Origin of the sequence: Paenibacillus marchantiophytorum (assembly GCF_014640555.1) — a bacterium.
Taxonomy (GTDB): Bacteria; Bacillota; Bacilli; order Paenibacillales; family NBRC-103111; genus Paenibacillus_E; species Paenibacillus_E marchantiophytorum.
Window position 1 is genome coordinate 1 of the sequence record NZ_BMHE01000031.1, and the last position, 90,810, is coordinate 90,810.

The following is a 90,810-nucleotide window of genomic DNA, read 5'->3' on the forward strand; positions in this document are numbered from 1 at the left end:
TAATTCTCTCATGCGAGAAAACCAATTATCCGGTCTTAGCTATCGTTTCCGATAGTTATCCCGATCTGTTAGGCAGGTTACCTACGTGTTACTCACCCGTCCGCCGCTAACTTGTCCCCGAAGGAAAAAATCCGCTCGACTTGCATGTATTAGGCACGCCGCCAGCGTTCGTCCTGAGCCAGGATCAAACTCTCCATAGTAGCGGACGATTGCTCGTCCGTATATCTGAAAGCTGAAATGCTCATTGACTTGCTAGCGAGATTTTACAATCTCTTTTTGAACGATTGCTCGTTCGTGCTTACTCACTCGTTGTTCAGTTTTCAAAGATCAATTTCTTTCGTTCACTGCCGTGTTACCGGAGCAGCGAGAAGTAATATACCACAGCTCGTTCATCAATTGCAAGCATTTATTTTTCTCAACAATTTCTGTCGTTATCTGTCGTTATCTGTCGGTGTTTGCTGCTTCAAAAGCAACGAGGAATAATGTACCATGCTCAGAAAACAATTACAACCCCTTCCGAAATGTTCTACTATTGCCACTGTTTTGAATGTTCCTCCAATTATAGTGCGCCTATTCGAAGCGGTGTGATGAATATCACAGAATCATGACGGGATGCGAGATATAATTACGTATGTTTGTTTAAATGAATATACGAACGGAAAAGCACACAACCGTAGCAATTTTGTTTGAAATTACAGGGAGGTTTGCTTATGTGCTACGAAATCAAGAATAACGAGCAACAAATAGACGTCATTTTAAACGGATTTATCGGCGTAAAAGAAGCAACCTCCATCAGGCAAATATTGTTTCCACTCTTTCAACAAGAATTTCACAGTCTCACTTTCCATCTGGGGGCAGTTACGGAAATGGACAGCTCTGGACTCGGTCTATTACTGGCCGTGCAGAAGATCGCAACAGATCACAACGCCAGCGTTTCGTTTAGAGATGTCAATGAACAACTAAAAGAACGTTTATACATGGCGGGTATACGGCTGTAATTAAGTAGGAATGCAAAGGAGCTAAGCGGCTAGTAACTGCTTAGCTCCTTTTTTGGGGCGTCCACCGCAGCTTTCTTGGGCAGGCTTTGGAATCCAAGGCTAACTTCTAGGTGTGATTTACATCACAGTTGGCTCCTGTCAGGCAAGATATAATTAGGTATATGGCTTGGATAAAGCGGCACTGCAGCAGAGAGGGGTTCTTCCATGAATCGACATCATCCACATACAGAAGCCCTAAGAGATAGGCAAACAGCAGACATGTTCGTATTGTCTTATGCCAGAATATTTCACGATTCACAGGAAGCCATTATGGTTACGGATCCGCACTCGAGAATCATGAGCGTAAATCCCGCTTTCGAATTAATCACGGGCTATAACGAATCGGAAGTCATCGGACAAAAGCCCAGCATGCTGAAATCCAGCTTTCAGGATCCCGGATTCTACATTAACATGTGGGCATCTATTCATCAGGACGGAAAGTGGCAAGGGGAGATTTGGAATCGCAGAAAAAACGGAGAAATATATCCAGAGTGGCTCTCCATTAATTCCGTTAAGGACGAAAATGGGGTTCTGATTAATTACGTAGGCATGTTCTCTGACATTACGCTGCGTAAGAATACAATATCTAAGCTCAGGCTGCATGCACAAGTGTTCAGCAATGCTAGCGAGGGCATCATGATAACCGATAAACAGCTCAAAATTCTTTCCGTGAATCAAGCCTTCACAACGATGACTGGATACACGGAACAGGAAGCTGCCGGGCATACGCCGCGATTGCTTCATTCCGGTCTGCAGAATCAATATTTTTATATCCGAATGTGGGAAAGAATTCATACAACCGGCTTCTGGGAAGGCGAAATTTGGAACAAGAGGAAAAATGGCGAGTTGTACCCCGAGTGGCTGTCCGTAACGACCATGCGGGATGAAAAGGGGAATATTACGAATTACATTGGCATGTTCACCGATATTACAGAGCGTAAGCAGACGGAGGAGCGCTTGAAATATTTGGCCCATTTCGATAAATTAACGGGGCTGCCTAATCGTGCCTTGCTTAGTGAATTGGTGAACGAAGCTACCATCAGGAGCATTGAAACAAACCGCAAGCTGGCTGTTTGTTTTATTGACCTCGATCGTTTCAAAATGGTTAACGACTCTTTGGGACATAGTGTCGGAGACAAGCTGCTCCAGCAAGTTGCCAAGCGATTGATTTCCGCCGTGAGAAAGGACGATATCGTGTCCCGGCTGGGCGGCGACGAGTTTATTATCGTTCTGCAGGATTTGCAGGAACCTGCAGAAGCGGTCACCATTGCCAACCAGCTTATCGCCAGCATCAAAAAGCCCTTCTCGGTGGAGGACAATGAGCTCTATATTAACGCAAGCATTGGCATCTGCATGTATCCTAAGCATGGCGAGGATTTCGAAACGCTGCTTATGCACGCCGATTTGGCCATGTACCAAGCCAAACTTCAAAATGGCGGGTTCCAATTTTTCAACAAAAGCATCATAAGCACTTTCCTGCGAAAGCTTGACCTGGAGAACGAACTGCGATGGGCGATTGCCAAGAATCAGTTCACTCTCTTTTATCAGCCGCAAGTCAGCGTAGAAACCGGTCGGATAGAAGGAATGGAAGCGCTGATCCGCTGGAATCATCCTATACTCGGACCTGTCTCGCCAGGAGAATTCATTCCGATTGCAGAGGAAACAGGGATTATCATGGATATCGGCAAGTGGGTATTGAAAGAGGTTTGCTTGCAGCTCAACCGCTGGCTCTCAGCCTCGCTTGTCGTTCCTGCGATTGCCGTTAATTTATCGGCTAGACAGTTTCTGGCGCCAGACTTGGCCTCGTCCATTCATGAGATTGTACATCAGACTAACTGCAACCCTAAGCATATCGTGCTCGAAATAACGGAGAGCAGCAGCATGCACGACATCGAATCGGTGTTACCCATCCTGCATGAGCTCAAATCATTCGGCTTCCAAATCGCGATAGACGATTTCGGCAAGGGCTACTCGGCTCTCGGGTATATCAAACAGTTCCCTATTGATATTCTGAAGATCGACAAGAGCTTCGTCCAAGAACTGACAAGTGATTCCAAGAGCGCAGTCATCACCAAAGCGATCATCGACATGTCTCATGGCATGGATCTTAGAGTCATTGCAGAGGGCGTTGAGACCTTGGAGCAACTGGAATGCCTGCGAAGAATGAACTGCGACATGGTACAAGGTTATTTCATTGATCGTCCTATGCCGACTGAGCAGCTCGAAAAACATTACTTAAACGAAGTGTGATCAACTAGCTCTATTTAAGACCGGAATGCATGAAGCTCTCTACAAATTGACGTTGAAAGACGAAAAATGCCAATAACAGCGGTAAAACAACCAACAGCGTTGCAGCAGTTACGGTCCCCCATTGCGCTCCCGTCTCTGAGGTTTGGGCGAAAATAGCTAGTCCCACGGTGAGCGAGCGATTTTCTACCGAGTTGGTCACGATGAGCGGCCACATGAAATTACTCCAATGCGTACTGACCGAGATCAATCCAAAAGCAATGTAGGTTGGCTTGGCGGATGGGAAATATACGTGCCATAAGGTACGCCACCACGGGCAGCCATCCACTTTGGAAGCATCGTCCAAATCTAATGGAATTTGCTTAAACGTTTGCCGCAGCAAGAAAACACCGAAGGCCGATGCCCAAAAAGGCAGCATAACCGCTAATTTGGTATCGACTAATCCCAACTGCTTGATAACCGTATAGTTTGGAAAGATAAGAACTTCTGCCGGGATCATAATTTGCACGAGGAATAAGATAAATACAACACCTTGTCCAATAAAACGCAAACGCGCAAAGGCATAGGCAGCCAATGTTGCTGTAACGATCTGTACAGCCAGAACACCCCCTACAATAATCAGCGTGTTGCTGTAGTATCTAAGAAAGGGAACGGTTGACCAGGCAGACACGTAGTTGCTAAATGTCGGATTCACGATCGCGAACGGGTTCGCTCTGGTAATGACTTCGCTGGACGGTGTAAATGAAGTAAACACTGTCCACACCAGCGGGATAAGGAATACAATGCCTAATACAACAACAATGGATCGATGCAATGTTCGAGCCAACATAAGTCAGATTACCCCCTAGTAATGAACACGCTTGTCCAAATAAGCATAGTTGAATATAGAAACCGCAAGTAAAATAACAAGCAGCACAACGGTCAGTACGGATGCCCTGCCCATATCCCAGAAACTAAAGGCTGTCTCATATATGTGATATAACAGCAGATTACTGGCATTATCCGGTCCGCCTTTCGTCATAATATACAGGTGATCGACCAGCTTGAAGGAATTCGTAATGGCTATAATCAGGACGAATAAAGTAGTTGGCATCAATAACGGAAACGTAATTTTGCGAAAAACGTGCCAAGGCCGTGCGCCCTCCACTTCAGCAGCCTCGTACACTTCCCTAGGCAAATTCTGCAAGCCAGCCAAATAAAAAATCATGAAAAACCCGGCTTCCTTCCAAATGACCATGATAATCATCGAAAAAGTAACCCAATGCGGATCCCCCAACCAGTTATGAGTCGGCACGCCTATATAACCCAGAAATTTATCCAGCAAGCCATAATCAGGCGTATAAATGAACAACCAGATGTTCGCTATCGCAATCATCGGGATTATTGTCGGATAGAAAAAGGCTGCTCGTAGAATGCTGGTTCCTATCAGCTTGTTATTCACCCAAACCGCTAAATAAATGGCCAATAATAGACTTGTTGGCACGGTTCCGATAGAAAGAAGAATATTGTTTTTCATTACTTTCATAAACACTTCATCTTGCAAAACGTGGGCATACTGCTCGAATCCAACAAACTTCTGGACGGATAGTGTAGAGCTGAAGAAACTCAAATACACCGATTTAATCGTCGGATAGAATGTAAAAAGCGCCAGCAATATGAGGGAAGGAAGAAGCAAAGCATAGGCAAAAGCATTTTCTTTCCAGTTGATTTTCCTTCTTGTTAGCAGCGCTTGCTGTTTCAAATAAATCCCCCCGCACCTTGGATATCTGTATATTCTTGGATGTGGCTATCACGGCACATTCTCCCTGATAGCCACACCCTTCTACTAAAAATTAAACGACTTATTTACGGAACGTTTTCAAAATGTCATCTGCCTGCTGTTGGGATTTATCAAGGGCCTCTTTGGGCGACATATTGCCGAGCAAAGCAGCTTGAATGTTATCGTTAAACAATTTGGTCACTTGTCCGTTCTGGAACGTGGATAATTCACTGTCTGCATATTGAAGCTGATCTCTGGCAACAGCGGCTTGCGGGAAGTCCTTCACGTAATTCTTGAGCAGGTCTGTCTCGTAAGCTGCTTTGGTTGTGCCTACATAACCCGTATCAATCGACCACTGCGCCACACGCTGCGGCTGCGTCAAGAATTCGATGAACTTCACAGCCGCTTTCTTGCGGTCTTCTGGAATGCTTTTGAACACATACAAGTTGCCCCCGCCTGTCGGAGAGCCGTATTTCTTGTTAGCCGGCAGGAACGATACCCCAAAATCAAATTTGGCGTCCGTTTTCACTTTCGTCAGGTTCCCCGTCGTGTGATACATCATAGCCGTCTTCCCGCTGATGAAATCCGATGGCACCGTTGCCCACTCCAGCGTGCCTTCTGGCATGACTTTATCTTTGCGGCCCAAATCCGTGTAGTATTGCAGCGCTTCTTGCACCTCAGGCTTGTTGAAATATACATTTTTCCCATCATTAGAGACGATGTTCGTGCCTGTTTGCAGAGAAAGTGCCTGCAGCATCCAGTATTGGTAGCCCGTACTTGGAATTTCGATCCCCCACTGCGATGTTTTGCCAGCGCTGTCTTTCACAGTCAGCTTGCTCGCCGCTTCACGCATTTCGGTCCAGTTCGCCGGGGCCTTATCCGGGTTAAGCCCTGCTTTTTTGAACAAATCTTTGTTGTAATAAAGGACGATCGTGCTGCGCTGGAAAGGAACACTCCATACCGTTTCCCCTGACTTCGTATTCCCCATGAAAGCATCATAAAAACCGTTAAAATACCCTTTGTTGAAACGCGGTGTTAAATCCTCTATGGCATTCATCGAGAGCAAGCTGTACAAGTCCGTTGAAAGCAGCACCGCTAAGTCCGGAGAAGTCCCGCCCTGCACGGAGGTGACGACTTTGGTCATCGTATCTTGATAACTTCCTCCATAGACCGGCTTCACGGTAATCGTCGGATTTTCTTTGTGAAAATCAGATGCCAGTTGATCAATTAACTTCGTAATAGGGCCACCAACAGCCACTGGAAAATAGAACTGCAGCTCCACAGGTTTCGCGTCCTGTTTAACAGTCGTGTCTGGTGTAGAAGCCGCCTCGCTGGCAGGAGCAGCTTTCGGTGTGCTTTCACCTTGTCCACAAGCCGTTGTGACCAGCGCTATTGCCGCTAATGTAAGAAATACTTTTTTCATTGTTCATTCCTCCCGAGATTAGGTTTTATTTGATTTCGCTGAGTGAAGCCAGTACATAATCAGGCTTGATCCCCTGGAGCATGATATCTTTGCGAGAATCCGCTCCAGTCAAAACGAGTGCTGTATACATGCCATTGGCATTGCCGAAACAGATATCGGTAGATACTCGGTCACCTACCATCAGGCACGCTTCTGGCGCGAAAGCCAGCTTCTCCAATGCCTTTTTGGCGTAGTATTCCGAGGGTTTGCCAATCACTTTATAAACCGACTGCGAACTTGCCGTTTCCAGCGCTTTGACCAAAGACCAGGTATCGGGAATCGCCCCATCCTCCAGCGGGCAAAATGGATCCGGGTTAGCAGCAATCAATTGCGCTCCATTGCGAAGAGCACTCATCCCGAGTGTTAATTTCTCATACGTAAACTGCCTGTCCAATCCGACGAGAACATGTGTCGCGCTAAGCGGGTCATTCGTCGTTTCTACACCGTGTTGCTCCATCTCATTCCTCATGGCTTGCTCGCCAATCATCAGCACCTTAGCCTCAGGCAAATACTCCTGAAAGTACATTCTCGATACACATAAGGCCGTTAAAATATCTTCTTGGGAGCAGGCAATTCCTAGCTGCGAAAGACGTTCATGCACGCCCTCTCGCGTATGTGTTGTCGTATTCGTCACGAAGAGAATCGATTTCCCGCTTTCGCGAAGCTTGTCAATCGTGGACAACACGCCTGGCAAAAGTTGATTTCCAGCGTATACGGTACCGTCCAAATCGAACAAATAGCCGTCAAAAGCAAAGATTCCTTTGGGCACTTTCTGTTGCTCTCGGTTAACTTCTTCTCCACCTGAGGGTTCGAAGCCATTCTTAGGATGTGCAACGCGCTCTGACACAGTTTCTACCCCTTTTCACAGAAAAATAAAAACCCTTGTTCGAAAATGCGAAAATAAGCCTCGGTGAAACATAACAAAAATGATATGCTCCAGCTTATTTTCGCACTTTGCAGAACAAGGGTTTTCTCCAATTCTCAACCCATCATTACCGGTAAGGTGCTGAATATTTAATTATTAAGTTGATTATAATCCCGCTTTATCACCGGTATATTAAATCCATGTAGAGAATTTGTAAATCGACTTACCACATGGCAGGATCCCCGGTTGAGATGTAATCAGCTCCGCTCGCCAACGCTTCCGTCATCTCATGCTCGTAGCGAATTAATCCACCAACGATTAACGGCTGTTTAATGGTTCCCTTAAGCTCGCGAATCACTCTCGGCATTAAACCGGGCATAAGCTCAACCTCGTCAGGCTGACTGCTGTTGATCATGCGAATGGCTGTCTGAATAGCAGCTGAATCAATCGCAAATATACGTTGAATTGTCTTCAAGCCAGCTTGTCTCGCTGCCGTAACCGCCGCTGATTTGGTTGTCAGAATGCCGTCTATCTGAAATTTCTCGGCTAAATAACTGATCGCATAAGAATCTTTCCCTAGACCCGCAACCATCTCCATATGGACGTAAACCTTTTTACCCGAATCATGGGCTTGTCTAATGATCGACTCCAAATTCCCAATATGACCGGTCATTAAATTGATTCTCTCCACTTTACTCTGCAGCATCTTCGGAATTTGTTCCTCTTTCGTGACTGAAGCGATTATCGGGAACGGGTTCATCTGTGCACCTCCAAAAGAAACATACCTTCATCCCAAAGCGTAACATGCTTATGTTTGCTGAGTATAAACCGCAGATTATTCATTCAAGAAATTAGCTTTGACTAGTAAACGTTTCAACATGACGACCGATTGCGCGCGTGTTGCCTTGCTGCCAGATGCTAGTGTGTCTGTTGTCATTCCATTCATCAACCCTGCTTGAATCGCTGCGGCCATCTCCGATTGAGCCCAGATAATCTGATCAGCATCTTGGAACGATGCCAAGGTTTCATCCCGCTTAGCGGAGCTTACACGGGTGTCGATTCCCACAAAATTCATGGCACGGACGACCATCGCTGCTTGCTCCTCACGTGTGATTTGTTGATTCGGGCGGAACGTTCCGTCCTCATAACCGCTAAGAAGACCCGCGCCTGCAGCTGAACCTGCGACATCTGCAAACCAGTCGCTGGCTGCAACATCTTTGAAGCGAGTTTTCGATGCTTCCACGCTTAACCCCAAGGAGCGAACCAGCAATGCTGCGAATTCCGCGCGTGTGATCGAACGATCCGCTTCGAAACGGCTGTCACTTACCCCGTCTACGACTAGCTTATTTGCCAATAGCTCAATCTCAGCTTTGGCCCAATGATTCGTTAGATCGCTGAAGCTTTTATGATTTTCCACAATCGTGAATACGCCATTCTTGTTATGAAGCAGTGTAGCTGTTGTCTTACCATCCTTGGTCACAAATAGCGTAGGCACAAAACGAAGTTGATTCGTTCCAGGAATTACTTGTACGCCAGTTGCTTTCTTCGGATCAATCGCCTTATCCAAGAGGATCGTACGAGAAGCATACGTTGCTCCGAGTGTCACAAGAGCCGTTTGTCCTGCTTGATTAGCCGCTTTCACTTCAAAATGAACAGCAGCGGCAGCCGGCTTGCTTCCTGCAGCGATGATGGCCTTATCTATGGCAGATGCCTCTTGACCATTCAGTTTCTTAAGTGTAAATCGAATTCGCAGATCATCTATGCTTACACCCAGCTGCTTAGCCAATTCATCAAGCTTCAACGCAGATAAAGGCAGCGCGTAGGAGACATTCTCACTTGAGGCAAGCAGCGTTTGACCAGTAAGTTTACTTGCTTCGATCAGACCAGCTGCCTCCAGCTCCAGTGAGTCACCGCTAAACTTCACTTCTACCTTAGAGTGGGCACCCAAAGATTGCTTAAGCTCGGGCGCTGTTACTTTACCTTCTTTGGCTTCAATGACTGCTGCGGCTGGAATTGCAGGTATTGTTGGGCTGCCTCCTGCAACGGAAGAATCCGGGGTTGAGCCACCTTCACCTTCACCATCCTGACCTGTTATTTGGATCGAGATAGGCGCTGTATAGATATCATATTTATTCCCATCATCCATCGCTGTTGTGTATCTTAACAGAACGTGAGCCGTCCCTGATTTCTTAGCCGTCACTTTAGCTCCGTCCAGAGCAACAAGCTCTTGACCGTCCAAAAGTACGAGTTCGGGCATAATGGTCGATTTCGTCCCTTTATAGGACTGAACGACAGCCGCAAGCGTAGCGCTCTCCTCTTTAGCAAGCACATACTTCTCTTTCTCAGCTTTGATGGATGCTGCCCAATCGGAAGCATAGTAGGCATAGTCCGTCGTAATCCCGAAAGCTCCCAGCCCCATGTATTGAATAAAAGCACTCTTATCGTTCAGCGTCCATGGTGAAATGATTAGACCGCGATGCTTGGCAGCCTCCATGAATTTCTGGCCCAAGCCGCTATAGCTCGTGTTAAATGAAGCGTTAAGTCCCTGAAGCAGCTTCAATGTTTCCCTAAGCGACTTCGGAACATTCGTCTCATTGGCATATCCGCTAGTCAGCAATCCCAGAGGCATCTCCGGCATAAGCTGCGCCATACGTTTTAACTGATCTATGCTGAAAGACATCGTGTCCACCAAAGCTTCGCCATCTATATCCTTAAGCAATTTGACATAGGCATCGACAGCTTGAGGTGTGCCGGTCTTAATTTCAGCCATGACCATAGCCCCCTTCTCCCTGGCAAGTTCGATCTGTTCATCCAGAGTTGGAATCTTCACATCCGGGTATCCAGTAGGATAAGGCTTGTTCGCATTTAATTTCTTTAATTGCTCTAGCGTGTAGTCTTCAACAAATCCAGTTCCATTCGTCGTGCGCTCCAGTGATCCATCATGGAGAATGACAATGTGCCCATCCTTCGTCAAATACATGTCATTCTCGATAAACTCCGCACCCGCTTCTAAACCCAGCCTATTGCTTTCAATTGTATTCTCAGGAGAATTCGCCGGCATCCCTCGATGAGCGATGATATATGGCTTGCGAATCAATGTCGTATTCTTGTTGTAAACTTTCAATGCTTCCCATTGTAAAGCAGGCGAATCTGTCACGATCCCATTCACCCCTGTCGCAATCAATTGATGCATCGCAATCTGTTTCTCGGATCTGCTGGCCGTTTCCTTCGACCATACCATAATACTTCGCTGCTGCAGATAAGCAACGTTCTCTCGGGTCGATATCGCTTGCGGCAAGATGGCAATTCTCGCTAAGCTGGCCGCTGTTTTTCTTCGAACATCCAACAGTTTATCGGCCTTCAAGCTGCTGTCGCCGCTGAAATCCAGTATGCCTCGGATGATCGGATATGCGGTTCTCGCTCGTTTGATCAACTCTCCGTTGTCTGAAACAATAGCCGCATCTTCCCAACTGTTCGTTTTCAAGTAGTCTACCAATTGATCAATCGTGGATTCGTCCTTTACGTAAAAGGCAGGGATGATTCGGCTGCCAATTTGGCTAAGAAGCGCATCCAGACTGCTTATTTCGAGCTTTCCTGCAGAGTCTGTTACCTTCAGACCTGGAGCCACATGAATAATGAGATTTGAAGGCAGCGCAGGCGCATCCAACTTCGCCAAATCTGCCGCGCTTTGAAGCTCACTTACGACGGATGCGGCCATCGCAATGCGGGTTTCCGGTTCTGTCACTTCAACGAAGCGACCATTCGGTACAGGAGGAAGTGCCTCTTGCTGCAATGTCACGCGAATGTTATCCACCTTCATTTTGCTGCCATTCGCTTGCAGACCGACCGCTCCAGCCGCATAGGCTGTTGCTTGATCCGTATCCACCATGACGCGATCGTTGATCCATTCCTGAACGCGGTTTCCGTACGCTTTAACCGTATAATGGTACATTTTGGCCGAATCAATAGCTTCCGTATTAGAACCTCTGTCGATCACGTTCCACCCGTTGGCAGGCGTTCTCTCGGCGAATTCGATGCCGCTTGCTGCCGTCGCATCTTTTCTAACCGCCATTTGGTAGTAAGGATAATCGTTGTTTTGAATACGGTACATGATGGAATGCCATCTTGCCGTATCATTTGCCTGCAAGTGGGTCACATCCGCTTCAATTTTGTAATTGCCAAACTTGCTTAGAAACGAAGGTAGAATGACCCGGGATGGATTATCCGGCGCAGCGAGTGCATTGATCTCAAAAGCTCCGGATTTCACTACCGCATTGGCAGCTGTCGTTCCCTCTTTCCGCGTCCAGCCGGCAGGAAGGGTACCGTCCGCCAGATGATCAAAATTCTCCTCGTACAGGACATAGTCGGTATCTGCTGAATTTTTGGCGACAACCAGCATACTGATAGATGCGCTATCCTTGGCTCCTGTCAACGTATAAACACCTTTCTGCTGCGCCTTGGGTACGTTGTTCTCAATAAGAACTGATGGACTGGCCGATGTCCAAGTCAGCTCATTCCCTTTCACTACACCTGTCGTGAGATTATTAAAGTCTGCTTGAAACTGTACAGCACTAAGATCCAATGGAGTTCCAACCGTCGCAAGTACATACCCTTTGTTGTCACCCTTTAAGGAAACAACCTTGACCCCCGTCAAAGATGGCGTCACTGTGAGTTCCTGCGAAGTCTCAGCATTGCCATATACAGCCTTGATGGTTGCTTTCCCTGGCTTAAGAGGATAGAGCTGGTTGTTGTTAATTTTGATGACACTTTCATCTGCTGAATACAGCTTCACTCGATCCGCAGGCGGCGTCTCCGTAAGGCCATCCGAATAGTAGACACTGCTCGTCACGCTTGTCGCGCCGCTTAACGCTTCCAACGTAGTAGCTGAGGTAATCGTAAGCCGCTCTGCCGTGATCCGGGTAACTTTCAGATTATCGAAGGATACCTTGCTTTGATCCCCCTGAAAGCCAACTCTCCCTTTCTCCGGGAGCACCGCAGCTGCGAGATTCTTGTCGCCATACAGCGTGAAGCTTGTATCGCTTTTGGCTTTAAAATACTGCTTCACATTGTTGTCATAAACCCTTACTTTCATCGTGTAATCCTTATTCACCAGCAGCCCTGCGCCTGTGGCGCTTATCGGTGTGGGAGAATACCAATTCCCGTCCGAATTGCGATAAGCGGTCTCAATGGTGCCATTCTGCTTAATGGCCATCTGCGGGTATGGCGGCTTCCCGCTAGCGGGTGCGCGGAACATAATGGATGCCCATCTTCCCGTATTCAAAAAGCTGCTAAACCGCACATCTGCTTCAATCGTATAGTTATCCCATTGAACAGGAGCAATGATGCGGCTTTGTTTGGACGTTGCATTCCCATCGAACGTCATACTCCCGTTGCCATACGTATCTTTCACAACGCTAAAAGGCGGGCTTCCCGCATTCACATCAGATATCCAATTCGGGGGTATCGTCCCTGTGGCATAGCCGTCGAAGTTCTCCTCTAATAGCACCGGATTCATGCTTCCTGAGACTGGACTTGTATCCACCAGTTTAAGCGTGCCATAACCGGAGGTATCGTTCCAGAAGGAGGAGGACCCAAAAGCGCTCCAGTAGCTGGATCTTTGCTCTGTTGTTGCAGCACCATAACGGTCTGTTGCCCCGATCTCCATGCCCAACTGTTTCTGTAGAATTGGATCAAATTTCAGCATTTCCCAAGGTACAGCGATCTCCGTAGACCAGCCTGAAGCGGTCTGATTCATCGCTCGCAGTATTTTCTTCTCATCCTTGCCCGCATGATTATTCAGCGCAGCACCGAAATGAAACTCGGGTATGGCCGTTCCAGGCTGATAAACCAGGCCGATCTGCATATCCTCATTGCTGTATGGAGCTGAGCGGTGCAAACTCGGATCAAGAAAGACGTTGATATTGTCCTGCTCGAACCAACTGCCCGATTGACCGCTCAACAAGCTGTCATCATCTGCCTTGATACCAATATACAAATACTGATTATCCCAGAGCAGGCCAAATTTCGACGCCTTAAAAGAACCTTGTCCAACTTTAACATTTAGCGTTTGATTCAGGTTCCACATGGATTCATCTAGTTTGCCGTCGATGATAGGAGCCGTTAACGTTTTGTTAACCTCCATCGTCTTCCTGCCCGACTCCTCCGCATGAACGCTAGGTACCCAGGCACTTGGCTGGAAAAGCCCGCTGACCAAAGTTGTAATCGTCACAATCCCTAAAAGCTTTGTTGACATTTTTTTCATGTCGCACATCATCCTTTTCAAAGTTTTGATAGGTGAACAACACAAAAAAACCCTCATTCAACAAAAGGAAAGCACGCGCTCCCTAAGGGCGCACTTTACTTTAGCCGAATAAAAGGGTTTTCTCCTAGACTCATACCCTGAGTATTCATTTGTATCTATTAGTTTCACTTTAACAAGGCTTTGTTATCCTTGCATCAACGTTGCATGAATGTATTGTAAATGCAACAAGTTAGGTATCTAGTTGAATTCCAAAATGTACGAGCAGCGCCTCTTTATACGCCTCATCGGTTTGCGGAGTGAAGGTTTGCACCCCTGCGGAAGTGAAAATGCGAAACTCCCGACCTGCAACCGTATTCCGTCCCTCTGAGGTACGGATCGCCAGCATCGGGTTCTTGGTGAATATGGAGTCGGGGGCTTGCTCGCACCAGAACGAAGCAAAAACAAAATCCTTCGCCAGCTGCGGCTCCTCTGTGAACGAGTAAATGCGCTGCCAATCTCCCTTCTTCTGCTCGCACAGCACCCAGCCATAAGCAGGATCGCGCTCCATCCGATAGCACTCATCACCTTGTTGCTGTTCTAATCCTTCAATTAATGCGATTGGCCTGCGGGGAACGATGCCCCCTACGCCAACGTCGCACAAGTATGTCGCCCCTTCGGCTTCGACCTGTAGAACATGATGACGCCGTTTCGGCGGTGTATTCGACTCGTCGCGCCAAAACCGGGCCACGAAGTCAGTGACCGGGTAGCCAAGCTCCCTAAGCAGCCAACCGAATAAGGCATTCAACTCAAAACAATACCCGCCACGTCGGCGTACGACAATCTTTTGATAAACATCTTGCGGGTCCAGTGATAGTGCAATGTGATTGATAATGTCCAAATTCTCATAAGGCACCGTGTGCAAATGGCACTCCTGCAGCTCGGCCAACGTCTTGGCGCTGCCATCGAGCGAACCCGTAAAGCCTATTCGCTCCAGATAGGTCTGAATTTGACTACTTTTGCTATGCATGCCTAACCACCCGTCCTTCGTAAGTTAAACTGGCTGGAATCTATAGATGATTTCGATAGGCATGTTTAATTTCCTGCTGGCTGCCATCTTCAAGAACAATATAACTATTCACAATAGCCGCTGCAAAAGTTGCGCGATACTAGTATTCCATCGTTATGATTGGAGTGCCTACAGTTAAGCGCCACAAGCCCGATGTTGATTCTTGATGAAGAGCAATTTGCAGATTCACCTTGTTGTTTCCACTTTGAATGGAAGTTTGGAACTCCTCCGACGCTAAAGACATGCTCACCGTATTCTGATCCTCATAGCGCTCCACGATATTGCCTTTGAATGCCCGAACCATACGGTTCACCAACTCATCGGAATCCATGAGTCCAGCCGAATCTTGTTCAACTGCATACCCCTGTACCATGACATTCCACTGGCCTTGGATGCCCAGTTTCTTTAATTGCTCGTCCGCTTGATCCTGCCACTTGATGAGTTCGGACTGTTCGCTTTGCGGCGAAGCATCTAATCGCAATACGGTATAGCAGCCTGCTTGTCCTGACGGACTTGCGACCGTTATGGTGGCTTCAGCCCCGGAGACAACCTCCTTGGCAGCGGTATAAATGGGATGGTCGTTCGATTCACCCAATACAGCTGTCTGAGGAAGGCCCAGCTTCTGAGATAGCTCCTTCCCGACTTCCAGCATCTTCTGGTCTAATCCCCCGCATGCTCCGTAATAGCCTGTATATTTGAAAGTAATTTGATTTTCGCTCGTCATATAGGGTCTGACTGTATTCAATAGCTGCAGTGTTTCTTGCTCACCATGCGCATCGGCCTGACGAACCCAGCCAAAGATAAGACCTGCAATGGAAAGGCATAGGAATGAAATCAACCATATTTTCTGCATATAAAAAGGCACCTCTTCACTAGAATCTTCGACTCTAGTAAAAGGATGCCCAAATCTAGTAAATGTTAAACAGAGGATTTATGTTCCAACTCTTTTTCCCGGCGTAAAATTTCATCCATCGAAGTATTCAGCGCCGCCTGCGGCCCTGGAAAGTGCTTTTTATAATACGTAAAATCCATGATAATGAGAAGAATCAACATACCGGCTACGGCATATCCAGCCATTTGATTGGGAGGAATCACCATGACAACACAGATGAAGATGATCCACACCAAGGCTACAACAGAGATGAATGTGCTGTATTTCCCGAGATTCCACGGCCCTAGATGCTTGTCTTGAAACCTGCCTTCTGCCTTGGCCCGCAGCTTGAGATAAATCGGAATGCCATAAGCCACGTATAAACCGACAACACTAACTGCCGTCAGGAAAGCAATGGTCGTATAAGTCGCATCCGGGTTAACTAGTTTAATGATATAGTCGATGAAAGCAAGCAGGAAGGAGAGAATAATCGCCAGCCAAATCGCCTTGGCAGGTGTGCGGTATTTCTTGGAGATTTGCGCCCATTGATGGCTGAGCGGCATGCCTTTGTCCCGGGAGAAGGCGTACATCATGCGGGAAAAAGAAGTGATGGAAGCCAAGCCGCAGAACCACATCGCCGCTGTGACGAGCCATAGAATGACCGAGCCGAATGTCCCGCCGAGCGCTTGGCTGATAACATAGATGAAGGCGTTGCTAGAACTAGCCGCAGCACCGGCATCCTTGATGGACAAGGTGACAAATGCCAGCATGATGAAGCCAATGACGAACGAGTAGGCAACGGATGTGAAAATACCCCAAGGCGCGCGCACACGCGGGTTAATCGTCTCTTCAATGGTATGCGCGGAGGCGTCATATCCCGTAAAGGTCCACTGCGCTTGCAAGAGCCCGATTAGAAAAGCAAACATGTAGGGTTTATCGGAGAATGTTTCGCCTACTTTGAACAAATAAGCAACAGGATTCAGATTGCCTTTGGTGAAAAAGGCCAATGACAGAACGAGCACTGCCACCACAGCGATGTGGTACCAGGCGGAGAAGTCATTCAGCCTCGAAACGATCCGAATCCCAATATGATTCAGTATGCCGTGCGTCAGCAGAATGATCGTGAAACAAATCAATACCGTTGTATTGCTGGAATCATAACCGAACACGCTCGCAATGAGCGGATCGGCGAAGAGAGCTACGGAGTAATCAATACCGGCCACGATGCCGATTTGTCCGATGAGGTTAATCCATGCGGTGTACCAGCCCCAGCGTTTGTTTTTGAGGATAGACGCCCAATGGTAGAGCGCGCCTGCTGTCGGAATAGCGGATGCCAGCTCAGCCATGACGGCTGCAACAAACATGACAAACAGGGCCACGATTGGCCAGCCGAAACCCATCATTCCTGCGCCGCCATAGGTTAATCCGTGTCCATACAGCGATACAGCGCCTGTCAGAATGGAAATGATCGAGAATGAAATCGCAAAGTTGGAAAATCCCCCCATGCTGCGGAGCAGCTCTTGGGCATAGCCGAACTTGTTTAAATCACTTTTGTCTTTTTCATGATGATTGGAAGGTGTACTCATGTGGGATCCTCCTCATCAGATAACTACGATTCTACAAACAAGGTTCAAGGCTTATTTCCCCAGGAAACTTTCGTGCTTGCTCTCGTCGAATTCGCGTATGCTTTTATTTGCGATTCGGACAATCCATAGAGCAAACAAACACGTGATCACTACGATGACAATACCAATTGTCAGTCCCATTCCGCCTCCACCTCCTTTTCGGACAATCCTTATAGAAAAGCTTCTGAAAGAAGCGCATTCTCGCTTGGCTGTATCAGCTGGATGTATCCACTGAAAGTTCCGCTAGATGTCTAGATGGATGCCGCTGGTTTGCTGTTCCAGCATTTTCTTGACGATCGTGCCGATGTGCGCGCCGCCTTCAAGCGGAGGCGTTCCTCCACGATGAATGTTGGAAATGACCGTGCGGTCGCTCTCTACCGTGCCTTTGCGCGGTTTGTAGCACATATAAGCGCTAAGTGATTGTGACGAAACGAGTCCGGGTCTTTCCCCGATCAACAATACGAGTACGTCTGGCTGCACAATTTCGCCAATATGATCCATGACAGCTACCCTGCCTCCGCGCACGAAAAAAGGAGTTCCTGTGGATAACCCGTAAGAAGCAAGTGAATCGAGCAGCGCCGGATAGACATCACGCAAATTGGCATCCACCGCATTGGCGCTTAAACCATCCGATACCACGATCTGCACCTGCGGCTTGAGCTTGCATCTAGCCTGGATCGCTGCGATGCCTTCATCCGTAACGATCCGCCCCATATCGGGGCGTTTCAAATAGTTTTCTGTATTCTCGTAGCGCGTTTCCACCGTAAATAAACCGAATTGCTCCAAAAGTGTCGCACTTGCCTCCCCATAGATGGAATCCACGGCTGCGGCATGATCACGGCGAAATTTAAGCACCTCTTTGGTGAGCGCTCTTGTTCCGGCACGCCATACCCCTATTCTTGCAGGAGTGCTTGCAAGCAGCTCGTTCATCCCTTCCGCCCATTTGGGATTGGGGATTGGTGAGACACTTGTATCCAAGCTCAAGTTTGGTTCTGCCGAAGGGACTACGGTATCCGCAGCTTGGGACAAGGCCAACTTCTTCGCAAGCTCAGCCATCACTCTATCCACAAGCTGGTCCAGCGGGACTGCATGGTTCATGAAGGTTCCTCCCTCGTGCAGGCGCTACATAAAAAGGGTCGGATCACCCGCCAAGGGCGTTAATCGACCCTTTTCCATAATGCCCATTTTGACCAGCCATTGCTCAAAAGCCGGGGCTGGACGCAGCCTCATCAATTCCCTTAGCGTCGCGATATCGTGATAACTCGTCGATTGGTAGTTGAGCATGCAGTCGTCTGCCATTGCTACCCCAATCAGATAGTTAACGCCGGCAGCAGATAGCAGCACCGCCAAATTATCCATATCATTCTGATCCGCCTTCATATGGTTCGTATAGCAAACATCCACACCCATCGGCAGCTGCTGCAGCTTGCCCATGAAGTGGTCCTCCAAACCAGCTCGAATAACCTGCTTGCTGTCATACAAATACTCAGGACCAATAAAACCAACGACCGTATTGACGATAAACGGATTATATCTGCGAGCCAGCCCATAACAGCGGGACTCCAATGTCACCTGATCGATACCGTAATGCGCTTCGGCGGACAGTTCAGAGCCTTGGCCCGTTTCAAAATACCATAGATTCGGCCCTGTCCCCGTGCCATCCGTGGCAATCAGCGCATCTGCTTCATCCAGCAGAGCAATATCGATGCCGAAGGCTTTGTTCCCCTCTTCCGTGCCAGCCAAACTTTGAAACACCATATCCGCTGGAGCGCCTTGGCGAATAGCCCGCATCTGAGTTTTGATATGAGCCAGGACGCAATTCTGTGTCGGAATCTGCCACTTTTCCATTACTTCCTTGGTGGCCAGCAAAATATTTTTCACGCTATCCGCCGAATCGATAACTGGGTTAATGCCAATGACCGCATCACCGATGCCATAGCTTAATGCTTCGTACAAAGCGGCCTTGATCCCCTGAATATTGTCCGTAGGATGATTGGGTTGAGCCCGGCCAGACAGCACACCCTTTTGACCAATCGTGATGTTGCAATGCGAGGTGACCTCCATTTTGGCGGCAGCTTGCACAAGATCCAGATTGCTCATTAATTTGGCTGCAGCGGCAACCATTTCACTGGTTAAACCGCGGGAAAGCCTGCGAATCTCATCATTCCCGGTTTCTTGCCGCAGCAGATACTCCCGCAGCTCCGCCACCGTCCAATTGCGAACCTCTGTATAAATCTTCTCGTTCAGCCCTTCCTCGATCACCCGCGACACTTCATCGATCTCCGGCGGCAGCAGCGGATGATTGCGAATGTCAGCCAGCGTCAAATCAGCCAGAACGAGCTTGGCGGCAACCCGCTCCTTCGCATCCTGTGCAGCAATGCCGGCCAGTTGATCGCCTGATTTCTCCTCATTGGCCTTCGCCATGACTTCGGTTAAATGTCGAAATTGAAAGGTCGTACCGAGCAGCGTAGTCTTCAGGTTCACGGGCTTATCCCCTCCGCTCTGTTATGGAAGGCCAGCGTCTTCACCACGACCGGAATCATGATCCCGGAGATCGGCTCGCCCAAATCGATATAATCCCCGTGCGCCACACGGATTTGATCAATACAGATCACTTTCGGGCGCTGTCCGCACCGTCTGCTCAAGGACTGACCAAGCGCCTTCGCGATATCCGTTTCGCAAATAATGACCAAAACGGTGCTGTTTGGAAAATAGTTAACAAAATTTACATGCAGCTGCTCCGCCAAGAACTGAAGCGAAGGATAGGTAAGGTTGTTCAGACCTGACAAAGCCAGCCCGAACGGCGGCGATTGCGCTTGGTCGAAGAGGCTTGCGCCGCTTCTCATGACGGCATCCATGCTAGCTGCCAGCAGCCCCGTCTGCTCAAGCATCTGCGGCGTGAGTTCAAGCTTAAGCACGGGCAGATTGCGTATCGGCAGCAGCGATGCATCCAGATGCACCGTCGCGCCGCTGATCTCCGTGCTCTGCATGCCAGCGCCGATGACCGTCGCTCTGACCGTCTGATCCGCTTGTACAAGGCGGATTGGATACTGCGCTGAGCACATCTTCCAGGTGTGCGCAAGCAAGGGGCCGATATCTTGATGTATCGCGGTTTCAGCTAAACAAAGCGGAGCCTTTCCTTCCATTAGCAGACCGATGCCTCCAGATACCATCCATTCTTCAATGGGAGGGATCGCTGCAAGAGGATCGCCGTTGAGCAAGGAGCGAAGCGGCGCATCCTGCGCAGGCGTCGTACGCCCACTCAAATAATCCATCAGACTGCGGCACATGCCCAGGCAGATCTCTTGAAGGTGCGTAAAGCTAACCGTATCGCCAGCCTCCATATCGTATCCGCTCGCCTTCAACCACGGACGGATAGATTGCGATACATCCAGTACAGTGCCTGTTGCGTCTATCTGGATAAGCCTGCCGCCGACATGAAAAGTTACGGTGCCAACGAGCTTGCCCCTTAGGAAAATAGCTGCATTCGCGGTGCCGCCGCCGATATCAATACTCGCTACTGCACCGCGAATCTGCAGGGAGCGGCGCTCCGCCCCAGCCCCTTTGCCAGCAAGCAGCCCTTCCAGATCGGCCCCTGCCGTTGCGACCACGAAGTCGCCCGAGCGCTCGGCGAGGAGATGCAGAATTTGCCTCGCATTTGTTTTATTGGCCGTTTCACCGGTGATGATGACAGCACCGGACTTCAAATCGGCAGGGCGAATACCCGCCTGTTCGTACTCCAAAGCCACGATTTCCCAGATGCGCTCGGCATTGATCTCGTCCCTGCTCTTCAGCGGCGTCGTATAAATCGGGCTTGCGTGCAGCAACTCCCGCTCCGCGATCTCGAATCTCGGCAGGCTGAGCGCGCCGGATGAGCGCGCTAATTTCAAACGACTTACAACCATCTTCGTTGTGCTTGTTCCGATATCAAGCCCGACGCTTGTGATCCATTCATTCTGCATATGCTTGTTCACCTATCCCGTTGATGCATGATCTCCATAAGTCGCTCCTTGAGCTTTGCAATACCTTCCATCGATGCAGCCGATGTCAGGAAGATTTCCCCTTCTGGCAGCGACTGTCTCAGCAGCAGGATCGCGCGATCGATGTCAGCCTTAGGGTGATCGATTTTGGTCACCGCACCCACTGTGCGAACAGGAAATCCCTGCTCAAACCCAGGAGGGAAAAAGTTCCTGTCCCTCGCAGCATCTTGTACGAAGAGTACCGCTGCTGTCTCGTGAGAGGTCGCCATGAGGGAGCGGTAATACAGCGGATTCTCGCTGTATTCGCCTGGTGTGTCGATGATCCAGTCCCGATAGACCAGGCTTTGGGTTTTGATGGCCGGATCGGATTCCCCGAACAAGGCCTTCATTAAGGTTGATTTGCCTGCGCCCACTGCGCCGATAATCATTACTTTTCTCATAGCTTCAAGACCTTGTAATCGGCGCAGTCGCGAATTTCAGCTTTCCCTGCAAAAAATCGTTCACAGCCTCCAGCGCCATCTCCACCGCAGCCACTTCCCCCGTAAGCACGAGCGAACCCGTGAATCGATCCAAATAACCGATGCCCACATTGGCTGCTTTGGTTGCAATATCTGCGGCAATAATGGCTGTTTCTGTAGGGGTAAGCGTTAGAATACCGATCGCATTCCGCTCTTCGATGCCAAGTTTCGTATACAAAACGGGGTCTGGATTGGCAATCACATGAGCCAGCGTGAGTTGTTTGCCAGGCACGTATTCTTGAATTACTCGCTGTTTCTCTTCTTCCATGCGTTCCCCTCGGTTTCTTGTGCGACCTGTGAGACCTCATAGCTATCTACAATGCCTACGATCATCGCATCGATCGGCACCTTTCTATCCGTGAACAAGGTTCGCGCCGGACTGCCTCTGGATACGATCACGTTCTCGCCGACACCGGCTCCAATGCGGTCTGCGGCAATGATCGGCGTGCCCGCTTCACTGTCTTGGAAATCCATGGGCTGGATCACTAATAACTTGAGATTATCCATGCCCACTTCTTTTTGCGTAGCCCATACACTGCCGATTACCTTCCCTAAAAACATAGGACCTCACCCTTCAGCCGTATAATCGATCGTAATCCCTTTCTCTTGGAGCATGTCTTTGGCAAGAGCAGAAATAATCGTTTTTCGGCCAACTTGCAAGGTGCGAAAAGGTTTCTTCTTGATTTCCCGCGCCACCCAATCCGCAGAGACAAGCCTTCCTTTGTAGACGATAGCCCCGTCTGCCACTTGAATACCCACTTCTGTACGTGCAGGAGTGGAACGAATTTTACTCACTGCCATCTCCGCCAACTTCTTCAACGGACCAAATTCTACGCCGTACATTTGCAGTTCCATTTTGTAATAATCAAAAAGGTTCACATAAGGCTTAGGCAGCGTTAGCGTCTTAAGCGTTCGGCGTTCAGCCCGTTTGAGACCCGAAATATCATCGCCGATCAAAACGAATTTATGTTGGACCAAGGTGGAGAAAATAATCTCCGAAATAATCGTCCCTTTCATGCCCAGAGCAGCGCGTGCCGCATTATCCAGATCAATTTCTGGAATCACAATGCCCTCATAATCTTGCGGCACCTCCAGAGGCGACGGGGCGAACTCGTCGGAGGCTATGATTTTGCCGCGACCGCTGCATTCTACCTGATGTTTCCCGAGCCAAGACGATGCTTCGCCATCCAGAAATAAAATATCATGATGAATGTCATGATTCGTTAACCATATAAAATGATCCGTAAAAGCCTCATGAGCCGTACTGTCATGGAAAATGTATAGCACCTTAGGCTGCTTAATCTCCTGTCTGTTTGCTGCATTCAGAAGCTCACGGACAATAGACTCGACCATCATCTTAATCTCCACCAAGAGTTACCTCCTTTCGGTACTCATGATTTGCCCGTTTCTGCCAATGACCTGAACTTGGTCGCCTGAGCTCAAATGGGCCGCATTCGCTTCATCGATGTCGATATGAAAATCCAGCGAATACTGCGCGCTTACCCGTACGACTGTCTCCGCAAAAATAAGCGGCCGCTCCCCAGCCGTTTGCACGATGAGCCGATCGCCTTGATTGACCTCGAAGAGGCGGGCGTCATCCGGGGACATATGCACATGATTTTTGGCTATGATCAGCCCCTGCTGCAAAACAACCACGCCACTTGCCCCCACAAGTGCAATGCCAGGCGTCCCCTGGATATCGCCGGATAGTCGGACCGGTGGATGAATGCCCAGCGCATAGCCATCTGTGCGTGAAATTTCCACTTGGGACGCCCCGCGTGAGGGACCTAGAATCCGTACCTGTTGGATGATGCTCTTGGGACCAAGCAAAGCGACGGTTTCGCGAGCAGCGAACTGCCCCTGCTGGGTAAGCTCGCGAAGTGGCGTTAGTGTGTAACCAGCGCCGAATAACGCCTGAACATGCTCGGGTGACAGGTGAACATGCCGATTGGACACGCCAACAGGAATACCCGGTAGAATTCGTGGATTTGACGACTGGGCAGACCTCAGTGCGATGCCTCGATCTTTTAGAAAATCAGCGGCCGCCGGCGTCAGCCTATCCCCCTCTTTCAGCAAATATGGATTGGGAATACCTTTCACCAGCAGCGTACGCAGATGCGTTTCCGTAATAAGCGCCATAGACGTATTTATCCTTCAAGCTTAGGTAGAATGAACTCAATGTCGGAGTGCGGACGCGGGATGACGTGGACAGATACCAGCTCTCCCACCTTCTCCGCAGCTGCAGCACCGGCATCCGTGGCCGCTTTGACAGCACCAACATCCCCACGCACCATGACAGTAACCAAGCCGCCGCCAACATGAACTTTCCCGACCAATCTCACATTGGCGGCCTTCACCATCGCGTCCGCTGCTTCAATAGAACCTACCAAGCCCTTCGTTTCCACCATACCTAGAGCTGCCATTTCTCCTGCCATTTGCATGTCCTCCTCGGGTTATGTATTTACCTGCATGTCGGAAAGTACATTCTTGATGATTTGCTCAACTTCTTCACGCGTAATGCCCAGCGGATTCAAGGTGTCCAAGCTTTCCATAACCTTTGCTGTCACTTCGTCTGCCGGGGACTTCAACGGCATTTCTCTGATGCCAAAAGCTACACGCTTCCTATTCAGCAAATGCTGCGGACCAATGTTGTCTGACGTAATATTGCCTCCAAAAGAACCGCAACCGAGCGTCATCGAAGGCCAGATGCCTGTCGTTGCCCCGATGCCTCCGAACGTTGTTCCTGTATTCACCACAATGCGCGAAGCTGGCTTTTCCAACCCGAACGCCTCAATGACCGCCATGTCCTCGCCATGAATGCCGAGTGTATGTCCAAGTCCGCCAAGCTCCAGAAGCTCCCTGCAGCGGAGGCAACCTTCTCGCCAATCGCTAACCGTGTACAGAGCAAGTACGGGGCTGAGTTTCTCCATGGAAAAAGGATGCGCCTGCCCAACCTCCGACTCTTCCGCAATCAATACCTTTGCATCCGCTGGAATGGTTATGCCTGCCATGCCCGCAATCACTTGCGGAGAGCGGCCCACGACATTCGGATTCATCCCTTTGCCCATGGTGAGAATCGAGCTGATCTTCGCTTTTTCATCCGCGTTCAGAAAGTAAGCCCCCTGCCGCCTCAATTCGGCGACCAGCTCATCTTTGACCGCTTGATCGACGACAAGCGCTTGCTCAGAAGCGCAGATCGTTCCGTAGTCGAACGTCTTGCTTTGCACAATCTGCCTCACTGCTTGGCTGATATTCGCGCTTTCGTGAATGTACACCGGCACATTCCCAGGTCCGACACCATAGGCTGGCTTGCCTGAGCTGTAAGCCGCTTTCACCATAGCCGTCCCGCCTGTCGCCAGAATGAGATCCGTCAACTTATGCCGCATCAATTCGCCGCTCGCCTCAACGGACGGACGGGTTAAGCAGTGAATCAGCCCAGGCGGGGCTCCCGCTTTCTCCGCCGCAGCGCGCATAATGGCCGCTGATTCCTGTGAACAGCGCAGCGCTGCGGGATGCGGGCTGATTACGATGGCATTCCTTGCTTTGAGTGAAATCAGGCATTTGAAAATGACTGTTGAGGTCGGATTTGTCGAAGGAATGATTGCAGCTACAATCCCAACGGGCTGAGCGATTTCCCACACCTTGTTCACATCATCCTTGCTGATGATTCCCACCGTCTGCATATCCTTGATTGCTGCATAAACATCTTGGGCAACGAATAGGTTTTTGGCCTTCTTATCGGCGGCTTTGCCAAAGCCTGTCTCTTCCACGGCCATTGCGCCAAGCCGCTCTGCCTCTGACTCCGCAGCCTCGGCCATAGCGGCTACGATGGCGTCAATCTGCTCCTGCGTCATTGCCTCCAGCAGAATCTGCGCCGCCTTCGCCTCTTGGAGGAAATCGCGAACCTCCTGGATCGCTTGCAAATCACTATCGAGCCTCATGTCACGGGATCTCCCCCTTCAATATCCAATTCCTTGAAAAGCCTCAGCAGTTCGGCTTTGCTAACCAATTGGATATCCCGCCCGGCAATCGGGAACCGCGGGGTTTGCTGTGCTAGTTCTCTGAGCTGAACGACGCTCATTCTGCTCCAGCTAGGCGCAGGCTTGTCGGGCGCAGGAGTTTGAGATGAGGATACCCTAGCGGGTATATCCCGAATCATCTCGTATACGGAAGGATCAGGCCGCGGAATCACGTGTGTGGCTAGCAGCTTCCCCACTCTCCGCGCCTCATCGGCTCCTGCGTCCACCGCCGCTTTGACCGCTGCCACATCGCCCCAAATATAGATGGTTACGATGCCTGCATCCACTTGCTCATACGCGGTTACTCGGACATCCGCCGTTTTGGCTGCAGCATCTGCCGCTGCAATTAAGGCAGGTAAACCATGGGTCTCGATCATACCTAGCGACATCAACTTCTCATTCATAGGGAACACCCGCTTCTCTTCAGCCTATTTTCTTAGGATCTCGGGCAATGCTTGTGACGGCGTCCGCGAACGCCGCTGCTGCTGCGGCACAGGCGGATTGACTGCCTGTCAGTAATCCGCCCGCGAAGTTCGTCTCCGTCGGAGGACCATAGAACTTGCACATTCGCACATCGGCCGCTTTCAGGGCTGCATCCAGTCCATACACAGCTTCAAGTGGCGGAGCAATGAGGTAGGCAAGCGGCTCGCCTTCTCCGATTTCCGCCAGTGCGGAGAGATAAGAGCCTGTTCGGGACACCACATGCGCATAGTAGGCATGGGTGCCTTCTTCGTTAAGAGCGTAGAAGCAAGCTCCCGTCTCCATCACCTGCCTAGCGGCGTCCAGCCCGCTTCTCACTTCAGATGGCGTCGCGCCGCCCAGGATGCCAATAAATTCACCGGACAAAGGCCCAGAAGCATGCCCGGATCCGGCATAAAACGAACGGGCATACACCACTTCGACCGCTGCCTGCTTGGTCGCTTCATCGATTGCTGTGTAGCCCACATCATCGATGCTAGAGGTCAACAAGCCGAGGCTGCGTATGCCCGGCTTCAGATCCAGCTGATGCGCTAGGCCTGCATCAACGTTAGAAATAATCCTCATGGCGAGCGGGATCGCTCGAATCGGATGTTGGTTCACTCCTTTCACCTCTTCACCGTGAATGAATTCAAAAAGGTGCCTAGGCGCACAGAACAGTTCGTCGTTCTTGGACCTGAGGCACCTTTGCCATCTGTATGCTTTTGTTTATGGATATGTGGGTTGGACAAGGAATATGCTGAGGTTGAAATATTTAGGGGTAATTAAACCTGCCCCAAGGTCAGTGAACCTTGAGGGCAAGCCCCCCTTTTTACGAACTCAATACCCTTTATTTGATCAAAATGGTTCATTTTGAAAATCCAATGAATTCCAGATGCGTTATTTCAAGTAAACGATCACCATTCCGCCTATAAATTGCTCGATAACGCCGATTCAGTTCATTAGGTTTTCAAAGTAGCCATTTTCTCGTCTATAAGCATCATCCAGTTCATTAGAATGACAGATTGATGGTGAGGCTCCCGCTGTATATGAAGCTAATGCTACTCTATATCCTCTTCATACTCACCAGCAAATTCAAAAAAACTTTCGGCAAGTACATCATGGAATCCCTAACCTTTCCTACTATGATGATAGCTCCCGTTCTGTCATATCTACAATTCCATGGGCTGAAGAAATAATAAAACGTCTATCCCAATTTATAGATTAGGATAGACGTTAAATAAATAGGTAATAGCGTCCCTGTTGCTTCTAGAAGATCATCAATCGAATACTCTTCATCCCGGACTTCAACCGTTTGTTTTTCAAAGTCAATAATAACGTGGTTGTTATTTATCTTTTGAAGTATTTTTTGGGGGATCATGCTTATTCCTCCAGTGTAAATAACGAATACTTTACTTCCTTAAGTCGCAGAACCCGCTCCCTCACAGACTCATTCGGTTCGATTTCAGCCAATTTATTCAACGCTATAACAAGTTCATTGCCCCAAGAAGAAGCCTCCCAAGCCTCCAATGCTTTGAGCGCCATATTTCGGTTACTCGTCACCGGACTGTTCAGCCCTACCGCAAGTAGTCTTTTGCCCATCCCTTCGTATTCATCTAACCTTTGAAGAATGCCTAGAAGGCAACGATGAGGAACATATTCTTGGCCTAATCCCATTTCATCTTTGGGACCTGTAGCGATTTCTTGCAGCGGCAAATGATCTTCAGCCAATTGAACTAGTTTCTCTATACGCTGCAGATCGTCTGTTTTCATGAGATCGTAATAAAATGACTCTTGTAGTGGGTTCGTAAGTAACTGGGTGTAGAGTGCATCCCAACTATCAATGCCTAACTTTTTAGCGCAAACAACACCATAATAACGGTCTACTCGATCAGTTGAATTAACGGCATCAATAACAAGGCTCTCCCATTTTGATAATGTAATAATTCTTTGAGAAGCCGCTAAAATTTCCATTCGCAACTCCTCCGTCCATCCCAAGGACATCCGTTTCTCCCACATTTCGTCTGTGTGACTCAATAGGTCGCGTATCTCCAAAATCACCGATAATGGTTTTAAGGCATTGCACATAGTATATGATAATCTCAAATAGTTAGAAATGACTTGTGGTGCATGCTCATAATCATCGATATCCTCAGCAGGACCTCCGTTTAACAACGCCTGTATGATATCTGTAGCTCCTTCATATAATTCGCTATCTACTTGCTCCGACGAAAGTGCAGCGTGCAATTCCCCATTTCGCGCGCAAATACACGCTAGATATTCATTCATTACACTGTTCTGACAACCTTTACGCAGCAGCCACTGTTTAATCTCAGGAGTACTCGGCTCGAGCCTTTCGACGATATGTATTTTCCCCCAACCGTTAACATCCTTAACTAATTCAAAGAGAACGTTATTCTCATCCTCCATCCCATTCTGAATGGCAACTGTAGCATATAATGTGAATTCTTCATGTTTGCCTAGCGTAAGAAGCAGCTCTTTTACGTGTTCATTTTGAAATAGCCCGAGTAAGGCAATCCCGAATTTAACCACGTTGCGATGGGCTCCGTTTTCAGCCAACCATTTTCCCTCTGAGAATACATGTTCAGGATTAACCCCCGGGTGCTTGCGCAGTTCTTCTAACACTGCATCTATTTTACCGCCAATATCCGCTTTAATGAGCTTTCTGTAGATTGCTTTTCGCAAGGAACGTCTTGGCTTTCTGGACTGCTTTGCTAGTTGATGAACCAACTCCCGTAACTCATCCGTCAGGTTGCCACGCGCAGCATGATGACCCATCGCGCCATCCATACCACCAGCCACCCAGCGCATTTTACTTCCAGCCCAATACTCTTCATCATCTGGCAAAGATGTGTTGATTAATCTCCCCTCATCCTTAATTTGTTTTTGAATATAGGCATATATAGAGGTTTCGCCCTCCCAAGGTGCGCGCATTGCTTTATTGAAGAAAATTACCATCCATGATCACCTATTCCTTTTATTGATGTTGGTCTACTAGATCCATTTTCGCTGATTTGGTGGATAGTGAACATGGTGGAAGTATAACGAATTAGGGAATTTAAGGTAACTAGACTTCTCTCTTCTGTTCAGGATGATAAATGATTCTAACATAGTCTGAATCCCTGCTATCCATGTCACCAAGATAAATCCGTTCATGCTCAGGAATTAATTCATATAATTCTTTCAGCTTGGTTCTGGCATATTCATCCGGATATTCGAGATATTCAAAATACATCTTTCTACATGATTCTAAGGTCGTTTCATGACCATTTAATTTGTGATACATATCCATCAGTTCCTTAAACTTCTCCATGGGCTTTGCCGAATATGTTGATTCAGAAAAAGTAACTTCGCCAAAATTTTCAAAGTGTATAACTGTAGGAACTTCAATATTTGTAAATAAGGTGCCATCTTCAAATAATTTTTCAATTTCTTCTAACCTGTAGTTCAACTCAAACTCGGAAGTATAACAAACCACACTCCCATCCATATATATAACTAGATTAGCTAAATAACATCTCTGATTATGTCTTAAAAAGATTGTGAACCCGTCCCCCTCAGTTGTTTCGTAAAATAACTCTCTCTTTACATAGAATTCCTTGGCTTGGGGTGAATAGCTTACACGCCTCTGTTGCAGTAACTCCTTTTCTTCTCTAGAGATCGTGTATAGGTTATTTAGCTTGGGATTAAGCAGTTTAATTATATTTTTTATATACTTAAAGTAACTTTTTTTGTCATATTTCCAATTTGCAGACTTCACTTTGAACGCACCTAGCCCATGAATTGAAATAATTTCTCCATCGGGTACTTGGGGGATCAACCAATTGCGTTTTATTTTTTCTTCTAACCCGTCTAAATCAACCAGCTCCCAACAATTAACCATTCCATCTTCGTAGACATCAACATTCACATAGAAGTATTGCGAATTTTTGATGATACCCGGAACTCTAGTTCCTTCGACTGTTTTTTTGCGACTGATCTTCTGCATAATTGCCACCGCCTCTGTTCTAATAAAATCTTTAAGCACTTTAACTGTTTTAACGAACTAACAATTCATATCTACACCATTTCACGATCTGCGCTCACAAATAGCCTACATGTGCCCTTTCATAAATCCATAAAATTCGCCAATGTTTGTATGACTAGGCAATCCAGTAACCTGACCGTCCCCTGTTTCAATCACAATCCACTCACCACTAACTGTCTTAGCAATATCCATTGAAAAAAAATGACTCTTAATGCCTTTAGCCAAATTGATAAAAGGCTCCAAGTTAGGCCTCTCTAGCTGATAGGATGCTTCATCCCAATATTCAGCAATCGTCAATAATTCATGGTTCAGGAAAAATAACCTATACTCGTTAGATAGTGGCATTCCGCTTACAGGATGCTTGATTAAGTGTTCTAGTTCTACATATTCACGGAAAACAACCCCTCCATTAAGTTCCGTTCCCTGTCGCTCAATCAAATTATTGACCACGTATCTCACATGATTACGATCAGAAGCATCTGGTATAAAACAAGCATCTTCCCATTCATGTTTTCTTGACTTTACATAATCCTTGATCAGAATTGGTCGGTTACCAAATATACGTAATTCCTCATGAATGTTATCCAATTTATTATTTAGGAAGTGAATATCTTTCCAGATACTTAAGGGTGTTGCAGCTTGTATTACTTCATATGAGTTAGGAAAATAGTGACAATGTACGTATTCCTCAGGAGTATTGATTAAGATAAGATTCCTAACCTCCAAGGCTCTATACAACTGCTCGTAATTATCTGGCTTCATCATCCAGCCTCGATAAATAACAGTTTCCTGATTGTCTAGACTTGGAATCCGCTTAATTGCTTTCGAACAATTCCCTTCAAGTAAATCCTCTAATGAAAAAAGCTCCACTTTTATACCCAGCTCAATCGCTTTTCTATATTCAATCTCATAATCAGAATCGACCCATTTCTGGTTCAATGGATCGGAACAAAACAAGAATCTCATTTCCCTACACCTCACATTTATAATCACTTCACAATCCTACCACATTCTGGAAACAAAGCTGTAAAGAGAGTTTAATTATACCCAAACGATATAAAAAATGACCAACCCCTAAACTGGAGTTGGCCCCTATGAACTACGCCCTATTTCTTCGACTTACGTTTCGCCCGTTCGATATTCTCAGCCACCCTAAAAGCAACAATCCTGCCTATTAATTCATAAGGCAGCGGCTTGCCAAGCGGAAATTGTACAGATCCCTTAGCCCCTTTGTAAGCGGCTAATTCCTCTTTAAAAGCCTCGATTCCGCTCGCCGCGGGATAAAATCCGATGTGATTTTTATAAGCCGCAAAATGCACTAGATTGCCATGCAGATCAAAAGTAGGCATCTGATAGCTGATTTTCTCCCTTGCTTCCGGAACCAATTCTTTGATAAATTGTCTCAACTCTGCAAGGACCTCCTGAACATCAGCAGGAAATGTCGAGATATAGGCATCTGTTGATTCGTATGACGTCTTATTTCCTTCCATATTTTCTCCTTTCGCAGGTTGATTTAGTAACTTTAATATACCATTTCAAGAACCTACAACCTAGGATCAATTTCCTTCTCCTTAGCCACTTCAAACAACAAGTTCGCAACAACTTCCTGATAGGACTCATTCTCCGGCACGATATCACTGAACTTAACTTGCAGCATTTTCTTTCCCAACCGATGTTCATTCAGGGAAGTGCGCAGCTTTTGTTTAATTGTCTTTTGCTTCATTAGCTTTTGGTACTTATGGGGAAACTTGTAGTCGTAGCCATAAATAATGGAAAGGTAATCAGCATTCCGAACTTTCATGTGCGGGGCAGCCCCAGATTCTGATGCCTCAGGCTTGATAACGACGCCCTCCATGTAGTTGTCTACAGTCAGCTTCGAGAAGTATTGTTCTGCCTTCAGGAGGCTATCCGGATTAGCCAAATCCAGCAAAAGGAATTCATCGTCAGATAGAAAACTGTACATCTCTGAAGTTTTCCATTCAGGCAGCAGCTCTTCGCCACTCTGATAAATCACTTTTAACAAGGCAAAAGGTTTGTAATCAAGCTCCCCGTCCTCTGCGTAGATGTCCAGCTGCCGTTTATACGTTTGATAGGCTTTCACGTGCTCCTCTAGTGGGACATAAGTCTCGCTAATTTCATGCAAATACTTATAATTTTGATACAAGTGAGAGCCGTACTTGTCATTTAAAACGGTCTTGGACATGTTGAATTGCTCTCTTTCAAAGTCACTGTTCCTATATTCATGAGTCAACTTGCCAAATGCTTCTTCAAAGCCATTCTCCTGCAAAAATGCAAGTTCACTCTCCAAAGCTTTCTCGATTGGTTTAAACTGCCTTTGAATGAGCCCATCGCCAAGTGCTTTCCACGGAAGAAGTTCTCCATCCAAAATAAGCATCTGAACTTGATTAAGCTCCATATATCCACTGAATTTAAGCAGCAGCTTCTGGTAAATGCCCGTCATATCTATTTGCTTTATTTGATAACCGTTACGACTTACCGCAAAACACTGCTCAATATCCTCATGCAAATAAATGTTGCAGCGGGAACCCATATATTTAGGTTGTAAAACAACTTGCTTAACAGACTGCTCGGCAAAATAAGCTAAACCACGTTTCAAAGACTCAAGCTCATGCACCGTTTCGTCCTTGTCCGCAGGGGACATGGTCCCTGAAATGAAATTCACTTTATGTCGGGAAGCATAGTGCAATCTGCGAATTTCCTCATCGTCCAGCTCTTGAACTGACACTTTCCGTTCTTCCATGAACATTGTCTTGAGTTCTTCCGTTACAATGACTTGTGGCGATTTGTAAGCTTTCATAAAGGGCTTGAATGAGATGCTGACCGATGTTAACGCGTTGCCATGAACGCATCCAGTGTCGAGATGAATTTTGTTCTTAATGCGAACTGCGTTCTTAGCAGCGATATGCCCGAATAGGTGATAAGGGTGGTTCCTCACCGCTTCTTCCTTCAGGAAGCTAAGTTGGTTCTCATACGACGTTTCTCGGTCGATACGGAAGCTTCGCTGTTGTCGAAGCGAGTTAGTATCCATTTTGCCTATATATTTATTTCTACATGGAGCATGTGTGATGTAATAAGATGGACCATGAAGGCCAATAAACCTATAGAATGGTTGTGATTTGGTAATCAAATGGTCGAATTTCCCTCGCAGCTCTTCATCTTCTAGAAGCACCTGTGTAGAATCAAAATACGAATTCAGCATCTCTTGATTAACGCCGCTGATTTCCCCACGCAGGAATTTATATACGAAGTTCTCATGATTCCCGATAACCAAGATAAACGAATCTTGATTGGCATAAAGAAATTCAATGATTTCTTTGGTATTTTCGCCTTTATCTATCCAGTCTCCAGCCAGAATGATCTTCGTATTTTTCACCTTATCCGTTGCGACGAGCTGGTTATTGGCTATTTGGAATCCATAATCTAGCAATAGGCCTTTAAGCTCACCTATACATTCATGAACGTCGCCAACCGTTATATACTTGGCGTCTTGAGGTAGTATTGCAGCTAAATAGGCTGCCTGATCCTCGACAATGACTTGATAATCAGAGTTAGGAATGCAATCCTTTGGCGAATAAAAATCTTTGCTTCTCACTTTATGCATTTTGGCATAGCCTTCCCTTGATAGAGAACCTAGAACCTCTTTTCGCAAACGATTAATATGATGGGTAATGAGCTTTTTGGAACGCTCGGATGCGTAATAATCTTCCCGTTTGCGATAGTCGAATAGGATGACTTCCAGGTTATAGTTGTTCTGATAAGCAATTTCACGTACTTTCTCTCGAAAGTCATCTGCCAAGCCGGTCGTGTCCACAACAACGAATTCCGCATTAATGGGAAAGGAGGTGACCATTCTTAATCTCTCAAATAACAGATGAAAAGCCTGTTCACTGGCCTCCAGCATTACTTGATCATATTTGTCGTACTCATAACCGAGTACATCCTGCCGAATGCTGTCTGAGGATAGGTACTGTACGTTCGTTTTATAGTTTTTCGCTGGATCTTCGAATTGAAGCTTAGGAATAAGAACTTCCTTGGCGAAGGTCGTTTTCCCACACTCTGTCGATCCAATCATCAAAAAAATCGTATGGATTTTAGTCCTAATCTCCACGTCCTAACCCTCCTTTTTTCTAAGAATAACGCCTTGTGTAGTCTGAATCTGATTAACCCCATCCCCGATGGCTACGAACTCCACGTCCATGTCATCTCCGATAGCCACCTGGTTGAACCACTGCTTGAACTCATCCTGACTCATTTCCCACTTATGATCATCGTGCCTAAATCCCGTTAGTTCATAGAAAGGGTTGAAGTCAGCATTCGGGGTTGTAATAATAAATTGTTCAAAAGCTACCTGCTTACAAATGTGCTCAATAAGCTCTTTGGCCTCATCTTGGCTCATATGCTCAATAACCTCGGTTAATATTACATCAACCAGTTCTCCGTTATACTGCTCAAGAAAATGATCAATTGAGCGAAATGCAATAATATTATCTATTTCTCTTTGTTTCGCTTTGCGGTTGATGACTTCCAACAATTCCTCGTTAATATCAATGGCATAATAACAGTCTTCGATTTTCGAAGCATAAGGAATGGCATAGTACCCTTCTCCACAACCAACATCCAGAATTGCTTTATTAAAAGGCAATGCTCTGGCAATAAAGTTTCTCCGTTGAAGTCCCGTTCCGCCAAAATCAAATTTGATGTCGTAGCGGCTTGTTTTTTCTAGCTCATTTTTATACTTCTTGAAACGATCTTTGGATGGCAGGAAGTTTCTCACGAATAAGCTGCGAATATAGAACGGTGCATCTATAACGTTGATGCTTTTGATATATTTGTCGAGAATGCTATCCGAAATATCAATAAACTCATTCCCGAACATGGATAGAAATAAACACAGCACGCTGACCACATGAAGCAGTTGATAAAGACTTGTGCGTGTCGAAATCTTAAGGGAATAGCTTTTGTGAGCTTGATGCGTCAGTTCAAATGTAAAATCCTTCAGATGCTTCTCAAAAAACGCAACATAGCGCACCAGCTCAATATGAATCATGTTAATGAAAAATGAATGCTCATAACCTTCGATGTCTTGCTCGTTATGTACTTTCAATGGCGTAGAAAAGTACTCATTGATCGCATTTAAAGGAAAAAGCGGAGTGCTGTAGCGGGAGACATTGAGATATTCAAAGTTATCTTTCTCATGCTGCTTATAAGAAATTTCGTTATCTGCATCTTTGAAATAAACGTTAAACGTAGCCTCGTTGGTATACCAGCCATACGACATTCCTTTGCGGACTGACTTGAGCATAAGGCCTGACTGTGGATTTTTCTTGATCATAAAAGAAAACTTAGGATTAGTGGATGTCACCTGAACAATTGCCATTTCTTATATCTCCCTCCAAATTCTTGGCATCCTATGCACAAAAAAAGGCCATGGACTCAAGCGTCCATGACCGATTATTCCATACAACGTCCAGAACTAGCTTGTAAAAGCTACCCCTGATACCGTTAACAGAAACCCAGTGAACCGATGAGAATTCTTCCATTATTTTTTTGTTGGTTGAATTGGTTACTCTGTTCCTGATGTAAGCTAACTAATAAATTGGATTTCATCTTCATCGACTCCTTTTCCCTAGGATTTAATACTGCTCATACTAAAGCCTTTTACCAGTTGTTGTCAACTAGAATTTACAACTTCGTTCCTGCCTCACCCTGATCCAAATCCAGCGAATCAACCCGCTCCTTCAGCGCCCCATAGCCTCGAACCGCTTGAGCAATATAGGTAAGTACGGTATCGCTCCACCCATAGATGTAGTGCGTTAGCTCATCATGGACAGGCGTCATCGCATGACGATAAGGGGCAATGTCGATAATGAACGCCTTGGCGTCGCGATTAATTTGGGACCGATAGATCATCAACTGCTCATAGAACGCACTTCCACTGTTCTGCTGCTCATCCGTGATGATGATGATTTGGTCAACCTTTGTCTGCTGCTCAATCAGCTTCCGAATCGGAGCTCCCGTATCCGTTCCGCCATAAGCACGAATCCGCTCTGCTTGACCGAGAATGCTGTCCCGGCGGGAAGGCTTTGCATCCGTTACCTCCGTATCGAACAACCAGAACAAGGAGTTCCCTTGTGTCTTCTTGTACAAAGCTAAGGCAAAAACCGAACCAATTTCCAAATACTTGCCCTGCATGGAACCCGATATGTCCAGGAAAATAGCCGTCATCTCGCCGATTTCTGGCAAGTTATCGAACGTCAGGTCGACGGATTCCCTTAGGGTATCCCTAAGCACTGGATGCTCTACTTGCTGAAAAGCGGTTGCGAAGCGAAAAGGCAAGATTTTGGCCTTCCTTAAAGCTTTCTGATCCGTTAGTCTGCTGTTTATATAATCGAGATGCTGTTTATCCTCCAATACACCGGATCGCACTAGCGTATTCAAATGACGCAGTATGGCGAACGTTGGCATTTGGTACAGAAGGGCACACCAAACCGCTTTCGAAGGCTTAATAGCCCCAGTAACCGTTTCGTAGGAAAGCTTCCCCTTCTCAATCCATGCCAACTGTTCTTCTTCCGTTTCAGCTTTCTTCAAGTACTCTAATGCTTCGACCTGCGGCAACAAGGCTAGATTGGCTTCTTGTCCGCGCAAATAGCGGAAAAGTGCTTGCTGCCTAAGATCCATCGGCTTAGGATGGGCCGTAGCAATGGCATCACCTAAGCTATAACTGCGTCCACGACCGTTATATTTCATTGCCCAATACTCCGAAACACCTGCAAGAAATTGGTTCACTTGTCTCTTAATTGCACGGCCGCCTTCGCCACGCCCCAGCCCCTTTAGAATTGTTAAGAAATCGGATAAATCAGAAGGAATACGCACAACCTGCATAAAAACTTTGGCAAACAAATCCGGACGATATGCAGATAGAACAGCGAGCCCGAACAAAGGCTGGAGTCTCATAAACCCTTCATTCCTCGCGAACACGAGCGCTTTGGCCATGAACTGTGGATTGGAGGCTGCCATTTCATGATGAAGTTCAGATGCATCGCGCAACAGCACTTTTTGATCGGCATAGAAGGTATTTTGCATGGTATTGGTTAGGAGCGTTTGCAGATATTGTTCTTCAACCGAACGCGTATACGCCGGGTAATTATCCATGTTAAATATATTTGATTTCAAGGATTTAAAAAGCTTTTTAGCGAAGCTCATACATGACGACCTCCTTCTTGTTTGTAAAGACACTAGTGAGGAAAAAGCGGGATAAGTTGGCTGCAGGAGTCGAACCTGCCATAAAGCCCGGGTGAAACCATGGTCGCTTGAGTGCGGAGTAACCCATCCCAGCGCCTCACTAGTTGGTTAATGACAGGAAGGATCTATTGTAGATCATCGAGGAAATGGTTTCGGAAAGGTACATGCCGATTAGAAGTCGAAGTAACCCTTCCATGCGCCTCGATAATTTGGCTAGATAACGCGTGAACGTCCCTGCCTTCTGAACCTATCTTCGCTCATTGGGATCACGATGAACATGGTGAAAGTATGGCGAGGTGGAGAATATTGGAATCCAATGTTAACATAATCATCCTAATCTGGCCTCCCAGTTAGAATCTATCTTCAACAATGGAGCGGTACATGGACCTTCACTCCCACACTACCAGGGGCGTAGGAACCAATACGGCCGGTCAATAAGGCAAAAGAAAAGGGAGATACGTCGGCGGACGCATCTCCCTTGCTCCTAAAACTAGGCTTTTCAAGCCTCAAGCTTGTCAGCCTCCACTTCTCTTAACTCACTTGCTAATGCATCTATATCTCCTTTGGTCAAAGGGGTAATGAGCGCAAGTTCCTTCTCCATTGCCTTGTTAATCTGCTCGATCGCTTCTTGTTTGCGGCCAAGTTTTTGGAGCGTTAGCGCATAGTAATAATAGGATTCTGCATGCTTAGGTGTTTTGCTCATCAGTTTCGTGTACATCTCATCTGCCTCGTCCAGCCGGTCGAGCAAATAATAGTTCTGTGCCAAATTGTCCATAATGGTCAGATCGCTGTCATTATAGGCATAGGCTTCGAGATTATACGCAAGGGCCGTATCCAGCTCGCCACGCAGTATTTGGAAATAACCAAAATTCCCATAAACAAGTGTGTTCTTAACCTCCTGGGATATTGCCTGCAGGCTGTCATAAGCCTCATCACGTTTGTTCTGCAGCCAGTAGACCGTTGCCAAATTAATCTTGGCTTGCATGATCATATCTCTGGTTGCTGTTTGATGAAGAACCTCATTGAAGATATTCTCAGCCTTGCCAAGTTCCCCAACTTTCATTAACAGAAAGCCATAACCGATCTGATGTTTTGGCAGAATGGCGTCTGTACGATAGGCTTTTTCCATCAAAATCAAGGCTTGATCGCGATCCCCTCTCATGTAAGCCAGGTTTCCCCTATGTGCATAGATCGCTGAACGGCTCTTGTAAGTAAAGTATCCGAGTATCAATACAATGATGGCGACCCCTGCTATCCAGCTTAAAGTAAATCCGATAATAATAACCAAAATTACAGTGATTACGTTAAGAATCTTTTTTATTTTCGGTGTCATGGATGCTGTTCCTCCTCTATAAACTCAAAGCGTCATGGCCTGTCCATAGTGTGACAGATACGCTTCCTTTTCCTTATAATCCGGCATCAAGCTGCCTACACGTCGCCAAAATGATCGATCATGATTCATATGCAGCAGATGGCAGAGCTCGTGGATGATGACATAATCAATAACCTGCACAGGGGCCATCGCCAAGCGATAATTAAAGGTTATTTTCATATCTGAGCTGCAGCTTCCCCACTTGGTGATGGACTCGTCGATTTCGACGGTTTTGGGTTTCACCTTCAGTTGGTTTTGGTAGATTTTGATCCGTTCCCCGATCGTCTTCTTACAGCTTGCGAAATAGAATTTCTTCAAATTAACCCTCAGTTCTTCTTCGGAGAGCCCGTCCGTCTCGATCAGTTCATGAAGATGAACATATTTGCCCAGATGCAGGAACTTCCCGTTGTCTTGATACTCTCTTGTCTTAGGGATATCCCTGGCTTTCGCGATGGCATTCAGCTTTTCCAAAATAACAGCCGCATGCTGTTTCACAGCGCTCATGATGATTTCCTGGCTTGTATCGTTAGGCGCTTTGACGGTTATGAAGCCCGCTGAATCGATATGAATGGACAGCTTTTTTCGGCTTCCGTATTGAACATTGAACTCTATGGTATGGTTTTCAACTGTGATTTTCATAGTCCTATTGTAACATAACATCCCGATAATGGCCTGATGGCTCTTCCGTTTGCCTCCCGCGTCCAATGATAAAAATTACACTTTCATAAAATCGTAGAATTACTCAAAAAAGTGTTGATGCCTTCATTGTTTCCACTACTTACATTCACTAAAATGAGGGGTATTCCAACAAAAAAGGATGATTAAACTATGAGTAGTTCTTTCCAAAAAGCACGGTCACGCATCGGAGTTATCAACGTCGGACACGAGCCATACTGGGAACAGTTTCCCGGCTTAAAGGAAGAATTAATTGGCTATGGCAATGAGTTTCTGGATCATTTGCGCAAGGAAGACGTAGAGGTCATCAGTGCAGGCTTTGTCGATACTGTCGATAAATCCTTTGCCGCAGCCGCTTACCTCAAAGCACAAGATGTGGATTTTCTCTTTTGTTTTCTGAGCACTTACGTGACTTCGTCTTCTGCAGCAACAGCTATCCTCAATCTCTCGGTGCCAACTGTGCTTGTTGCGCTGCAACCACTGAAACGACTTGATTATTTGAAAACAACGACCTACATGCAGCTCGCCAACGATAACATCTGCTCGCTGCCAGAGATCAGCGGGGTGTTGATTCGCGCAGGCAAACCTGCTGCAGGAATGATGGTAGGCACTTTGTACGATGATGCTCGCATGTTAACGGAATTAAAAGGGTGGTGCCAAGTGGCCAATGCGAGACGTGCCTTTAAATATGCGCGGATCGGCTATTTGGGCCATACCTATGAGGGTATGTACGACATGAATTCGGACCCTACAGCCTTTACGGCCTCTTTCGGATCCCATGTACAAATGCTGGAGATGTGCGATTTGGCCAAGTTGGTCAACGGCGTGACAGCCCGAGAAACCGCAGACAAGCTTGAAGAAATTAAAAGCATATTCACGATTGCTGACCCGTTCATCGATCCGATTACAAGGCCCATTAAGCAAGAGGATCTCGATTGGTCGGCGAAGGTCGCTGTCGGTCTGGATAAGCTGATTGCCGAATTCGGGTTGACGGGACTCGCCTACTATTACCGTGGCATGGACAACAATGAATATGAACGAATTGGCGCTAATATGGTGCTAGGAAACTCCTTGCTAACGGGCAAAGGGATTCCGCTTGCCGGAGAAGCTGATTTGAAAACGTGCGCAGCTATGCTGATCATGGATCGCCTTGACGCCGGAGGCTCCTTCGCCGAGCTGCATCCTTGCGATTTCGTGGACGATATCGTACTGGTGGGCCATGATGGTCCGCATAACATCAGAATCAGTGACGGCAAGCCGATCATTCGAGGACTTGATCTGTTTCACGGCAAGCGCGGTTCCGGGATCGGCGTAGAGTTCAGCATTCAGGCAGGTCCTGTGACACTGCTGAGCATTTCGCAAACGGCTGACGGCAAATTCAAAATGATTGCCACGGAAGGCGAATCCATCAAAGGGCCGATCCCGCAGACCGGAAACACGAATACACGCTGCAGCTTCAATTGCAGTGTTGGCGAGTTTGTTGAGAAATGGTGCTCCGCGGGCCCTACTCATCATTTCGCATTAGGTGTTGGGCATGTGAACAATAAAATTCGCAAGGTTGCTCAAGTGCTTGGCATTGAATTACAGATCGTTTAACTTGTCATTGTCCAGGAGGAATTCGCCATGGGGAAACCCGCAAACGATATTCAGAAGCTAGATGCGAATCTGCAAGCAGATGCCGCGCGCCTCGATGAATGGGAGTGGCACTCGCCGCTTGCCGCCCCATTCCGGGTCACTGGTCTGCCTTGGCTTGCGCAGGACGGCGTGTATCGCAGACTGCCTCTGCACCCAAGCCACCCTATCCGATCCGAAGTCGATCGGCTTGCGAATTATCCGACCGGCGTGCAGGTCCGCTTTCGGACCCATTCTGTGAAGCTCGCTGTGCGGGTCGTTCTTGCTGATAGAGCAACTATGTACCAAATGCCAGCCACAGGCCAATGCGGCGTAGATTGCTACATCGGTTCTGCCGGTGAGCAGCAATATGTGAACACCTCCCGCTTTGAACTTGGGCACGCTGAATATGAAAGCGTGCTCTTCGAATCATTCTCGCCGAGCCTGCGGGAAATTACGCTGAACCTCCCCCTCTATCAGGGGGTGAAAGAGCTTTGGATCGGCGTTGCGCCCGAGTCAAGGCTGACCGAGTTCCCAGGCTTCGCCTCCCACAAAAAGGTGGTCCTGTACGGAACGTCCATTACCCACGGCGCATGCGCCTCCCGGCCAGGGATGGCGTACCCGAATCAGCTAAGCCGCATGTTTCCGCTCGAGTTCGTGAGTCTCGGTTTCTCCGGCAATGCGCAAGGTGAACCTGAGCTGGCCCATCTCAGCAGCCAAATTGATGATCCCGCCTTGCTCGTGCTCGATTATGAAGGCAATACGCCAAGTACGGAGCATTTGGCCAAATCACTGCCCGAGTTTATCCGAATCTACCGCGCTGTCCATCCGGACGTTCCGATTCTCGTCGTTTCGCAGATTCGGTTTGCGAAGGAAGCTTTCGACGAGAGTCTGGTTCAGCGCCGGGAAGAACGCAAGGAAATTCAGCGCGCCGCTGTTGAACGTCTAAACCAGGATGGCGACGCTAACGTTCATTTCTGCGACGGCGGTGAGCTGCTGGGCACCGACTATCAGGAATGTACGGCGGACGGGATTCATCCTTCCGATTTGGGCTACAAGCATATTGCTGAGGGGCTTAAGCCTGTTATGGCTCGGCTGTTACAGCCCTTTGTTTAATAATGGATAGTGCCGTCCCCATCGTAGAGAGATCTACTTGAGGACGGCTTTTTTATAAGCAATTGAATTAATTAAATTTACAAAAGAATTAAATGGAAATAGAGGAAACATCTTCTTAAAGGCGAAGTAAGAAGTATAATTTATATTACAGAGTTGGAGGATGCTTCATCATGCAATTTCGCCAGGACAACAGCAGGAAAGGTCTTATTTGGTTATTTATAATATCTTTAATTTTCAGTGGATTAAGTAGTAACATTCCACAGGCTCACGCGGAAGACTCTACTACAGATACCTCCCAGCCAATTAAATCCCTGACCTTCTCGCAAGGTGTCAGTGACTGGTTGGCTGATTGGAATACAGGATATATGTATGCCATATCCAGCGGCACAAATAAGCTTTATTTTATTCGTTCAGCAGACCTAACCATTCAAAAGGAACTTGTGGTCGGCTCACAGCCTGTAAGTATAGCACGCAGTGGGAATACATTGTTTGTAGCATTGTCCGGAGCGACTCTTATACAGCCTGTCGACCTCACTACACAGACATTGTTAACACCTATTCCGATCAATATACAACCTAGATCCGTCGCGGCTACATCCGATTACTTATTTTTTGGCAATTCTGGCCGAGATAGTTACATGTACAACCGGAGCAGTGGGGTCATTGTAAAAATAAATACGAGCCAATTAGATCCTATCTTTACAGCAGATGAGTCTACCCATACCCTTTATGTTGGTGAAACTGGCTCTTCTGGATCCAAGCTGTCCGCATTCAACTATTTAACCAATACCCTTATAAGTTCAAGCAATTATGACGGAGGTTACGGGTTTGGTTTCCCGAATCGTAAATTGTTCTTTGATGGTAACAACGTATTTTTTGGTGGTTCCAAATTAAATGCAAGTGACCTAACCGAAATTGATGGTGCCTACAAACGTTACGGCGATTACTACTACCTCAATTCTCAAATACTAGATGTTAACGGAAACTACGTTATGGCAAGCCAATCTGTGTTTAATAAAGAAACTGGCGTAAAACTGGCAGACCTTCCCTATGAAGCATCTAATGGACTGTTGAATAGCAACGGAACCGTTTATCTATACGATAGTTCGCATAGTCATAATTCTATAGAAGCATTCCAGCTTGACCTCTCTCATTCCTATGCCATGCAATCAAATTCTTACGGAAGTTATGTCAAAATGAGTGATCCTATTTCCGCCTGGACGACAGACGATTCCTCCCCTTATCTAAATGTTGTTTCGAAAGCAACCAACGAATGGATCGTCATTCGTAAAAGCGATATGTCTGTTGTGAAAAAGCAGGTGATCGGCTCCAATCCTACTGACATTAAACTACAAAATGGAAAGCTGTATATAGCACTTAGAGGAGAAACCCATATTGCCGTTGTTGACTCGGTATACCAAACAGGAAGCACAACTCATGTCGAACGCTATTCTCTTGGTTCCAATCCCGATTCCGTGTACCCAGCTAATAATTTGATCTATTACTGGGGGCAATATTTTGTAAGTAACATGAGAGTTTACGATTCGGTGTATGGAACCAACCGTATTTTAGCAGATAAATCATTGCCAATGAATTTTAAATCAGGCGGAGCTTTTTATGATTTGGCCACGAGTACCATGTATGGCGCAGGCAGCGTTACTTATAGCGCTCCCAACAGCATATTTCAAGTCGCTCCAGCAACGCTCACAGGTACGGCGATCATCCCTTTAGATTTTTGGGATAACAGTGTTAAACTACAAAAGGACGACAATCAATTTTACTATGGCAATAAGCGCTACGGTGTTACTGGAGTCGTGTACGGTACATATCCTGATCAGGTCCTTTACGCCAAAGGCTCATTCGTATTCGGCCAAAAAGCTATTTATGACCGCGATACATTTCTCAAAATTAAAGATTTACCATTTTCAATTACTGGCGCTTACGTCGCTCAGAACGGTGAGATGTTTTTATCTACAAATTTAGGAATATACAGGTTTTCAAATTTGTCAGATATCGATTCATTTATTCAGTCACAATTGTTGCCCCAATACCCGTTTCTTTGGGATGATGACACGCAGGAAAACCGGATTAGCGGCCATATCTATATGAAACCTCCTCGTGATAGTAGCAGCATTTCAAGGTATCAGATTAATTTTCTAGATTCCAATCAAAAGATTGTGGGGTACGTCAGCGCTTCTAAATTGACTACTTTGCCGGATGGAACTCTAGATTTCACGATAAATAGTACCACTGTACCTGACGGTTCTGTATCATTAGGAGTCTTTTCCTATGTTAAAGACACTTATACTGATTATCTTCTTAATACACCGGTTGTTTTTCCTTTATGGGATACTCCAACTTATTTGCCTGCTCAGATTACTTTGACAGCCGATAAAGATGTTCCAGGAGAATTCAAAGGCACACTCCAATGGAATGCCGCTAAAAAAGAAACAGTCGGAACTATGTACCGGGTTTATTACATTAATGATAGCAACACTTTCGGTACACCCTTGGCTGCAGTTGAAGCCGGACAAACGGCTTATTCGCTCCAACTAAATTTACAGCAAGTACCCGAATCTGCTCTTGGCATTGCCATTGTGGTCGAAACAACGGATGGCAGGCAGGCAAATTATATTTATACGAAGTTTTTCCAAAGACTCATCACACCTAAACCCACTACGGGTTCGATCACACTCGTCAAAAATGCTATATCAAACGATACAGTAACGGTAAATGGCCTGCTGGCCGGTGACCGAATTCGTGTATATAACGCTAATGGCTTGTTGCTTGGTCAGGCCACTGCAGGAGTAGGGGCACAGTCTGTCACTATTTCTATTGTTAATTTTGGTTCTCCTGGGAACACACTCTACGTCACCAAACAAAACATCGGCAAAGCTGAGAGTGCTCTTACCCAAGTCACCGTGCCTGCAATTAGCTCTACTACTGGCGGCGGTGGTGGTGGCGGTGGTGGCGGTGGTGGCGGTGGCGGCGGCGGTGGCGGTGGCGGTGGCGGTGGTGGCGGAAGTAGCCAATCACTTCCATCTTTAAATACCGAAGGAAAGATGACTTATGATTTCACGCCTCCAAGAGTTGATTTGTTAATCGGACTGAATTCAAATGCCAAAGAAGTTGCGCTCGATGCTCGTACGAAGGAAAAAATAGATGTCCTCACAGTGAATTTAGATGCGGATATTATTGAGAAGGCGTCAACTAGAAAGAAATCGATCTTAATTAAAACTAATAATGGAACAATTACATTACCTCCAGACGCCCTTAAAGTCAAAAGCAATGAAAATATGATAGTATTCAAAGCAATTATTGAACCTGCATCTGTAACCCCTGAATTTGAGGCTGTTTCATCAGTTTTTGATTTCCGCTTAACGGAGAAGGCAGAACCTGTGGGAGCTTTTCTAACACCCGTTGAAGCAACCTTTGTCTATGATAAAAGTAAAGTTAAGAACTCTTCCAATCTGGGTGTGTATCTGTTAGATGAACAAACAGGAATTTGGAACAGCTTGGGCGGCGTAGTTAATAACGACGGAACAATCACTACTACATTGCCACATTTTTCCAAATATGCAGTTTTGGAAAAGGTTGGCACAAGTGCAGGGTTAAAAACATTTTTCGACATTCAGGGCCACTGGGCACAGAAGGAAATCGATCACCTAGTTGTTACTAAGATTCTCGACGGAATGGACGAAACGTCTTTTAAGCCGGATACCAACCTTACACGGGCACAATTCGTAGCCATGTTGTTCAGAGCGTTAAAGCTTCAAACTCCTAGCAAAACAATAACTTTTGATGACATTGCTAGTGACTCATGGTATAGAGACTTTGTCTACGCCGCTCGTGAGGCTAATATCGCAAATGGTCTGAGCGATCATAAATTTGCACCTGAAGCCAACATAACTAGAGAGCAAATGGCAGTCATGATAGTCAATGCCTATTTAAATGCAACAAATAAAAAGCTTTCTGATATTACCATTACAACAGAGAAAAAGTATTCCGATAACGGAGACATTAGTGATTGGGCTAGAACGTATGTCAACATAGCAAGCAGTTTGAGTTTGCTTAATGGATATGATGAAACAAACTTCGCACCTAGTTTAGATTCGTCAAGAGCACAAGCTGCTGTTGTTATTAACAGGTTGTTAACTATATTGGCCAATAAATAAATAAAAGAAGCTGCCGTCGGCAGCTTCTTTTATTTCCCCTCAAGCATGATGAAGATTTACCCCACCACCACATTAACGCTGAATAGCCTCCATGATCATCTTGAAGATAATCAGATCCTGGAGATAATCCTCTGGTGTCGTCTTGGGCGGCCTGCCCTGTGAGACGACTTCGTGGAAATACTCAAGTTCATACACATAAGCATCCTTGTAGGTTGGCCGAACCGTCGATAAATCGAACGTATCTCCCTTAGTTTCGCTTATATGCAGCGTCGTTGGTAGCGGGGTGTCGTACTGGATTAAGACGGACTTGTTCTCGCCATACACTTCGATATGAGCATCAAATCTGCAGGAATGTCACAAAAAGCGACCATCTCATACCTACTTTTATTCTAGACCCTAACTATTTAGTAAGATCGATCGAGGCACGATGCTTTCGGCTGGGAGGGCGAACCCTTCATGCCGTATCGTTATGTCCCGCTTCTCTGCTGGAAGCAAGTCAAAATATTCATCACTCAGATGAATCGCATCATCCAAACCAAAATGCACCGCATGCGCAAAAGCTTCGCTTGAAACCGTAAAACGCGTATACCCCGCCTCGAGAGTTTGAACATTCGACACCTTCAATTGGGGATCACGTAATGGCAGATTGCGAACTACTTCTTTTTGTAACACGGCAGGCTTCAACTCGCTGGATTCACTCAGCGCTCCAGCGAAGAGACAAGCCTCTTCAGCCTTGTAGGGAGGTGCTGTCCATTGCAGGACAACTTCCCGCGAGAATGGAGGCAAGATTACATCTACCTCCTGCGTTTGTTTCTCGCTTCCATCATAACGGACAAGGCCGTATACCATAGTTTCACGAATGACGACGCTGGTTTCATTAATAGCTGTAAGCTGAATCAACCCATCCTGCTGGCGTAGAATAAGCTTTACTGGCGCTAATGCCCGCTTCACAAAGTAATAGGCAATTTTGCGTGTTAAGTAATAGTCAATAATCGACCAGCCAACCTCGCCCCAGCAATCATTGTACATCCAGAATAACGCGCCGGAACAAAATAACTTGGCACGCATCGCTTCAAGCGAATAAGCCAGCATCAAGCCCTGACATAGGCCTGCGTACAGCAAGTAATCCTCGATGGCAAGATGTGCGGGATTTACATAATGCTTGTTTATGCCTGCAAGCACGGTATCTTTTTCAAACATATTCGTATGAAGCCGCCAAAGCTTGCCGTCACGATCCAGCGGCTGACCCTGATGGTAGATTTCAACGGATGACTTCCGGCTAGGACCTATGTAGCCATATTCCGACACAAACTTAGCGCTCACCTTGTCATATTCCTCTGGTGCAATTCGCTTCTCGATATCAGCATGCATCATGGTGCCATTCCAGTGGTGCGTGTCGCCGGATTGACTCCCATTCGGGTGCTCACCGCCGTACGGCGAGCTATTCCAATATGGAATCGCGGGACAATTCCGCTGGACTAGGCGGGGCGCAATGTCGTTGTAACATGCCGCTCCCCCATAGAAGTCCGCCGCATCCGTCTCATTCCACCACTCCTCAAAACCCCAATGATTCTCATTGTTGCCGCACCAAAGCGCCAGCGAGCAGTGATTGCGCAGCCGCCGTGTCTGATAATCGATCTCCTGCTCCACTTCATGCCGAAACCAGCTTAGGTTATCTGGATATTTGGCGCAGGAGAACATGAAATCGTGCCAAATTAGAATTCCGTACTCATCACATTTGTCATAAAAGATATCTCGCTCATAGATGCCTCCGCCCCAAACCCGCAGCATATTGAAGTTGGCTTCCTTCGCTTCACGCAGCAAAGCATCATATTTGGCATCGGTGACCCGCGCATAGATGGAGTCCGCAGGTATCCAATTTCCACCCTTGCTGAAGGTAGCGACACCGTTTATTTCAAAAGTAAAAGAACGTTCATCCGCGCTCTGCGGAATTTTATCCATATTTAAATATAGCGTGCGTATCCCAAATAAAAAGGCCGGATAATGCACAGCATGCGTTGTTGTCTGGAGCGTTGCCCGAACCGAATACAGCGGCTGCTCCCCCATCCCATTGGGCCACCAAAGCTTGGCATCAGTCACCTTCACTTGAAGTGTGACATAGTTCAGCCCAGAGCGAAGACAACAGTCTTCTTCTATAAGCTGCACTTGCTCGGTACCGAAAAGCAGTTGCAGTTTCAACTGCGTTTCTAACGTCTGATAGGGATGCAGATTCTCCAACTCCAGTTGAAACTGTACATGTGCGGCATTGCCCGCAGCATCCAAGCTTGTCGTTGTTACCTGTATATCTCGAATTTGCATGCGATTGGCACAGGTAATATGAACCTCACCCATAATTCCGCAGGTCGCTACTCGAGGTCCCCAATCCCAACCAAACACATATTGCGGCTTTCTCAGCATGCCCCGGCGATGGTCGCCTCGCTGCCCGATTTGCTCGTTCTCATACACAATTTTGGCTTCGTGAATGAAGGCCAGATCATTCTCCGAATAGCGTTCCAAGCCAGAGGTGACGCGCACAAGGAGCTGATTAGCCCCTTGTTGCGCCTTACCTTTCAGATCGCAGGCAAACGGATAAAAAGCGCTGCGATGATGACCTAGATGGCAATCATTCAACCAGACGTCCGCTTCTACATCCAAAGATTCGAAGTGAAGAACCATCCGCTCGGATGTTAGCTGTTCTTCTGTCAGGTCAAATTCCTTTTTAAACCACCAAGAGCGTTTCTCCGTCCATTCGCTTGCGAAACATTGATCGGCCACTAGCGGCTCCGCGATTATCCCATGCTCAATTAGCGGCATATGCACATCACAGGGTAAATCGACTTGCAGCCAGTCCTGCTGTTTATTCCTAACCTGCCTATAATCATCAGCCTGACGAAAGAGCGGCTCCCCTGTCAGCTGCCAACCTTCATTTAGTTGCAGTTTCATCCGTCCATCACCTACCATGAGATTTCGATTGCACCACTTATGTGCGTAAGCCTTATAGAATCACTGGTTGCAGCATCCGTAAGATCGAGGTAAGTGTCTCCCCGCTTCACCTCAACGATTCCTGCTCGTAAAGCTTCAAGCGGCGGATAAATCGTTACCGCAGCATCGCGCAGATTAGTTACGCTAATGGCGCGAACCGAGCTTCTTTTCCATGTAGGATCAGGTGAAAGCTCCCGACAGGAAACCGTTCCAACCTCCTGTTGATCGACAAACACACGACACTCATCATGGAAGGTGCGGTCCAAGGAATAGGAAGCAGCCTTAGGTCCAACCCTTGTCGTTTGGCCAATAATAATTGGAACTCCGTCGGGGAAACGCATTTGCAGAGAAACCGATGTATCCTGACGGCACCCAGTGAACAGAAACGCATTATCATGCCTAGCAATAAATAGCAGCGCAGGCTTGGTAGCCTCTTCCTGCTTAGTTTGGTGCAGAGAATAACCGAAATCTTCAAGCAGGTAACGCGCAAGAACGGACGTATCCATATAGGGCTCATCCTGCCGAATCGGCAAATCCGTGACAATGCCTGTTTGAAAAGGAAGCGAGCCTCTGATCCAGCTTACTTGCCCCCCATTCCACGCTGGCAAGGCCCTCGTTAAGGCAAAGATGCGCTCCTGCTCATCCTGCTTGGCAACCGAGCGAACCTGCGTATGCGGATCATTTGGATCCGCCAGCACTTCCTGAATGAAGCCTCCACTGATGGTGGCATCATGATCCATCAAGGAAGAAGGCTGAGCCGTGCTGACGAAGGAATCGCCAGACGTCGTGATCGTTACTTCCATTTCACCTGCGAGCCCCGACGCCAGCTTAAGGTTCAACAGTTCCTGCAGCTCAGGCATTAGAGCGGGGCCGTACAGCATTACTTTTCCGCCATGATGAATATAAGCTATGAGCCGTTCGATGTTATTTTCATGCAGCCAAGACGTTGGTGTGAATAAAATGGTGGCAGCCAACTCGCGGAGCTTATCATCTGTCATAGCCGTAAAATCATCCGTACTAAGCACCGTATTTAAAGGCAGACCCTGGTTAACCGCATTGCGTACAAACCAATCGTTGAAGAAGATCGCCTTGGTATTCTCAGTCGTTTCAGCCACAGCCTCATGATATTCACGAAAAGGATACAGCCATGTCAGAATGCCCGGTTGATCTGGGAAATCCTCAATCGCTCTTCTTAGATGCGGGATGACCTCTTGGGCACAAGCTTCGTTCAATTCCCCTTTTTCCGTATCAACCGTCAATATTTCAATAATCCCCGGATTCTCCAGCTTTCCGTCGCTGTTCATACGGGCAACGGCAAGCGGGCAATAGATGTCATGCGGCTCTCTGTCATATAGATCCCACCAAGGATTCTGCCAGAACCAAGGATCATTGGCATAGAACCGGAACAGATAAGTCTCCTTGGGCAGCACAGCAATTCGTGACATATAGGACGTCACTTCCAAACCGAAGTCGAAGTTGAGTGCTCCCCATGGCGAGTTCGGGGGCGGGTATTCGATATATTTCCTATCATAGAGTTCAAGCAGCGGAAAGAGATCCTTGGCTAAATCCATCCCCGTGCCGAAATTAGTGCCTCGTACCTCGGTCCGATAATCGGGGCACTCTTGTTTGAATTGCTCCCAGAAAGAAAGCGCCTTGCTCGTCAGCTCTTCATAATTCGCTAGAGGCAGCGTAGTACTGTCGTAATTAGCTCCTAGGAACGTCCATGGGAAAAAGGAGAATCCAAACCCATTGGAGAACCAAATGTAATCAAAACCAAGTGCAGGCAAGAAGCTTGCGCATTGTCGACCTAGAAACTGCCCAAAAGGTGTACCTTCTGGAATGCCATCTGGATAAGCCGCATAAGCGACCTTGTCTTCATGAAGTTTTGACCACGTGCAGATGACCTTGTAGTCGGCCCTTAAACCGATAGAGCTGCCGCCGAGCTCTGCTTTATTCACTTCCGGGTGCAGCTTATATTTGAAATCGGAATAGGCGAATTCAGGCCCTGCATCGAAGGTGGCTCCTACCTCCATCCGAATGCCGAACTTGGTATCTGCAATCCGTTTGAACGCCTCGATAATAAAACGCAAATCGCCATAGGTGATGCGGCACGGATTCTCCCTGTACAGCTTCGCAACCCTGGGATCATCTTTTCCTTTCAAATGACTGAATTTCTCCTCGTTGGCAAAACCGATGTATCGCCCCCATTCCATCTCCTTGTCGAAGTCGCCGTCCCAGGTCAAGATTTCACTGCCGTCCGCCACCCATAGCAGCATTGAACAGCTATCCGCTAGCCCGATCAGCGGCAGCCACTGCTTAATAGCCTCCTCGCATACAGCTTCAATGGCAGATTGCTCCATACTCATGAATGGCTTCAGGCTCATTTCCAGCGTTACTCTTTGGAGCGCTCGGCTCCCCTTTGCTTGTGCTTGTTTCATGTCTCTCATTTCCCCTTCATAATTCCAATAAGACCCAAATGAAAATTCGTTCCTGTACAGTCCTCCCGATTGCCGTGGACAACTTCCAATTCCAGATGATGCTGCCCTTCTGGCAAGTCATCGGCAATCCAATAGATGCGGAACCAGCCCCCATCTTCACACCAGCCAGGTCGATCCCGACAAGTCGTGACCGCAGGGCCTCCGTCTAGCCGATAAGTGAACTCGGCAGACTTATTGCCATAATCGAAGGCTAACGCCAGCCCTTTGCCCTTGAATGAGAAAGACAGCTTCGCCCCGATCGCGGATGTGCTCAGAATCCGATCAACCCAAGGCATATGAGCTGCTGCCCGTCTGGTAATCCAAGGTCCCTCCAACTGGACCTCCTCGAATGAGAGCGTATCTACATGCCCCCAATGATTAACATTAAAAGGCGTTGCAAGCGGCTTATCGGTTACGGCTAGATCCAAGTCAGCAGCTGCCAGCAATTCTTTTTCCAAATAAGAAATCACACATTGCCCATAGCTCAGGCTGCCACGATGCGTAGGATGAAGCCCATCCGGCAACCATTCGTCCCAGGTCATACGGCCTTTCTTCACTTCATTCCACGCATGCTGCCCCACCCATACGGAGCTAATGCCGTAATGCTCGGCTAATTGCTCGAATTCAGCGATGCTGGCAGGTACCTCGGCGCGAGACATATCCTCGTACATTCGCTGACAGTAGGTGTAGACAATCACAAGTTCACTCCGCCCATCTGCCAACAGTTTGCGAATCAATCCCTCTCTTGCTCTCATCCGTGGTTCAGAGGAGGTATTAAAGTCATTCACAGCAAATTCAATGAAAATCAGATCGCAGGGACGGTTAATTAAGTCCCTCTCTGCACGGAATACAGCCAAATCACTTCCGGTAGCACCGATCGCGGCATTCTCCACAGCAATCCGTGCTTGAGGGAATGATTCTACGAACCAATGTGTGACCGGCTCCGGCCAATTCGACATTGACCTGTTATCTGCTGTAATCGACCCGCCAATAAAACCCAGCGTCAGATGTCCTGATTGAAGCCTTCTCTTTACTTTGGACAAGCTATTTCGAATCTGTATAATCTCCATTTCGCACCTTTCGCCACATGAACTTATGCTGAAATTTCTTTGAGTAATTCTACGATCCATATTACAATGCAAGTAATGAATTGAATCCTGGAGTTAGAGGGAGAATCGTCGTGATGATTAAAACCTTATCCGCCTATTTCGAACATTGCGAGCCGAATTGGCAGGTGCCTACCGCCAGAACGAATAATCATATCCTGCTAGTAGTGACAGAAGGTTCTATGGTCTATACCATTGAGAATCAGCCTTACCATCTTCAGAAAGGCGATATTTTGTTCATTCCCCAAGGAACCGTCCGCTCGGCTGCCAACATCTCCAGTGATATACATGCTATGTATGTCGCTCATTTCGAATACAGCGGCGACGGAGAGCATCTTCCCTTGCTCACGGATCGACAGATGCGTTGCGTGCATTCCTTTCATTTTGAATACCTGAAGACCAGATTCTCTCTGCTTTCACAGCACTGGCTTCGTAAATCTCCCTACACGGCCACCCTCTGCCATAGCATCTTGCTGGAAATTCTTTCGATTCTCAATGAGCAATCCGATTCGTCTTCTCTCCCCAACAAGCACTACAGGTTGGTCATGCAGCTGCAGCATTACATCCTGGAGCATTATCGCGAACAAATTCAACTAAGCGAGCTATCCGCGCTTGTCGAACGTACGCCCAACTATGTCAGTACGATATATAAGCAGGCCACCGGCCAGACCATCACCGAGTACATCCAACAAATTCGGATCGAAGCCGCCCGCGACTTGCTTATCAACTCCCAGATGACCATCGGTGAAATTTCCGAAGCCTTGGGATTTTGCGAGCAGTCCTACTTCAACAAAGTGTTCAAAAAAATAACCGGAACCCTCCCCTCCGCCTACTTAAAGGAGAAAGTGAAAGTTTGGCGGGTATGACACTTCTTAGTTTAAAAGTAGCCATCACACGCCGGAATGTATACTGTAAATTACGTCGAATCCTTTAAAAAATGCAAAGAAAAGCCGGAAATCCCCATCTGTTTAGGGCTTTCCGGCTTTCTAAGAAATGCGAATGAAAGTGGGCTTCTACTTCGTGTAAAGCAATCTGTAAACCTCACGGACAACTTCGAATTTTTTATCATAAGAAGTTACATAACCCTCATGCGCAAACACATCATGAACAATCTTTTTCCCATCAGGATCATTCGCTACGGTGATAAATGCATCTTGGATTTTCTTGCGCCACTCTGGGTTCATATCTGAACGCACTGAGATTGTATCGTTTGGGATTTTATCGGTGAAGGCAAGGATGCGCGTATCATGAAACAAATCAGGATGATCTTTCAGCATCGCTGTACGAACGTCCTGAAATACAGCAGCTACCTCAACCTCACCATTGAGTAATCCTCTGATCGCTTTATCATGACCTTGGTATTGTACCCCTTTGACATCTTCTCTGAGGTCAACGCCATTCTTCTTCATTAATAGTCCAGGATGCACGTAGCCTGCGGCTGAAGTTACTCCCTGCCATCCAATCGTCTTACCTCTTAAATCCTCCACGCTTTGAATCGGTGAATCTGCTCTAACAACGAACATCGCTTGATAAAAATCAACAAGTTTTTGCGTCGATCTTCCCGTTGAAGCATCAACGCCATATCGTAACGATTGCAATAATACGTCTACTCCCATCTGGTTATCATGAGCAGTAACATATTGAGACGGCGGCAAAAAACTAACGTCTACTTTCTTGTCCGCCATCGCTTTCACTACTTCCGAATAATCGGAAGAGACCGAAATTTTAACGGGAATTCCTAATAGGTCACCAAGCATTTTCTCAAGTGGCTTCGCCTTACCTTTCAGAATTTCGGCGTTTTGGGAGGGGACGAATTGGATAGATAATGCCTTGGGAACAAAAGTGGCGGACAATGCTATAGAATTCTGCGGCCAAGTTTCAACGCTGCTGCGCTTCGTGGTAACTGTAACCCTTTGATTAACTTGGCTCCATGATACGATAGCCCCGAAGGCTTCGCTTATGAATCGTACAGGCACCATCGTATTTTCGTTTGACATATACGGACTGTAGCCCAGAACAACAGCTCTATCATTGATATAGGCAAACGGTGAGCCAAGACTAAGTTCTACGGAAATACCTTCTTTTACCGCCGTTACTTTCTGATCCTCTTCGTGCCAAGTCACATTCGCATGCAACGCTTCGAATACAGACCGCATTGGGACCATGACAGTTCCCTGATTATTCACAGGCGGCACTTCAAAACGCAAGACCTGATTATCAATAATAATGCTTGCCTTGTAGTCATCGCTAGCCATCACACTTCCTACATTTACACAAAAGAAAATGCTAATTAGAAGCGCAGTCAAACTTAGTACTGCTTTCTTCAAATTCATACTTGCCTCCTCAATAGGACTCGCCTATGTCTTCACAAGCTATCTTTCAACATAATTACCATTATATCACAGATGAGGTCCTTCCTTGGATCTCTTTATTTTTCTTGATGGGAAAGTCATTTGCCGGTATATAGATTGCAATTGGCTCAGGTAAGAGGGATAGGGCATAAAGCTCACAGTAAGAAGAACCTAGCCCGTGGCTAGGTTCTGTAATCTTTTTGTGTCAAGGGATACATAGGCAAGCTAGTGTGCTTATTCCGCCAAAGTAAGGGACATTTCTTTAAACAAATCCACAGCCCTAGCTTATCATCTGCATTCCCTTACCTTCGGGGCACATAAACGGACAATAAGCACTCGTACCTTGCTAATACAGCCAAAAGGGCAGCAATTCCAACAAATAATCACTTCGAGCTGCCTTATTCTCAGCGTATCGCCCCCCTCCAGCATAGCCGGGATCCGAGATGGTGCTTCTTCAAAGCGACCAATCCTATTAAGGGGAACTACAGGACGTTATTTAGGCAAATAGCAGGCAGACTATGGCGCAAGCGGAACTACAGGGTCTTATTTCCACGAAAAACGCTGAATTTCGTATCAAACAACAAAATAGCGGACTGTAGTTCCCTCAAGCTCGCTATAATGGCACTTTTGGCTGGAATAGCGCCCTGTAGTTCCCTCCGCGCCAAGCTGCTGAGTAACTCCTCAATCACTCCAAAACACACTGTTAATCACCATGATTTAACAAATATAAGAAGAGGTTCGAGTAGCGCAAGTTACTAGGCATAATCCTCTTTCAAAAGACCAAAAATCTCCAAATCAACAATACCCTTTCCCGACCACACCGATGCTTGTCTCAACAGGCCCTCTTGGCGGAAGCCATTCCTCAGCAATACTTTCTTGGAAATCTCATTACGCGGCATCACTTCGGCCTGAATTCGGTTGACATTAATCTCTCTAAATAAATATTCGACCAGAATTTTAACCGCTTCGCTCGCAATCCCTTTGCCCCAATGCGATTCTCCCAAAAAATAGCCAATCGTCACCATGTTGACCTTTTGATTCAAATCAAAAACCTCTATAATACCCACTAATTGCTCACTTGCCGTGAGCGTAAATATTCCCCACTTAATCTTTGTCCTTTTCGTAAAATCCCGCTCAAAATGCCCAATCATGCTCTTAACAGTAACTTTATTGTACTTGGGGATTATGCAGCAGAATTCAAATACTTGATCATTGCTATAAATCGCATAAACCTCATCAAGATGATGCTCTTCAATCTTCTTCAATATGAGCTTATCCGACTTCAAAATAGGAAACTGCTCAAAAACTGCCTCCATGTTCATTCCTGCACCGCTCCCTGTTCTTTTCGTAATCGAAAAATCCCTAAACACTGATCTCTTTAACGGAAATTTGATGGATGTGGGTTAAAAGGCGTGCCATTCCCACCATTTCTGCCTATAGTTGAGAGCAAAGTCTAACAAGAATTTCTTTTCCAGACAGCACTTCTGAAAAACCTAGCCTGCGGCTAGGTCTTCAAGTCCCTGCACCTTCGCAAGCCTCCTTACGAACTCAATAAGCTTTATTCGGCCAAAATCGCTCATTCTGAAAATCTAATGAATTCCAAATGCGCTATTTCAGGAAATTGATATCCATTCGGCCAATAAAGTACCGGGTAACGCCAATCCAGTTCAGTACATCTCCAAAGTAACCATTTTCTCGTCTATAAGCATCCTACAGTTCATTAGATGCCACTCAAGACCGAAAACCTCCAAAGCAAAGAGGCCTGCGGTGGACGTCAACTAAAAGGGGAGCACCCCTTAAATCCACCCAAAACCTATACTTTAAATGAACAAAAGCCCTAGAAGCCAGCTTCCAGGGCCATTACTTTACATTTTCACAGCTGATTCTCACCCGTACTATGGAAAAACTCAATAATTTCCCCATTCAATCCTTTAACAAAGGCAATTCGAACCGGCGTCGGTGGATTGCTGCCTAGGACAACATCTTTGGGATCTACCGTCACCTCGGCTCCAGCTGCAACTGCCGCTTCAACGGCGGCATCGACGTTATTGCTGCGAAAAGCAACATGGAAATAAGAGCCTTCCGGCTTCACTTCACCAGAGCCACCAGCGAAAACTTCGATATAGTTGCCATCGCCGGAATCCAGCAGGATAATGCGACTATCGCCTTCTCCCCAACTATGCCCTTTCTTGAAACCCAATCCCTCGGTATAAAACTTCACCGTCGCCTCAAAATCATTGGCCCGCAGCGCAATATGGTGTAATCCACCGCCGCCTATTTTCTCATTCGTTCCCATTTCATTAACCTCCTTAAATATAAAGCTGCTGTATAAACCGTCTACCTTAATTATACGACATCCATACGATATTCCCTACAACTACAAAGTCTTGCTTATACCAAAAATTCTTCGATTGTTCGATGGAATAGACGTACATTTTCTTTTGGGGTATTTCTCTTTAAGCCAATTAATGAAGAAAGCGGCATAACCCTGCCCTTCAAATTCTTTCAAAACATCTGCTTCGCACTCATAGACTCCCACACCACACCATAACCAACCATCATCTGCTCAACTTCAATGAGATGCACTTCCGCAGGCAGTTCCGCGGTATCCTTCTTGCTCAATTCCCCCGCGTGATAGGTAGAAAGCAATTCACTTAATATCGTTTGGAACTCTTGATCGAATGATCTTGTTGTAATCGCAGGCTTGATAAATCTCCTTTTCGCAATGTTGTCGCTAATCGCAGTATAACATACCTCCCCCCAACATCCCTTAGGTTAGTTAATAACCTGGGCGATAACTAATCAAGTAAAGCTCATATACTGAAAACAATTTCACTACTTACACAGATCGAGAAACTTCGTTAGAATAGACATTGTCACACGTACAAGTCTTCAGACCATTTAGTTTTTACTAATATCAAGAGGAACGTGGGAGGATGAATCATGAAATACTCGTATTTAGGGAAATCCGGACTCAAGGTTAGCCAACTATGCCTGGGAACGATGAACTTTGGACCGGAAACGGAGGAGAAAGATGCCTTCCGAATCATGGATGCCGCACTGGATGCGGGAATCAATTTCTTCGATACAGCTAACGTCTACGGCGGAGTTGATAAAAGAGGCTGGACCGAAGAAATCATCGGACGCTGGTTCAAACAAGGCGGCGGCCGCCGAGAGAAAGTCATTCTCGCAACCAAAGCCTACGGGGAGATGAATGATCCCCACGATGGTCCCAATGCTGAACGGGGCTTATCCGCTTACAAAATCAGACGTCATCTGGAAGCATCACTCAAGAGGCTCCAAACCGACCATATAGAGCTTTACCAAATGCATCATATCGACCGCAACGTATCCTGGGATGAGCTATGGGGCGTATTCGAAGCCGCGGTGAACCAAGGTACCGTTGACTATATCGGCTCCAGCAACTTTGCTGGCTGGCACATTGCCTGTGCCCAAGCCGAGGCCAAAGCCCGCCATTTCCTAGGCTTAGTCTCTGAACAGCACATGTACAATCTACTCGCTAGGCTGCCGGAGTTGGAAGTCCTTCCCGCTTCAGAGAAGCTCGGTCTTGGTGTCATTCCATGGAGTCCTCTTGCCGGAGGATTGCTGGGCCGCAACGCCTTGGCCGGAACAGGTGCCCGCAGTGCGCGTTCCGCCGAACGGATTGAGAAACATCGGAGTCAATTGGAACAATTCTCAGCACTTTGCAAGGAAATCGGGGAAAAAGAAGACGTTGTCGCCTTGGCCTGGGTATTGTCTCATTCAGCCGTGACTTCGCCAATCATTGGGCCGAGAACTATTGAACAGCTCCAAGACTCATTGCGCGTACCCGAAGTCACCCTGAGTGAGGATACGTTGAGCAAATTGGATGACATTTTCCCTGGACCCGGGAAACCGGCTCCCGAAGCTTACGCTTGGTAGAAGCACAAACGGCTAATGTAAAGAATGCAAAAAGAGCTAAGCGGCTTGTACGCTTAGCTCTTTTATTTTTGGCTTCTACGCTGGTGGGGTGCCCTAAGCGCCTAAGGGGCTGCCGCCAAAGTCATTGAACCACGAGGCAAGCCCCCTTACGAACTCAATACCCTTTATTTGATCAAAATTGGGCATTTTGAAAATCTAATGAACCCCAAACGCGTTATCTCAAGCAAACGGTCACCATTCCACCTATAATTTGCTGGATAACGCCAATGCAGTTCATTAGATCACCAAAGAGGCTATTTTCTCGTCTATAAGCATCATTCAGTTCATTAGAGCGACAGATGGATTGTGCCGGCGGATGCAGGTGCGGGTGGGCACAGTGCCGGTGCTAGGGCTAGCAGCCCGATGGCACGACGAGGTTCGGCAGCCCAGCGACCCCGCGAGGTTCGGCAGCCCTGCGGCCCTGCGGCCCGGCGAGGTTCGGCGACCCGACCGCTCGGCGGCCCAGCGACCTAGTCCGGCGGACCCATGGCCCGGCGCAGCCCAACGACCCCGCCGCTCGGCGAGGCCGCCAGGCGGGGGCTAGGTTCTGCCTATAACGCTGTATTCCAGCTATACAAGAGGTGAGGCAGCGAGTGCCCAATGAAGCAATCGCTCAAAAGGAAGAATCGTCACCTGGTCAGGAAACCGATAGTCCGCGCAGCTTACCGCTAAGGGATAGATGGACTCCAATTCATACACTCGGCAGAAATAGCCTTGCTCCTCGTACACGGTGAATGCGTCTTGATGCGAGATCATCGCAAAGGATACGCTCGTCAAAGGACAACCAAGCCCGAGACCAATCATCTTGACGAAGCTCTCTTTCATGACCCAACGTCGGCAAAGATACGCCTCCTGGTCTTGAATGCCTTGGAAGTCCCTTAGTTCCGAAGGTGAAAGCAGGCAGTCGGCTAACTTCGCAAACCGTGGGTCCTGGATCTCAACATCAATTCCCACCTCACGTGAACCGAGTGCAACTGCTACCCATTCCCCGGCATGAGAAATGTTAAAGAAGACCTCAGGCCGTTCGTATAGCCATGGCTTTCCGTATGGGCCGTAGCCTATCCGCAACGATCCGGCGTCACTGCTGAACTCTTGCTGCAGCGCATATCGCAGCAAGATATCTCCGCTTATCATTCTTTGCTGCTGTTTCTTTTGCAGGCATTTGCCGATCTTGTTCCTTCTCGCCTCATCGAGATGAGCCTCAAGTGAATGCCAAATTTCAACTTCCGTATGAGGACAAATCTTCGTAGCTATTATCTTCATTGGCATAGCGTTCTCCGTATTGTATAATCATGCGGCTTATGAATTCGGCATCCCGATGCACCCACCCGATCAGCGCTGATCCCCGGCAAGATTGCCAAGGCAGACCTACAACATACAAACCGGGTATCGCTGTCACGCCCCGTTCGTGCTCGATCCCAGCATGATCGCTGGCAAGTTCCGGAATATGAATCCAAGGATAGTCCATTCGAAAACCAGTTGCCCAGAGGATTGTGTCCACTTCTAGGCTGAATCCGTCTGCGAATGAAATTTGCTTCCCTTGCGCATGAACAGCTCTGCCTAATAGTTTGATACGGCCGCTCGCTATAGCTTCACGCAGTTCATAACCGTAAAGCGGATCCTTCTTCTTCTGAAATCGTCGCCCAACCCATGAATCTGGTGACTTGCGCAGCAATCCGATTAATTCATACCACCAGAAGAGACTTTTGCCAAGGAATCGATACGGCATAAATTGAATGTTGTGGCTGACGGACAGATAAACCTGCCTACTGAGGGAAAGCTCAAGCGCAATTTGGGCGCCGGAATTTCCTCCTCCGATCACCAGTGTATCTGCCAGAGGCAACATCTCTGGGTTACGATAATCAAACGTATGCATCTGCAGCACTGCTGCACTTAGGGAATCGGCGAACGACGGGACGTAAGGTGATTGAAAAGGGCCTGTTGCTACCACAACTTGATTGGCTATCCACGTTCCTTTATTCGTCGTGACATAATAGCGGCCCTTCCGATAGGCAAGACTAATCACCTCAGTTTCCACTTGAACCGGGAGCGCAAAGCGATCTTGATAGCACCGCAAATAGTCAGCTATCTCATCCTTCGTCGGGTAATCCCACGGATCTCCAGGAAGCGGCAAACCCGGTAAAGCACTATACCTCCGAGGCGTAAAAAGTGTTAAAGAGTCATACCGACTGCTCCAGGAATGTCCCACTTCGGGACTTTGGTCCAGAATGACGAACTCCCTCTGTTCCAAATGCAAATAATACCCTACAGAAAGACCCGCTTGCCCACCGCCAATGACAACAATATCGATTCGTCTCAACACAACCCCCCCCACTCCTCCATTTAACAAAAACAAGTGATGTTATTCGGCTCTTCGGCATTCGCTATCGTAGTCTTCCAACAAGATTGATGATGCCATGGATAAGTCGGAAGCATGTGGGGTAACTTCCGGGTGCGGGCCGATCCTGTAGGCACCAAGAGCCCCTTGGTGTACAAGTCGCACTGTACTTGCAAACAGGCAAGTTCATCACGGCACTCGATAACGATAACGGTGTTTGCATACTGTGCCACTCCTGGCGGGACTGTCAACAGACAAATAGCGATATCCTTGAAATCGACTCCTATCTCCAACTGCCCCAAATCTGTAGGCTCGCCGTGAACTAGACTTTGGGCCGCCTGCACGAGAGATAATCGACCATCCAGCACATCTGCTGTCAGGCGACCTATCCCTTCCCCAACGCATGATTTGGGGGTTATCCCCCAATGACGCAGCATCTGCGCATAGGCATATTGTTTGGCAAACGCGTTAAACTTGCCTTCTTGCTGAAAGGTATCATCAGCCAGATTACGATATAGCTGTGTCACCACAAAGTAAGATTGCCGAAACACCGGATCGTTAATGATAACTTCCTCTCCGGTATCCCCCGGGTTTCCCCCGTCGTAATCACCGAACCAGAAGACAGCCTCCGCAGGTTGGCTCGCTACATACCCATAATGCCACAATGAGCTGCTTTCAAATGCACGGACATAATCCTGCAGAGCAGTTATTAGACTTTCCTTAGAGGATACAACAATCGCCAACCTATGTTCATGATGCTTCCTGCCTCGCGACAATGCAGCCCCCATGGCTGGGAGATCATACTTTTCGGCCTTCTGCAACCAATCAACATACTTCTGAGCTAATAGGGATAGTCCATCTTTACGAGCAGCGGATAACGTGAATACAAAAGGTTCCATCTCCGAAGTCTGATCCACATTGCGTACAAGAGGCGGCTTGCCAAGGACAATATGCGCGTTAGTCCCGCCAAATCCAAACGAGCTGACGCCTGCATACACATCTTCTCCCAGCTTCAAAGCCTCACACTTTACAGGTACTAAGAAAGGGAAGCCTGTGCGTGGAATCTCGGGATTCCACGTGTGAAAATGCAGGTTTGGCGGGACTACTTCGTGTTTCATAATGAGCGCAGTCTTTATGAGTCCTGCAATCCCCGCTGCCGACTCCAGATGGCCGATATTGCTCTTCACCGAACCGAGGTAGATGAGGTCATCTGCCTGTCTGCCATTGGAAAGCACTTGTCCCAACGCTTTAACTTCAATAGGATCACCTAGAAATGTCCCCGTCCCATGTGCCTCAATATAGCCAATTTGACTTGGCTGAATGCCTGCTCGAGCATACGCCGAGAGAAGCAGCTTCTCCTGCGCCGATTGATTCGGCGCTGTAATCCCGTTGCTTCGACCATCCTGATTCAACGCGCTCCCTGGGATCACCGCGTATATGTCATCGCCGTCCTGCAAGGCTTTAGTCAACGGCTTGAGAATAACGACCCCACAGCCCTCGCCACGTACGTACCCATCCGCCTGGGCATCGAACGTCTTGCAGCGATCGTCCGATGCCAGCATCCCCGCTTCAGCTAGGCTGGAAGTTACCCCATTGGAAAGTATGACGTTCACACCGCCTGCAATGGCTTGCTGACTTTCGCCTGACCATATGCTGTGACAGGCTTGGTGAACAGCGACAAGAGAAGATGAACAAGCCGTATCAATGGCCATACTGGGCCCGTGCAGACCCAAGAAATACGATAGTCGATTTGCTGCAATGCACAGCGCACCGCCCATAACGGAATGAATATGGAAACCATCCGCCGCTTCTAATTCACGCCTTCCATAGTCGCTATTAGAAATCCCAATAAACACACCACTTTGCGTGTTAGCCCACAGCTCCGGTGAAATCCCCGCATCCATCAACGCTTCCCAGGTGACCTCAAGCAGCAGACGCTGCTGAGGATCCATACGAATGGCCTCTCGATATGACATATGGAAGAACGGATAGTCGAAGCCATCAATGCCATCGAGATAACCGCCTTGACGATCAACCTTCACTTCTCCAAGCTTCTCACGATCAGCCGGATACTCCCTTACCGCATCAGTCCCGCGCAGTAGGTGCTCCCAGAATTCACCCACACCCGTAATGCCTGGGAACCGGCAGCCCATACCTACTATAGCGATAGATTCACGCTGGTCTGGAGCGATACTTGAAGCTGTGGCCACTTCATCGTTCCCTCTTAATCCTCTTTCGCACAAATAGAAAGAAAGTTCCTGAATGGTTGGATAGTCCCAGAATACCGTTGGGGATATCGGAATATCCAAAGCGGCGCCTAGTTCCCCAGATAGCAGCATCACCTTCGCTGAATCAAGTCCATAACTACTAAAAGGCTCACGAATATCAAGCTCCTCTGGGTGTCTACCGACCAGAAGCGCTATTTCTTTTACTAACCAATTCGTCACATCACTTGACTTCATCCATAACTGCCCCCGTTCAAATGCTTATCCACGCTGAAGCTTATCCGTTTCATACCATTGTTTCGTCAATCTGCGTTGAATTTTGCCGCTGGACGTCTTGGGGATCGTCCCCGTTCGGATGAGAACGAGATCCTTCAATGGAAGTTCATACTGTTCCCACACCGCTTGACGAGCGGCTGCCAACACATCACGCTGAAGAATCATACTCCTGTGGTCAGCGCTCTCCTCTTTGGGCCCGCGATGTCGGAATTCCCTGTTAAGTTCAGCTACAATGACGATCTCTCCGCTGCTTCCTGCGGTCGTCTTCTGATGACCTATAACGTCGATCTGGAAGGCAGCGATATATTCTTTGCGCACAGCAGGATGGCAATTCTGCACCGTATACTCCAAGTCCTGTGGATAGATATTGCGCCCCCCCACAATCATGACATCTTTGATTCGCCCAGTAATATACAATTCATTATCATGAATAAAGCCGAGATCTCCTGTTCGCAAAAATCGTTCACCTTCGTAACTAGCCAGTGTGCCTTGGAAGGTAAGCTGAGTCGCTTCGGGGTTTCCCCAGTAACCTTGCGCCACACTGGGACCGCTGACCCAAATTTCGCCAATCATAAGCTCGCCGCACAGCTTGCCTTTTTGAGGATGAACGATGACCGTTCGCTGTTCCGGAACGAGGATTCCGCATCCCACAACAGCCCGAGCATATAAACTCTCCTTCGTTACCACTACGGCCAGATCCCGCTCCAAGCTTTCGGCATCGAGCCATAATGTGGTGTACGTCTGTTCCCTTTTATAACCGGAAACATACAACGTTCCCTCCGCTAATCCATACGATGGAACCAGGCTCTTGGCCTGAAATCCATAAGGAGTAAACGTCCGAATAAACTTCTGCAAAGTTTCTTCTCTCACTGGTTCCGCGCCATTGAAAGCCAACTGCCAACTCGTTAAATCTATGTCACCGTCTGTTTCAGCATTAAATTTCTCTGCACATAACGCATAGGCAAAATTAGGGCCGCCGCTATACGTCGCGCGATATCGAGAGATCGCTTCAAGCCAACGAACTGGCTTCTGCATGAAGCTTACCGGCGACATATAAATCAGTTCACAACCTACATGCAGGGCCATCAGCAGCTGTCCGATTAATCCCATATCATGATAGGCGGGCAGCCAATTCACAATGCGGGTCTGCTCGGAGAGTTGAAAATATTTGGCAATCAAACTCATATTGTGAATTAAATTGCCGTGGCTGACCATAACCCCTTTGGGATCAGCTGTTGACCCCGAGGTGTATTGCAAGAACGCGATGTCATCTGCCTTACAAGGCAGACAGAAAAACGTATGGCTATCATCCAAAGTGTCCGTAGCCATAAAATCCATGCCAGAAAGTAGGGAATCCTCGCTGACATTAGGCATTACATCAGCAATCAATCTAGCAGTTGAAAGGGCAATCTCCGTTCGCGCGCTTCGAATGATGGCATCAAGTCGCGGCGTTGGACGACGCATATGAGGCGGATACGCAGGAATTGGAATGATCCCTGCATATAAACAACCCATAAACCCTGCAATAAATTCCAGCCCCGTCGGATATAGCAGCAGCGCAGTCTTATATGTTCGGCCGCGCCCATGCAGAGCGGAAGCGATCGCCATCGCACGCTGATTCAGCTCGGCTGCAGTCATGCTCACTTCCTCATGCTCGCCGTCCACCAAATAAGTGTACATCTTCAAATCCGGCGTAAGCAGCGCCCGAAATTGCAGCAAATCCACAAGATTGGTATGCCTAGTATCTTTCATGAAACCAATTCCCATAAGTTCCCCCCACTCTATGATACGGATGGTACCACACGCTCATAGACATACGCCGTCAGCGTATTGACGGATTGAAAATGGTGACGTATTTGATGAAGCTTCGTTCTATCAATGTGAAATCCAAACTCTTCTTCAATCCCTCCTGCAATATAGAAGGCCTCAACCGATTCCAGACATAAGCCCTCACCAAACAATTGCGCATGGTCCGCAATGTCATCCGGAGTCACCCCTTTTAATTCAAGGTTCTCAATGATGATCTTCTCTTTAATGATTTTGGCTATTGCAGCTTTATCGTAATTTCGGTGCTTGCTGTCCATAAGGACACCTCTCCTTCTTATTGACTAGGTTGGCATTAATTGATTGAAATGCGCTAAGGCACTCTCTATGGACTCTAGCAAATAATGAATATCCATCTCATCTGTAAATTTGCCCATACTTATTCGCAGGGATGAACGGATATCTGCCTCGTCCAGCCCCATCTCTTGCAGCACGTATGAGAGTTTCTTCTGGTGATTGGAACTGCAGGCTGAGCCTACAGAAACGGCAATGCCATACCTATGGTCCAGATATGCGGCCAATGCCTCTCCCCTAATACCGGGAATGCAGAGATTGACAGTATTAGCTAAGGTACGATCACTATCGAGTGAACCATTGATTTTGAGTCCAGGAGCAATCGCGCGCAGCTTCTCCACGAGGAGCCTTTTGCACCAGAGCAATTTGACCTGTGAACGCTCCATATCCAGCATGGCCACACGGCATGCTTCTGCCGCACCCAGCAGTGAGAGAACGTTCTCTGTGCCGCTTCTTAGACCTTGCTCTTGCCCGCCTCCATGCAGGAGTGGATCAAGCTTGTAGCCTGATTGGAGATAAAGCCCGCCAATCCCTTTGGGACCGTACAGTTTATGGATGGAAAAAGACAGCGAATCCACTCCCAGCTCTCGGACATGAATTGGCATTTTCCCTACGGCCTGAACCGCATCTGTGTGGGTAAAGATACCCCTTGATCCTGCTATTCGAGCTATCTCCTGCACAGGTTGGATCGCGCCTGTCTCATTATTAGCCAGCATGATGCTGATCAATTTGGTATCCGGTCGAATGGCGTCCATCACGGCTTGCGGGGAAATAAACCCTTCTGCATCTACGGGGATGTAGGTGATTTCGCCTCCACCGGCATCGCGCCAATACCTGAGAGTCTCCTTAACGGAAGGATGCTCAATAACGGACGTAATCACATGTACAGGTGTCCCTGCCCATTGACTGAGATAGCCTTTCAATAACCAGTTATTGCTCTCGCTTCCACCAGAAGTAATGTACAATTCTTCAGGCTCGCCGTGCAGCAACGCAGCTATATGCTGCCTCGCAGAATGGATAGCTAATCTTGCCTTCTGGCCAGAACCGTGGGTGCTTGATGGATTACCATAGATGTCCATAGACTCCGTTATTACCTGACAAACCCGAGGGTCCAGGGGCGTTGTAGAATTATAGTCAAAGTAACGACCTATCAAGGCTTACACCTCTTTTACAGTGCATACAGAATCAAACAATTCATCCAAAATATCTAAACAGTGCTTCTGGTTCGGCTCCAGATCGCCAAGCAGTTCCCGTCTGCTTGTCTGAGACATACCGCTCAATTCCGCTATCGCTTTGCCTTGCACAAACTCGCTAAAAATGCTCGCCGTCGCAATGGATGCCGCACAGCCATAGGCTTTATACTTAATTCCCTTTATTTGGTTTTCATAAAAGGTCGCACAAACATGCACCGTGTCACCGCAAATTGGGTTACCGATGCGAAATGCCAGATCAGGCTGAACGATCTCGCCAATGTTTCTTGGACTCATAAAATGATCAGAAATGATTGCGTTATACATCATCCATCTACTCTCCTTTTGTTAGGTTGAGTGGTCAACTATCCAATATTGCATTGGGTTACTTGGGCTTCTTTATCCGTCATGAATTTCTCCAAGTTAATGGCACAGCAGCCAATTTCGGCCCCTTTAATTCTGTACATATAATGCACGGTCTGTCCGTTCCTACCGCATGAGCAAGTGTTGGAATCCAGATAGACAAGATCATCAGTCAGAATAAATCCTGGATAGGACAACGAAGTGGGGTCGTACACAGCCAGCCTTCCCGGCTCGCCAAGAGGGACTTCCTTATTCGGATCATCCAGGCTGCGCACGGAGAAATGGACCCATGGGGGAACATGCTTGGCATGATGTTCGCACTCAATAGCCATGAAATTCGTCTCAACCAAGCCGAACATATCCCGTACTTGCTCACTATGAATACCAAAGGCCTGCGCTACTTGCTGATAGAAATCAGGACGGTCAATCTCTCTGCCTGTGAAGCTTTTCCAACCTCCGAGCGTAATTACTTTCGTTTGACGGTCCAATTGCATAGCTGGCTCATGCTCGTTCACGTACCGAATTAATCTTTCTACCAAGAACGGCGGCCCGATAATATGGCGTGTATGAACATCCTGCCAGTCTTTCAACTGCTGAACGACCGCCTCCGGTTGGAAGGCATGACCGCTGACAAAAAAGCGGCTGGAATCCAGCAATCCGGAGAACATGTTAATTACCTTCACCAGGCCCATCTCTGGCATTTCTTCCGAAGATGGCGCTAAGAATATAGCGGCCCCGCCAAAAAATCCGAACATTTCGCGAAACGTTGAGAAAATGCTGAGCATGCTTCTCGTTAACGTTTGCTCATCCCTGCGGGAGATGCTGGGAATTCCGCTAGTCCCCGTACTTCTCAGCTCATGCTGCAATTCATGAATAGGCTTCGTAAGCAGCAAGTGAGCATTAACATCCTTAAATTTGCCGATTCCAATGGCTGGGATGCGCACCACATCTTCGATGCACACAATATCCGTTAATGTCACTCCTTTCTCTTCGCAGATTTTCCGATACAGCGCATTATGCTCATAATGATAGTGGAAATTTTGCTTAATCAGATTCAATTTGATGTCTTCTTGCCTGTCATTTGGCAATTGATAGATGGATTTAATCGATGCTATGATACTGCCAACCGGATCAATGCCCAAGCTTTTTGATAAATCGAAAAAAATTGAATATGCTGACATTGTATACCCCCTTAGATTTGCGTTCACTTCCTATCGTTCTTCCGGCGGAGCAGGAACAAGGAACACATGAAAACGGCCGCGAGAACAGCTCCGCTTAAATAAGCATTCTGAAATCCTTCTACAGCGTAGATTTGCTCTTTCCCGACAGGGGCAGAAGTGCTTCCCATGGATATGGAGATGAAGATCGCGACCCCAATGGCTCCACCCAGGTTGCGAAACATGGCGAACGTGCCGGAAGCGATGGATAATTGGTCTTCAGGGATGGAAGAAGTGCTTAACGTCAGACTGGCGACCGCGAGCATGCCTATCCCCATTCCTGCGAAAGCCATGTAAATCATAAATAGCGCTATAGATGATTCCAAATCAAGTGTTCCGAGCAAACTAAAACTGCTAATCGTGATGGTGTAGCCGAGAAGGAGTGGGATGAGACTGCCGCGTTTATCGATCATTTTGCCAATGAAAGGTGCAATGAGAAGTAGACTGACAGATAGAGGAGTAATCATTAGAGATGCTTTAAGTGTGCTGAATTGCATCATACGTGTTAAAAAAAGCGGAGAAATAATCATAGATCCCATTAATAGAATACCGCCTAGCAGATTCGAAAGAATGCCTGCGAGATATTGGCGATTGCTGAAAATGGCAAGTTCCAATAAGGGATGAGCTCTAATCCCCTGTGCCCAAATGAATCCGCCAAGCAGCAACACGGACAAGATAAATTGCCACCATGTGTACCCGTTCAACCAACCTGTCTCCGTTACCTGAAGGAAACCGTTAATTAGGAGGAATAATCCCATACTGAGTATGATAATGCTGAGCCAATCCAGCTTGCCTGGTTGTAAGTGATCTTGATAAGACGCAAATCCACTCTTTAGCAAGAATAACGCGCAGAGTATAACAGGAATGTTGAGATAGAACACCCACCGCCAACCGAATACTTCCGTAATGCCACCGCCTAAGCTAGGGCCTACGGCAATCGCTAGAGCACCTACAGCACTCCATATCCCCATCGCTGCTCCTACTTTTTCTTTGGGAACCACAGAGCGCACCAGACTCATACTCGCTGGTATGGCCATCGCTCCGCTAATGCCTTGTAACACTCTAGCGGTGAGGAGCCAAGCAGCATTAGGTGCCAGGGCACAGAGCAAGGAACTAAGCATGAACATAACAAGCCCCCAGGCATACAGCCGCTTTTTCCCATAGAGGTCAGCCAATTTCCCCATGAAGATTAAGAGGATGGCGACTGTCATCGTATAGGCGTTAATGATCCAAGCAGCCGTTCTGAGCTTAATAGCCAACTGGTCGATCATGCTGGGCAGGGCAATATTTACAACCGTACTATCCAGGAAAATGACGAACAAACCTAGCGAGATGATGAAGACTTGACTCATTCCTGATGCCGTGGAGGCAGAAGCCTTAATTTCGGACTGCATACGCAACTCACCTTCCATTGGTCATAAAAGACGTCCAACCACCGTTGCATGCTTCTGACTCAACCACAGATGGCTGAACGTTTCTAGCGAGAGATCCTGGCTGTGGCTTATTTCGATCTCTTGCGCATCATTCTCACAATGACAAACGCGCAGCAGCACACAACCAAACATCCAACAACAATCATCGTTGTCGTAGACAATGTAGTTCCTCCCTTCCTATCTCCTATTTACCGTCGCTTTAATTCTGGGCAACCGCATTCGGTTGATAATCGTAAGCATTAAGGGCATTGATGCCATGCGTCAGGACGTATCCAGCATTCGCTACACCGCCGACGAGCACCCCTTCCATAAGCTCCTCCTTGGTTCCACCCAATGCTTTGAACTTCTTCGTGTGGTTATCGATACTATACGCGCATCCGTTGACGTGAGAAACAACCACGGCAATCAATTGCTTGGTTTTGGCATCGATGGCACCGTCCTTCATCGCGTTCGATTGGAATTGATCGAAGGCAGCGAACGTCTCTGGACGCGTTTCTTTAACAAGAGGCAGTTTGTCTGCATTCGTCGTTTCGTAAAGCTCATTGACTACGAGGTCATGCATCGTATTCCAGGCATTCACACTATGAAACAAGACAGTTTCAGCATTCACTGCTCCTGCGACCAGAATAGCTTCCACGATCTCTTCCACGGAGCCTTCTTGTTTCTTGAACTTCCCGGTGTGAACGTCGATGCAGTAAGGACAGCCTGTGACATGTGTAATGGCTACAGCTATTAATTCCTTCGTTCTGGACGTAATTGCGTTCCCCGCAAAGGCTTCCCCCATGAATTGAAAAAATGAGTTAGCCCCTTGAGGTACAATCTGCTGCATTTCCGGTACTCTCTTCAAATTGCTGCGCTCATACAAAGAGTTGGAATTTTTATGTTCCATTTACACATTCCTCCATTTATTAGTTTTCATTTGTTATTATATCTAACTTAATGACGTCTGTAAATAATTTAATATCTAACTTTATACATTTAAATCCGCTTCCACTTCTTGCCCCAATACATGATCCAGCCAGCGGTATAACAAATCAAACAACCAAAGAACTTAGGCTTTAACAAGGTGCTGCGAGGGTTAATTGGACACGATTTCATATTCCCCACCTCCTCATTTTTAGTTAGATATCTAAACATATAATAGTCAATCATTCTTTTTTTGTCAATGTTTACCACAAAAAATAAGCGACCATCCCCTAGAGGGTTGGCCGCCTTCGCATCATACCGCTATCTCTGCAATAATCTCTTCTTCCAAAATAAATTGAATCTGATCCCGAAAAACTCTCATCTGATGGTGATTGAACAAATATTGCCCAATGGCTTCAAACAGATTGCCTTCCGTCAGAATTTGGGAGCGGCCTCCCGCGAATACTTCCGCGGAAAAGCCTAAATCCTCGTCCCACATCAACTCTACGTCAACCTCTATAGGCTTGAGCCCTTTGCGTTCCGCCATATTCAAACAGACGGCATTCACGATGTCTTGTTCCGTTAAACGCATCCTTAGTACCTCGGGTTATCTTGATTTGTCTTCTTCCTGTTTCTGAAGAATGAGATCACCTTCACAACAACAACGATCAAGACGACAACGGCAAGTACGTTCACTAACAATCCGAGTATATTACCCAGGATGCCCATGCCGCCGAATAGGCCGCCAAACAACAATCCTGCCATCCCGCCGATGAGCAACCCTTTCATCAAACCACCGCTGAAGAAGCCAGGTTTCTTGGTTGGTGTTGCAGCACCAGGTGTTTTGGTCGTCGAGCTGCTTGGCTCATTTTTCGAAACATTATTGGCAGGAGCCTTTTGTTGCTCAGTCGGCGTATAGCTCTTGCGCGGCGCTTTATAAGAAGACTTCGCTTCTACCAGTGTTGGCACCGTAAAAGAGAACACCAGCATACTTGCCATAATCAGCATTACTAATTTCTTAAACATTGTGTCATGACCTCCAGGTAATGTTAATATGAAAGTTTTATCACTTTCGTCCTATTCTATACGCTTCAGCCTGTATTTGGTTTCAATAATGAAAAAACGGCCAATCCCTGTAAGGATCAGCCGCCTTTGTTTATCTATAAAAATTCCGAATCCAGCGATGCGGCTTCAGCTTCGCAAGCTGCTCCTGGGTCAATCCTTGTCCGTCTCCAACCCGCATATTGTTCTCCACATTACGAACAGAGCGCATACCTGGAATGACCGTAGAAACAGCTGGGTGGCTGAGCACATATCGCAGTGCGATTTCCGGCATTTGCTCCACAGAGATAGCCAGATCAGCTGCGATCTGCTGAACGCGATCATACACCTGCTGTTTGCGATCACCTTGGAAATAGCCATTGCGGAAGTCACCTTCACTGAACGTCGTCTCGGGCGTAATCCGCCCCGTCAAGCCGCCTTCATCCAGCGAAACTCGAACAATGACGCCCACATTATGCGCTGCACAGGCCGGTAGCAGCTGATCTTCCGGACTTTGCTCGAAAATATTGTAAATGACCTGTACCGTATCCACAAGCCCCGATTCAATCAGCTTAATGCCGTTGTTCGGTTGATGATCGTTAATCGATATGCCAAAGTGGCGGATCTTCCCTTGCTCTTTGAGCTTGTGAATCCCTTCGAGCCAATCTCCTTGACCCACCCACTCGTCCGACCAGACATGAAACTGCTGAACATCAATCGTATCCAAGCCCAGATTGCGCAGGCTTTGCTCCGTACTGGCAATCACATGCTCCGCCGTGAACGCCTCAGTCACCGGCACCCCGTCCCCTGCTGGCCATTGTCTGTTGATGGGAGGGATCTTCGTCGCAACATAGATCGGCTTATCGTGAGCCCTAACCACTTGCCCGACAAGTTTTTCACTGTGTCCATTTCCATAACCCAACGCAGTATCAATAAAGTTCAGCCCCAGCTCAATGGAACGATTCAGCGCCTCGATCGACTCTTCATCCGATGCCCCGATCCATGCCGTTTTGCCGATTCCCCATGCGCCGTAGCCGATTTCCGATATCTGCAACCCTGTTTTCCCAAGAGTTCTATCATTCATTTGCTCAGCCTCCATCCATCAACTTTGCTTTCAACTGCTATTATACAGGGAAACCAAAATCTGCATAAGAACTGAAAAAGTTGTCAGTTAGTAACTTTGGCGTAAGTAGTGGGGTGTCATAGGAGATTCAGAGCAGTCCTTATTTGATTTTGATTAAAATTCTATATACCATCGCGGCCACCTCTGCCCTAGTTGCCTTACCCAGTGGATTGACTGTTTGACCGCTTCCTTCGATAATGCCTTCTTTTACAAGTGCTGCAACGCTTTCCACTGCATAATCCGCAATGCTTGAAGCATCAGCGAAACCATTTAAATCAGTTGCCGTTCCGATTGCGTTTATCTTGCCAGAGAGCTTTAATGCTCTGGCTGCAAGCACCATCAAATCCTGTCTGGAAATTTCCTCTTTCGGGTTGAATCGGATGCCGTCTATGCCGTTGGTAATGCCAAGCGCTTTGGACATTCCAAGTACCTCATAGTAGTAATCGCTCTGACTTACATCTTCAAAATTAGCGTGGAACTCCGCTTTTATGCCCAAAGCCCTCACCAGCAACATCAGGAAATCAGCTCTGGAGATGTTTTTATCCGGTTCAAAGGTTTTCTCGGACGTGCCATTGATAATACCTTTTGCCGTCAAAGCTTGGATGGCTTCTTGAGCCCATGTACCGGCAATATCGGTAAAGGTCGGTTTGGGATCAGGCTTCTTCGGTTCTTCAGGCTTTGATTCCGGTTTGGGATCAGGCTTCGGATCTGGCTTAATTGGCGGATTCGTTGGTGGATTCGTCGAGGTTCCCGAATCGCTATGACCGCCACTCTCTTCATTTCTCCTCACTTGTACAGTTGCCGTCGCCTCGAAGTTGCCATCGACGGTTTTCACGGTGATGATCGTGTCTCCCTCGGTTATTGCGGTTACTTTCCCATAGGCATCTACACTGGCTACACCAGCACGACTTGAGCTCCACACCACATTTGGATTCGTCGCATTAGCTGGTGTTACGGTAGCCTTCAATTCGGCCGTGCCACCTTGGAACAAGCTAAGGCTGCTGCGATCCAGAGTTACCTTATCCACCAATATAGGCAGTACGGATACCTGAGCCACTGCTTTTAAATTCGTTTCTTGGACCGCGCCTTGTACTTCGAAATCCCCTGGCGCCGAGTATTGCAACGGATCAATCTGGTCCCAGGTCACCTTGACCGGTTCTTCTAAACTGTCACTATAGACGGCTGTAACTACCGACGGCAAGACAGGCGCTCTTCCTACAGTTGTTGTCATTTTTTCGTCTTTCAGCCTGACGATGCTTCTTGGTTGCTGGGAATCGATAACTGTCACATGTGCTGTCGCCTTCATAGTCGTTCCGTGTACCACTCCGGTAACAGTGAATTTCCCCGCCGCCGCATAGCTGGACGGATCGATGGGCTGCCAATTAACGCCCGCAGCTGCTTCTCTGTTATCGCTGTATACGGCAGTAACAACAGACGGCAGTACCGGTGCTTTCCCAACATTCGTTATGATATTTTCATCTTTGACTTCCACGATCAAATAGGCGGAAGCATCTTGATAGAAGTAGGCCCTGAGCAAAGGCTTAAAGGCCGGGAGCTGGTCCTTCAATTCACCCTCCGGAAGCTTCGCCATGTCGATGTCTCCGTAGAATTTATTGTCAATGTACGTATCCAATTTGAAGTTGGACCTTAGCGCATTGAGATCCCAATTGACGGGAAGCTCCGTATAAGCCATCTTTGCATTAACGGCACCCTTGCCGTATGTCAAATATCCCTTTACGGTTGTTGGCAGTAAAGCTTTGAGCGCTTTATCAGAAGCTGATCCAATGGAAAATGTTGTAGGAACGGCAATATCAAGCTCAATTTTGCCATAATCGTATACGATCCTGCTCGCCTCATTGTCCGAATCCCCTTGCTGAATCCAGTCCTCCGTCACTCTGGCAAGCATGATATTATTGAATCCACCTAGCGAACTTCCCGATGCTTGCTTATCATCCGCCGTGAAATCACGGGTAAAGGTAATCAGAACATCCCCATTGTCAGCTTCTGACACAGCAGGATAGTGGTAATCTCCTTGATTAGCTCTTGAATCTATAGCGATATGCCTTCTGTACTTCCACGTCTTTCCTTCATCATCCGAAAGGGCCACAGCCAAGCTGTTCCTTTTCCTTTCGGCATCTACATGTACGAATACCCAGTTGCCATTCTTAAGCCGCAGCAGATCATGTCCGACTCCCGGATCCAATAATTCGGGGATGTCCTTGCCTATGGTCCAAGTAAAACCTCCATCCTTCGATTCGGAATAGACAACTCGGTTAGGCAGTGGACCATTATCGCGCATATAAGCAACTATAGTTCCGTCTGATCGTTGAGCCATTGATGCTTGAATGATCCCAGCCCCTACGATCGGTTCACTGAATTCCCAACGAATAGAATTATCCCCAAGCGGCTGGGATGGGTTATATTCCGTAATGGCCATCATGCTTTGTTCCATCGTGTCGGAGTATAAGGGCAGCAGCATGCGGACCTTGCCGCCACCAATAGGAATAGTCAATGGCTTATTCTTGGTTTGCCAGCCCAGACGTCGTGCCAGAGGATATCCCGAGCGTCCTGCCCATATCTTATCGGCAACAGTTGGAGTGAATGCATCATCCAGTGGGTTGCCGCCAGCCAGCTTCAGCCTATCCTCGACAAACCCCTCCCAGTCTTCCTCATTAATCCTTGCATTAACACCCGCCCCGCCTTGATCTACAGGCTTAAAGCTGTATTCTTTAAACTCAGCAAGCTTCGCTTTCAATGTATGCACATATCCCTTTTGCAAGCGGGGACTGATGTAGTCATCCGGACTATTGGGATCTACCGCATTCCCGATATTCATCCCGATCTTAACATTAATAACCTCTGACCATGTCCAGTTCGGTTTGTTGTTGCCAACGTTGGCAAACTCGTAGCTCCCCTTCTCGGCGTAAGCATATTTCGGCTGAGAGGTTTCCCATCTGCCAGCCAGAACAGGGTACCAGAACAACCAGAGCCTTTCTCCCGCATCTACATAAACAGCAGGATTAATATCAGCAATGTCTTTGGCATCGGCCATTATGAAAGGAGTGTTCCACGTTTTCCCCCCATCCTGCGATCTTGCCCCCATAATTCTTGTCGTAGTTGCATCGCGCTCCCCATTTCCCTGAAACCACACAGACAGCAGCTCGCCGCTAGGCAGCTCCGTAATACTGGAACCGTGAACGTGATCTCCGTTATCCCCATCATCTTTAATCGGTGCGAATATATGTACAGCTGCATTCTCAACCTTCAGTATGCCTGTAGGGGCTGCCGTAAGGGCTGCCGTATCTGCAGCATACACGGGCAAGCTTGCTCCCGTTATTCCCAAACAGACGGCAAGTGATATCGCCAACTTTGTCCTTCTTCTCATATTCATTTCCCCTTTGAAATTAACTTCGTCGGATCGTTCCATAGAGCTATGATCTTAAGGAGTATTGGTAACGGTTACCAGACATTTCAGCATCGTTCCATACTTGGTATTCTTTACATAGATCAGGGCTGTACCTGCTTTTTTCGCTGTAATAGTCCCTGTTTGATCTACGGATGCGATATTGGCGTCATCGGAATTCCAGATTAAATTACCGTCCGTTCTGACATTGCCGTCTACAGTCAAACTTAAAGTTAAAGATTTGCTGCTGCCAGTCACCATGCTTAAAGATGAACCTACAGGGGTTCCTGCGTCCACAGCAGTCATCGTCGCCTCAAACAAGCGATCGACTTCGTCAGCTGCAATACTTGCAAAGCCCATCGTTTTACCTAAGGAAGAAAAATGAGAATAAATCATAAACAGACTGCTGTTCTTATCTACAATAACCGAAGGGTATTCATACGATTGATCCTTGGTGGGATCTTCATCGATCAAAATAGATTTCCATGTTTTCCCTTCGTCCTTGGACATAGATAAACTTACCGAGTTTCTATGACCGCTTTGCAGCACATCCCGTTTCACTTCTTGATTATGAAGAGCCAGCCAGTTCCCATTGGCAAGCTTGGCGAACTCAAAGCCGCCGTCATTTTTCAAATAAGGGTCAACCTGGGCTGTACGCCAAGTAGCACCGCCATCTTGGGATTCTGAATAGGATACATGCCAGGCAAGCCGCCCATTTTTACCATCCAGCTTGCCGCTTCTGAAATACGTACGTAAAGTGCCGTCTTTTAGTTGAATCATGGAGCCTTGTATCGTACCCGAACCCACGACAGGCTCGCTTGTATGCCAGGTCGCCCCTCTATCATCGGTGTATATAAAGACGGTGCATGACAAGGAATCCGAATAAAGCGGTAAAATTAATCTTTTCGTTCCATTGTGATCAATCTCTAAGGGCTTATTTTTCGTTTGCCAACCGATTCTGTTATAAGCCGGATTCCAGGTTTTCCAGTCATTATCTGCGCCAGCTGCACGCTCAATAGAATTCTTGATAATAGAAGGCTCATATTTAGCATAGCTGCCATCTGCTTTTTGGACGTATGAGCCATTTTGGAGCAAATCAATGATCTCCTGGGTTCTTCCTGCATAAACATCATCGTACGGTTTTTTATCCGTTAAATATTTGAGGTAATTGTCATATTCCTTTTTCATTTCCACAACAAAGCTGTCCGTAATATACCGAGTATCCTTTGGGTTGTACCATGAGGTTACCGCCGCATATTTCGAAGGGTCCAAGGGGGATGCAGCTGTTACCTTGCTGGGCATGACATGTCTAATTTCCGAACCTTTGATCCGATAATTCCATTGACCATTTGAATATGATCCTGCACCCGACATCGTATCCCCAACATTCATATAAATAACTTCCGGATAATGCCACTTCGGATTGCCTCCATTGCTGTTGGCGTATTCATAATTCCCAATGTCCGCGTACATATATCTAGGTTGTGAAGAAACCCATTGACCATTTAAAACAATATAATAGAACAGCCATAATCGGTCTTGGCTATCTACGAATAAGACGGGGTTAATATCGGGAAAATCGTATGTATCATACACGAGAAAGGGTTCTGTCCACGTTTTCCCCCCATCCTTGGATCTTGCTCCCATCAGTCTGGTCGTGTCTGCATCCCTTTCACCTTCTCCTCTAAACCAAACGCTAAGTAAGCTGCCATCATTCAACTCCACCATCGAAGGGCCATGGTTGTGTTCTTTATCCCAATCAAATATGTCCCGTTTGGTTATGCCTTGCAATTCTGCAGCATCTGCAGACACGGCCGCTGTATGAAGCAGACTCAATGTCATCATTAGAAATAAGATAAGGCTGATCCGTCTCTTTACTCTCAATTCCCTGCACATCCTTCCTATTTATCGTCAAATGTTTAAGCTGCAAGCCATCAATATAAACTTCTATGAATCTTAAATCTCTGCAACCTATTGCCTTAGCCCACCTTTCCTTAGATAAGTTCAACTCGTATATGTTGTATAGCAAGGATGAATGAAAGCGGTTTCTAAACTGTCCATTAATTATTTGCTCTTACGTCTGCCATAGATTCTTATGTATTTTAATGACAATCTTCCTGATGCTGCCGGGTTCCCCCACGAACATGCATGGACAATGCACATCCGAAGGGTAAAAGATGGCAAACTGCCCCGGCCTAAGCACAATGCTGGTTTCTGCTTCTCGTTGTACGTGGTTATAAAATATAACGTCCAGTTCTTCGAGCGTATCTTCTGCTACTTGAAGTCCAGATGAGTGCTTAACAACCCCAATACGCTCCTCACCACTAACCAAATACTGAATATCCATATATGTCACATGAGATTCATAACGCAAATCCCGTTCAGGCAGAGTAAGCATATCCTGCACCAAAACGAACATGAGAGAACTGTCAATTTCATACTTACCCGGTTCCCATGACCCAGGATTATGAGCCAACAGGTAATCGATCGCTTTCCTAATGGATGAATGATATAAGAGCCGCTCATCTTCATAATGTTGAATATCGCCTAAAATCATCATGTACCCTTTCCAATAGCTTACTTATGAGAGAGCCTGCCCAGCGGCTCTCAACAACACCGCATGTGCCTTCTGCATGAATCTCTATACGCAGTACTTCAGGAACAGACTGTCTCAATACTTCCAAATAGTCATCCGGGTGCTGCAAAGCCCAATTCGGCTCCAGCATCCTTCCCGAGCCCGGCAAGCGCTCATCCAGACTCTGTCCCATAATCGATGCCAATCGCTTATCGCTGCTTCATCCTGCTGTCCTCCCCTTCTTACCCGTACAAGGGTCCCAAAGCTGCACAAGCTCGATAGTCCGCTCCCACAGGTTCATCCACGCCAAATGCTGTCCAAGCGCTAGGCCGAAAAACCCGTTCATTCGGAATGTTATGCATGCATACAGGAATACGCAGCATGGAAGCCAGGGTAATTAAATCTGCACCGATATGACCGTAGCTTACAGCACAGTGGTTAGAGCCCCAATGATTCATCACCGTGTACACATCCTGAAAGACGCCTTTCCCCGTCAGGTTGGGCACAAACCAAGTAGTTGGCCACGTTGGATTGGAACGCTGATCAAGAATATCGTGTACCTCGCTAGGAAGCTCTACCGAATAGCCCTCTGCAATTTGCAGCACGGGCCCTAATCCTTTCATCACGTTAATCCTTGCCATGGTCATGGGCATATCGCCACGCGTCGTGAAGTCCGTGGAATATCCACCGCCTCGGAAGAAATCAACAGCCGGACACCATAACGTTGCGTCCAAACATTGTTGGACCTCCTTCTCTGTAATATCCCAGAAGGGTTTCATCGCAGGCTTTCCATTAATCGTTTGCTCACCCGTGCCATCAAGCGCAGCCGGACCGGAGTTAATCAGATGAATCACTCCTCCCGCTGCCGCTCCCGTCAATGCTTGCCCAGTGACTCGTTTCACAGCTTCCGGACTCCAGTACGTTCTTACATCAGCGAAAATTTGTGCGCTATTGGTCAGCAAATGCCCGAACAGCATCGTCACCGCATTCAAATTATCATTCTCAGTGGCCAGCATATACGGCTCACGAATGCCATTCCAATCGAACGAGCTGGTTAGGATGGCCTCCATAAAGTCACCGTTGGGATAATGGTCCGTCCAGGCGCGCTGCCCTTGGAAGCCGGCTGCAAGAGCATTATGTCCCATCGCTTCCTCTTCGAAGCCCATCTCGGCAAGCTTCGGATTGCCGATCATAAGATCACGGGCGATCAGCGTCATCTTGACGACGACTTCCCAATCCTGCTCCTTCTGCTCGGATGTCCGCTTCAATGCTTCCGAATTGACATCCGCGCCAATATGGCAACTTTCTTTGGTCCAATTAAGCGCTCTTTCATATTCTTCCTTGTCATAGATGTCTCGCTCCATACGCCGGACAAATTCACTCATATCCACATATTCATTGCGCATACCCAAATAATCCTGGAAGAACGTTTCATCCACGATACATCCTGCGATCCCCATAGACACGGTTCCTAGCGCCAAGTACGATTTACCGCGCATAGTTGCCAAAGCTAACCCAGCTTTAGCGAAACGGAGCAGCTTATCTTGTACATCCTCCGGTATGGAGCTATCCCCGATATCTTGAACATCTTTACCGTAAATGCTGAAAGCGGGCAAACCCTTTTGATTATGGGCCCCCAGCGCCGATGCCAGATACACCGCTCCCGGTCTCTCCGTCCCATTAAAGCCCCATATCGCTTTGGGCATTAAAGGGTCGGTGTCGATGGTTTCCATCGGATAACACCAAGAGGGTGTCACGGTAATCGTTACACCAACGCCTTCCTTGCGAAATTTTTCCGCTGCTCTCGCGGCTTCCGTGACACCGCCAATCGTCGTATCGGCAATGACGCACTCCACCGGCAAGCCGTTCGCATGACGTAATGTCTGGCTCAGCAGTTGTGCGCAAGCCTTCGCCATATTCATCGTTGGCCCTTCAAGTGATTCGCGGATTCCGCCTCTTCGTCCGTCAATAACGGGCCGGATACCGATTTTGGGCATATCTCCTTGCATGCGGTTTACGAGTGGGGCTGTATGCATAATTTTTACCTCCTGCGCTGTATTTAGATGATGTACGACTTCGCTACGGTTTGGGATAAGCGATGAAGCTGCTCGACTTCAAGTCGATTGGTCGCTGTGAATGCCTCATGGTTTTTGGAGCGGCAATGATAATTGGTTAATACTCCTTCGAGCATCAGATAATATTTGGCGTTGACCGGGTATAGCTGCTTTTCAATCAAAGACGCCATACTGAGGAAGCTGATTAAATTTTCTGCCTCCTCCGGCTTCTCTTCCCCGTATTTCATTAACCATACATACAATTCCGGATGGAAGTTAGCCATAACACCGCTGTAGCCCGTTACGCCAAGCTTTAGTGTTTCCAGCAATGTGGCTGTATTAGCGTTATATATATGCAAGCCGGTACCTTGAACCGCTTCTAATTTCATTTTCATATTGTGCGTATCACAGCTGGTGTCCTTCAGAAACAAGAATCGGCCTGTCTCCGCACACCACTTCAACGCTTCAGGTGAAATGATTCTTTTATAAGGAGATGGACATTCATAAAAACCAAGAGGAAGCTCTTGAGGAATTTCTTTCAATAGATTGTCCAGATTCAACTTCCAGGTATCATCCATTTCACCCTCAAGTGCAAGACGGTTCGTAATCAATACAAGCGCATCGATTCCCGTATCAGCCATTGCCTTTAATTCTTGGGCCTGATCTTCATAAGAGTCTGCAATATGGCCCGATGCAATGACCGGTACCCGTCCTGCAGCCTTTTCTTTCACAAACCTAGCTAGCTGGACCCGTTCTTCCAAGCTGAGAAAGAACATTTCGCTGGACTGGCAGACTGCAAACAAGCCGTCCACTCCGTGACCGATATACCAGTTGATCAAACGCTCAAGTGCAGCGTAATCGATCTCGTTTGATTCTGTGAAAGGGGTAATCATCGTTGGCCATACACCCGTTGGAATTTGTTTCTTCATTTTGTTTCTCCCTCATGTTCCCATAGTCTGTTATTCCGATCTGGCTCATCTCTTCGTTCTCTAGGAGACGGAGATTTGTCTGTAAGCGATGCGTTCTCTTCGCCACGTATAAGTAAGGAATAAATCGTTGCCTTGCGCGATAATAGCAGGGTATGAATACTCTCCCTCTTCGTCCTCCAAAATCATCTTAGTCTCCCAAGTGAGACCATTATCCAAAGAAGCCCGCAAGAGAAGAGGTGATCTTGGGCCCCAATTCAATCCAATTGGATTACAGGCCAGCACCAGCATGCCGTTGTCCATCTTCACCAAATCGATTCCGCTGTTATTATTAGGAAGCGAAGTTGCGTAGGCATCGCACCAAGTCAGACCGCCATCTTCCGAATCACTGCGGTAAATCCAGCCTTCCGTACTGCGCAGCAGCATATGAACCTTGCCGGGTTCTGACTCCCAAAGGGTAGGCTGAATCACGCCTCTTCCCACAAAGGATTGATCGGATACTGGGATATGACTGTCTGCGACTCTCTCGATCTGTTCATAGTCCAGACCTTGGATGCGAATGTCCCCGCTTCTCTCCCAGCTCTGCCCCTCATCAGCAGAACGATCGACGAACGCTTGCCAGATCAGGTCCTCGGAAGAAGCAGGCGCAAGCCATGTACCGTCAGCAAGGACAATCACCTTATTGCGAACTGGCCCTCGCCCGCCACGATCGCCCTTAATCAGTTCCTGCGGCTCCGACCAAGTACGTCCATGATCCTGAGAAACCCTGGTCATCGTAACCCATTCTTTGAGCAAACGACCCACTTTATAGAACAGGATCAGATCCCCATCAGCTTTCTTATGAAGCACGGGATTCCAGTGAGGCAGCCCTTCTTGATCGGCCAGTTGCGAAGGTTCCGACCAAGCTCCGTCCAGACGCCTTGAGCACCAGATGGCAATATCATCCGCACCTTCCGCGCTTCCGCCAAACCAAACGGCTAATAAAGCTCCATGGGGCAAGGTAATCAAATGAGAAGCATGGCAGCTCGCAAAGGGCTGATTGCCATCAAAAATATGTTCTTCACATACCGTTGTAAATATCATGCCTACCTCCTGTGTGAGTATTACCCCTTAATCCCCGTATTGGCGATGCCTTCAACGAAATAACGCTGTAAAGAAAGGAAGACGATAATCGAGGGGATGATCGCCATACATGCCCCTGCCAATGAGGTTCCATACTGAAATTGCGCTGTTGAATTCGCCCCCCCCATGAATTGAGCGATACCTACAGCTAGAGGCTTCAAGGAATTTGCCCTGATGGCTATCAATGGCCAGAGGAAATTGTTCCAGTTCGTAATAAACATCAGAATGGTCACCGTAGACAGCGCAGGCTTGGAAAGAGGAAGCATGATTCTGGCAAAAATGCCGAAGTCCTGACAACCATCAATCCGGGCGGCCTCTTCCAGTTCTCTGGGTATGCTTTTGAAGAAGCTGGTCAGAATAAATACACTGGTCACATTGGCACCGGCTACAAGGACAATAGCCGCATAAGTGTTCAATAAGCCTAGCTTGGATACGAGAAGAAAGAGCGGAATAATATAAGCTTGAATTGGAATAAGAAGCATCGAGACAACAAGGGTGAAAATCAGCTTCTTCCCTTTGAATTGCAGTCGGCCGAATGCATATGCGGCAAGTGTCGTCAAAAGCAGCACGAATACCGTCGAGAAAACGGTCATCATAACGCTGTTCATCATCCAACTCATATACGGAAAATTGTTCAGTACTTGTGTATAGTTATTCAGCGTGAACGTTTCTGGTATCCATTTGGGCGGATAGCTTACGATTTGAGCTTCCGGCTTCAGTGAAGAAATCAACGACCAGAGTAAAGGAAACAGGAAGATAGCACTGACGAAAATCATGACAATGTAGACGGGTAATTTTTTTAGATGCATGCTTTCATTCACTCCTAGTCCTCCAGCTTAAGCAATCTCGATTGTAGTTGTACCATTACGACCAGGATGACTAGGATTGCAATACCCAGTGCGGATCCATAACCCAGGTTATAATTCTGGAATGCGGTACCATATAAGTACTGAACTAACGTCAGTGTAGCCGTTCCGGGGCCCCCGTTCGTCATAACGAAGATTTGATCGAACACTTGGATCGTGTTAATCAGTGTCAGCGTAATAATCATCGAGGTGATCGGCTTCAATAACGGCAATGTAATTTGCACAAAGGTTTGGAATTTGCTTGCGCCATCAATGGTTGAAGCTTCGTACAGATCTTTGGGAATATCCTGCAGTCCTGCTAAGTACAGAATCATGTTGTAGCCTAGGAACGACCATACCGTGACAATGGCCACGGAAAAAAGCGCATACTTCTCATTCGTCAGCCACTCAACCGGGTTCAACCCGACCATTTTCAAATAATAGTTGAGAATACCGAAATTATTATCGTACAACCAATTCCAGATAATCCCAACCACAGCGGGAATCAATACATAAGGAATAATCGAGATCGTTCTGACCGCATTGCGATAACGGATCTTTTGATTCAGCAGTGCCGCTAACAGCAAACTAAACACAACAAGCGGCGGCAAAGTCATCAATAAGAAAACCAGCGTATTTTTCAGTGAAATGTAAAAGTAGGGGTCGTGAAACATCTTCTTAAAGTTGCTCAGGCCAGTGAAGGTTGCATGCCCAACGATGTTCCATTTCAAAAAGCTAACGAATAAGCCTGCCACACTTGGTCCCAAACGAAAAACGATAAAGACTAACAAGTAAGGCAATAGGAACAGCGCTGCAATCCTTCCTTGTTTTTTCATAGAGTCTACAACCCTTTCTAGTAGCATGTGTAGGAACAGGATACGCTCGATCGATTGGTTCGACCGTATCCTGAATGATTGAATTTGTCGCTATTCGGCTAAAATGGCATTGATGTCCTTCTTCAGCTGCTTAGCAATTTCAAGCGGGTTTTTATTGTTCAAAACAGCATCTTGCGCAGCTGTAAGGATCGGACTTGGTGCCGTGCTGGAGAACAACTGGGCGGATTTCGGATGTGCCGGCAAAAGTACCGCATTGCCCAAGCTGCTTACAAACGCTTCTCTGCCAGGCAGCTTCTTCGCTACTTCCATCCCTGAATTGCTCGAAGGTAATTGTCCGGATTTGGCCCATTCGCCCGAGTTTTTATCCAACCATTTGACGAACTCGATAGCTGCCGCCTTTTCGCTGGCATTCGCTTTCTCATTAACCGGGAAAGTCAGGACCTCAGCCGCTCCCCACGCCACTTGTTTATCAAACACCTTAGGATAAGGTGCGCTGCCCCATTTCACACTGGAAGTTTCCAGCTTCGGCATTTGCCATGGGCCATCAACAATCATCGCCACTTTACCAGAAATAAAATCATCCACAGGGGACTTTTCACCCTTCGGTACTACCTTGTACTTAAAGATCAAATCCTCTAGGAAGCCGAACGCTTTGGCTGCTTTTTGCTCGTCGAAATCCAACTTCTTCATATCTTCTTTAAATGGATTCTCTCCTTGTTGGCTGAGCAATGCATAAAATTGATAGAAGGCGTGATGATTCATATTGAAGCCCAGGCCATATTGCGTAATATTATTATCATCGAAACCGCTTTCATTTGGGTGTTTACCATTTTTGTCTAGGGTCAGCTTCTGCGCAAACGCGATCAGCTCATCCCCAGTCTTCGGCGCTGCAGCAACTCCTGCCTTCTCCAGCATTTCTTTGTTGAAAAACAAACCATGCATGTGGACGTCCAGCGGCACTGCGTACTGCTTCCCTTTGTACATCGTGCCCCCCCATGCAAAATCGGAGTAATCCGCTTTGGTCAACTTCGTAGACTCCAAGGCCTCTGCATCAAGAACTCCCATTTCTGCGAATTGCCCGATTTCAAATGGATGCATCGCTAACACATCCGGTGGTTGCCCGCCTTTCATTTCCGTCAGAAACTTGGTAAATAGCGGCGTCCACTGCATGGAAGTAAATTCGACATGAATCTTTTTTTGCTCAGCATTGAATTTGCCGACCAGCCCCTTCATCGTTTCCAGATCCGGCCCTGTCCAGCCTCCCCAGTAATCAATGTTGATGGGACCGCTTGGCTGCGCGGATCCGCTAGCTGCAGGCGTTGCCCCAACTTGTGTGCTTTCCTTAGTTTGACAAGCGACTACTAATGTGAGAAGTGCGGTTGAAGCAAGCAATGCAGACACCCTTTTGAGTTTCATATGAATCCTCCCTATGCATTGTATATGTCTTAAAGGGCTTTGAATTCAGCGTTGGAACGTCACGATTCAAAGCCACTAATAAGCAAATCCAGTTTAATCCTTATAGCCTCCGCAGGACTTGCGGAAGACCAAACTAGTTTCAAATCGTTGAATAACTGCTTCTTGATACTTGTGCTGCATCAGTTCCGTCAATAATCTGAAACATTCGCCCGCCATTTCCTCAACAGGTAGGTGAACGGTTGTTAATGTCGGAATGGTATAACGTGTAACTTCATCGTTGTCATGTCCGACAATTTCAATATCATCCGGCACTGACTTACCAGCTTCATTCAACCCCATCAAAGTGCCTACAGACATTTGATCACTAATGCAAAATATGGCGCTAGGCAGCCGACTTCCACTATTCAGTAATCGTTGTATAGCCTGATAGCCGCCTTTTTCAGAGAAATCCTCGAACACATGATGATCCGCAGAAATGTTCAAGCCTAACTCCTTGGCCTTAGCCATAAATCCTTCCATTCGAAGTCGGATCGCCTTGGAAGAAACACTAGGGACAATAAGTCCGACATCACGGTGCCCTCGGCTATCAAACAGATTTGCAACCTGTTCACCTGTCCTATAACTATCGACATTCACCGAGGAATATCGGGTAGAGCTTCGTTGATACAACACGATGGGCACCATCGGGTTGGTGTTCTCCAAATATTCTTCATCTTTCTCGGTAGGGTTCGCAATAATTGCGCCATTATAACGAGTTCCTGTCAGCAGGCTGTCAATCTCATGCAATCTGGTGCCTACATAAGGCTGGATTAACAATTCGTATTCTTGATCCAAAGAGGCAAACGAGCTTTGAAGCCCTTTCAAAAAACGGTTGATCAAGACGGTACGGGTATCAAGCGACCAGAATAAGGCTATGATCGGTAAAACCGTTTCGCCTCCGCTTCGCAAACGCCTAGCCGAGATATTCGGCTGATAATTAAGCTGTCTCGCAATCTCAAGAATTTTCTGTTGGGTCGTTTGTGATATCCGGTAATGATCGCCTTTACCATTGAGTACCATAGAAGCAGTTCCCTGTGAGACCTCTGCTAAGTGTGCAATTTCCTTGATGCTGGCCATACGCCACCTCACGCTTCCAAACATGCAACTGTTCGATAAATACGACTGCTGATAGGTCATGCTAATACGTTATGCTAATACGTTTTGCTAATACGTATTTTCTAATATGTCCCCATTATATTTTAGAAGCGCTTTCATGTCAATACGTTTGTTAATACGTTTTAGCAACCTATTCTCTTGAAGGCAGAAAAGGATCGTCGATGTGAACATTCACATCAACAATCCTTTTCTCCAGACCTATTCAATTGGTTCTCCACCACAAGAATTACGAGCAACTATATGCGTTTCAAGCATTTTGGATACGGGGACCGTTGTTCTGTGATGCATTAGACCCGTTAGTAGATGTATGCATTCTTCAGCCATTTGCTCAACAGGAAGATGCACAGTAGACAACGTCGGGATCGTATAGCTAGTGACCTCATCATCGTCGTGACCGATGATTTCGATTTCATTCGGCACCAGCTTGCCGAGTTCGTTCAGAGCCGCCAAAGCGCCCACCGCCATCTGATCGCTGATGATAAATAACGCGGTAGGCAGAGTTGCCTGATTCCTAAACAATTGCCGGATGGCTTCATCCCCGCCGCGCTCGGAAAAATCCGAGAAAACAATATGCGCCGGATTCACCTCAACGCCTAGCTCAGTTGCCTTCGCTAAGAAACCTTCTTTGCGAAACCTCACCGCACTTGAGGACACATTGGGCACAATAACGCCTATATGCTTATGACCCCGACTGGCAAATAAACCTGCGACCTCTTCTCCTGACTTGAAACTGTCGACATTCACCGAGGAATATTTGGCCGAGCTTCGCTGGTATAAGACGATCGGAACATTTAATAACGTATTCTCCAGGAACTCCTCGTCCTCTTCCGTCGGATTGGCAATGATGGCTCCATTATACCTGGTTCCGGTAATTAAGCTGCGCACCTCATGCAACTTCGTCCCCACATAGGGTTGAATCAATAGCTCATACTCTCCATCTATAGAGGATAAAGCGTGCTGCAGCCCCTTCAAAAATCGGCTTATTAACGCGGTGCGGGTGTCCAATGCCCAAAAAAGTGCGATGATCGGCAGCACCGTTTCCCCTCCGCTACGAAGACGCCTGGCAGATATATTCGGCTGATAATTTAATTGTCTTGCTGCTTCGATAATTCTTTGTTGCGTACTGGCCGAGATCCGATATTGGTCTCCTTTTCCATTAAGAACAATTGAAGCTGTGCCCTGAGATACGCCCGCATGCTGGGCTATTTCCTTAATGCTTGCCAAATGGATACACCCCGACCTATCAAAAATAATGATTCCTTGCGTAGTACCATAATACCATATACGGAATCGTTCATGTTCAATAAACATGAGGGCTGTCGAATGCTGAATTGGTGGATTTCACTTGGACAATCTACATTCTCCGAACTTAAACCGATGCTTGTCTCCCTTCGTTCTTGAGGATTGTTCTTTTTTCATATATATCGATTAATAACGGCGCATTCTGCTTATCTAGACGGATTCCAGAAGGTGCCTCCTATATCCAACAACAACCAGTCGCTATTGATGTGTCTTCGGATTCCCATGTTGTTTCAGAGGCACGATTGGTAACATCAACCCATGGGTTACTCCCATAGTCGGTATCGCCGTAATTTTTTGTTCTTACGTTTGCTCTAATCTGTACTGTCTGACTCACTCCTATGGTTGAGTCAGGGTTGACACCAATTTCCTTTTCCTCATAGATGTCCCCGAACCAAGTAATATCTACAGGAGTATCGTATTCCACAACCGCCTTAGGACAGCCATTAGGACGATTCATAAAAACTCTGTACTGCGTATTATTGAAGCTTTGTCCCGTTGTTGTATTAATTAGTGCAGTTATAGAACTTGTAACCGTCGGCTTTGAGTCATTCGGACTGTAAGATAGGGCGCTAATATAATGTACAGAATTATCTGGATCAAGCCGAACATTTTGAACACTACTAGCAGGAACACGACTTCCTTTATCATCGGACCAACTTGATGCTGACCATTTTGACAAATCCACATCATCTGGAACAGGGGAATCAACTGGTCGTGGATTGTTGCAATCTCCATTCCAACCAACATTCATTTGTCCACCTGAATAGTCTGCCCTAAAGCCTCCGGCATCCAATTGATACCAATACACGCCCGGAGTAGCAATAACAGGATCTGCTTTAATGGTTTTTGGTGCAGATTGTTGTGTTTTTGGTGGGTAACCCCCCCTGCTGCCTTTACATTTGAACTCCAGTCGATTGATATGTTCATAATCAATGAAGAAAGGACAAGAAGGGATGTAATTTTAGAAAATTTCATCAATTAATAATTTCTTCCTTTACTTTTTAAGAAAAATTCTTACATCATCGCCACTATCGGTGGTGAGAGGATATCCTATCGAACTTGATGGGTTTTTTTCAATATAAGAGATAGTCCATACCCTTTTTTCTTCATTTTTCAAGAAAAAATCGGCTTGATTAACACCAGGAATGGTAGACAGACCATAATCATTAACCTTGCTGCCTGGCAACCGAGCGAAGGAAGTTAGCGGAGTCAGTAATCCGTTAGCAAGTGTGTTCATGTCAGTTTGATCCATATACGATATAAGCGATAGGTCTAAGTAAACAAGATACTTTCCATAAAATACCTTCGGCACACTATCAACAAACATAGAAGCATATACACCTGTTCCTTCGGCCCCTTCGGTGTCTACAACAATTACATGATGAATCTTGTAACTTCCTGATTTATTTTTCAGGGTGATCTGCTTCTCTAAGATATTTGAGAAAGTATTTGTGATTCCTTTCAAATTCTTTGTGTAAAAATAAGAGGTCAAGGAAGTAACGTTAGTCCCAGTTGTCCCTACTTCACGCAACTCGTTTAACGCCTTGTATTGATCGGCTTTTTTTCCTTCAACATTTGCATAACGAAGCAAAATAGTGGTAACTTCTGCTCTTGTTGTTGTGTCATCTGGTCGGAAAGAACCGTCTTCGAACCCCTCAATAATT

73 protein-coding genes and 1 rRNA gene are annotated in these 90,810 nt (G+C 47.1%); 7 read left to right on the forward strand and 67 right to left on the reverse strand.

Features of this window, described 5'->3' with window-relative positions; translation table 11 throughout:
* Positions 1-200, reverse strand: a 16S ribosomal RNA gene (locus tag IEY34_RS23780); the annotation flags it as partial.
* Between the two features lie 510 nt (positions 201-710).
* Between IEY34_RS23780 and IEY34_RS23785 the strand changes: the two genes are divergently transcribed.
* Together IEY34_RS23785 and IEY34_RS23790 are read left to right on the forward strand one after the other, a co-directional pair.
* Positions 711-998, forward strand: coding sequence for an STAS domain-containing protein (locus tag IEY34_RS23785; RefSeq protein ID WP_189015858.1), 288 nt, complete (start codon positions 711-713; stop codon positions 996-998).
* 204 nt (positions 999-1,202) lie between these two features.
* Positions 1,203-3,287, forward strand: coding sequence for a sensor domain-containing protein (locus IEY34_RS23790; RefSeq protein ID WP_189015861.1), 2,085 nt, complete (start codon positions 1,203-1,205; stop codon positions 3,285-3,287).
* A 10-nt stretch (positions 3,288-3,297) separates the two neighbouring features.
* On the opposite strand, the gene IEY34_RS23795 is transcribed toward IEY34_RS23790, so the two are convergent.
* From IEY34_RS23795 to IEY34_RS23945, 32 genes are all read right to left on the reverse strand, one after another.
* The gene (locus IEY34_RS23795) at positions 3,298-4,113 is read right to left on the reverse strand and encodes a carbohydrate ABC transporter permease (RefSeq protein WP_173224409.1); all 816 of its coding nucleotides are present in this window, start codon (positions 4,111-4,113) and stop codon (positions 3,298-3,300) included.
* A 15-nt stretch (positions 4,114-4,128) separates the two neighbouring features.
* Complete coding sequence (locus IEY34_RS23800; protein ID WP_229757817.1) at positions 4,129-5,025, reverse strand: carbohydrate ABC transporter permease; 897 nt, start codon at positions 5,023-5,025, stop codon at positions 4,129-4,131.
* 100 nt (positions 5,026-5,125) lie between these two features.
* A complete protein-coding gene (locus IEY34_RS23805) occupies positions 5,126-6,466 on the reverse strand; it encodes an ABC transporter substrate-binding protein (protein WP_189015865.1) in 1,341 nt (446 codons plus the stop codon).
* 25 nt (positions 6,467-6,491) lie between these two features.
* Positions 6,492-7,352, reverse strand: a complete 861-nt coding sequence (locus IEY34_RS23810; protein WP_229757818.1) for an HAD-IIA family hydrolase — start codon at positions 7,350-7,352, stop codon at positions 6,492-6,494.
* 241 nt (positions 7,353-7,593) lie between these two features.
* Positions 7,594-8,130 carry a glycerol-3-phosphate responsive antiterminator gene (locus IEY34_RS23815; RefSeq protein ID WP_189015868.1) on the reverse strand — a complete coding sequence of 179 codons (537 nt, stop codon included), beginning with the start codon at positions 8,128-8,130 and terminating at the stop codon, positions 7,594-7,596.
* A 75-nt stretch (positions 8,131-8,205) separates the two neighbouring features.
* Complete coding sequence (locus tag IEY34_RS23820; RefSeq protein WP_189015871.1) at positions 8,206-13,632, reverse strand: glycerophosphodiester phosphodiesterase family protein; 5,427 nt, start codon at positions 13,630-13,632, stop codon at positions 8,206-8,208.
* Between the two features lie 229 nt (positions 13,633-13,861).
* Positions 13,862-14,638, reverse strand: coding sequence for an arylamine N-acetyltransferase family protein (locus IEY34_RS23825; RefSeq protein ID WP_189015873.1), 777 nt, complete (start codon positions 14,636-14,638; stop codon positions 13,862-13,864).
* Positions 14,639-14,777: 139 nt separating this feature from the next.
* Positions 14,778-15,530, reverse strand: coding sequence for a YwmB family TATA-box binding protein (locus IEY34_RS23830; protein ID WP_189015875.1), 753 nt, complete (start codon positions 15,528-15,530; stop codon positions 14,778-14,780).
* Between the two features lie 65 nt (positions 15,531-15,595).
* Complete coding sequence (locus tag IEY34_RS23835) at positions 15,596-17,134, reverse strand: amino acid permease (RefSeq protein WP_189015878.1); 1,539 nt, start codon at positions 17,132-17,134, stop codon at positions 15,596-15,598.
* 51 nt (positions 17,135-17,185) lie between these two features.
* The gene (locus IEY34_RS37360) at positions 17,186-17,314 is read right to left on the reverse strand and encodes a hypothetical protein (protein WP_268240172.1); all 129 of its coding nucleotides are present in this window, start codon (positions 17,312-17,314) and stop codon (positions 17,186-17,188) included.
* A gap of 102 nt (positions 17,315-17,416) precedes the next feature.
* Positions 17,417-18,271, reverse strand: coding sequence for an ethanolamine ammonia-lyase subunit EutC (eutC, locus tag IEY34_RS23840; protein ID WP_189015881.1), 855 nt, complete (start codon positions 18,269-18,271; stop codon positions 17,417-17,419).
* A 24-nt stretch (positions 18,272-18,295) separates the two neighbouring features.
* Positions 18,296-19,657, reverse strand: coding sequence for an ethanolamine ammonia-lyase subunit EutB (locus IEY34_RS23845; RefSeq protein ID WP_189015884.1), 1,362 nt, complete (start codon positions 19,655-19,657; stop codon positions 18,296-18,298).
* Positions 19,654-21,135 carry an ethanolamine ammonia-lyase reactivating factor EutA gene (locus IEY34_RS23850; protein ID WP_189015887.1) on the reverse strand — a complete coding sequence of 494 codons (1,482 nt, stop codon included), beginning with the start codon at positions 21,133-21,135 and terminating at the stop codon, positions 19,654-19,656. Before IEY34_RS23850 ends, IEY34_RS23845 begins: the two co-directional genes overlap by 4 nt.
* A gap of 8 nt (positions 21,136-21,143) precedes the next feature.
* Positions 21,144-21,593 carry a EutP/PduV family microcompartment system protein gene (locus IEY34_RS23855; protein WP_189015899.1) on the reverse strand — a complete coding sequence of 150 codons (450 nt, stop codon included), beginning with the start codon at positions 21,591-21,593 and terminating at the stop codon, positions 21,144-21,146.
* A gap of 4 nt (positions 21,594-21,597) precedes the next feature.
* Entirely contained in the window at positions 21,598-21,939 is a 342-nt protein-coding gene (locus tag IEY34_RS23860) for a BMC domain-containing protein (RefSeq protein WP_189015901.1), read from the reverse strand.
* On the reverse strand, positions 21,915-22,232 hold the full coding sequence (locus IEY34_RS23865) for a EutN/CcmL family microcompartment protein (protein ID WP_189015903.1): 318 nt from the start codon (positions 22,230-22,232) through the stop codon (positions 21,915-21,917). The genes IEY34_RS23860 and IEY34_RS23865 overlap by 25 nt, the downstream gene beginning before the upstream one ends.
* 6 nt (positions 22,233-22,238) lie before the next feature.
* Positions 22,239-23,039 (reverse strand): hypothetical protein, encoded by an 801-nt coding sequence (locus tag IEY34_RS23870; RefSeq protein WP_189015905.1) that lies wholly within the window; start codon positions 23,037-23,039, stop codon positions 22,239-22,241.
* Positions 23,040-23,045: 6 nt separating this feature from the next.
* Positions 23,046-23,810 (reverse strand): phosphate propanoyltransferase, encoded by a 765-nt coding sequence (gene pduL, locus IEY34_RS23875; protein ID WP_189015907.1) that lies wholly within the window; start codon positions 23,808-23,810, stop codon positions 23,046-23,048.
* 8 nt (positions 23,811-23,818) lie between these two features.
* Entirely contained in the window at positions 23,819-24,106 is a 288-nt protein-coding gene (gene eutM / locus IEY34_RS23880) for an ethanolamine utilization microcompartment protein EutM (protein WP_189015910.1), read from the reverse strand.
* 18 nt (positions 24,107-24,124) lie between these two features.
* Positions 24,125-25,612 carry an acetaldehyde dehydrogenase (acetylating) gene (locus IEY34_RS23885; protein WP_189015913.1) on the reverse strand — a complete coding sequence of 496 codons (1,488 nt, stop codon included), beginning with the start codon at positions 25,610-25,612 and terminating at the stop codon, positions 24,125-24,127.
* Entirely contained in the window at positions 25,609-26,094 is a 486-nt protein-coding gene (locus IEY34_RS37580) for a BMC domain-containing protein (protein ID WP_189015916.1), read from the reverse strand. Before IEY34_RS37580 ends, IEY34_RS23885 begins: the two co-directional genes overlap by 4 nt.
* Positions 26,095-26,113: 19 nt before the next feature.
* Positions 26,114-26,770, reverse strand: a complete 657-nt coding sequence (eutL, locus tag IEY34_RS23895) for an ethanolamine utilization microcompartment protein EutL (RefSeq protein ID WP_189015919.1) — start codon at positions 26,768-26,770, stop codon at positions 26,114-26,116.
* Between the two features lie 583 nt (positions 26,771-27,353).
* The gene (locus IEY34_RS23900) at positions 27,354-27,527 is read right to left on the reverse strand and encodes a hypothetical protein (RefSeq protein ID WP_189015922.1); all 174 of its coding nucleotides are present in this window, start codon (positions 27,525-27,527) and stop codon (positions 27,354-27,356) included.
* Positions 27,528-27,529: 2 nt separating this feature from the next.
* Positions 27,530-29,125, reverse strand: coding sequence for a limonene hydroxylase (locus IEY34_RS23905; protein WP_189015925.1), 1,596 nt, complete (start codon positions 29,123-29,125; stop codon positions 27,530-27,532).
* 109 nt (positions 29,126-29,234) lie between these two features.
* A complete protein-coding gene (locus tag IEY34_RS23910) occupies positions 29,235-30,155 on the reverse strand; it encodes a DUF7638 domain-containing protein (protein ID WP_189015928.1) in 921 nt (306 codons plus the stop codon).
* Positions 30,156-30,260: 105 nt separating this feature from the next.
* On the reverse strand, positions 30,261-31,160 hold the full coding sequence (locus IEY34_RS23915) for an ATP-grasp domain-containing protein (protein ID WP_189015931.1): 900 nt from the start codon (positions 31,158-31,160) through the stop codon (positions 30,261-30,263).
* A gap of 140 nt (positions 31,161-31,300) precedes the next feature.
* Complete coding sequence (locus IEY34_RS23920; RefSeq protein ID WP_189015934.1) at positions 31,301-31,684, reverse strand: iron chaperone; 384 nt, start codon at positions 31,682-31,684, stop codon at positions 31,301-31,303.
* A gap of 53 nt (positions 31,685-31,737) precedes the next feature.
* Positions 31,738-34,323: a metallophosphoesterase gene (locus tag IEY34_RS23925; RefSeq protein ID WP_189015937.1), complete on the reverse strand. Its 2,586-nt coding sequence runs from the start codon at positions 34,321-34,323 to the stop codon at positions 31,738-31,740.
* 3 nt (positions 34,324-34,326) lie between these two features.
* Entirely contained in the window at positions 34,327-35,592 is a 1,266-nt protein-coding gene (locus IEY34_RS23930) for a class I SAM-dependent methyltransferase (protein WP_189015940.1), read from the reverse strand.
* A 305-nt stretch (positions 35,593-35,897) separates the two neighbouring features.
* Positions 35,898-37,418 carry a TROVE domain-containing protein gene (locus IEY34_RS23935; RefSeq protein ID WP_189015943.1) on the reverse strand — a complete coding sequence of 507 codons (1,521 nt, stop codon included), beginning with the start codon at positions 37,416-37,418 and terminating at the stop codon, positions 35,898-35,900.
* Between the two features lie 538 nt (positions 37,419-37,956).
* Positions 37,957-38,790, reverse strand: a complete 834-nt coding sequence (locus IEY34_RS23940; protein WP_189015946.1) for a tetratricopeptide repeat protein — start codon at positions 38,788-38,790, stop codon at positions 37,957-37,959.
* A gap of 24 nt (positions 38,791-38,814) precedes the next feature.
* Positions 38,815-39,468, reverse strand: coding sequence for a M48 family metallopeptidase (locus tag IEY34_RS23945; protein ID WP_189015951.1), 654 nt, complete (start codon positions 39,466-39,468; stop codon positions 38,815-38,817).
* 189 nt (positions 39,469-39,657) lie between these two features.
* Between IEY34_RS23945 and IEY34_RS23950 the strand changes: the two genes are divergently transcribed.
* From IEY34_RS23950 to IEY34_RS37365, 3 genes are all read left to right on the forward strand, one after another.
* Positions 39,658-41,100 (forward strand): L-fucose/L-arabinose isomerase family protein, encoded by a 1,443-nt coding sequence (locus IEY34_RS23950; protein ID WP_189015955.1) that lies wholly within the window; start codon positions 39,658-39,660, stop codon positions 41,098-41,100.
* Positions 41,101-41,127: 27 nt separating this feature from the next.
* Positions 41,128-42,231, forward strand: a complete 1,104-nt coding sequence (locus IEY34_RS23955; RefSeq protein WP_189015958.1) for an SGNH/GDSL hydrolase family protein — start codon at positions 41,128-41,130, stop codon at positions 42,229-42,231.
* 170 nt (positions 42,232-42,401) lie between these two features.
* On the forward strand, positions 42,402-46,406 hold the full coding sequence (locus IEY34_RS37365) for an S-layer homology domain-containing protein (protein WP_189015961.1): 4,005 nt from the start codon (positions 42,402-42,404) through the stop codon (positions 46,404-46,406).
* A gap of 72 nt (positions 46,407-46,478) precedes the next feature.
* Here IEY34_RS37365 and IEY34_RS23965 read toward each other — a convergent pair whose 3' ends face one another.
* The 4 genes from IEY34_RS23965 to IEY34_RS23980 form a co-directional block, all read right to left on the reverse strand.
* Positions 46,479-46,730 carry a hypothetical protein gene (locus IEY34_RS23965; protein WP_189015964.1) on the reverse strand — a complete coding sequence of 84 codons (252 nt, stop codon included), beginning with the start codon at positions 46,728-46,730 and terminating at the stop codon, positions 46,479-46,481.
* 72 nt (positions 46,731-46,802) lie between these two features.
* The gene (locus IEY34_RS23970; protein ID WP_189015967.1) at positions 46,803-49,349 is read right to left on the reverse strand and encodes a glycoside hydrolase family 2 protein; all 2,547 of its coding nucleotides are present in this window, start codon (positions 49,347-49,349) and stop codon (positions 46,803-46,805) included.
* Between the two features lie 11 nt (positions 49,350-49,360).
* Positions 49,361-51,826, reverse strand: coding sequence for a hypothetical protein (locus IEY34_RS23975; protein WP_189015969.1), 2,466 nt, complete (start codon positions 51,824-51,826; stop codon positions 49,361-49,363).
* Positions 51,827-51,831: 5 nt separating this feature from the next.
* Positions 51,832-52,935: an SGNH/GDSL hydrolase family protein gene (locus IEY34_RS23980; protein WP_189015972.1), complete on the reverse strand. Its 1,104-nt coding sequence runs from the start codon at positions 52,933-52,935 to the stop codon at positions 51,832-51,834.
* Between the two features lie 113 nt (positions 52,936-53,048).
* On the opposite strand from IEY34_RS23980, the gene IEY34_RS23985 reads away from it, so the two are divergent.
* Positions 53,049-53,837 carry a helix-turn-helix domain-containing protein gene (locus tag IEY34_RS23985; protein WP_189015975.1) on the forward strand — a complete coding sequence of 263 codons (789 nt, stop codon included), beginning with the start codon at positions 53,049-53,051 and terminating at the stop codon, positions 53,835-53,837.
* 147 nt (positions 53,838-53,984) lie between these two features.
* Here the strand turns inward: IEY34_RS23985 and phnD are convergent, their stop codons facing one another.
* The 3 genes from phnD to IEY34_RS24000 form a co-directional block, all read right to left on the reverse strand.
* Positions 53,985-55,304 (reverse strand): phosphate/phosphite/phosphonate ABC transporter substrate-binding protein, encoded by a 1,320-nt coding sequence (phnD, locus tag IEY34_RS23990; protein WP_189015978.1) that lies wholly within the window; start codon positions 55,302-55,304, stop codon positions 53,985-53,987.
* 773 nt (positions 55,305-56,077) lie between these two features.
* Positions 56,078-56,644, reverse strand: coding sequence for a GNAT family N-acetyltransferase (locus tag IEY34_RS23995; RefSeq protein WP_189015981.1), 567 nt, complete (start codon positions 56,642-56,644; stop codon positions 56,078-56,080).
* Positions 56,645-57,195: 551 nt separating this feature from the next.
* The gene (locus IEY34_RS24000) at positions 57,196-57,618 is read right to left on the reverse strand and encodes a VOC family protein (RefSeq protein ID WP_189015984.1); all 423 of its coding nucleotides are present in this window, start codon (positions 57,616-57,618) and stop codon (positions 57,196-57,198) included.
* Between the two features lie 647 nt (positions 57,619-58,265).
* On the opposite strand from IEY34_RS24000, the gene IEY34_RS24010 reads away from it, so the two are divergent.
* Positions 58,266-59,243 (forward strand): aldo/keto reductase, encoded by a 978-nt coding sequence (locus IEY34_RS24010; protein ID WP_189015988.1) that lies wholly within the window; start codon positions 58,266-58,268, stop codon positions 59,241-59,243.
* A 609-nt stretch (positions 59,244-59,852) separates the two neighbouring features.
* Here IEY34_RS24010 and IEY34_RS24015 read toward each other — a convergent pair.
* The 27 genes from IEY34_RS24015 to IEY34_RS24145 all read right to left on the reverse strand — a co-directional run.
* On the reverse strand, positions 59,853-60,545 hold the full coding sequence (locus tag IEY34_RS24015; protein WP_189015991.1) for a 4'-phosphopantetheinyl transferase family protein: 693 nt from the start codon (positions 60,543-60,545) through the stop codon (positions 59,853-59,855).
* Positions 60,502-61,602, reverse strand: a complete 1,101-nt coding sequence (locus IEY34_RS24020) for a flavin-containing monooxygenase (protein ID WP_373291320.1) — start codon at positions 61,600-61,602, stop codon at positions 60,502-60,504. Before IEY34_RS24020 ends, IEY34_RS24015 begins: the two co-directional genes overlap by 44 nt.
* A 23-nt stretch (positions 61,603-61,625) precedes the next feature.
* Positions 61,626-64,082 (reverse strand): type I polyketide synthase, encoded by a 2,457-nt coding sequence (locus tag IEY34_RS24025; RefSeq protein ID WP_189015997.1) that lies wholly within the window; start codon positions 64,080-64,082, stop codon positions 61,626-61,628.
* A 24-nt stretch (positions 64,083-64,106) separates the two neighbouring features.
* The gene (locus IEY34_RS24030; RefSeq protein ID WP_189016000.1) at positions 64,107-65,888 is read right to left on the reverse strand and encodes a fatty acyl-AMP ligase; all 1,782 of its coding nucleotides are present in this window, start codon (positions 65,886-65,888) and stop codon (positions 64,107-64,109) included.
* 14 nt (positions 65,889-65,902) lie between these two features.
* The gene (locus IEY34_RS24035; protein ID WP_189016003.1) at positions 65,903-66,205 is read right to left on the reverse strand and encodes an acyl carrier protein; all 303 of its coding nucleotides are present in this window, start codon (positions 66,203-66,205) and stop codon (positions 65,903-65,905) included.
* 24 nt (positions 66,206-66,229) lie between these two features.
* Positions 66,230-67,393 carry a cysteine desulfurase family protein gene (locus tag IEY34_RS24040; RefSeq protein WP_189016006.1) on the reverse strand — a complete coding sequence of 388 codons (1,164 nt, stop codon included), beginning with the start codon at positions 67,391-67,393 and terminating at the stop codon, positions 66,230-66,232.
* Positions 67,394-67,396: 3 nt separating this feature from the next.
* A complete protein-coding gene (locus IEY34_RS24045; protein WP_189016009.1) occupies positions 67,397-67,759 on the reverse strand; it encodes an iron-sulfur cluster assembly scaffold protein in 363 nt (120 codons plus the stop codon).
* Positions 67,760-67,794: 35 nt separating this feature from the next.
* Positions 67,795-68,973, reverse strand: coding sequence for a LuxE/PaaK family acyltransferase (locus IEY34_RS24050; RefSeq protein WP_189016012.1), 1,179 nt, complete (start codon positions 68,971-68,973; stop codon positions 67,795-67,797).
* Between the two features lie 23 nt (positions 68,974-68,996).
* Entirely contained in the window at positions 68,997-70,403 is a 1,407-nt protein-coding gene (locus IEY34_RS24055; protein ID WP_189016015.1) for an MFS transporter, read from the reverse strand.
* 238 nt (positions 70,404-70,641) lie between these two features.
* Positions 70,642-71,331 carry a carboxymuconolactone decarboxylase family protein gene (locus IEY34_RS24060; protein ID WP_189016018.1) on the reverse strand — a complete coding sequence of 230 codons (690 nt, stop codon included), beginning with the start codon at positions 71,329-71,331 and terminating at the stop codon, positions 70,642-70,644.
* A gap of 330 nt (positions 71,332-71,661) precedes the next feature.
* On the reverse strand, positions 71,662-71,940 hold the full coding sequence (locus IEY34_RS24065) for a DUF2653 family protein (protein ID WP_189016021.1): 279 nt from the start codon (positions 71,938-71,940) through the stop codon (positions 71,662-71,664).
* 2 nt (positions 71,941-71,942) lie between these two features.
* Positions 71,943-72,374, reverse strand: coding sequence for a hypothetical protein (locus tag IEY34_RS24070; protein WP_189016024.1), 432 nt, complete (start codon positions 72,372-72,374; stop codon positions 71,943-71,945).
* Between the two features lie 130 nt (positions 72,375-72,504).
* A complete protein-coding gene (locus tag IEY34_RS24075) occupies positions 72,505-73,473 on the reverse strand; it encodes an aldo/keto reductase (protein ID WP_189016027.1) in 969 nt (322 codons plus the stop codon).
* Positions 73,474-73,612: 139 nt separating this feature from the next.
* Positions 73,613-76,897, reverse strand: a complete 3,285-nt coding sequence (locus IEY34_RS24080) for an S-layer homology domain-containing protein (protein ID WP_189016030.1) — start codon at positions 76,895-76,897, stop codon at positions 73,613-73,615.
* Positions 76,898-76,951: 54 nt separating this feature from the next.
* Entirely contained in the window at positions 76,952-78,799 is a 1,848-nt protein-coding gene (locus IEY34_RS24085; protein ID WP_189016034.1) for an exo-alpha-sialidase, read from the reverse strand.
* Positions 78,800-78,989: 190 nt separating this feature from the next.
* Entirely contained in the window at positions 78,990-79,475 is a 486-nt protein-coding gene (locus tag IEY34_RS24090) for a NanQ anomerase/TabA/YiaL family protein (protein ID WP_189016037.1), read from the reverse strand.
* A complete protein-coding gene (locus tag IEY34_RS24095; RefSeq protein WP_189016077.1) occupies positions 79,444-79,695 on the reverse strand; it encodes a hypothetical protein in 252 nt (83 codons plus the stop codon). Before IEY34_RS24095 ends, IEY34_RS24090 begins: the two co-directional genes overlap by 32 nt.
* A gap of 37 nt (positions 79,696-79,732) precedes the next feature.
* Positions 79,733-81,526: an L-fucose isomerase gene (locus tag IEY34_RS24100; protein ID WP_189016040.1), complete on the reverse strand. Its 1,794-nt coding sequence runs from the start codon at positions 81,524-81,526 to the stop codon at positions 79,733-79,735.
* 23 nt (positions 81,527-81,549) lie between these two features.
* The gene (locus IEY34_RS24105) at positions 81,550-82,473 is read right to left on the reverse strand and encodes a dihydrodipicolinate synthase family protein (RefSeq protein WP_189016043.1); all 924 of its coding nucleotides are present in this window, start codon (positions 82,471-82,473) and stop codon (positions 81,550-81,552) included.
* Between the two features lie 60 nt (positions 82,474-82,533).
* Positions 82,534-83,553, reverse strand: a complete 1,020-nt coding sequence (locus IEY34_RS24110; RefSeq protein ID WP_189016046.1) for a sialidase family protein — start codon at positions 83,551-83,553, stop codon at positions 82,534-82,536.
* Between the two features lie 20 nt (positions 83,554-83,573).
* Positions 83,574-84,401, reverse strand: a complete 828-nt coding sequence (locus IEY34_RS24115) for a carbohydrate ABC transporter permease (protein WP_189016049.1) — start codon at positions 84,399-84,401, stop codon at positions 83,574-83,576.
* Between the two features lie 14 nt (positions 84,402-84,415).
* Positions 84,416-85,273, reverse strand: a complete 858-nt coding sequence (locus tag IEY34_RS24120) for a carbohydrate ABC transporter permease (RefSeq protein ID WP_189016052.1) — start codon at positions 85,271-85,273, stop codon at positions 84,416-84,418.
* Between the two features lie 90 nt (positions 85,274-85,363).
* Positions 85,364-86,689: an ABC transporter substrate-binding protein gene (locus IEY34_RS24125; protein ID WP_189016055.1), complete on the reverse strand. Its 1,326-nt coding sequence runs from the start codon at positions 86,687-86,689 to the stop codon at positions 85,364-85,366.
* A 93-nt stretch (positions 86,690-86,782) separates the two neighbouring features.
* Positions 86,783-87,805: a LacI family DNA-binding transcriptional regulator gene (locus IEY34_RS24130; RefSeq protein ID WP_189016058.1), complete on the reverse strand. Its 1,023-nt coding sequence runs from the start codon at positions 87,803-87,805 to the stop codon at positions 86,783-86,785.
* 237 nt (positions 87,806-88,042) lie between these two features.
* Positions 88,043-89,068, reverse strand: a complete 1,026-nt coding sequence (locus tag IEY34_RS24135) for a LacI family DNA-binding transcriptional regulator (RefSeq protein WP_189016061.1) — start codon at positions 89,066-89,068, stop codon at positions 88,043-88,045.
* A 253-nt stretch (positions 89,069-89,321) separates the two neighbouring features.
* Positions 89,322-89,897, reverse strand: coding sequence for a hypothetical protein (locus IEY34_RS24140; protein ID WP_189016064.1), 576 nt, complete (start codon positions 89,895-89,897; stop codon positions 89,322-89,324).
* A 243-nt stretch (positions 89,898-90,140) separates the two neighbouring features.
* The coding region (locus tag IEY34_RS24145; protein ID WP_189016067.1) for an S-layer homology domain-containing protein at positions 90,141-90,810 on the reverse strand (670 nt) is incomplete at its 5' end.

Coding starts and splice junctions, on each gene's coding strand:
- IEY34_RS23785 (WP_189015858.1), top strand. CDS start 711: ATGTGCTACGAAATCAAGAATAACGAGCAACAAATAGACGTCATTTTA.
- IEY34_RS23790 (WP_189015861.1), top strand. CDS start 1,203: ATGAATCGACATCATCCACATACAGAAGCCCTAAGAGATAGGCAAACA.
- IEY34_RS23795 (WP_173224409.1), bottom strand. CDS start 4,113: ATGTTGGCTCGAACATTGCATCGATCCATTGTTGTTGTATTAGGCATT.
- IEY34_RS23805 (WP_189015865.1), bottom strand. CDS start 6,466: ATGAAAAAAGTATTTCTTACATTAGCGGCAATAGCGCTGGTCACAACG.
- IEY34_RS23815 (WP_189015868.1), bottom strand. CDS start 8,130: ATGAACCCGTTCCCGATAATCGCTTCAGTCACGAAAGAGGAACAAATT.
- IEY34_RS23820 (WP_189015871.1), bottom strand. CDS start 13,632: ATGAAAAAAATGTCAACAAAGCTTTTAGGGATTGTGACGATTACAACT.
- IEY34_RS23825 (WP_189015873.1), bottom strand. CDS start 14,638: ATGCATAGCAAAAGTAGTCAAATTCAGACCTATCTGGAGCGAATAGGC.
- IEY34_RS23830 (WP_189015875.1), bottom strand. CDS start 15,530: ATGCAGAAAATATGGTTGATTTCATTCCTATGCCTTTCCATTGCAGGT.
- IEY34_RS23835 (WP_189015878.1), bottom strand. CDS start 17,134: ATGAGTACACCTTCCAATCATCATGAAAAAGACAAAAGTGATTTAAAC.
- IEY34_RS37360 (WP_268240172.1), bottom strand. CDS start 17,314: ATGGGACTGACAATTGGTATTGTCATCGTAGTGATCACGTGTTTGTTT.
- eutC (WP_189015881.1), bottom strand. CDS start 18,271: ATGAACCATGCAGTCCCGCTGGACCAGCTTGTGGATAGAGTGATGGCT.
- IEY34_RS23850 (WP_189015887.1), bottom strand. CDS start 21,135: ATGCAGAATGAATGGATCACAAGCGTCGGGCTTGATATCGGAACAAGC.
- IEY34_RS23855 (WP_189015899.1), bottom strand. CDS start 21,593: ATGAGAAAAGTAATGATTATCGGCGCAGTGGGCGCAGGCAAATCAACC.
- IEY34_RS23860 (WP_189015901.1), bottom strand. CDS start 21,939: ATGGAAGAAGAGAAACAGCGAGTAATTCAAGAATACGTGCCTGGCAAA.
- IEY34_RS23865 (WP_189015903.1), bottom strand. CDS start 22,232: ATGTTTTTAGGGAAGGTAATCGGCAGTGTATGGGCTACGCAAAAAGAA.
- pduL (WP_189015907.1), bottom strand. CDS start 23,810: ATGGCGCTTATTACGGAAACGCATCTGCGTACGCTGCTGGTGAAAGGT.
- eutM (WP_189015910.1), bottom strand. CDS start 24,106: ATGGCAGGAGAAATGGCAGCTCTAGGTATGGTGGAAACGAAGGGCTTG.
- IEY34_RS23885 (WP_189015913.1), bottom strand. CDS start 25,612: ATGAGGCTCGATAGTGATTTGCAAGCGATCCAGGAGGTTCGCGATTTC.
- IEY34_RS37580 (WP_189015916.1), bottom strand. CDS start 26,094: ATGAATGAGAAGTTGATGTCGCTAGGTATGATCGAGACCCATGGTTTA.
- IEY34_RS23900 (WP_189015922.1), bottom strand. CDS start 27,527: ATGATCCCCCAAAAAATACTTCAAAAGATAAATAACAACCACGTTATT.
- IEY34_RS23905 (WP_189015925.1), bottom strand. CDS start 29,125: ATGGTAATTTTCTTCAATAAAGCAATGCGCGCACCTTGGGAGGGCGAA.
- IEY34_RS23910 (WP_189015928.1), bottom strand. CDS start 30,155: ATGCAGAAGATCAGTCGCAAAAAAACAGTCGAAGGAACTAGAGTTCCG.
- IEY34_RS23915 (WP_189015931.1), bottom strand. CDS start 31,160: ATGAGATTCTTGTTTTGTTCCGATCCATTGAACCAGAAATGGGTCGAT.
- IEY34_RS23920 (WP_189015934.1), bottom strand. CDS start 31,684: ATGGAAGGAAATAAGACGTCATACGAATCAACAGATGCCTATATCTCG.
- IEY34_RS23930 (WP_189015940.1), bottom strand. CDS start 35,592: ATGGCAATTGTTCAGGTGACATCCACTAATCCTAAGTTTTCTTTTATG.
- IEY34_RS23935 (WP_189015943.1), bottom strand. CDS start 37,418: ATGAGCTTCGCTAAAAAGCTTTTTAAATCCTTGAAATCAAATATATTT.
- IEY34_RS23940 (WP_189015946.1), bottom strand. CDS start 38,790: ATGACACCGAAAATAAAAAAGATTCTTAACGTAATCACTGTAATTTTG.
- IEY34_RS23945 (WP_189015951.1), bottom strand. CDS start 39,468: ATGAAAATCACAGTTGAAAACCATACCATAGAGTTCAATGTTCAATAC.
- IEY34_RS23950 (WP_189015955.1), top strand. CDS start 39,658: ATGAGTAGTTCTTTCCAAAAAGCACGGTCACGCATCGGAGTTATCAAC.
- IEY34_RS23955 (WP_189015958.1), top strand. CDS start 41,128: ATGGGGAAACCCGCAAACGATATTCAGAAGCTAGATGCGAATCTGCAA.
- IEY34_RS37365 (WP_189015961.1), top strand. CDS start 42,402: ATGCAATTTCGCCAGGACAACAGCAGGAAAGGTCTTATTTGGTTATTT.
- IEY34_RS23970 (WP_189015967.1), bottom strand. CDS start 49,349: ATGAAACTGCAACTAAATGAAGGTTGGCAGCTGACAGGGGAGCCGCTC.
- IEY34_RS23975 (WP_189015969.1), bottom strand. CDS start 51,826: ATGAAACAAGCACAAGCAAAGGGGAGCCGAGCGCTCCAAAGAGTAACG.
- IEY34_RS23980 (WP_189015972.1), bottom strand. CDS start 52,935: ATGGAGATTATACAGATTCGAAATAGCTTGTCCAAAGTAAAGAGAAGG.
- IEY34_RS23985 (WP_189015975.1), top strand. CDS start 53,049: ATGATTAAAACCTTATCCGCCTATTTCGAACATTGCGAGCCGAATTGG.
- phnD (WP_189015978.1), bottom strand. CDS start 55,304: ATGAATTTGAAGAAAGCAGTACTAAGTTTGACTGCGCTTCTAATTAGC.
- IEY34_RS23995 (WP_189015981.1), bottom strand. CDS start 56,644: ATGAACATGGAGGCAGTTTTTGAGCAGTTTCCTATTTTGAAGTCGGAT.
- IEY34_RS24000 (WP_189015984.1), bottom strand. CDS start 57,618: ATGGGAACGAATGAGAAAATAGGCGGCGGTGGATTACACCATATTGCG.
- IEY34_RS24010 (WP_189015988.1), top strand. CDS start 58,266: ATGAAATACTCGTATTTAGGGAAATCCGGACTCAAGGTTAGCCAACTA.
- IEY34_RS24015 (WP_189015991.1), bottom strand. CDS start 60,545: ATGAAGATAATAGCTACGAAGATTTGTCCTCATACGGAAGTTGAAATT.
- IEY34_RS24025 (WP_189015997.1), bottom strand. CDS start 64,082: ATGAAGTCAAGTGATGTGACGAATTGGTTAGTAAAAGAAATAGCGCTT.
- IEY34_RS24030 (WP_189016000.1), bottom strand. CDS start 65,888: ATGGGAATTGGTTTCATGAAAGATACTAGGCATACCAATCTTGTGGAT.
- IEY34_RS24035 (WP_189016003.1), bottom strand. CDS start 66,205: ATGGACAGCAAGCACCGAAATTACGATAAAGCTGCAATAGCCAAAATC.
- IEY34_RS24045 (WP_189016009.1), bottom strand. CDS start 67,759: ATGATGTATAACGCAATCATTTCTGATCATTTTATGAGTCCAAGAAAC.
- IEY34_RS24050 (WP_189016012.1), bottom strand. CDS start 68,973: ATGTCAGCATATTCAATTTTTTTCGATTTATCAAAAAGCTTGGGCATT.
- IEY34_RS24055 (WP_189016015.1), bottom strand. CDS start 70,403: ATGCAGTCCGAAATTAAGGCTTCTGCCTCCACGGCATCAGGAATGAGT.
- IEY34_RS24060 (WP_189016018.1), bottom strand. CDS start 71,331: ATGGAACATAAAAATTCCAACTCTTTGTATGAGCGCAGCAATTTGAAG.
- IEY34_RS24065 (WP_189016021.1), bottom strand. CDS start 71,940: ATGCGTTTAACGGAACAAGACATCGTGAATGCCGTCTGTTTGAATATG.
- IEY34_RS24070 (WP_189016024.1), bottom strand. CDS start 72,374: ATGTTTAAGAAATTAGTAATGCTGATTATGGCAAGTATGCTGGTGTTC.
- IEY34_RS24075 (WP_189016027.1), bottom strand. CDS start 73,473: ATGAATGATAGAACTCTTGGGAAAACAGGGTTGCAGATATCGGAAATC.
- IEY34_RS24080 (WP_189016030.1), bottom strand. CDS start 76,897: ATGAGAAGAAGGACAAAGTTGGCGATATCACTTGCCGTCTGTTTGGGA.
- IEY34_RS24090 (WP_189016037.1), bottom strand. CDS start 79,475: ATGATGATTTTAGGCGATATTCAACATTATGAAGATGAGCGGCTCTTA.
- IEY34_RS24100 (WP_189016040.1), bottom strand. CDS start 81,526: ATGCATACAGCCCCACTCGTAAACCGCATGCAAGGAGATATGCCCAAA.
- IEY34_RS24105 (WP_189016043.1), bottom strand. CDS start 82,473: ATGAAGAAACAAATTCCAACGGGTGTATGGCCAACGATGATTACCCCT.
- IEY34_RS24110 (WP_189016046.1), bottom strand. CDS start 83,553: ATGATATTTACAACGGTATGTGAAGAACATATTTTTGATGGCAATCAG.
- IEY34_RS24115 (WP_189016049.1), bottom strand. CDS start 84,401: ATGCATCTAAAAAAATTACCCGTCTACATTGTCATGATTTTCGTCAGT.
- IEY34_RS24120 (WP_189016052.1), bottom strand. CDS start 85,273: ATGAAAAAACAAGGAAGGATTGCAGCGCTGTTCCTATTGCCTTACTTG.
- IEY34_RS24125 (WP_189016055.1), bottom strand. CDS start 86,689: ATGAAACTCAAAAGGGTGTCTGCATTGCTTGCTTCAACCGCACTTCTC.
- IEY34_RS24130 (WP_189016058.1), bottom strand. CDS start 87,805: ATGGCCAGCATCAAGGAAATTGCACACTTAGCAGAGGTCTCACAGGGA.
- IEY34_RS24140 (WP_189016064.1), bottom strand. CDS start 89,897: ATGAATGTTGGTTGGAATGGAGATTGCAACAATCCACGACCAGTTGAT.